100 protein-coding genes, 2 tRNA genes, 2 pseudogenes and 1 riboswitch (2 of these 105 cut by a window edge) are annotated in these 113,808 nt (G+C 73.1%); of the genes and pseudogenes, 59 read left to right on the forward strand and 45 right to left on the reverse strand.

Annotated features, from left to right (window positions below; translation table 11 throughout):
* Positions 1-273: the beginning of an ABC transporter permease gene (locus ACIBTV_RS03250; RefSeq protein ID WP_091595159.1), read on the reverse strand. Its footprint begins 666 nt before the window's first position; the window shows 273 of its 939 coding nt (coding positions 1-273); its start codon is at positions 271-273; the stop codon falls past the left edge of the window.
* 195 nt (positions 274-468) lie between these two features.
* Positions 469-2,067 (reverse strand): ABC transporter substrate-binding protein, encoded by a 1,599-nt coding sequence (locus tag ACIBTV_RS03255; protein WP_396701777.1) that lies wholly within the window; start codon positions 2,065-2,067, stop codon positions 469-471.
* A gap of 451 nt (positions 2,068-2,518) precedes the next feature.
* Here ACIBTV_RS03255 and ACIBTV_RS03260 point away from each other — a divergent pair, with 451 nt between their 5' ends.
* The 3 genes from ACIBTV_RS03260 to ACIBTV_RS03270 all read left to right on the forward strand — a co-directional run bounded on the left by ACIBTV_RS03260 (position 2,519) and on the right by ACIBTV_RS03270 (position 5,989).
* Complete coding sequence (locus ACIBTV_RS03260) at positions 2,519-3,379, forward strand: bifunctional methylenetetrahydrofolate dehydrogenase/methenyltetrahydrofolate cyclohydrolase (RefSeq protein ID WP_396701779.1); 861 nt, start codon at positions 2,519-2,521, stop codon at positions 3,377-3,379.
* 117 nt (positions 3,380-3,496) lie between these two features.
* Positions 3,497-4,447, forward strand: coding sequence for a malate dehydrogenase (gene mdh, locus ACIBTV_RS03265; RefSeq protein ID WP_396701781.1), 951 nt, complete (start codon positions 3,497-3,499; stop codon positions 4,445-4,447).
* 324 nt (positions 4,448-4,771) lie between these two features.
* On the forward strand, positions 4,772-5,989 hold the full coding sequence (locus ACIBTV_RS03270) for an NADP-dependent isocitrate dehydrogenase (protein WP_396701783.1): 1,218 nt from the start codon (positions 4,772-4,774) through the stop codon (positions 5,987-5,989).
* 312 nt (positions 5,990-6,301) lie between these two features.
* On the opposite strand, the gene galT is transcribed toward ACIBTV_RS03270, so the two are convergent.
* The 4 genes from galT to ACIBTV_RS03290 form a co-directional block, all read right to left on the reverse strand.
* A complete protein-coding gene (galT, locus tag ACIBTV_RS03275; protein WP_396701785.1) occupies positions 6,302-7,378 on the reverse strand; it encodes a galactose-1-phosphate uridylyltransferase in 1,077 nt (358 codons plus the stop codon).
* Complete coding sequence (locus ACIBTV_RS03280) at positions 7,375-8,199, reverse strand: DeoR/GlpR family DNA-binding transcription regulator (protein WP_396702065.1); 825 nt, start codon at positions 8,197-8,199, stop codon at positions 7,375-7,377. The genes galT and ACIBTV_RS03280 overlap by 4 nt, the downstream gene beginning before the upstream one ends.
* A gap of 112 nt (positions 8,200-8,311) precedes the next feature.
* Positions 8,312-9,841, reverse strand: coding sequence for an adenylyl-sulfate kinase (gene cysC / locus ACIBTV_RS03285; RefSeq protein ID WP_396701787.1), 1,530 nt, complete (start codon positions 9,839-9,841; stop codon positions 8,312-8,314).
* A 112-nt stretch (positions 9,842-9,953) separates the two neighbouring features.
* Complete coding sequence (locus ACIBTV_RS03290; RefSeq protein WP_396701789.1) at positions 9,954-11,501, reverse strand: glycosyltransferase family 2 protein; 1,548 nt, start codon at positions 11,499-11,501, stop codon at positions 9,954-9,956.
* Positions 11,502-11,717: 216 nt separating this feature from the next.
* On the opposite strand from ACIBTV_RS03290, the gene ACIBTV_RS03295 reads away from it, so the two are divergent.
* The 5 genes from ACIBTV_RS03295 (at position 11,718) to ACIBTV_RS03315 (ending at position 16,030) form a co-directional block, all read left to right on the forward strand.
* Entirely contained in the window at positions 11,718-12,632 is a 915-nt protein-coding gene (locus tag ACIBTV_RS03295; RefSeq protein WP_396701791.1) for an ABC transporter ATP-binding protein, read from the forward strand.
* On the forward strand, positions 12,625-13,506 hold the full coding sequence (locus tag ACIBTV_RS03300; protein WP_396701793.1) for an ABC transporter permease: 882 nt from the start codon (positions 12,625-12,627) through the stop codon (positions 13,504-13,506). The genes ACIBTV_RS03295 and ACIBTV_RS03300 overlap by 8 nt, the downstream gene beginning before the upstream one ends.
* Positions 13,503-14,456 carry an ABC transporter ATP-binding protein gene (locus ACIBTV_RS03305; RefSeq protein WP_396701795.1) on the forward strand — a complete coding sequence of 318 codons (954 nt, stop codon included), beginning with the start codon at positions 13,503-13,505 and terminating at the stop codon, positions 14,454-14,456. Before ACIBTV_RS03300 ends, ACIBTV_RS03305 begins: the two co-directional genes overlap by 4 nt.
* A 2-nt stretch (positions 14,457-14,458) precedes the next feature.
* Entirely contained in the window at positions 14,459-15,169 is a 711-nt protein-coding gene (locus ACIBTV_RS03310) for an ABC transporter permease (RefSeq protein WP_396701797.1), read from the forward strand.
* A gap of 216 nt (positions 15,170-15,385) precedes the next feature.
* Positions 15,386-16,030, forward strand: coding sequence for a hypothetical protein (locus ACIBTV_RS03315; protein WP_396701799.1), 645 nt, complete (start codon positions 15,386-15,388; stop codon positions 16,028-16,030).
* A gap of 40 nt (positions 16,031-16,070) precedes the next feature.
* Here the strand turns inward: ACIBTV_RS03315 and valS are convergent, their stop codons facing one another.
* A complete protein-coding gene (gene valS, locus ACIBTV_RS03320; protein ID WP_396701801.1) occupies positions 16,071-18,635 on the reverse strand; it encodes a valine--tRNA ligase in 2,565 nt (854 codons plus the stop codon).
* 64 nt (positions 18,636-18,699) lie between these two features.
* Between valS and ACIBTV_RS03325 the strand changes: the two genes are divergently transcribed.
* A complete protein-coding gene (locus ACIBTV_RS03325) occupies positions 18,700-19,353 on the forward strand; it encodes a nitroreductase family protein (protein WP_396701803.1) in 654 nt (217 codons plus the stop codon).
* A 12-nt stretch (positions 19,354-19,365) separates the two neighbouring features.
* On the opposite strand, the gene ACIBTV_RS03330 is transcribed toward ACIBTV_RS03325, so the two are convergent.
* The 7 genes and pseudogenes from ACIBTV_RS03330 to ACIBTV_RS03360 all read right to left on the reverse strand — a co-directional run bounded on the left by ACIBTV_RS03330 (position 19,366) and on the right by ACIBTV_RS03360 (position 27,798).
* On the reverse strand, positions 19,366-21,306 hold the full coding sequence (locus tag ACIBTV_RS03330) for an ABC transporter ATP-binding protein (RefSeq protein WP_396702067.1): 1,941 nt from the start codon (positions 21,304-21,306) through the stop codon (positions 19,366-19,368).
* Between the two features lie 56 nt (positions 21,307-21,362).
* Entirely contained in the window at positions 21,363-23,213 is a 1,851-nt protein-coding gene (locus ACIBTV_RS03335) for an ABC transporter ATP-binding protein (RefSeq protein WP_396701805.1), read from the reverse strand.
* A 37-nt stretch (positions 23,214-23,250) separates the two neighbouring features.
* Positions 23,251-23,763: a methylated-DNA--[protein]-cysteine S-methyltransferase gene (locus ACIBTV_RS03340; protein ID WP_396701807.1), complete on the reverse strand. Its 513-nt coding sequence runs from the start codon at positions 23,761-23,763 to the stop codon at positions 23,251-23,253.
* Positions 23,760-24,146, reverse strand: a pseudogene (locus ACIBTV_RS03345) (DNA-3-methyladenine glycosylase family protein); the annotation flags it as partial. The gene ACIBTV_RS03340 and the pseudogene ACIBTV_RS03345, both read right to left, overlap by 4 nt.
* A gap of 126 nt (positions 24,147-24,272) precedes the next feature.
* Positions 24,273-25,319 (reverse strand): annotated as a pseudogene (locus tag ACIBTV_RS03350) (bifunctional transcriptional activator/DNA repair enzyme AdaA); the annotation flags it as partial.
* A 74-nt stretch (positions 25,320-25,393) separates the two neighbouring features.
* Positions 25,394-26,902 (reverse strand): FAD-binding oxidoreductase, encoded by a 1,509-nt coding sequence (locus tag ACIBTV_RS03355; RefSeq protein WP_396701809.1) that lies wholly within the window; start codon positions 26,900-26,902, stop codon positions 25,394-25,396.
* On the reverse strand, positions 26,899-27,798 hold the full coding sequence (locus ACIBTV_RS03360; RefSeq protein ID WP_396701811.1) for an LLM class flavin-dependent oxidoreductase: 900 nt from the start codon (positions 27,796-27,798) through the stop codon (positions 26,899-26,901). Before ACIBTV_RS03360 ends, ACIBTV_RS03355 begins: the two co-directional genes overlap by 4 nt.
* Before the next feature lie 390 nt (positions 27,799-28,188).
* On the opposite strand from ACIBTV_RS03360, the gene ACIBTV_RS03365 reads away from it, so the two are divergent.
* The 3 genes from ACIBTV_RS03365 to ychF all read left to right on the forward strand — a co-directional run bounded on the left by ACIBTV_RS03365 (position 28,189) and on the right by ychF (position 30,898).
* Positions 28,189-28,734 carry a hypothetical protein gene (locus ACIBTV_RS03365; protein WP_396701813.1) on the forward strand — a complete coding sequence of 182 codons (546 nt, stop codon included), beginning with the start codon at positions 28,189-28,191 and terminating at the stop codon, positions 28,732-28,734.
* 136 nt (positions 28,735-28,870) lie between these two features.
* On the forward strand, positions 28,871-29,605 hold the full coding sequence (locus tag ACIBTV_RS03370; protein WP_396701815.1) for a Type 1 glutamine amidotransferase-like domain-containing protein: 735 nt from the start codon (positions 28,871-28,873) through the stop codon (positions 29,603-29,605).
* Positions 29,606-29,812: 207 nt separating this feature from the next.
* Complete coding sequence (gene ychF / locus ACIBTV_RS03375) at positions 29,813-30,898, forward strand: redox-regulated ATPase YchF (protein WP_396701817.1); 1,086 nt, start codon at positions 29,813-29,815, stop codon at positions 30,896-30,898.
* Here the strand turns inward: ychF and ACIBTV_RS03380 are convergent.
* Positions 30,888-31,403, reverse strand: coding sequence for a tetratricopeptide repeat protein (locus ACIBTV_RS03380; RefSeq protein WP_396701819.1), 516 nt, complete (start codon positions 31,401-31,403; stop codon positions 30,888-30,890). The genes ychF and ACIBTV_RS03380 overlap by 11 nt on opposite strands.
* A 189-nt stretch (positions 31,404-31,592) precedes the next feature.
* Complete coding sequence (locus ACIBTV_RS03385; RefSeq protein ID WP_091595207.1) at positions 31,593-32,093, reverse strand: Rrf2 family transcriptional regulator; 501 nt, start codon at positions 32,091-32,093, stop codon at positions 31,593-31,595.
* A gap of 81 nt (positions 32,094-32,174) precedes the next feature.
* Here ACIBTV_RS03385 and ACIBTV_RS03390 point away from each other — a divergent pair, with 81 nt between their 5' ends.
* The 3 genes from ACIBTV_RS03390 to ACIBTV_RS03400 all read left to right on the forward strand — a co-directional run bounded on the left by ACIBTV_RS03390 (position 32,175) and on the right by ACIBTV_RS03400 (position 34,639).
* Entirely contained in the window at positions 32,175-32,945 is a 771-nt protein-coding gene (locus ACIBTV_RS03390; RefSeq protein WP_396701822.1) for an SDR family oxidoreductase, read from the forward strand.
* A gap of 15 nt (positions 32,946-32,960) precedes the next feature.
* Positions 32,961-33,551, forward strand: a complete 591-nt coding sequence (locus ACIBTV_RS03395; protein WP_396701824.1) for a sugar O-acetyltransferase — start codon at positions 32,961-32,963, stop codon at positions 33,549-33,551.
* Positions 33,552-33,691: 140 nt separating this feature from the next.
* A riboswitch (ZMP/ZTP riboswitch) is annotated at positions 33,692-33,771 on the forward strand.
* A gap of 22 nt (positions 33,772-33,793) precedes the next feature.
* Positions 33,794-34,639 carry a bifunctional 5,10-methylenetetrahydrofolate dehydrogenase/5,10-methenyltetrahydrofolate cyclohydrolase gene (locus ACIBTV_RS03400; RefSeq protein WP_396701826.1) on the forward strand — a complete coding sequence of 282 codons (846 nt, stop codon included), beginning with the start codon at positions 33,794-33,796 and terminating at the stop codon, positions 34,637-34,639.
* Between the two features lie 93 nt (positions 34,640-34,732).
* Here the strand turns inward: ACIBTV_RS03400 and ACIBTV_RS03405 are convergent, their stop codons facing one another.
* From ACIBTV_RS03405 to ACIBTV_RS03425, 5 genes are read right to left on the reverse strand one after another with little or no spacing between them, the layout of a single operon-like run.
* Positions 34,733-35,206 carry an SRPBCC family protein gene (locus ACIBTV_RS03405; RefSeq protein WP_396701827.1) on the reverse strand — a complete coding sequence of 158 codons (474 nt, stop codon included), beginning with the start codon at positions 35,204-35,206 and terminating at the stop codon, positions 34,733-34,735.
* A complete protein-coding gene (locus tag ACIBTV_RS03410; protein WP_396701829.1) occupies positions 35,203-35,523 on the reverse strand; it encodes an ArsR/SmtB family transcription factor in 321 nt (106 codons plus the stop codon). The genes ACIBTV_RS03405 and ACIBTV_RS03410 overlap by 4 nt, the downstream gene beginning before the upstream one ends.
* Positions 35,524-35,583: 60 nt before the next feature.
* A complete protein-coding gene (locus tag ACIBTV_RS03415) occupies positions 35,584-36,321 on the reverse strand; it encodes a class I SAM-dependent methyltransferase (protein WP_396701831.1) in 738 nt (245 codons plus the stop codon).
* A gap of 16 nt (positions 36,322-36,337) precedes the next feature.
* Complete coding sequence (locus tag ACIBTV_RS03420; protein WP_396701833.1) at positions 36,338-36,700, reverse strand: PH domain-containing protein; 363 nt, start codon at positions 36,698-36,700, stop codon at positions 36,338-36,340.
* A gap of 46 nt (positions 36,701-36,746) precedes the next feature.
* A complete protein-coding gene (locus ACIBTV_RS03425) occupies positions 36,747-37,631 on the reverse strand; it encodes a LysR family transcriptional regulator (RefSeq protein WP_396701835.1) in 885 nt (294 codons plus the stop codon).
* Between the two features lie 108 nt (positions 37,632-37,739).
* On the opposite strand from ACIBTV_RS03425, the gene ACIBTV_RS03430 reads away from it, so the two are divergent.
* Positions 37,740-38,099 (forward strand): DUF1801 domain-containing protein, encoded by a 360-nt coding sequence (locus ACIBTV_RS03430; protein ID WP_091595224.1) that lies wholly within the window; start codon positions 37,740-37,742, stop codon positions 38,097-38,099.
* Between the two features lie 5 nt (positions 38,100-38,104).
* Entirely contained in the window at positions 38,105-38,491 is a 387-nt protein-coding gene (locus ACIBTV_RS03435) for a VOC family protein (RefSeq protein ID WP_396701838.1), read from the forward strand.
* Positions 38,492-38,525: 34 nt separating this feature from the next.
* Here the strand turns inward: ACIBTV_RS03435 and ACIBTV_RS03440 are convergent, their stop codons facing one another.
* Positions 38,526-38,831, reverse strand: coding sequence for a 4a-hydroxytetrahydrobiopterin dehydratase (locus ACIBTV_RS03440; protein ID WP_396701840.1), 306 nt, complete (start codon positions 38,829-38,831; stop codon positions 38,526-38,528).
* Positions 38,832-39,014: 183 nt separating this feature from the next.
* Here ACIBTV_RS03440 and ACIBTV_RS03445 point away from each other — a divergent pair, with 183 nt between their 5' ends.
* Positions 39,015-39,467 (forward strand): (deoxy)nucleoside triphosphate pyrophosphohydrolase, encoded by a 453-nt coding sequence (locus tag ACIBTV_RS03445; RefSeq protein ID WP_396701842.1) that lies wholly within the window; start codon positions 39,015-39,017, stop codon positions 39,465-39,467.
* Positions 39,468-39,578: 111 nt separating this feature from the next.
* Here the strand turns inward: ACIBTV_RS03445 and ACIBTV_RS03450 are convergent, their stop codons facing one another.
* The 6 genes from ACIBTV_RS03450 to ACIBTV_RS03475 all read right to left on the reverse strand — a co-directional run bounded on the left by ACIBTV_RS03450 (position 39,579) and on the right by ACIBTV_RS03475 (position 47,173).
* Positions 39,579-40,649 carry a succinate dehydrogenase/fumarate reductase iron-sulfur subunit gene (locus ACIBTV_RS03450; protein WP_396701844.1) on the reverse strand — a complete coding sequence of 357 codons (1,071 nt, stop codon included), beginning with the start codon at positions 40,647-40,649 and terminating at the stop codon, positions 39,579-39,581.
* Positions 40,649-42,565, reverse strand: coding sequence for a fumarate reductase/succinate dehydrogenase flavoprotein subunit (locus tag ACIBTV_RS03455; protein ID WP_396701846.1), 1,917 nt, complete (start codon positions 42,563-42,565; stop codon positions 40,649-40,651). The genes ACIBTV_RS03450 and ACIBTV_RS03455 overlap by 1 nt, the downstream gene beginning before the upstream one ends.
* 12 nt (positions 42,566-42,577) lie before the next feature.
* On the reverse strand, positions 42,578-43,384 hold the full coding sequence (locus ACIBTV_RS03460) for a hypothetical protein (protein WP_396701848.1): 807 nt from the start codon (positions 43,382-43,384) through the stop codon (positions 42,578-42,580).
* Between the two features lie 290 nt (positions 43,385-43,674).
* Positions 43,675-45,078 (reverse strand): TldD/PmbA family protein, encoded by a 1,404-nt coding sequence (locus ACIBTV_RS03465; protein ID WP_396701850.1) that lies wholly within the window; start codon positions 45,076-45,078, stop codon positions 43,675-43,677.
* On the reverse strand, positions 45,075-46,511 hold the full coding sequence (locus ACIBTV_RS03470; protein WP_396701852.1) for a TldD/PmbA family protein: 1,437 nt from the start codon (positions 46,509-46,511) through the stop codon (positions 45,075-45,077). Before ACIBTV_RS03470 ends, ACIBTV_RS03465 begins: the two co-directional genes overlap by 4 nt.
* Before the next feature lie 113 nt (positions 46,512-46,624).
* Positions 46,625-47,173: a Uma2 family endonuclease gene (locus ACIBTV_RS03475; RefSeq protein ID WP_396701854.1), complete on the reverse strand. Its 549-nt coding sequence runs from the start codon at positions 47,171-47,173 to the stop codon at positions 46,625-46,627.
* A 288-nt stretch (positions 47,174-47,461) separates the two neighbouring features.
* On the opposite strand from ACIBTV_RS03475, the gene ACIBTV_RS03480 reads away from it, so the two are divergent.
* From ACIBTV_RS03480 to ACIBTV_RS03500, 5 genes are all read left to right on the forward strand, one after another.
* Positions 47,462-48,517: an ABC transporter ATP-binding protein gene (locus ACIBTV_RS03480; RefSeq protein WP_396702069.1), complete on the forward strand. Its 1,056-nt coding sequence runs from the start codon at positions 47,462-47,464 to the stop codon at positions 48,515-48,517.
* Positions 48,518-48,571: 54 nt separating this feature from the next.
* Positions 48,572-49,675, forward strand: coding sequence for an ABC transporter ATP-binding protein (locus ACIBTV_RS03485; protein WP_396701856.1), 1,104 nt, complete (start codon positions 48,572-48,574; stop codon positions 49,673-49,675).
* A complete protein-coding gene (locus tag ACIBTV_RS03490; protein WP_396701858.1) occupies positions 49,672-50,679 on the forward strand; it encodes an ABC transporter permease in 1,008 nt (335 codons plus the stop codon). Before ACIBTV_RS03485 ends, ACIBTV_RS03490 begins: the two co-directional genes overlap by 4 nt.
* A gap of 9 nt (positions 50,680-50,688) precedes the next feature.
* Entirely contained in the window at positions 50,689-51,675 is a 987-nt protein-coding gene (locus ACIBTV_RS03495; RefSeq protein ID WP_396701860.1) for an ABC transporter permease, read from the forward strand.
* A gap of 159 nt (positions 51,676-51,834) precedes the next feature.
* Positions 51,835-53,577 (forward strand): ABC transporter substrate-binding protein, encoded by a 1,743-nt coding sequence (locus ACIBTV_RS03500; RefSeq protein ID WP_396701862.1) that lies wholly within the window; start codon positions 51,835-51,837, stop codon positions 53,575-53,577.
* A gap of 118 nt (positions 53,578-53,695) precedes the next feature.
* Here the strand turns inward: ACIBTV_RS03500 and ACIBTV_RS03505 are convergent, their stop codons facing one another.
* Positions 53,696-55,837, reverse strand: coding sequence for a prolyl oligopeptidase family serine peptidase (locus ACIBTV_RS03505; RefSeq protein ID WP_396701864.1), 2,142 nt, complete (start codon positions 55,835-55,837; stop codon positions 53,696-53,698).
* 85 nt (positions 55,838-55,922) lie between these two features.
* Between ACIBTV_RS03505 and mshB the strand changes: the two genes are divergently transcribed.
* From mshB to ACIBTV_RS03520, 3 genes are all read left to right on the forward strand, one after another.
* Entirely contained in the window at positions 55,923-56,846 is a 924-nt protein-coding gene (gene mshB / locus ACIBTV_RS03510; RefSeq protein ID WP_396701866.1) for an N-acetyl-1-D-myo-inositol-2-amino-2-deoxy-alpha-D-glucopyranoside deacetylase, read from the forward strand.
* A 14-nt stretch (positions 56,847-56,860) separates the two neighbouring features.
* Positions 56,861-57,298, forward strand: a complete 438-nt coding sequence (locus ACIBTV_RS03515; RefSeq protein ID WP_396701868.1) for a hypothetical protein — start codon at positions 56,861-56,863, stop codon at positions 57,296-57,298.
* Positions 57,299-57,376: 78 nt separating this feature from the next.
* Entirely contained in the window at positions 57,377-57,841 is a 465-nt protein-coding gene (locus ACIBTV_RS03520; RefSeq protein WP_396701870.1) for a hypothetical protein, read from the forward strand.
* 6 nt (positions 57,842-57,847) lie between these two features.
* On the opposite strand, the gene ACIBTV_RS03525 is transcribed toward ACIBTV_RS03520, so the two are convergent.
* A complete protein-coding gene (locus ACIBTV_RS03525) occupies positions 57,848-58,801 on the reverse strand; it encodes a GNAT family N-acetyltransferase (RefSeq protein ID WP_396701872.1) in 954 nt (317 codons plus the stop codon).
* 79 nt (positions 58,802-58,880) lie between these two features.
* On the opposite strand from ACIBTV_RS03525, the gene fdxA reads away from it, so the two are divergent.
* The gene (gene fdxA / locus ACIBTV_RS03530) at positions 58,881-59,207 is read left to right on the forward strand and encodes a ferredoxin (protein WP_076466513.1); all 327 of its coding nucleotides are present in this window, start codon (positions 58,881-58,883) and stop codon (positions 59,205-59,207) included.
* Positions 59,204-60,313, forward strand: coding sequence for a succinyldiaminopimelate transaminase (dapC, locus tag ACIBTV_RS03535; protein ID WP_396702071.1), 1,110 nt, complete (start codon positions 59,204-59,206; stop codon positions 60,311-60,313). Before fdxA ends, dapC begins: the two co-directional genes overlap by 4 nt.
* Positions 60,314-60,364: 51 nt before the next feature.
* Here the strand turns inward: dapC and ACIBTV_RS03540 are convergent, their stop codons facing one another.
* Positions 60,365-62,206 carry a M48 family metallopeptidase gene (locus ACIBTV_RS03540; RefSeq protein WP_396701874.1) on the reverse strand — a complete coding sequence of 614 codons (1,842 nt, stop codon included), beginning with the start codon at positions 62,204-62,206 and terminating at the stop codon, positions 60,365-60,367.
* Positions 62,207-62,480: 274 nt separating this feature from the next.
* On the opposite strand from ACIBTV_RS03540, the gene ACIBTV_RS03545 reads away from it, so the two are divergent.
* The 3 genes from ACIBTV_RS03545 to ACIBTV_RS03555 all read left to right on the forward strand — a co-directional run bounded on the left by ACIBTV_RS03545 (position 62,481) and on the right by ACIBTV_RS03555 (position 64,910).
* Positions 62,481-63,506: a prephenate dehydrogenase gene (locus ACIBTV_RS03545; protein WP_396701876.1), complete on the forward strand. Its 1,026-nt coding sequence runs from the start codon at positions 62,481-62,483 to the stop codon at positions 63,504-63,506.
* Between the two features lie 121 nt (positions 63,507-63,627).
* Entirely contained in the window at positions 63,628-64,263 is a 636-nt protein-coding gene (locus ACIBTV_RS03550; protein ID WP_396701878.1) for an SIMPL domain-containing protein, read from the forward strand.
* Entirely contained in the window at positions 64,263-64,910 is a 648-nt protein-coding gene (locus ACIBTV_RS03555) for a nucleoside/nucleotide kinase family protein (protein WP_396701880.1), read from the forward strand. The genes ACIBTV_RS03550 and ACIBTV_RS03555 overlap by 1 nt, the downstream gene beginning before the upstream one ends.
* Here the strand turns inward: ACIBTV_RS03555 and ACIBTV_RS03560 are convergent.
* Positions 64,887-67,556: a hypothetical protein gene (locus tag ACIBTV_RS03560; RefSeq protein WP_396701882.1), complete on the reverse strand. Its 2,670-nt coding sequence runs from the start codon at positions 67,554-67,556 to the stop codon at positions 64,887-64,889. The genes ACIBTV_RS03555 and ACIBTV_RS03560 overlap by 24 nt on opposite strands.
* A gap of 101 nt (positions 67,557-67,657) precedes the next feature.
* Positions 67,658-68,206 carry a sugar O-acetyltransferase gene (locus ACIBTV_RS03565; RefSeq protein ID WP_396701884.1) on the reverse strand — a complete coding sequence of 183 codons (549 nt, stop codon included), beginning with the start codon at positions 68,204-68,206 and terminating at the stop codon, positions 67,658-67,660.
* 151 nt (positions 68,207-68,357) lie between these two features.
* Between ACIBTV_RS03565 and ACIBTV_RS03570 the strand changes: the two genes are divergently transcribed.
* Positions 68,358-71,696: a S8 family serine peptidase gene (locus ACIBTV_RS03570; protein ID WP_396701886.1), complete on the forward strand. Its 3,339-nt coding sequence runs from the start codon at positions 68,358-68,360 to the stop codon at positions 71,694-71,696.
* Between the two features lie 51 nt (positions 71,697-71,747).
* On the opposite strand, the gene dapD is transcribed toward ACIBTV_RS03570, so the two are convergent.
* Complete coding sequence (gene dapD / locus ACIBTV_RS03575; protein ID WP_396701888.1) at positions 71,748-72,707, reverse strand: 2,3,4,5-tetrahydropyridine-2,6-dicarboxylate N-succinyltransferase; 960 nt, start codon at positions 72,705-72,707, stop codon at positions 71,748-71,750.
* Between the two features lie 101 nt (positions 72,708-72,808).
* On the opposite strand from dapD, the gene dapE reads away from it, so the two are divergent.
* Entirely contained in the window at positions 72,809-73,882 is a 1,074-nt protein-coding gene (dapE, locus tag ACIBTV_RS03580; RefSeq protein ID WP_396701890.1) for a succinyl-diaminopimelate desuccinylase, read from the forward strand.
* A gap of 24 nt (positions 73,883-73,906) precedes the next feature.
* Here dapE and ACIBTV_RS03585 read toward each other — a convergent pair whose 3' ends face one another.
* The gene (locus tag ACIBTV_RS03585) at positions 73,907-74,080 is read right to left on the reverse strand and encodes a hypothetical protein (protein WP_396701892.1); all 174 of its coding nucleotides are present in this window, start codon (positions 74,078-74,080) and stop codon (positions 73,907-73,909) included.
* Positions 74,081-74,235: 155 nt separating this feature from the next.
* Between ACIBTV_RS03585 and ACIBTV_RS03590 the strand changes: the two genes are divergently transcribed.
* The 11 genes from ACIBTV_RS03590 (at position 74,236) to nudC (ending at position 90,313) form a co-directional block, all read left to right on the forward strand.
* The gene (locus ACIBTV_RS03590; protein ID WP_396701894.1) at positions 74,236-75,111 is read left to right on the forward strand and encodes a TIGR00730 family Rossman fold protein; all 876 of its coding nucleotides are present in this window, start codon (positions 74,236-74,238) and stop codon (positions 75,109-75,111) included.
* 3 nt (positions 75,112-75,114) lie between these two features.
* Positions 75,115-75,660, forward strand: coding sequence for a TIGR00730 family Rossman fold protein (locus ACIBTV_RS03595; protein ID WP_396701896.1), 546 nt, complete (start codon positions 75,115-75,117; stop codon positions 75,658-75,660).
* 158 nt (positions 75,661-75,818) lie between these two features.
* The gene (locus ACIBTV_RS03600; RefSeq protein ID WP_396701898.1) at positions 75,819-79,523 is read left to right on the forward strand and encodes an ATP-dependent helicase; all 3,705 of its coding nucleotides are present in this window, start codon (positions 75,819-75,821) and stop codon (positions 79,521-79,523) included.
* A 49-nt stretch (positions 79,524-79,572) separates the two neighbouring features.
* Positions 79,573-83,085 carry an ATP-dependent helicase gene (locus ACIBTV_RS03605; RefSeq protein ID WP_396701900.1) on the forward strand — a complete coding sequence of 1,171 codons (3,513 nt, stop codon included), beginning with the start codon at positions 79,573-79,575 and terminating at the stop codon, positions 83,083-83,085.
* A gap of 198 nt (positions 83,086-83,283) precedes the next feature.
* Positions 83,284-83,487: a cold-shock protein gene (locus ACIBTV_RS03610; RefSeq protein ID WP_091595283.1), complete on the forward strand. Its 204-nt coding sequence runs from the start codon at positions 83,284-83,286 to the stop codon at positions 83,485-83,487.
* A 185-nt stretch (positions 83,488-83,672) separates the two neighbouring features.
* Positions 83,673-85,028: a DEAD/DEAH box helicase gene (locus ACIBTV_RS03615; RefSeq protein WP_396701902.1), complete on the forward strand. Its 1,356-nt coding sequence runs from the start codon at positions 83,673-83,675 to the stop codon at positions 85,026-85,028.
* Positions 85,029-85,179: 151 nt separating this feature from the next.
* A complete protein-coding gene (locus tag ACIBTV_RS03620) occupies positions 85,180-85,374 on the forward strand; it encodes a hypothetical protein (protein ID WP_396701904.1) in 195 nt (64 codons plus the stop codon).
* 221 nt (positions 85,375-85,595) lie between these two features.
* Entirely contained in the window at positions 85,596-86,711 is a 1,116-nt protein-coding gene (locus ACIBTV_RS03625) for an LLM class flavin-dependent oxidoreductase (RefSeq protein WP_396701906.1), read from the forward strand.
* Positions 86,712-86,721: 10 nt separating this feature from the next.
* Positions 86,722-88,032 (forward strand): M16 family metallopeptidase, encoded by a 1,311-nt coding sequence (locus ACIBTV_RS03630; protein WP_396701908.1) that lies wholly within the window; start codon positions 86,722-86,724, stop codon positions 88,030-88,032.
* Positions 88,029-89,357, forward strand: coding sequence for a M16 family metallopeptidase (locus ACIBTV_RS03635; RefSeq protein ID WP_396701910.1), 1,329 nt, complete (start codon positions 88,029-88,031; stop codon positions 89,355-89,357). The genes ACIBTV_RS03630 and ACIBTV_RS03635 overlap by 4 nt, the downstream gene beginning before the upstream one ends.
* Entirely contained in the window at positions 89,354-90,313 is a 960-nt protein-coding gene (nudC, locus tag ACIBTV_RS03640) for an NAD(+) diphosphatase (protein WP_396701912.1), read from the forward strand. The genes ACIBTV_RS03635 and nudC overlap by 4 nt, the downstream gene beginning before the upstream one ends.
* Before the next feature lie 122 nt (positions 90,314-90,435).
* On the opposite strand, the gene ACIBTV_RS03645 is transcribed toward nudC, so the two are convergent.
* From ACIBTV_RS03645 to ACIBTV_RS03655, 3 genes are all read right to left on the reverse strand, one after another.
* Positions 90,436-90,708, reverse strand: coding sequence for a hypothetical protein (locus ACIBTV_RS03645; RefSeq protein ID WP_396701914.1), 273 nt, complete (start codon positions 90,706-90,708; stop codon positions 90,436-90,438).
* A gap of 216 nt (positions 90,709-90,924) precedes the next feature.
* Positions 90,925-91,164 carry a DUF397 domain-containing protein gene (locus ACIBTV_RS03650; RefSeq protein WP_396701916.1) on the reverse strand — a complete coding sequence of 80 codons (240 nt, stop codon included), beginning with the start codon at positions 91,162-91,164 and terminating at the stop codon, positions 90,925-90,927.
* A gap of 70 nt (positions 91,165-91,234) precedes the next feature.
* The gene (locus tag ACIBTV_RS03655; protein WP_396701918.1) at positions 91,235-92,215 is read right to left on the reverse strand and encodes a helix-turn-helix domain-containing protein; all 981 of its coding nucleotides are present in this window, start codon (positions 92,213-92,215) and stop codon (positions 91,235-91,237) included.
* 223 nt (positions 92,216-92,438) lie between these two features.
* Between ACIBTV_RS03655 and ACIBTV_RS03660 the strand changes: the two genes are divergently transcribed.
* Positions 92,439-93,740, forward strand: coding sequence for an MFS transporter (locus ACIBTV_RS03660; RefSeq protein WP_396701920.1), 1,302 nt, complete (start codon positions 92,439-92,441; stop codon positions 93,738-93,740).
* A 47-nt stretch (positions 93,741-93,787) separates the two neighbouring features.
* On the opposite strand, the gene ACIBTV_RS03665 is transcribed toward ACIBTV_RS03660, so the two are convergent.
* Positions 93,788-94,030 carry a mycoredoxin gene (locus tag ACIBTV_RS03665; RefSeq protein WP_396701922.1) on the reverse strand — a complete coding sequence of 81 codons (243 nt, stop codon included), beginning with the start codon at positions 94,028-94,030 and terminating at the stop codon, positions 93,788-93,790.
* 93 nt (positions 94,031-94,123) lie between these two features.
* Here ACIBTV_RS03665 and ACIBTV_RS03670 point away from each other — a divergent pair, with 93 nt between their 5' ends.
* From ACIBTV_RS03670 to ACIBTV_RS03680, 3 genes are all read left to right on the forward strand, one after another.
* Positions 94,124-96,283: an ATP-dependent DNA helicase UvrD2 gene (locus tag ACIBTV_RS03670; protein ID WP_396701923.1), complete on the forward strand. Its 2,160-nt coding sequence runs from the start codon at positions 94,124-94,126 to the stop codon at positions 96,281-96,283.
* A 123-nt stretch (positions 96,284-96,406) separates the two neighbouring features.
* Positions 96,407-96,661 carry a hypothetical protein gene (locus ACIBTV_RS03675; protein ID WP_396701925.1) on the forward strand — a complete coding sequence of 85 codons (255 nt, stop codon included), beginning with the start codon at positions 96,407-96,409 and terminating at the stop codon, positions 96,659-96,661.
* A 133-nt stretch (positions 96,662-96,794) separates the two neighbouring features.
* Positions 96,795-97,160: a WhiB family transcriptional regulator gene (locus tag ACIBTV_RS03680; protein WP_396701927.1), complete on the forward strand. Its 366-nt coding sequence runs from the start codon at positions 96,795-96,797 to the stop codon at positions 97,158-97,160.
* Between the two features lie 308 nt (positions 97,161-97,468).
* Here ACIBTV_RS03680 and ACIBTV_RS03685 read toward each other — a convergent pair whose 3' ends face one another.
* The 3 genes from ACIBTV_RS03685 to ACIBTV_RS03695 form a co-directional block, all read right to left on the reverse strand.
* The gene (locus tag ACIBTV_RS03685; protein ID WP_396701929.1) at positions 97,469-98,815 is read right to left on the reverse strand and encodes an ABC1 kinase family protein; all 1,347 of its coding nucleotides are present in this window, start codon (positions 98,813-98,815) and stop codon (positions 97,469-97,471) included.
* Positions 98,816-98,997: 182 nt separating this feature from the next.
* Complete coding sequence (locus ACIBTV_RS03690) at positions 98,998-100,047, reverse strand: TOMM precursor leader peptide-binding protein (protein ID WP_396701931.1); 1,050 nt, start codon at positions 100,045-100,047, stop codon at positions 98,998-99,000.
* Between the two features lie 206 nt (positions 100,048-100,253).
* Positions 100,254-100,421 carry a DUF5679 domain-containing protein gene (locus ACIBTV_RS03695; RefSeq protein WP_007464795.1) on the reverse strand — a complete coding sequence of 56 codons (168 nt, stop codon included), beginning with the start codon at positions 100,419-100,421 and terminating at the stop codon, positions 100,254-100,256.
* Between the two features lie 521 nt (positions 100,422-100,942).
* Here ACIBTV_RS03695 and ACIBTV_RS03700 point away from each other — a divergent pair.
* Complete coding sequence (locus tag ACIBTV_RS03700) at positions 100,943-101,476, forward strand: M48 family metallopeptidase (RefSeq protein ID WP_396701933.1); 534 nt, start codon at positions 100,943-100,945, stop codon at positions 101,474-101,476.
* A 17-nt stretch (positions 101,477-101,493) separates the two neighbouring features.
* Complete coding sequence (locus tag ACIBTV_RS03705; protein ID WP_396701935.1) at positions 101,494-102,087, forward strand: hypothetical protein; 594 nt, start codon at positions 101,494-101,496, stop codon at positions 102,085-102,087.
* A 112-nt stretch (positions 102,088-102,199) separates the two neighbouring features.
* Here ACIBTV_RS03705 and ACIBTV_RS03710 read toward each other — a convergent pair whose 3' ends face one another.
* Complete coding sequence (locus tag ACIBTV_RS03710; protein WP_396701937.1) at positions 102,200-103,429, reverse strand: zinc-dependent metalloprotease; 1,230 nt, start codon at positions 103,427-103,429, stop codon at positions 102,200-102,202.
* 183 nt (positions 103,430-103,612) lie between these two features.
* Here ACIBTV_RS03710 and ACIBTV_RS03715 point away from each other — a divergent pair, with 183 nt between their 5' ends.
* The 8 genes from ACIBTV_RS03715 to ACIBTV_RS03750 all read left to right on the forward strand — a co-directional run bounded on the left by ACIBTV_RS03715 (position 103,613) and on the right by ACIBTV_RS03750 (position 110,937).
* Positions 103,613-104,626 (forward strand): PDZ domain-containing protein, encoded by a 1,014-nt coding sequence (locus ACIBTV_RS03715; protein ID WP_396701939.1) that lies wholly within the window; start codon positions 103,613-103,615, stop codon positions 104,624-104,626.
* A gap of 167 nt (positions 104,627-104,793) precedes the next feature.
* Positions 104,794-107,799: a UPF0182 family protein gene (locus tag ACIBTV_RS03720; protein WP_396701941.1), complete on the forward strand. Its 3,006-nt coding sequence runs from the start codon at positions 104,794-104,796 to the stop codon at positions 107,797-107,799.
* Between the two features lie 185 nt (positions 107,800-107,984).
* Entirely contained in the window at positions 107,985-108,494 is a 510-nt protein-coding gene (locus tag ACIBTV_RS03725) for a SigE family RNA polymerase sigma factor (protein WP_396701943.1), read from the forward strand.
* Entirely contained in the window at positions 108,484-109,401 is a 918-nt protein-coding gene (locus ACIBTV_RS03730; protein WP_396701945.1) for a hypothetical protein, read from the forward strand. Before ACIBTV_RS03725 ends, ACIBTV_RS03730 begins: the two co-directional genes overlap by 11 nt.
* An 89-nt stretch (positions 109,402-109,490) precedes the next feature.
* Positions 109,491-109,564, forward strand: a tRNA-Met gene (locus ACIBTV_RS03735).
* A 248-nt stretch (positions 109,565-109,812) separates the two neighbouring features.
* A tRNA-Met gene (locus tag ACIBTV_RS03740) sits at positions 109,813-109,886 on the forward strand.
* A 109-nt stretch (positions 109,887-109,995) separates the two neighbouring features.
* Positions 109,996-110,559, forward strand: a complete 564-nt coding sequence (locus ACIBTV_RS03745) for a hypothetical protein (protein ID WP_396701947.1) — start codon at positions 109,996-109,998, stop codon at positions 110,557-110,559.
* 129 nt (positions 110,560-110,688) lie between these two features.
* Positions 110,689-110,937 carry a hypothetical protein gene (locus ACIBTV_RS03750; protein WP_396701949.1) on the forward strand — a complete coding sequence of 83 codons (249 nt, stop codon included), beginning with the start codon at positions 110,689-110,691 and terminating at the stop codon, positions 110,935-110,937.
* Between the two features lie 82 nt (positions 110,938-111,019).
* Here ACIBTV_RS03750 and ACIBTV_RS03755 read toward each other — a convergent pair whose 3' ends face one another.
* On the reverse strand, positions 111,020-112,357 hold the full coding sequence (locus tag ACIBTV_RS03755) for an ABC transporter substrate-binding protein (RefSeq protein ID WP_396701951.1): 1,338 nt from the start codon (positions 112,355-112,357) through the stop codon (positions 111,020-111,022).
* A 166-nt stretch (positions 112,358-112,523) separates the two neighbouring features.
* Here ACIBTV_RS03755 and ACIBTV_RS03760 point away from each other — a divergent pair, with 166 nt between their 5' ends.
* Complete coding sequence (locus ACIBTV_RS03760; protein ID WP_396701953.1) at positions 112,524-113,357, forward strand: phosphoribosylaminoimidazolesuccinocarboxamide synthase; 834 nt, start codon at positions 112,524-112,526, stop codon at positions 113,355-113,357.
* 84 nt (positions 113,358-113,441) lie between these two features.
* Here ACIBTV_RS03760 and glpK read toward each other — a convergent pair whose 3' ends face one another.
* A protein-coding gene (glpK, locus tag ACIBTV_RS03765; protein ID WP_396701955.1) for a glycerol kinase GlpK crosses the window boundary here: on the reverse strand, positions 113,442-113,808 show its end. Its footprint extends 1,118 nt past the window's final position; only the last 367 of its 1,485 coding nucleotides appear in the window; its start codon lies off the right edge, out of view; the stop codon is at positions 113,442-113,444.

Raw genomic sequence — 113,808 nt, forward strand, 5'->3', positions numbered from 1 at the left:
GATCTGCCGGCCGGTGAGCGACTGACCCAGGTCGCCCTGGAGCAGGTTCTTGACGTAGTCGAAGTAGCGGTAGAAGAACCCACCGATGCCGGTCGCGTCGAGGTGGTACTTCTCCGTCAGGTATGCCCGCTGGGCCGGCGTCACCGGTCGCTCACCGGCGAGCGCCTGGATCGGATCGCCCTGGCCGGCGAACATCAACGCGTACACGATCAACGTGGTCCCGAAGAACGCCAGGACCATCTGCAGGAGGCGCCGCAGGATGTAGCGGAACATACTTCCCAGTCTCTCCGGAAAAATGCGAAAGGGGCGCCGGACCGTATCTCTGGTCGTACCAGAAATATCGGTGACCGGTTCTCCGCCCGCCCTCGTGGGCCGGGCACGGGTCCGGCCCGGTCGGGTGCGACCGGGCCGGACCGCGTGTGGTCGGGCCACCCGGGGGTCTCCCGGGTGGCCCGTGCCTCGGTCAGGTCAGTCGGCCAGCTCGATCTTGGTCAGGTTGACGCGCTGGTACGCGTCGACCTCGACGTTCTTGACCTTGTTCGAGTGCCCGAACACGTTCTCCTGGTAGCGGAGCGGGATCAGCGGCATGTCCTTGGCCAGGATGTCCTCGGCCTGCTGGAACTTCTTGATCGCCTCAGCCTCGGTGGGCGCCGCGGCACCCTCCTTCACCAGCCGGTCGAACTCCGGGTTGCTGTAGCCGTAGTAGTTCGACGAGCCGTTGGTGCTGAACAGCGGCCCCAGGTAGTCCTCCATGGACGGGTAGTCCATGATCCAGCCCATCCGGAACGTGCCGACCGGCTGCTTCTTCTCGACCTTGGTGAGCAGGTCGGCGAACTTCGGCTCGGCCACGCCGACGGCGTCCACGCCCAGGTTGGCCTTCAGCTGGTTGACGGTCGCGTCGACCCAGTCCTTGTGGCCACCGTCGCCGTTGTAGGAGATGGTGATCTTCTTCGGGCCGCCGGCCGCCTCGTACAGCTTCTTCGCCTCGGTCGGGTTGTACTCGGTCGCCGCGCCGCCGCCGTTCTCCCGGAAGCCGGGCAGGATCGGCGAGACGAACGAGTGGGCCGGCTGCTGCGTGTCCTTGAAGATGGACTTGGTGATCTCGTCCCGGTTGATCGCCATGGAGATCGCCTTACGGACGTCCGGGTTGGCGTAGTCCTTGTCGAAGGTCGGGAACGCCAGGTACTGGATGCCGGACATCGGGCTGGTCTGGTAGCGGTCGCCCAGGTCGGCCTGCGCGGTGCTCAGGTTCTCGGCCGGGATCGTCGTCAGCACGTCGAGGTTGTCCGCCTGCAGGTCCGCGTACGCGGCGCTGAGCTGCTGGTAGATCCGGAACTCGACGGCCTGCACCTTGGGCTTCTCGCCCGGGAAGGCGTCGTACCGCTCGACCTCGATCTTGCTGTCGTGCTGCCAGGTGCCCTTCATCTTGAACGGGCCCTGGCCGATCGGCGCCGCCTCGTACGAGTCCTTGAGCACGCCGGGGGCGGAGAACGCGGCCTCCGGCATCGGGAAGAACGCGTCGTAGTTCAGCATCGACCGGAAGTCGATGAACGGCTGGGCGAGGGTCACCTGGAAGGTCAGGTCGTCGACCTTCTTGAGGCCGGACAGGGTCTTCGCCTTCGGCGCGTCGCCCTGCAGGTCGGCGTAGCCGGCGATCTTCTCGAAGAAGCCGTTGGCGTCCTGGCCGTTGGGCGCGTACGCGCCGTAGTTCCAGGCGTTGATGTAGTTGTCGGACGTGACCTTCTCGCCGTTGTGGAAGGTGTAGCCGTCCTTCAGCTTGATCGTCCAGACCTTGTTGTCCGGCGAGGTGATCGACTCGGCCGCGTTCATGACCGGCTTGCTCTGCGCGTCGAAGGTGACGAGCGGGCTGAACAGACCCTGGAGGACCTGGTCGCCGTTCGTCTCGGTGGTGTTGGTCGGGACCAGGTGCTTCGGTTCGCCGATCCAGATGCTGACTGCCTTGGAGTCGCTGCCGGACCCACCGTCACCGCCGCTGCCGCAGGCCGCCAGGCCCAGCGTCACCGCAAGCGGGAGGGCGGTCCAGGCGGCGAGCCTACGAACTCGCATGGTGCCTCCTCATCTCCTCACACTGCGCAGTCGGGCCCGACGCTGGGTGACGCTGCGCAACGACGGGTAACGGTAGGTCGGATGGTTCGCTTCGGCAACGAGCCGGTCTCGACTCCGTAACAGTGGCACCCCTCGGCCCTTGTCACCGGGCTGCGGCGCTGGTAGAGGAAGCCTGGCGTGATGAGGTTTGAAGTGCGGAAATTCGGGTGGTGGGTGCCGCCCTCGCGGCTCGTTCGGTGGACGGTGGGGGATAGCCGCCCTATCGTCCGGTTCATGCCCCGGGCGACCCTCCTGACCATTGCCGGGGTGATGGAATGCACGTTCCAGTTACCTTGAGTGAGGAAAGACACGTCACAGAAAGTCACTGTGATGTGTAGCCGGAGGACCTCCTCCGGGCTGTCGGGAGCGGGTCGTCTGAACGGCGGAGGCCCGGCGTGAGACGATCCGGTACGTGACGGCGACGCTTCTGGACGGCAAGGCGACCGCGGCGGAGATCAAGGATGAGCTGCGGACGCGGGTCAAGGCACTGGCGGAACGGGGCATCACTCCCGGCCTCGGCACCGTGCTGGTCGGCTCCGACCCCGGCTCCCAGGCGTACGTCAACGGCAAGCACCGCGACTGCGCCGAGGTGGGCATCGCCTCCATCCGCCGCGAGCTGCCCGCCGACGCGACCCAGCAGCAGGTCGACGACGTGCTCGCCGAGCTGAACGCCGACCCGGCGTGCCACGGCTACATCGTGCAGCTGCCGCTCCCGGCCCACCTCGACACCCAGCGAGTGCTCGAGCTGATCGACCCGGCGAAGGACGCGGACGGGCTGCACCCGGTCAACCTGGGCCGCCTGGTGCTCGGCTACCCCGGCCCGCTGCCGTGCACCCCGCGCGGGATCGTGGAGCTGCTGCGCCGGCACGAGGTGGCGCTGCGGGGCGCCAAGGTCGCGGTCGTGGGCCGCGGCAACACCGTCGGCCGTCCGCTCGGCCTGCTGCTGACCCGGCGCAGCGAGAACGCCACCGTGACGCTCTGCCACACCGGCACCCTCGACCTCGCCTCGCACACCCGGGCCGCCGACATCGTGATCGTGGCGGCGGGCGTGCCCGGCCTGCTCACCGACGAGATGATCACGCCGGGCGCGGTCGTGGTCGACGTCGGGATCACCCGCGTGGTCGGGCCGGACGGCAAGGGCCGCTACACCGGTGACGTGGACCCGAGCGTGGCCGAGGTGGCCGGTGCGCTGGTCCCGATGCCCGGCGGTGTCGGGCCGATGACCCGGGCCATGCTGCTGACCAACGTGGTCGAGCGCGCCGAGCAGGGCTGAGCCCCCGCCTCAAACGCTTCGCCCATCGAGGTCATAACCGTCCGCCCCTGGCCGGTTCGGTGCCAGGATGACTGATACGGTCCGGAAAACCGACTGGTATCAGGGAGTGGGACGACCATGGGTAAGAAGGTCACTGTCGTCGGGGCCGGCTTCTACGGCTCCACCACCGCACAGCGCCTGGCCGAGTACGACGTCTTCGACACCGTCGTGATCACCGACATCGTCGAGGGCAAGCCGGCGGGTATCGCACTGGACCTCAACCAGTCGCGTCCGGTCGAGGGCTTCGAGACCAAGGTCGTCGGTGTCACCACCGGCCCGAACGGTGAGGGCTACGAGCAGATCGAGGGCTCGGACGTCGTCGTGATCACCGCCGGTCTGCCGCGTAAGCCGGGCATGAGCCGGATGGATCTGCTGGAGACGAACGCCAAGATCGTCCGCCAGGTGGCCGAGAACGTCGCCAAGTACGCCCCGAACGCCGTCGTCATCGTGGTCTCCAACCCGCTGGACGAGATGACCGCGCTGGCCCAGATCGCCACCCAGTTCCCCAAGAACCGGGTGCTCGGCCAGGCCGGCATGCTCGACACCGCCCGGTTCACCAACTTCGTCGCCGAGGCGCTGAACGTCCCGGTGAAGTCCGTGAAGACGCTGACGCTGGGCTCGCACGGCGACACCATGGTGCCGGTGCCGTCGAAGAGCACGGTCAACGGCAAGCCGCTGCGCGAGGTCATGCCCGACGACCAGATCGAGGACCTGGTCGTCCGCACCCGCAACGGTGGGGCCGAGGTGGTGGCCCTGCTCAAGACCGGCTCGGCCTACTACGCCCCGTCCGCCGCGGCGGCCCGGATGGCGAAGGCCGTCGCCGAGGACTCCGGCGAGGTCATGCCGGTGTGCGCCTGGGTCGACGGCGAGTACGGCATCTCCGGCGTCTACCTGGGTGTCGAGGCCGCGATCGGCGCCGAGGGCGTCAAGCGGGTCGTCGAGACCGACCTGGCCGCCGACGAGCTGGCCAGCCTCAAGGAGGCCGCCGAGGCCGTCCGCGCCAAGCAGGCCGACGTCGCCAACATGTGATCCAACCGACCCACGGAAGGGGCGCGCCGGTTCGCCGGCGCGCCCCTTCCGTGTTCCCCGCACGCGCCGCGGATGAGGATTGGGCCGAGGGGCGAAGGTCGGCCCCCTCGCCGTCGAAGATCGCGGTGACCGTGATAGACCCGAGGGTGCGGCTCGGCGACATCCGGCGGTGATGTCAGCGGCGCCGTCGGTCCGGCATCCCGGTTTCTCCGACGCCCTCGTCCGGGCAGCTCAATGGTGGGACGGGGTCGAGTGGGGAACGCCGGCCGGTTCCAGTACGCTCGTACTGCTTGAGCATGTGTCCCCCGAGAGGAGCGCCGGCCGATGGCGAAGATCAAGGTAAACAACCCGGTCGTGGAGCTCGACGGCGACGAGATGACCCGGATCATCTGGAAGCAGATCCGGGAGCAGCTGATCCTGCCCTACCTCGACGTCGACCTGCACTACTACGACCTGTCGATCCAGCACCGCGACGAGACCGACGACCAGGTCACCGTCGACGCGGCCAACGCCATCAAGGAGCACGGCGTCGGCGTGAAGTGCGCGACGATCACCCCGGACGAGGCCCGGGTGGAGGAGTTCGGCCTCAAGAAGATGTGGCGGTCGCCGAACGGCACCATCCGCAACATCCTCGGCGGCGTCGTCTTCCGCGAGCCGATCATCATGTCCAACGTGCCGCGGCTGGTCCCCGGCTGGACCAAGCCGATCATCATCGGCCGTCACGCTCACGGCGACCAATACAAGGCCACCGACTTCGTCGTCCCCGGCCCGGGCACGGTGACCATCACCTACACCCCGGCCGACGGCGGCGAGCCGATGGAGATGGAGGTCGCCAACTTCCCCGGCGGCGGCATCGCCATGGGCATGTACAACTACGACGAGTCGATCCGGGACTTCGCCCGCGCCTCGTTCCGGTACGGCCTGGACCGCAACTACCCGGTCTACATGTCGACCAAGAACACCATCCTCAAGGCGTACGACGGCCGGTTCAAGGACATCTTCGCCGAGGTGTTCGAGACCGAGTTCAAGGCCGAGTTCGACGCCGCCGGCCTCACCTACGAGCACCGGCTCATCGACGACATGGTCGCCGCCGCGCTCAAGTGGGAGGGCGGGTACGTCTGGGCCTGCAAGAACTACGACGGTGACGTGCAGTCCGACACGGTCGCCCAGGGCTTCGGCTCGCTCGGCCTGATGACCTCGGTGCTGCTCTCCCCGGACGGCCGCACCGTCGAGGCCGAGGCCGCCCACGGCACCGTCACCCGGCACTACCGGCAGTGGCAGAAGGGCGAGAAGACCTCGACCAACCCGATCGCCTCGATCTACGCCTGGACCCGGGGTCTGGCCCACCGGGGCAAGCTGGACGGCACCCCGGCGGTCACCGAGTTCGCCAACACCCTGGAGCAGGTCATCGTCGACACCGTCGAGGGTGGCCAGATGACCAAGGACCTGGCGCTGCTCATCTCGCGGGACGCCCCGTGGCTGACCACCGACGAGTTCATGAACGCGCTCGACGAGAACCTGGCGCGCAAGCTCGCCGCCTGATCCTCGCCACGCACCGTACGGGCCCGCCGGCACTCCGCCGGCGGGCTCCGTCGTTCCTGCGCGGGGCGATCTTCCGTCACCTTGTCCGGCGCGCCTCGTTGACCAGGGTGGACGAGATGCCAGTCGCGTCCACGGAAGGTTGACCGCGGTCGCCTCGCGGCACGAGTGCCGATCAGCCAGCCTTCCCGGCTGTCGAGCACAGCCAGCCGTCCCTTCCCTGCGGGGGGCCCTGTCCCGGGCCCCCCGCGCCCTGTTGCCCACCCAGTCCCGGCCCGGCGCCCTGTTGCCCGGCTCTGCCCCGACCCGGGTGTCCTACGCCGCGCGCAGGAGCTCGGCGGCGCGCTCCGGGGCGATGTCGTTGATGAAGACACCCATGCCGGACTCGGAGCCGGCCAGGTACTTCAGCTTGTCCTTGGCGCGGCGGATGCTGAACAGCTGCAGGTGCAGGTGGCCCAGCTCGCGGTCGATCCGGACCGGCGCCTGGTGCCAGGCCGCGATGTACGGCATCGGCAGCTCGAACAGCCCGTCGAAGCGGCGCAGCAGGTCGAGGTAGAGCGGCGCGAACGCGTCCCGCTCGGCGTCGTCGAGCGCCGGGATGTCCGGCACCGGCCGGTGCGGGGCCACGTGCACCTCGAACGGCCAGCGGGCCGCGGCCGGGACGTACGCCGTCCAGTGCTCGTTGCTGGCGACGACCCGGTCGCCGGTGGCGCGCTCGGCGGCGAGGACGTCCGCGTACAGGTTGCGGCCGCCGGTGCGCTCGGCGTGCCGTCGCGCCGCGGCCAGCATCGCGCGGGTGCGAGGCGTGACGAAGGGGTACGCGTAGATCTGCCCGTGCGGGTGGTGCAGGGTGACGCCGATCTCCACCCCCCGGTTCTCGAAGCAGAACACCTGCTCCACCCCGGGCAGCTCACCCAGCGCGGCGGTGCGGTCGGCGAGCGCGTCGAGCACGGTGCTGACCCGGCTCGGCGGGAGGCTGGCGAACGAGGCGTTGTGGTCGGAGGTGAAGCAGACCACCTCGCAGCGGCCGAGGCCCGGCCGCACCGGAGTGAACGGGGTGATCTCCCCGGGCTCCTCGGCGACCCGCCCGCTCAGCGACGGGAACCGGTTCTCGAAGACCACCACGTCGTAGTCGGGTGCCGGGATCTCGGTGAGCCGGTCACCCTCCGACGGGTCGAGCGGGCACTCGTTCGCGGGGGGCAGGAACGTGCGGGTCTGCCGGTGGACGGCGACGGCCACCCACTCGTCGGTCAGCGGGTCGTACCGCAGCTGCGACGCGGGTGGCGGTGGCGGCAGCTCCCGCCGGTCCGGCTGGTCGCGGACCGCGTCGTCCCGCTCGTCGAAGTAGATCAGTTCCCGGCCGTCGGCCAGCCGGATCGCGGTGCGCTTCACTCCGCCGCCCCTCCACTCGTCGGCGTGGCCGTCGCCCGGCCCGCCCCTGTCGCACTCACCATCACCAGTTCGCCCACCCGGTCGCCGAGCACCCGCCGCGCGTCCGCCGGCAGCCGGTCGTCGGTGACCAGGACCTGCGCCGCGGCGAGTTCGACGATCGACGAGATCCCGACCGTGCCCCACTTGGTGTGGTCGGCGAGCACCACCAGCCGGTCCGCCGCGGCCACGAGGGCGCGGTCGGTCTCCGCCTCCATCAGGTTCGGCGTGGTGAAGCCGGCCCGCTCGGTGATCCCGTGCACGCCGAGGAAGAGCAGGTCCAGGTGCAGCGACCGGATGGCCCCGACGGCGAGCGGGCCCACCAGCGCGTCGGACGGCGTCCGCACCCCGCCGGTGAGCACCACGGTCTGGTCGGGTCGGCCCCCGGTGTGCAGGATCTCGGCCACCGGCAGCGAGTTGGTCACCACGGTCAGCCCGGGCACGTCCACCAGCCGGTGCGCCAGCTCGGCGGTGGTGGTCCCGGCCGAGAGCGCGATCGCCGCACCGGGGCGGACCAGCTGCGCCGCCCGGTCGGCGATGGCGGCCTTCTCGGTGAGCTGCCGTACGGACTTCGCCCGGAAGCCCGGCTCGTCGGTGGAGCCGGGGCCGGCGATCGTCGCGCCGCCGTGCACCTTGGCGAGCAGGCCGCGTTCGTGCAGTGACTCCAGGTCGCGCCGGATGGTCATGTCCGATACGCCGAACTCGGCGGCCAGTTCGGTGACCCGTACGCCGCCGGCCGCCCGGACCCGTTCGAGGATGGCCGCCTGCCGCTGCTGCGCCAGCATCCGCCGCACCTCCCAGACGTCCACGAACTCTCACGCGGTCAAACGTGTTCCAACAAGTTTGAACACTAGCGCGTAGCCGGAAGCGGCGGAAGAAACGGGGTGTGCCGTGGGGTCAGGCGGCCGGGAGCCGAGGCTCGACCCAGCCGGTCTCGGTCAGGTGGTGCAGCACGGCCTGCACCGCCTCGTCCACGGTCAGGGCGCTCGTGTCGACCACCAGGTCGGCGTCGGTCGGCTGCTCGTACGGGTCGTCCACACCAGTCATCCCGGTGAGCAGGCCGGCGCGGGCCCGCGCGTACAGACCCTTGCGGTCGCGCTGCTCGCAGACCTCCAGCGGGGTGGAGACGTGCACCAGCACGAAGCCCGCCCCGGCGGCGAGCGCCATCTCGCGGGCGGTCGCCCGGGCCGCCGCGTACGGCGCGATCGGGCAGCAGATGGCCAGACCCCGATGCCGGGCGATCTCGGCGGCGACCCAGCCGATCCGGCGGACGTTCAGATCCCGGTCGGTCTTGGTGAAGCCGAGCCCGGCCGACAGCTCCCGGCGGACGACGTCGCCGTCGAGCAGGGTGACCGTGCGGTCCCCGGCCTCGCGCAGCACGTCGGACAGCCCTCGGGCGATGGTCGACTTGCCGGAGCCGGAGAGGCCGGTCAGAAAGACCACGAGACCGCGGTGCCGGCGCGGCGGACGGGCCTTGGCCAACTCCTTCGCCACCGCCGGTGGGGTGTGCCACTCGGGGAGCGGGAAACCCCGGTCCAGCAGGTCGTCGATCTCGTCCTGGGTCAGGGCCAGCCGCCGGTTGCGCGGCGGGATGTCCTCCCGCCAGCGCCACTGCCCGTCCCGGTTGTCGTAGGCCAGCTCGCGCGGCACCAGCACGCGCAGGCCGGCGCCCGAGAGCATCTCGCCGGTCGACAGCAGGTGCGTGACGCCGTACGCGGCCGACACCCTCGCCCGCAGCAACGCGTCGCTGATCTCGTCGCGGCGGCGGGACAGCGGCACGGCGACGATGGTGGCCGGGGGCATCCGGTCCCGCGCGGCGAAGATCGCCCGCACCAGCGCCTCGGGTGGCACACCGCCCAGCCCGTCCTCGCCGATCGGGATGAGGACCAACAGGTGAGCGGCGAGAGTGCGGGCGGCGTGCGCGATCTGGGCGAGCTGCGGGCGGTGCAGCGGCCGGTCGGCGATCACCCCGAGCACCCGGCCCGGTGGCAGGAGCGCCCGCACCTCCTCCGGGTCACGGCGCAGCCGCTGGAAGGGGCCGTGGCCACCGTCGCCCAGCCGGCGTACGACGCCGCCCACGCCGGCCACCCCGTCGCGGACCGACCACGTGTCGGCCACGTCCAGCGCGGCGACCGGGGCGCCCTCGCCGTCGGTGAGCACCACGGCGCGTCGCGCGGGGTCGCGGGGGTCGAGCGTCTGCGCCAGGGCGGTCGGCACCTGGAGGGTCACCGGGACCTGCCAGGGGGTGCCGTCGGCGAGCCGGCTCCGCCGGCTGACCGAGACGAGATCGGCCCGCGTCATGAAGCCGGTCAGCGGTGCGTACGCCCCGGTCAGCAGGAGCTCCAGGTCGGCGAGCTCCCCCGGGCGCGGCGTGTACGCCGGCGCGTTCCGGAGAACCTCGTCGGGCAGCACCCACCCGTTGCTCATCACACCCCCCACTCGCTGGCCGGCACACAGTTTCTCAGCCGGCCGCCGATCGGTCGAGACCGCCACTCCACCGTGAACGGACGGCGGCGTGTCGGTGTCCCGGATACCGCTCCTACCGGCCGCGCGACCGGGAGAGCCGCGCCGGTATCCGGTCCCGTCCGACGCGTCGCACCACCGCGCCGCGCACCCGGGACCAGAACGCGTCCTTCGCGCGGACGCCGGGAACCGCGCCGTCGGCGGAGAAGTGCAGGAACAGCGGCAGCCGGGCGTCGGCCGTCCAACCGGAACTGGTGACCCGGGCCTTCAGGAACCAGGTGCCCCGGGTCCGTCCGGAGTTGAGGGCGGCGGTGTCGATGGTGGCGGTGGCGCGGTGCACCACGTACACCCGACCACCGGGCTCCGTGGGGTCCGGTACCCGCTCGCTGCTGAGCGTGACGGGCAGGAAGACCTCCTCGTTGGTCTCCCGCCGACGGGCGACGACGTCCACCCGGCTCGGCCCCGGCGTGATCGTGAGATCGCGCAGCGCCGGGTCGACCCCGTCCACCGGCAGCACCAGCAGCTCCCGGTCGCCGTCCGGGCTCAGCGCGACCGGCCGGCCCTCCGACTGCAGGTGCGCGGCGACCTCGACGGTCAGGGTCCCGGCGACCAGCTCGCGTCGCTCGATCGTGGCGGCCACGTCGATCCCCGACTCCCACCGCGCCAGCCGGCGCAGGTCCGCGACCCGGCCGTGTTCGGCGAGGTGCGCCACCACCCGTTGCAGCGGCGGCAGGCCGGCGGCGACGCCGGGCGCGAAGCGGTCCCGGATCACCTTCCGGACCTCCTCGGCGAGCTGGTCCGCCCAGTCCTGCGGCGCGTCGAGCAGGCGCTGCCCGCGCAGCCGGCTGATCATCTCGTTGCGCAACCACCGTCGGTGCAGGCGGTCCCGCAGCGGGCCCGGTTCGACGTGCGCGTCGACGACGTCCAGCGCCTCGCGGAGGGCGGCGAAGTATTCCGCCGGGTCCAGCGGCCGGGCGGTCACGTTCCCCGCGTCGGTGCGCTTGCGGTGGTGGTAGCAGGTGTAGTCGGACAGCACGGCCGTCCGCCGGGAGAGCAGGTAGGCCCGCACCACCATCCGGTGGTCCTCCAGCCGCAGCAGCGGCCCCTCGGAGAAGCGCAGCCCGTGCTCGTCCAGGAACGATCGCCGGAACAGCTTGTGGCAGGTGAGGCTGTCGATCAGGGGAGCGTTCGCCAGGGTCGCCTGGAACCGGTTCTTGCGGAACAGCTCCCGCGGCACCGCGCGCCCGTGCCCGGCCATCTTGCCGATGACCACGTCCGCGTCGTTCGCCGTGGCGCAGGCGTAGAGCCGCTCCAGGGCCTCGTCGCCGAACCAGTCGTCGTCGTCGGCGAAGAAGACGTACTCGCCCCGGGCGTGCTCGACGCCGACGTTGCGCGGGCGCGACGGCCAGCCGGAGTTCGGGATGTGCAGCACGCGGAAGTTCGGGTTGGCGGCTGCGAGGGCGTCCAGGCGGGCGCCGGTCCCGTCGGTCGAACCGTCGTCGACGAAGACCGCCTCGAACTCGTCGGCGGGCAGGGACTGACGCCGCAGCGAGGAGACGAGCTTCTCCATGTGCGGGGCGCAGTTGTAGGCCGGAACCACCACACTCACCTTGGGCACGCTCATGCGCCTGACCCTTCCGGCCGTCGGAGTCGATCGCTCCGAAACGGTAGCGGGGCCGAGCCGGAATGCATAGGTGTACGTGAGCGACCGGCCGCCGCGCGGCGGCGGTCCCATCCCGCCCGGTGTGGGCGCATTAGGGGTCGGACCGGCCGGGGATCGGGGTCGGACCAGGGGCGCGCCGGATATCCGGACGTGTGGGGCGTGCCTACGCTGTGCGGTGTGACACTGATCGCGACCGAGTCGCTGACCAAGACGTACGGGGGTGGGGTCACGGCGCTGGCCGACCTCACCGTCGCGGTCGAGCCGGGGATCATCGGGTTGGTCGGCGCGAACGGCGCCGGCAAGTCGACCCTCATCAAGATCCTGCTCGGCCTGCTCGCCCCGACCAGCGGGCGGGTCCAGGTGCTGGGCCTCGACCCGACGACCGACTCGGCCGGCGTGCGCGCCCGGGTCGGCTACATGCCCGAGCATGACGCCCTGCCACCGGACCTGAGCGCCGCCGAGCTGGTCACCCACCTCGGACGGATCAGTGGGCTGCCGCGTACGGTCGCCCGCGAGCGCGCGTCGGAGGCGCTGCGGCACGTCGGGCTCTACGAGGAGCGCTACCGCCCGGTGGGCGGCTACTCCACCGGCATGAAGCAGCGGGTGAAGCTCGCCCAGGCGCTGGTGCACGACCCCGACCTGCTGCTGCTCGACGAACCGACCAACGGCCTCGACCCGGCGGGCCGGGACGCCATGCTCGCCCTGGTGCACCGCATCGGCACCGAGTTCGGGATCTCGGTGCTGGTCTGCTCGCACCTGCTCGGCGAGGTCGAGCGGATCTGCGACACGCTGGTCGCCATCGACGGCGGCCGGCTGCTGCGCGCCGATCACATCTCGGCCATGACGTCGGCCACCGACGTGCTGGCCGTCGAGGTCAGCGAGGGCACCGAGGAGCTGGCGGCGCGGCTCGCCGCGCTGCGCCTCCCGGTCAGCCGGGACGGTCGGCTGCTGCTCGTCCCGCTGGCCGACGAGCGCACCTACGACCTGATCCTCGGCGCGGTCGCCGAGCTGGACCTGCCGCTGCACCGGCTCGACCAGCGCCGGCACCGGGTGGCCGAACTCTTCGCGACGAGGGAGCCCAGCCATGCCTGAGCCCACCGGTGTCATCCACGACATCGGCTACCAGCGCTACACCGGCCCGCGGCTGGGCCGCCGACACGTGTTCGGCGCGCTCTACCTGCACGGGCTCCGGACCGCGTTCGGTCTGGGACGCAGCGTCAAGGCCAAGATCTTCCCCTGGCTGGTGATCGGCATCGTCACCCTCGTCGCGGTCGGCGTCACCGCGGTGCGCAGCCAGATCGGCGAGGTGGTGATGACGTACGCCCAGTTCGCCGACAACATGAGCTGGCTGGTCATCTTCTTCGTGGCGGTGGTCGGGCCGGAGCTGGTCTCCCGCGACCTGCACAGCGGCGTGCTGCCGCTCTACTTCTCCCGCCCGCTGCCCCGCGGCGACTACGCCCTGGCCAAGCTGGCCGCGCTGGGCAGCGCGCTCTGGCTGCTGCTCGGGGCGCCGCAGCTGGTGATGTTCCTGGGCGCCGCGTTCACCACCAAGGACGGGATGAGCGGTGTCTGGGACGAGCTGCTCGACCTGCTGCCCGGCCTGGTCTACGCCGCGCTGTGGGCGGTGGTCTTCGCCTCGGTCGGGCTGCTCATCGCCTCGCTCACCGGCAAGCGGGCCTTCGCGGCCGGCGGCGTCGTGGCCGTGTTCCTGATGACCGCCCCGATCGTCGGCATCCTGTCGATCATGCCGTCCCGCACGGTCAACGAGCTGTCGATGCTGGGCTCGCCCACTGCCCTGATCCACGCCGTCGGCGAGTACACCCTCGGCGACCTGCTGATACCCGGTGGGCGGGCCGATTATCAGATCGGCGGCTTCGGGCCGGTCTACGTGGCCGCCGCCGTGCTGCTGGTGGCCGGCTGCGTCGCCCTGCTGCTGATGCGATACCGGAAGGTGGCCGCCCGATGACCACGATCAGCGCGGATCCGGTGGCCCCGGCCACCCCCGCCTCCACCCTCGACCTGGCCGGCGTCTCCCGCTGGTACGGCAACGTGGTGGCGGTCAACAACGTCAGCATGCGGCTGGGGCCGGGCGTCACCGGGCTGCTGGGCCCCAACGGCGCGGGCAAGACGACCCTGCTGCACATGATGGCGGGTTTCCTCTCCCCGTCGCGCGGCACGGTGACCCTGGACGGCGCCCCGACCTGGCGCAACCCGGAGGTCTACCGCCGGCTCGGGCTGGTCAGCGAGCGCGAGGCCGTGCACACCTTCCTCAGCGCGTACGAGTTCGTGCTGGCCAGCGCGAAGTTGCACCGGCTGCCGGACCCGGCGGAGGCGGCGCGCCGCGCGATCGCGTCGGTCGAGATGGAGGGCGCGCAGGACCGCCGGATCGGCACCTACTCCAAGGGCATGCGCCAGCGCGCCCGGGTCGCCGCGGCGCTGGTCCACGACCCGCAGGTGCTGCTGCTCGACGAGCCGTTCAACGGCATGGACCCACGTCAGCGGCTGCACATGATGGAGCTGCTGCACCGCCTCGGCGACGCCGGCCGCACCATCCTGTTCAGCTCGCACATCCTGGAGGAGGTCGAGCAGGTCTCCGGCACCGTCCAGGTGATGGTGGCCGGCCGGCTGGCCGCGTCCGGTGACTTCCGCACCATCCGCCGGCTGATGACCAACCGGCCGCACGTCTTCGCGGTGCGCTCCACCGACGACCGCGCGCTGGCGGTCGCGCTGATGGCCGAGCCGTCGGTGACCGGCGTCGAGCTGGCCCGCACCGGGTTGACCGTGCGGGCCGGTGACTACGGCGCCTTCACCCGGGCGCTGCCCCGGATCGCCCTGGCCCAGGGGATCCGGGTCCGGCAGCTGGTGCCCGAGGACGAGTCCCTGGAGAGCGTCTTCTCCTACCTGGTGGAGGCCTGATCATGTCGACCGTTTCCTGGATCACCGCCCGGGGTCTCTTCGGCCGCCGCCGGTTCCTGCTGCTCCTCCCGCTGCCGGTGGTGCTCGTGCTGCTCGCCGTGCTCTCCCGCTCGCTGGGCGTCGACCCGGGCCAGTGGGGGCCGCCGGTGCTGGTCGGCCTCGGGCTGGCCGTGGTGCTGCCGGTGGTCGCGCTGATCGTCGGCACCGGCGTGCTCGGCGCCGAGATCGACGACGGCACGGTGGTGCACATCCTCACCAAGCCGCTGCCGCGCTGGCAGATCGTGCTGCCCAAGCTGGCCGTCGCGACCGGGGTCACCGCGGTAACCGTCGCCGTGCCGATCTACGTCGCGGGCGTGCTGGCCCATTCGGTACGCCTCGGTCTGGCCCTCGCGGCCGCCGCCGCGCTCGGCGCGTTGGCGTACTCGGCGCTGTTCCTGGCACTGAGCCTGATCACCCGGCGACCGGTGCTCCTCGGTTTGGTCTACGTGCTGATCTGGGAGGGCCTGCTCGGCAACTTCGTGAGCGGCACCAGGGTGCTCTCCATCCAGCAGTACGTGATCGCGCTCGCCGACCGGTTGGCCCCGACCCAGCTGCTGGAGACCAGCGTCTCGGTCCCGGTGGCGGCGGTGATGACCGCGCTGGTCAGCGTCGGGTTCACCGTGCTGGCGATCGACCGGCTGCGCTCGTTCAGTGTGGCCGGCGAGACGAGCTGAGCGAACGGCCGGACCGGCGGTCGTCGACCCGTGAGCGGTATGACGCAGGGGCATGATCCTCGGCGTCGTACCGCTCACGCGCGTCGCGCCCGGTCGCGCGGGTGAGGGTCGCGAGCCGGCCGGCTCGGCCGCACCCGCGGCAGGCCGGACAGCAGGTGCGGCGATGGTAGGGCTGGCCGGATGGATCCGGCCGCCGTGGTCGGCGAGGCTGGACGCGTGAGTGCAGAAGCGGGACAGGTGCTGGCGCGGCAGCGGCACCCGGGCGCGCGGCACTGGTTGGTCAGCCTGGCGGTGGCCGGGTCGGCCGCCGCCGCGACCACCACGGTCGCCCAGGGCAGCGGTCACTTCCACTGGTGGGCCGGGTTCGTGCTGATCCCCGGCGCGCTGATCGCGGCGAGCGGCGGGCCGCTGCTGGCCCGGGGCGGCGGCAGAGCCTTCGCCGGGTACGTCGTCGTCTGCGTCGGCGCCCTGGTCTTCGCCACCGGTGCGCTGCTCATGGTCGGTGTGATGAGTCAGGGCTGGCCGGTGATGATCATCCTGCCGTGCCTGGCGGTCGCCGGCACCTACCTCTGGCGGCCCGCGCATCCGCTCGCCCGGGGGCTGCACCGGGCGGTGGCGCTCCTGGCCCTGTCCGGGGCGATCCTCGGCGGCACCTTCCAACTGATCCGCGCCGGCACGGTGGACTTCGGTGACACCGGCTGGTGGGGTGCCTTCATGATGCTGGCCGGGGTGATCGTGCTCGGCAACGCGGCCGAGCTGACACGGCACCGGATGCCGTACCGGCTCCAGGCCATCACCCTGCTCGCCGGTCCCGCCGTGGTCGCCTTCCTGCTCGGCCTGCGCTTCCTCCGGGGCTGGTGACCCGTGCCGGCGCCGCGACGGGCGCCGGCACGGGGCCCGGTCAGAACGCCGACGCGATCACCAGCTCGGTGGTGCGGTCGGGGAGCAGGTCGAGCGTGCCGATCCGGCCGGCGGCCCGCAGGTCGTCCGAGATCAGCGTGAGCTTCTCCAGCAGCGCCGCCGGGCCGAGCGCCTCGGCCAGCGGCACCTCGGCCCGCATCGAGAGCTTCCGCTCCGACTTGGCCCGCCGCACCTGGCTGAGCGCGTCACCGGCGAGCCGGAGCAGCTCCGGGTCGCCCGCACCCTCGATGGCGCGGCCCACCTCGTACGTGGTCGGCCACGGTGCGCGGTGCACCGAGCCGTACCGCCACCAGGACCAGACCTCCTCCGTGACGTACGGCAGCACCGGGGCGAACAGTCGCAGCTGCACCGACAGCGCGGTGGCCAGTGCCGCCCGGGCCGAGTCGGCGCCCGCCCCGGTGCCGTAGGCGCGCTCCTTCACCAACTCGATGTAGTCGTCGCAGAACCGCCAGAAGAACGCCTCGGTGGCGAGCAGGGCGGCGGTGTGGTCGTACGCCTCGAAGGCGGTCGTCGCGGCGGTGACCACGCCGGACAGCTCCGCGAGCATGGCCCGGTCCAGCGGCTCGGTCGCGGCGGCCCGCAACGCGTCGGCGGCGCCCAACCCGAGGGCGAACTTCGACGCGTTGAGCAGTTTCGTGGCGAGCCGCCGGCCGATCTTGATCTGGGCCGGGTCGAAGGCCAGGTCCATGCCGGGCTTGCCGTTGGCCGCCCAGTACCGCACGGCGTCCGAGCCGTGCTGCTCCAGCAGGGCCATCGGGGTGACCACGTTCCCCTTGGACTTGGACATCTTCTTCCGGTCCGGGTCGAGGATCCAGCCGGACAGCTCCGCGTCGCGCCACGGCAGCACGCCGTGCTCCAGGTGGGAGCGGACCACGGTGGCGAAGAGCCAGGTGCGGATGATGTCGTGCCCCTGCGGGCGCAGGTCCATCGGGAAGACCCGGGCGAACAGGTCGGGGTCGGTCTCCCACCCGCCGACGATCTGCGGGGTCAGCGACGACGTGGCCCAGGTGTCGAGCACGTCCGGGTCGCCCACGAAGCCGCCCGGCCGGCCGCGCTGCGACTCGTCGTAGCCCGGTGGCGGGTCGGTGGACGGGTCAACTGGCAGCGCGGACTCGTCCGGCGTGAGAGGCTGGGACCAGACCGGCTCGCCAGCGTCGTCGAGCCGGTACCACACCGGCACCGGCACGCCGAAGTAACGCTGCCGGCTGACCAGCCAGTCACCGGTCAGGCCGCTCACCCAGTGGTCGTAGCGGTGTCGCATGTGCTCCGGCACCCAGTGCAGCTCCCGGCCGCGCGCCAGCAGCCGCTCACGCAGCTCCGGGTCCCGCCCGCCGTTGCGCAGATACCACTGCCGCGTCGAGACGATCTCCAGTGGCCGGTCGCCCCGCTCGTAGAACTTCACCGGGTGGATGATCGGGCGCGGCTCGCCGACCAGGTCGCCCGCGTCGGCCAGCATCCCCACGATCTCCCGCCGGGCGCCGGCGACGGTCTGCCCGGCCAGGGCCGCGTACGGCTGCGCGGGCACGCCCGCCGGCGGCTCGGGCAGCAGCCGGCCGTCCCGGCCGATCACCACCCGGGTCTGCAGGCGCAGCTCCCGCCACCACGTCACGTCGGTCAGGTCGCCGAACGTGCAGACCATCACCAGGCCGGTGCCCTTCGCCGGGTCGGCCAGCGGGTGGGCGTGCACCGGCACCTCCACATCGAAGAGCGGGCTGCGCGCGCTGCTGCCCACGACGTCGGCGTAGCGCTCGTCGTCCGGGTGGCAGACCAGCGCCACGCACGCCGGCAGCAGCTCGGGCCGGGTGGTGTCGATCAGCAGGTCCCGCCCGTCGCCGCCGGTGAACCGCAGCCGGTGGTACGCGCCCGGACGTTCCCGGTCCTCCAGTTCGGCCTGCGCCACGGCGGTGCCGAAGCCCACGTCCCACAGCGTCGGGGCCTCCGCCTGGTACGCCTCGCCGCGGGCCAGGTTGCGCACGAACGCCCGCTGGCTGGCCGCCCGGGCCGCCCGGCCGATCGTCGTGTACGTCAACGTCCAGTCCACGGAGAGCCCGAGCCGCCGCCACAGCGCCTCGAAGACCTGCTCGTCGGCGACGGTCAGGCGCTCGCAGAGCTCGATGAAGTTGCGTCGGGAGATCGGGGTCGGGTTCTTGCGGGCCTCGTCGGAGACCGGGGTGGCCGGCGGTCGCCACACCGGGTCGTACGGCAGCGCGGGGTCGCAGCGCACCGCGTAGACGTTCTGCACCCGGCGCTCGGTGGGCAGCCCGTTGTCGTCCCACCCCATCGGGTAGAACACCGTCCGACCGCGCATCCGCTGGAACCGGGCGACCGTGTCGGTGTGCGTGTACGAGAAGACGTGCCCCATGTGCAGCTCGCCCGATACGGTCGGCGGAGGTGTGTCGATCGCGTACACGTCCGCGCGCTCCTTCGAGCGGTCGAACGCGTACGTGCCCTCCTCCTGCCAGCGGCGCGCCCAGGTCTCCTCGAGCCCGTCCAGGGTCGGACGCTCGGGGATGCCGGCGCGGGCCGTCCTCGCCGTATCAGTCATCCTGCGATCGTAGGCAGGCGCCAACGGCGGGACCACGAGTTAACCGCGTGCCACGATGGAATTCGTGCCGACGCTTCCGCTCAGCCCCGACGAGCTGCTCACCACCACCCGTACGGTCCGCCGCCGGTTGGACCTGACCCGGCCGGTGCCGATGGAGCTGATCCGCGAGTGTCTGGAGATCGCGCTCCAGGCGCCCAGCGGCTCCAACCGGCAGGGCTGGCACTTCCTGGTGGTCACCGACGCCGCCCTGCGGGCCGAGATCGGGCTCCTCTACCAGCGGGCGGTGCGCGCCTACCTCGCGTCCGAGGGCTCCGCCGACCGGCTCTTCCCCGACGACCCGGCGCGGGGCGCGGTGCAGCGCCGGGTGGGGGAGAGCGTGGCGTGGCTGGGCGACCGGATGGGCCAGGTGCCCGTGCTGCTGATCCCGTGCCTGCGGCTGCACGGCGGCGGCGAGCTGTCGGCCGGCAACCAGGCCGGGCTGTGGGGGTCGCTGCTGCCGGCGGTGTGGAGCTACCAGCTCGCCGCCCGGGCGCGCGGCCTCGGCACCGCGTGGACCACCCTGCATCTCACGTACGAGGCGGAGGTGGCCGAGCTGCTCGGCCTGCCCGAGGAGGTGCGCCAGGGCGCCCTGGTGCCGACCGCCTGGTACACGGGGGAGGGCTTCCGCCCGGCCCGGCGCCAACCGCTGGACGAGGTGCTGCACGTCGACCACTGGTAGGCGCGGCCCGGCTCACCGCAGCGACTGCTGCCACTGCCGGTGCAGGGCGGCGTACCGGCCGTCGGCGGCGGCCAGCCGGTCGGGCGGGCCGTCCTCCACGATCCGGCCGCCGTCGAGCACCAGCACCCGGTCGGCGATCTCCACGGTGGAGAGGCGGTGGGCGATGACCAGGGCGGTGCGGTCCCGCAGGATGGTGCCGAGCGCCCGCTGCACCAGCCGCTCGGTCGGCACGTCCAGCGACGACGTCGCCTCGTCGAGGATCAGCACGGTCGGGTCGGCCAGGAACGCGCGGGCGAACGCGACCAGCTGCCGCTGCCCGGCGGAGAGCCGACCGCCGCGTCGATGCACCTGCGTGGCGTACCCGTCGGGCAGCGCCGCGATGAAGTCGTGCGCGCCGATCGCGCGGGCGGCGTCCCGGACCGCGGCGTCGTCCGCGTCCGGGCGGCCGAACCGGATGTTCTCCTCGACCGTGCCGCTGAACAGGTGGTTCTCCTGGGTCACCAGCACCACCGCCCGGCGCAGGTCGGCGTCGGCCACCGCGCGCAGGTCGACGCCGTCCAGGCTGACCGTGCCGGCGACCGGGTCGTGGAAGCGGGCGACCAGCTTGGCGATGGTCGACTTGCCCGCGCCGGTCGGCCCGATCAGCGCGACGGTCTGCCCGGCCGGCACGGTCAGGTCCAGCTCGGTGAGGATCGGCGCGTCCGACCGGTAGCCGAACGAGACCGCGCGGAACGCCAACGCGCCCCGGACGGACCCGACGGGCAGTGGCACCGGCCGATCCGGTTCGGCCACCGCGGGTCGCTCGTCGAGCACCCCGGCCAGCTTCTCCAACGCGGCCGTGGCCGACTGCAACGAGTTGTAGAACTGGCTCAGCTCCTGCATCGGTTCGAAGAAGCGGCGCAGGTAGAGCAGGAACGCGGCGAGCACGCCGACCTCCATGTCGCCGTCGAGCACCCGCCGGCCGCCGTAGCAGAGCACCACCGCCACCGTCACGTTCCCGATCACCTTGATCCCGGGGGAGTACGTGGCGATCAACCGGAACGCGTGCAGGCTCGTCCGGCGGTAGTCGTCGCCGAGCGCCTCGAAGATTCGCTGGTTGCGCGGTTCCCGCCGGTACGCCTGCACCGCGCGGATGCCGCGCATCGACTCGGCGAAGTGGACGATGACCAGCGCCACCGCCTCCCGGGTGCGCCGGTACGCGCCCGCCGAGGCGCGCGCGAACCAGCGCGACAGCCAGAACAGGAACGGGAAGGCGAGCAGCGTCACCGCGGCCAGCGGGAGGTCCAGCCAGAGCAGGATGCCGGCCACCGACAGGATCGACAGGCCGGCGAGCACCAGGCTGTCGATGCCCCCGTCGACGAGTTCGGCGATCGAGTCGAGGTCGCTGGTCAGCCGGGAGACCATCCGGCCGGACGTGTACCGCTCGTGGAAGGCCACCGACAGGCGCAGGAAGTGCCCGTACACCCGGCCGCGCAGGTCGAGCAGGACGGCTTGGCCGATCCGCGCGGAGAGGGTGAGGAAGCCGCGGCGGGCCGCGTACTCGGTCAGCGACGCGACGACGAACGCGCCGGCCACCGTGACCAGCGGGCCGGGGTCGCCGGCCCGCAGCGGCGCGATGCCCCGGTCGATGCCGAGCATGACCAGGTACGGCCCGGCCATCGCGGCGCCGTTCTGGGCCAGCAGCAGCCCCACCGCCACGGCGAGCCGGCCCCGGTGCGGGCGCAGCAGGTCACGCAGGAGCGCCCGGCTGCGCGTCCGCAGGCGGGCGACCGCCTCCGGGCTGGCGTCCTCGGCGTGGCTGCGGTCGGCGTCCGGGTCGGTCGCCCGGCCCCGCCACCGGGTCAGCTCGTCACCGGTGCCCGCGCCGCCGGCCGGCCCGGGGTGGGCGGGCGCCGCTTTCGGCGGTGCGTCCTCCGGGGGCGGGGGAGTGCGTCGCCGGTCGGGCTGCCGCAGCGGCCAGCGGGCGCGGCCGGGGCTGCGGACCGGCCCGGGGCCGGACGCGGGTGTGGTCACGAGCGCACCAGTCCACGCCCGTCCGGGGGACGGCCGGCGACCCGCCCCGGCGGATCCGGCTGCTCGGGTGGCGGGTCGGCGGAGAGCAGGGCCCGGTACGCGGGCACGGTGGCGAGCAGCTCCGAGTGGTTGCCCACGGCGCTGATCCGGCCACCCTCCAGCAGCGCCACCCGGTCGGCCAGCGCGATGGTCGACGGCCGGTGCACCACCAGCAGCGCGCTGGTCTCCCGCAGCACCCGTTTCAGCGCCGCCTCCACCAGCGCCTCGGTCTGCACGTCGAGGGCGGAGAGCGGATCGTCGAGGACCAGCAGCGCGGGCCTGCCGAGCACCGCCCGCGCGAGCGCCAACCGTTGCCGCTGCCCGCCCGACAGGGACAGGCCCTGCTCGCCGACCCGGGTGCCGAGCCCCCACGGCAACTCGTACGCGAAGTCGGCCTGCGCCAGCGCGAGCGCCGCCCGGACGTCCTCCTCGTCCGCGTCCGGCCGACCGAGGGTGAGGTTCTCGTGGACCGACATGGAGAACAGGGTCGGCTCCTCGAAGGCCACCCCGACCAGCCGGCGCAGCGAGTCCAGCCGGAGGTCGCGCAGGTCGTGGCCGTCGAGTGTGATCCGGCCGTCGGTCACGTCGTGCAGCCGGGGCACCAGTGAGAGCAGGGTGCTCTTGCCGCAGCCCGTCGCACCGACCAGAGCCAGCGTCTCGCCCGGCTCGACGGTCAGGTCGATCCCGCGCAGGACCGGCTCCGGGCTGCCCGGGTAGCGGAAGCCCACCTGCTCGAACCGGAGCCGCCCCCGCACCGCGGAGCGGACCAGCGCGATCGCCGTCGGGGCGTCCACGATCTCCGGTGGCGTGTCGAGCACCTCCTGGATGCGGTCGGCGGCGGTCGCCGCCTCCTGCCCGTTGGCGATGATCCAGCCCAGCGACTGGACCGGCCAGATCAGCATGAGCTGGAGCGTCACGAAGGCCACCAACTCGCCGATGGTGAGCACGTCACGGGCCGCGGCGGCCGCCCCGGCGACCAGCACCACCCCGAGGGTCAGGTTCGGCACCAGGTCGAGCAGCGCCGACGTGCCGGCCAGCAGCCGGCCCTTGCCGACGCCGGTGTCGTGCAGGGTGCGGGCCGCGCCGGCGAACCGGCCCGCCAGCTCCGGCCCCCGGCCGTACGCCTTCATCGTCCGTAGCCCCTGCGCGGTCTCCTCGACCAGCGTCGCCACGTCGCCCTGCTGGTCCTGCATGCGCCGGGACGCGGCGTGGTAGTGCCGGGCGAACCGGCGACTGATCAGCAGCAGCGGCACCGCGCTCGCGGCCACCAGCAGGCCCAGTGTGGGGTGCAGCCGGATCAGCAGCACCACCACGACCGCGTACGTGGCGAGGTTGAGCACCAGGAAGAACAGGCCGAAGGAGAGGAACCGCCGGATCACCGACAGGTCGCTGGTGATCCGGGAGAGCAGTTGGCCGGACTGCCACCGGTCGTGGAAGCTGGCCGGCAGCCGTTGCAGGTGGGCGTAGACGTCGGCGCGCAGCGCCGCCTCCATCCCCACGGCCGAGGACGACTGCACCCACCGGCGCAGGAAGATCAGCACCGCCTCGGCCAGCCCGAGGAGCAGCGCCAGCCCGCCGAGTCGCAGCAGCCCGGCCGGGTCGCCGTGGGCGACCGGCCCGTCCACGACGCGCTGCACCACCAGGGGAACGGCGATGCTCGCCGCCGTGGCGGCCAGCCCAGCGACCAGCAGCCAGCCGAACTCGGCCGCGTGCGGGCGCAGGTAGCGGCGCAGCCGCCAGAGGTTGTGCACCGGGCGGGGGCCCGCGGCGACGCGGGCGGCCGGGACGCCGTCGCTCTCCGCAGGCACTACCCGACGGTAGCGGCAAAAGTGAAAACGGTCAGTGTCAGCTTGCCGTCAACCGCCGCTCATGACCGAGAAGCCACTTCTTCACGTCCAGGCCCCAGCGGTAGCCGCCCAGCGTCCCGTCGGTGCGCAGCACCCGGTGGCACGGCACGAAGAGCGCGGCGGCGTTGCGGGCGCAGGCCGCCGCGGCGGCGCGTACGGCCAGGGGGCGGCCGGCCAGCCCGGCGAACACCGTGTAGGTGACCGGCTCGCCCGGTTTCACGTCGCGCAGCACCTCCCAGGCGTGGGTCAGGAAGGCGCCGCCGGTGCGCTGCTCGACCGGCACCGCGTCGATCGCGGTGAGGTCACCGTCCAGGTAGGACCGGACGGCCGCGCTGACCGGGCCGAGGTCGGCCCGGTGCCGCAGCGGCGCGCGCAGGTCGGGGTGCACCAGGGGAAGCAGCGTCTCGGGGTCGCCGGTGAAGCCGGCCGCCCGCACCGCGCCGTCCGGGCCGGTCAGGATGCTCAGCGGGCCGGCCGGGGTGGCCGACACCGCACTGTCGACAGTGGTCATACCGTTCTCCAGAGTCGGATCGTCGCGTACGACCGCCAGGGGCGCCAGCGGGCCGCGTACGTGTCGAGGGTCTTCGGGTCGTCGGGCAGGCCCCGCGCGGCCGCGCCGCGCCGGACCGCCAGGTCGGTGGGGAGCAGCACGTCCGGGTCGCCGAGGGCGCGCATCGCGACGTAGCCGGCTGTCCAGGGGCCGATGCCGGGCAGGGCCACCAGTCGGCGTACGACGTCGTCGCGGTCGCCGCCCGGCGCGAGGTCCAGGTCGCCGTCGGCCACCGCCCGGGCCAGCGCGCGAACCGTCTCCCGCCGTGCCACCGGCATTCCGAACGCCGCGTCCGGCAGCCCCGCCACCTCCTCGGCCGACGGAAACCCCCGCAACCCCCAGGCCCCTCCGCGCTCCCGCCGCCCGCCCGGCCCGCCCGGCTCCCCCCGCCCACCCGGCCCGCCCCGGTGATCATGAAGTTGTCGCCGCGACACGCCGATGGTGGAGGCAGCAACTTCATGATCGACCGGGTCGCTGGGGGAGGGGGTGTGGGTGAGCAGGCGGGTCAGGGTGGTGCGGGCCGCCGACACCGAGACCTGCTGGCCGACGACCGCGCGAACGGCCATCTCGAAGCCGTCCACCGAGCGCGGCACCCGGACACCGGGCTCCGCGACCACCGCGTCGGCGAACGCCGGATCGGCCGCGAGGGTCGCGTCCACCGCCACCGGGTCCGCGTCCAGGTCGAGCAGGCGCCGGCAGCGCGCGACCGCCGGGGCCAGGTCGCGCAGGTCGGAAAGGCGCAGGGTGGCGGCCACGTGCCCGTCCGCCGGCGTCAGCGCCACCTCGGCCACGCCGTGCGGCAGCCGCAGCCCACGCCGGTACGTGCCGTCGCGGACCTCCTCCACCGCGGGCAGGGCGCGCAGCGCGAGGAAGTCCAGCAGCGCGCCCGCGTGCAACGGCGGACGGTACGCCAGCCGCAGGGCGATCGTCCCGCCCCCGGGTGGCGGAGCGTGCCGTCCCCGGCTTCGCCGCAGGTCGCTCGGCGCAACCCCGTACACGTCGCGGACGGTGTCGTTGAACTGTCGTACGCTGCCGAACCCGGCCGCGAACGCGACCTCCGCCATGCCGAGGCCGGTGGTCTCGATCAGGATCCGGGCGGTCTGCGCCCGCTGTGCCCGGGCCAGCGCGAGCGGCCCCGCACCCATCTCCGCGCGCAGCATCCGGTGCAGGTGCCGCTCGGTGTAGCCGAGCCGGGAGGCCAACCCGGGCACCCCGTCCCGGTCGACCACGCCGTCCGCGATCAGGCGCATCGCCCGGCCCACCACGTCGGCGCGTACGTCCCACTGCGGCGAGCCGGGGGCGGCGTCCGGGCGGCAGCGCCGGCAGGCCCGCAGACCGGCCCCCTGCGCGGCCGCGGCGGACGGGTAGAACCGGACGTTCTGCCGCTTGGGCGTGATGGCCGGGCAGGACGGCCGGCAGTAGATCCCGGTCGACGTCACGCCCGTGTAGAACCAGCCGTCGAACCGCTGGTCACGGCTGTCGACCGCCCGGTAGCACCGCTCGAAGTCCAACTCCACGTCACCGATGATGCTCCGCCCCGGCGGCCTCCGGCTGGCGGGAATCGGACCTGGCCGTGCGGCGCTTCGCGGGGTCACCGCCGTCGGTCGCCCCGGCCGCCACCGCGTCGGGAGGCGGACCGCCGACGATCCGCCCCACCCTGCTCCCGGCCGCCCGACCGGCTGCCGGCATCCCGGCCGCCCGTCTGCTGCCCCCCGGTCTGCCGAGCGCCCGACTCGCGGCCGTTCGCCTGCCGGGCGCCGGACTCGCGGCCGTTCTCCTGCCGAGCGCCCGGCTGACGGGTGAGCAGGGCGGGCCGGAACACGCCGTCCGGGTCGTACCGTCGCCACAGTGCGGCGACCCGCCGGCCGGTCTCGCCCGGGTAGATCCGGTCGAACGCGGCCCGGTCCGGTCGGCTCTCGAAGTTGACGTACGCGCCGTCGGCCCGCGCCGCGATCGGGCGCCAGGCGGCGTCCAGCGCGGCGCCGCCATGCGGCGGGAAGACCGACCCGATGACCAGTGTGTCCTGGTGCCGGTGCGGGTACGCGGTCGCCGCCGGGTCGACGTCGTTGACCGCCCCGCCGACCGACCGCAGCTGCACCACGGCCCGGCTCGGCCCGGTCGCCGCCCGCGTGATCGCCCGGGCGCTCGCGTCGTCCATCGTGAGCAGGCTGTTGGTGGTGGTGCTCGCCTGCTGCCCGACGTTCGGGTGCAGGTGGCCCATCGGCACCAGCGCCGGGTAGGGCGCGAGGTCGTTGCGGTGGTCGAGCAGCCGGCCGATGGAGAGCAGCGGCTCGATCAACGGCCGCACCCGGCGCAGGCTCTCCGCGGTGACGATCGCGGTGATCTGCATGATCGCCGAGCGGCCCTGCGAGTAGAGGACGACGGCCGTGCTCAGCTCCCGGGGCGCCCGGGCCAGGTGGTCGGCCCACTGCCGCACCGTCGCGCCGTCCGGGCTCGCCTCGACGACGATCTGGGCCAGGCCGACGTTGCGTACCTCCTCGGCCCGGAACTCGAACGCCACCACGATGCCGGCGCCGGCGCCCGCGCCGCGGACCAGCCAGAACAGCTCCGGTTCGTGCTCCGCGTCCGCGCGCACCAGCGTGCCGTCGGCGAGCACCACCTCCACCGCCCGGACGTGGTCGACGGTCAGGCCGTACCGGCGGACCAGCCAGCCCACGCCCCCACCGGTGGCGAGGCCGCCGACCCCCACGTTGCCGTGGTCGCCGGAGCTGATCGCCAGCCCGTACGGGGCCAGCGCCTTGGCCACCATCGCCCACCGGGCGCCCGCCTCGACCCGCACCAACCGGGCGCGCTCGTCGAGCACCTGCACCCGGTTGAGCGCCGACAGGTCGATGACCAGGCCGCCGTCGTTCGAGGAGTTGCCGGAGAGGCCGTGCCCGCCGCTGCGTACGGCGATCGGCAGCCCGCGCTCGCGGGCGTAGCGGACCGCCGCGACGACCTGCTGGGTGGTCTCCGGGAGCAGGATCTCGGCCGGGGTGTGCCGGGTGGTGTACGTCGAGCGCAGCATCGCGTACCGGCGGTCGCCGGGTGTCACGAGCTTGCCGGTCAGCGAACCGGGGAGGACCAGGTTCGGGGTCATCGTTGCTCCCTGATCTCGCGCACCTGCTCGCGGACCGCCGGGATCACCCGGTCGGTGAACGCCCGCAGCTGTGCGCGCGGCGACGTGATCGGCCAGAAGATGAACGTGTCGAAGCCGAGGTCGACCGCCCAGCTGACCAGCGTATCCACCCAGAGCTGGGCGTCGCCGACCAGCCCGGTGCCGCCGCCCCGCGGCCCGATCGCGCCGATGACGTTGTAGATCCGGCGGATGTCCGCCGGGTCCCGTCCGGCGGAGCGGGCGGCGTCGTCGATGATCTGCTGCCGGGTGGGCACCTCGGCGGGCGGTACGTAGATGTTGAGCGGCGAGATCCAGCCGTCGGCGTGGCGCCCGGCGACGCCCAGCATGCGGGGCCGCTGGCCGCCCAGCCAGAGCGGTACCGGTGCCGGCGGGACGGGCCCGCCCGCGTACCCCTCGATGGTGTGCTGCTCGCTGTCGACCCGCACGGTGTCGCCGGCCAGCGCGCGCCGCATGATCTGCAACCCCTCGGCGGTGTACGTGATCGTCTCGGCGGCGCTGCGCCGCGGACCGCCCATGGCGGCGACGGCGTCCGCGCTCGGACCCCCGCCCACGCCGAGGACGATCCGACCGCCGGTGAGCACGCTGAGCGACGCGCCGGCCTTGGCGAGCATGGCCGGCGGACGTAGCTGGAGGTCGGCGACGTCGGTGAGGAAGGAGATCCGGTCGGTCTCGGCCGTCAGGTGACTGATCATGGTCCAGGCGTCGAGGTGGCCGGGTTGGTAGACGTGGTCCTGGACAGCGAGGTACTCCATGCCACTGTCCGCGGCGGCCCGGGCCAGATATCGCGTTTCGGCCAGTTTGTCGGCCGACGGATCGAGGCTCAGACCGAAGGTGATCGGGTGGTTGTAGTCGGTCATGGGTCAAGGGTCGACAGTCGCCGAGGAGTGGGCAAACCTGAGGTTAGCCACTAACATTCGGTAAGTTGCGAACGCTCGGGACGCCGCCCACCGGCGTTACCAGGACATCGACGACACCGGCTGCCGCGTCTTCCAGGACGCGCTGGAGCTGGTCGGCCGGCGGTGGACCGGAGCCATCCTGCTGGCCGGGATGCGCGGTGCCTCTCCGTGTGGTGCCCGCGCCTCCGTGTGGTGCCCGCGCTTCGTGCGGTGCCCGCGTTCCGTGTGGTGCCCGCGCTTCGTGCGGTGCTTGCGTTCTCCGTGGTGATGGCGGTGCGGGCGGGTGCCGGCGGCGAAAGTGTCGGTCGTGGACGGTACGGTCCGGCCACCAACTCAAGAAGGGGTGCGGCGATGGCGAGCGTGGCGGGTCCGGGAGCGACGCGGAGCGAGCACCCTTCGCTTGAGCGGGCCGTCCTCGACGAGTTCTACCGCCGCATGCGTGCCGTGGCACCGGCCGCGGTCGGGGCGATCGAGCGCGACCGTGCCGACGACCCGGGTCGCCCGTTCGCCGACACCGCCTGTGGGCGGCTGGTGCGCTCCCTCGACGACAGCGGGTTGCGGGCTCTCGGCATGTGGGCGCACCACTGGTGCATGCGGTTCTACGACGACGACACCCGGCCCGCCCTGCGTCTGGTGCGGGAGATCGCCGGCCGGCGCGGGCTGGGCTGGACGGTCGACGAGGTGCGCTGGATGTTGCGCGAGTCGCACGCCGCCGGATCGACGGCCGGTCAGCGCTTCACCCTCCCGCTCGCCGCCGCCGAGGAGTTGACTCCCGGCGCCCTGTCGGCCGAGGAGCTGACGCCCAGCGCCCGGTCGGGCAAGGAGCTTTCCGTCGCCCCGCCGGCCGACCGACGGCCCGCCACGCCGGTGCTGCCCCGCCAACTCCGCCGCGCCTGACCCCCTGCGCCGCCCATGGCTCGGCGCGCTGGAGATCTTGGTAGGAAACGGCCCCTCCAGGGGCACTTTTCTACCAAGATCGCGTAGGGGAGGCGACGCCCGGCAGGATGGGGTGGTCACCGACGGAAGGACGAGCATGCCCGCCAGCGAACCGACCATCCTCGCCACCAGCATGGGCTTCTTCAGCCGCCACCGTGGGCCGTACGACCTGCGACCCGGCCCGATCTTCGACCTGGGCGCGGAGCTGGCGCAGGCCGGGACGGAGCCGCGCATCTGCTACCTCGGGCAGGCGGTGGGCGACCAGCCCACCAACCTCACCGCGATCCACGGTGCGTTCGCGGGTACCCGGTTCCGCCTGTCCCACCTGGCGCTGTTCCCCATGCCGAACGTGGACGACATCCGCGCCCACCTGCTCGCCCAGGACATGATCTGGGTCGGCGGCGGCAGCGTGGCGAACCTGGTCGCGGTGTGGCGGGTGCACGGGCTGCCCGAGATCCTGCACGAGTGCTGGCAGGCCGGCGTGGTGCTGGGCGGTGTGTCCGCCGGCTCGATCTGCTGGCACCTCGGCGGCGCCACCGACAGCTACGGGCCGGACCTGCGGCCGTTCACCGACGGGCTGGGCTGGCTGCCCTACGGCAACGGGGTGCACTACGACAGCGAGGCCCAGCGCCGGCCGCTGATCCACCGGCTCGTCGGCGACGGCACGCTGCCGGTCACCCACTGCACCGACGACGGGGTGGGGCTGGTCTACCGGGGCGACAAACTGGTCGAGGCGGTCGCGGACCGCGACGGCGTCTCGGCGTACGAGGTCAGCCGCGCCGAGGACGGCACCGTGCGGGAGACCGTCATCACACCACGACGCCTCGGCTGAATCCGGGCGGCCTCACCCCGCCCGCCACCCTCCCCGGACCCGCGGGCGGGACGAGGCCCGCCACGGTTCGCGGACCTGCGGGCGGGAGGAGGCGCGTTCCGCTCCCCGGGCCGGCGGCACGGCGACCGGCAGCCGCCCGCCAGCGGGGCGCGCCATCGGCGGCACTGCGTGCCGGTGCGGGAGCGCAACCGCGTAAGCTGGCTCGTCGTGAGTCTCACCATCGGCATCGTCGGCCTGCCCAACGTGGGTAAGAGCACGCTCTTCAACGCCCTGACCAAGAACGACGTGCTCGCCGCGAACTACCCGTTCGCCACCATCGAGCCCAACGTCGGCGTTGTCGGGCTCCCCGACGAGCGACTGGACAAGCTCGCCGAGATCTTCAGCTCGCAGAAGGTGCTGCCCGCGCCGGTGTCGTTCGTCGACATCGCCGGCCTGGTGCGCGGCGCCTCCAAGGGGCAGGGCCGGGGCAACGCGTTCCTGGCGAACATCCGGGACGCCTCCGCGATCTGCCAGGTGGTCCGCGCCTTCTCCGACCCGAACGTGGTGCACGTCGACGGCAAGGTCTCCCCGGCCGACGACATCGAGACGATCAACACGGAGCTGATCCTGGCCGACCTCCAGACCCTGGAGAAGGCGGTGCCGCGGCTGGAGAAGGAGGCCAAGCTCCGCAAGGACCGGGCCGCCGCGGTGACCGCCGCGAAAAAGGCGACGGAGCTGCTCGACACGGGCGTCACCCTCTACGCGGGCGCCAAGGACGCGGGTATCGAGCTGGAGCACCTGCGCGAGCTGCACCTGCTCACCACGAAGCCGTTCCTCTACGTCTTCAACGTCGACGAGGCCGAGCTGGGCAACGCCGAGTTCCTCGACGAACTGCGCGCCCTGGTCGCCCCGGCCGAGGCGATCTTCATGGACGCGAAGATCGAGTCGGAGCTGGTGGACCTGCCCGAGGAGGAGGCCCGCGAGCTGCTGGAGTCGATCGGGCAGAGTGAGCCGGGCCTGGACCAGCTGGTCCGGGTGGGTTTCCGCACGCTCGGGCTCCAGACGTACCTCACGGCCGGGCCCAAGGAGGCGCGGGCCTGGACCATCCCGATCGGCGCGACCGCGCCGGAGGCCGCGGGGGTCATCCACTCCGACTTCCAGCGCGGCTTCATCAAGGCCGAGGTGGTCTCCTACGCCGACCTGGTCGCCGCCGGCAGCATGGCCGCCGCCAAGTCCGCCGGCAAGGTCCGGATCGAGGGCAAGGAGTACGTCATGCAGGACGGCGACGTCGTGGAGTTCCGCTTCAACGTCTGAACCCGGCCCGTTCCGGGAGGTCAGGAGGTTGGTGCCTCGCCCTGGGGCACACCGGGGGCACAACCCCAAGCCTCATCGACCGCCCGGCGGGTGGCGCTCGTTGGATGAGCTCTTTGAACCGTGCCGTGTCGCGATCAACCGCGAGGACATTCAAGGCGAGCAGGCTCAGTGACTCGTGATCATCGGGGGCAAGCTCCACCGCGCGCTTCGCGTCGGCATACGACTCCCGATACCTGCTGAGCAGCTGATGAGCGAGCGCGCGGTAGCGGTAGGCCGCCGCATCCTCGGAATTGAGTTCGATCGCTCGGTCGGCGGCATCGACCGCGGCAGGTTCCTCGTCGAGCCCGATCAACGCGCCGGCGAGGCGGCGCCAGCCGACACCGTCGTCCGGATGCGCGGTCAGATGTTCGCGCAGCAGTGCGACGGCGGGCTCGAGCTGCTTGGCCCGGACCAGCTCCCGCGCACGTGCGACGGCATCGTCGCCGTTTCCGGACTGCGGCTGCATGCGGCTGCTCCTTGTCGCCCTCGATCAGCGAGCAAGGAAGTATCACCCACGCCCGCGATGTCGGTGAATGCGGGAGTGTCGCGCATGTTGTTCTGACTCGATGCTCAGCCTGACGGATTCGCGGCGTGCCTACGCCGAACGGGCCCGACGGTCACCGATCCGGGCGGGCGGCGGCTTGGGCGCATCTGATCACGGCGTTCGGCGCGCCGGCGCGGCTCCTGTCGTCGACGCGAGGCGGGATCGGGTGCGGGCCGGTGCCGTCGGGGGCAGCGTGGCGATGATGTCGGCGAGCGACACGTCGGCGAGGCTGCGCCGCCACGCGTCGTGCGCCTCGGCCATCTTCTGGGCGAGGGGGCAGATGGTCCGGCACTCCTCCGGAGAGAGTGCTCCCACGCCCTGTTGGCGGATCTCCCGGCACTCGTAGGGCGGGGAGGTGCCGTCGACGGCCTCCACGATCCGCAGCAGGGTGATCTCGGATGCCGGTTGCGCGAGCCGGAAGCCGCCGCGCGGACCTGTCGTCGCGGTCAGCACACCTGCCTTGACCAGCCCCTGCAACTGTTTGGCCAGGTAGGCGGCCGGGAGGTCGTAGTACTGCGCGAGCTGCGCCGCCGAGGCGGTGGCTCCGGGGTCGAGCTGGGCCAGCGTCGCGGCGCAGTGCAACAGCCATTCGGTGCTCACGGGCAGCTTCACGGCGCCATCCTATCGCAGATATTGCGGATGAGTTAAGTCCGAGATACCGTCAGCCGGTAGCCAGCGAGAGGAAAGATCGTCATGCGCATCGCAGTCGCCGGGGCGACCGGCAACATCGGAGCCCTCACCGTCGCCGCCCTCGAGCGGGACGGACATGAGGTCGTACGCATCAGCCGTTCGCTCGGCGTCGACCTGTCGACCGGTGACGGGCTCGACGACGCCCTCACCGGCGTCAACGTGGTGATCGACGCGACCAACGCGCCGGCCGGCGGCGACGCGGAGACGGTGGCGTACTTCGGCACCGCCACCCGGAACCTGCTCGCCGCCGGGGAGCGCGCCGGCGTCCGACACCACGTCCTGCTGTCGATCGTCGGAATCGATCGCGTCGAGGGCACCGCACACTACGCCGGCAAGCGTGAGCAGGAGCGTCTCGTGACCGCCGGCCCACTGCCGTGGACGATCGTCCCGGCCACCCAGTTCCACGACTTCGCCGCGATGGTCGCCGGTTGGACCGAGCGCGACGGCGTCGCGACGATCGCCCCGCTGCTCGTGCAGCCGATCGCGCCCGAGGACATCGCCGAGGTCCTCGCCGAGATCGCCGCGGGCGAGCCCCGAGGCCGCTACGCCGACGTCGCCGGCCCGGAGCCGCAGGACCTCGTCGACATGGCCCGCCGCACCAACGAGGCGCGCGGCCACACGGTGAAGCTGATGCCGACGTGGTCGGGCATCTTCGACTCGACGATGGCCGGCGACGTGATGCTGCCCGGCGAGGGGGCCCGCATCACGCCGACCACCTTCGACGAATGGCTCGCGGGGCAGCGACGGGACCACACCCGCGGGACCCGCGGCTGATGGCACGATCGTGCGGTGACGCTTGAGGCGCAGCGGCAGCACATCCTCTCGGGCGGGATGTACAACGACCTCACCGAGGAGCTGACCCAGGCGCGGCAGCGGGCCGTGCTGCTGACCACCGAGTACAACAGCAGTTTCGGGCAGCCGCAGGAGCAGCGCGAGGCGATCCTGCGGCGCCTGCTGCACGCGGTGGGGCGCGGGTGCCATTTCGAGCCCACGTTCCGCTGCGAGTTCGGCTTCAACATCAGCCTCGGCGACCACTTCTACGCCAACTTCGACTGCGTGATCCTGGACGGCGGTGGCGTCACCATCGGTGACCACGTCCTCTTCGGCCCGCGCGTCGGCATCTACACCTCGAACCACTCCCTCGATCCCGCGGAACGGGCGGCCGGCGCCTGTTACGCGAAGCCGGCCACGATCGGCGACCACGTCTGGATCGGCGGCGACGTCACCATCAACCAGGGCGTGACCATCGGCGACAACACGGTCGTCGGCTCGGGGAGCGTGGTCACCCGGTCGATCCCGTCCGGTGTCGTCGCCGTCGGATCGCCGGCCCGGGTCCTGCGCGAGATCACCGACGCCGACAGGACCGGCTACCGGCCCTGACGCAGGTCGCCCGACGAGACGTACGCCTGGAAGGCCCTCACCTCCTCCTCCGACACCACCGGGGCGATGTCCAGGTGCTCGCCGGGGTGGATGCCGGTGCCGGATCGACCCCGGTCGTCGATCTCGCGGGGTGGGGTAGCCTGCGACTGCGCGACTGGCGAGGGTGGGTAACCACCGGGGAGCGCTGTCAGCGGGAGCATCGTCCGCCTGGGTGCTCCTCACCACGAGGTGAGGAGCAGAGTATGACCGCGACGTTGCTGGATGGGCAGGCCGTCTCCCGGCGGCTGCTGGACGAGACCGCCGAGCGGGTCGCCCGGTTCCAGGAGCGGCACGGGCGCCGTCCGTGTCTGGCGACCGTGCTGGTGGGCGACGATCCCGCTTCGCACACGTACGTGCGGATGAAGGTCAACCGGTCCGCCCAGGTCGGGATCGAGTCGCGCCGCGTGGACCTGCCGGCGTCGACCAGCACCGAGCAGTTGGTGAAGGTGCTCCACGACCTGTCGACCGACCCGTCGGTGGACGGCATCCTGTTGCAGCACCCGACCCCGGCGCAGGTCGACGAGCGGGCCGCGTTCGAGGCGATCGCCCCCGGCAAGGACGTGGACGGGGTGACCGGCGCGTCGTTCGCCGCGATGGCGTTCGGCAGCCGCGGGTTCGCGTCCTGCACGCCGGCGGGGATCATCCGGCTGCTCGACGCGTACGACGTGCCGTTGCGGGGCCGTCGGGCCGTGGTGGTGGGCCGCAGCGCCATCCTGGGGAAGCCGGTGGGGATGCTGCTGCTGGCCCGCGACGCGACGGTCACCTACTGCCACTCCCGCACGGTCGACCTGGCCGCGCACGTGGCTGAGGCGGACATCGTGGTGGCGGCGGTCGGCGTGCCCGAGCTGATCCGGGGCGAGTGGATCCGGCCGGGGGCCGTGGTGGTCGACGCCGGTTACAACCCGGGCAACGTGGGCGACGTCGAGTTCGACGCCGCTGCCGCCCGGGCGAGCCTGATCACCCCGGTGCCGGGCGGGGTGGGGCCGATGACGATCGCCGTGCTGCTCGCGCAGACGGTCGACGCCGCCGAGCGGCACGAGGCGTCGTAGGCGCGGCCCGCCTCCGAGCAGCCCGAGCCGGTCGGCGGGGCGGCGCACCGGCCGAGTCGGCCGGAGGGCGTCCCGCCGGCCGGCTCCGGACGGTCAGAGCACCCCGGCGAACCGGCGGAGGATGCCCGGCCAGCCGCCGTCCCCGCCGACCGCGTCGCGTACTCCCTCCCAGCCCGGCCCGTGTGCGTCGAGCCGGTCGTGCACCAGGTCGACACGGGTGCCGGTGTCGGTCGGGGTGAAGGTGACGGTCACCCGGCTGCCGGCCGCGTCCGGAGCGGGTGGCTTCCAGTCCGGCCCGACGAGCCACGAGAAGGCGAAGGTGTGGGGCGGGTCCCAGGTGAGGACGCGCCCCCAGGCGCAGGTCTCGCCGGCGTCGTTCTCCTCCCACATCCGGCCGCCGACGTGCGGGTCGACGCCGACCTGCCGCAGCTCGCCCGGCTGGACCCGGTGGGAACGGGGCCACCAGCGGTCGATGCCCCTGGTGAACACCTCGAACGCGTGCTCCGGCGTCGCCGCGACGTCGATGCTGTCGCGGACGACGGTCTTGTGATCGGTGTTGGCTGTCACGTCTCCTCCTCCGATGGGTTCTCGACGGCCTCCGCGAAGGCCGCCAGCGCCCTGCTCCAGAACTGGTCGAAGTAGCCGCGGATCGCCGCCAGGCCCCGCGGGTCGACGGCGTAGAGGCGGCGGGTGCCCACCGCCGTCGACGAGACGAGCCCGGCGTCCCGGAGCACCTTGAGGTGCTGGGAGACGGCGGGCCGGCTCACCGGAAGACCGTTGGCGATCTCCGCTACCGAACGCGGCCCCGTGGCCAGCGACTCGAAGATGGTGCGCCGGGTGGGGTCGCCGAGGGCTTCGAGCATCCGCCCTTGGTAAGTGGCCACGAACGGTAAGTCTAGACTTTCCGAGTCTCGCGTCAAGGACACCGTGAGGAACCGCGGCCATCACGCCGCCCGTGCCACCACCACGAGCTCGCCGTCGCCCGCGCCGACCGGTTCACGACCCCATCCGCCGAAGACGTGCTCGACGGCGAAGCCGGCCCCTCCGAGCGAGTCACGCAGTTCCGCCTCCGTGCGGAAGCGCAGGGTCGCCGAGCTGAGCAGCTCGTCGCCACCGGGGAACCGGTAGTGGTGGACGAGGCTGACCGCGCCGACGACCACGCTCGTCACCTCGGTCCACGCTCGCACCTCGCGTCCGTCCGGCAGGGCGACCCGGCGCGCGGAGTCGACCGGGTTCCACCGCTCCCACCGCCGGTCGGCCGGGTCACGCGTGTCGAAGACCAGCCGGCCACCGGGCACCAGCGCCCGGCGTACGTCGGCGAGGGTCGCCGCCCACTCGGCGTCCGCGCCCAGGAACTGTGCGACGTGGCTGGTCAGCACGGCGATGTCGTACGCCCCGTCCGGCAGGACGGCCGAGGTGCCCTCGACCCAGGTGACCCGGTCGGCGCCCGGCTTGGCGCGGGCCGCGTCGAGGGAGGCGCGAGCCGGGTCGACGCCGGTGACGGTGTGGCCGGCCGCCGCCAGCGCGAGGGTCAACCGGCCGGTCCCGCAGCCGAGGTCGAGCACCCGGGCGCCGGGTGTCTCGCCGACGACGGCCAGGAAGAAGTCGTCGTCGCGGCCCCACGGGCACTCGGCGTCGTAGACCGTCACCAGTCGCGGGTCCTCGAACTCGCCGTGCCGCACCGACCCTCCGTGACCCTCAGGAGATGTAGTGGAGGATCACATTGTGGACGTGGTGGCTCTTCTGCGCGCCACGGAACTCCACCTCGTACGTGTGGGTGCCGACGTGGATGGCGATGGCGCCGGTGGAGAAGAACGAACCACCCCACGACTTGTTGCTGACCACGCTCACGCTGGTGATCTTCGAGTACGGGATGCTGGTGATGGCGAACCGCTTCCCGATGAACGAGCGGTCCTGGATGATGACGCGCCGGTCGGTGAGGCCGATGAACCCGGTGCCGGTGCCGACCGCGTCGTAGACGGCGATGGTCTGTTCCCCGTCGAGCAGCCCGCTCTGGATCTGCTGGAACTGCTCCTTGCGGTCATAGGTCGCGTTGGCCATGCGCCTCACGGTAGGTGGGACGCGCCAGCGGCCGGATCGACGCAGGTCAGCGCGCGACCGAGTCGCCGGCGGCCCGGACGAACTCGCGGACCCGGACCGTGTTGTTGGTCGGCAGCCAGACCGGGCCACGCCGGATCGGTGGGGCGTCGTGGATCGGCACGTACGCGACGTCGGGGCGGGGGTAGTAGCGTCGCGTCTGCTCCCCGACCGGGAGGACGCCACGACCCATCGCCACCAGCGACAGCATCTCGGAGAAGGTGTTGCCGGCCGGCCCCTTGGGCACGGCGCGGCCGGACGGCGTGTACTCCGGTGTGCGGTCCTGCTTGAACCCGAGCGAGGTCACCGCCGGGTACTGCACGACCGGATGGTCGGCCAGCACCTCCAGCGAGACGGACTCCGCGCCGGCCAGCGGGTGCCCGGCCGGCACCGCCAGCGCCCGGCCCTCCGTCAGCAGCACCGGCCCGGTCGCCATGCCGTCGAAGGGGTACGCGGCGACGAGCACGTCCACCGACCCGTCGAGCAGACTCGGTCGGGAGTTGAAGAGCTGGACCTCGCGTACCTCGACCTCGCACTCGGGGTGCCGATCGCTGAACAGGGCGACGGCTTTGAGCAGCGCGGGCGCGGTCCACTCGCCGAGGAACGCGACCCGCAGCTTCCCGGTGACCCCACGCCCGGCGTCGACCGCCCGCGTGATCGCCTCGTCGATCCCGGCGACCAGCGGCCGCAGGTCGTCGGCGAGCCGGCTGCCGATCGGGGTGAGCTGGACGACCCGACTGGTCCGTGCGAAGAGCGGGGCGCCGATCCGGCGTTCCAGGCGCTTGATCACGTGGCTGACCCGGCCGGTCGTCACCCGCAGCCGCTCGGCCGTGCGGCCGAAGTGCAGCTCGTCCGCGAGGGTCAGGAACGTCTCGACCTCGTACCGCTCCAGCATCCCGCCGTCCCGTCGTTTAGCCAGGGTCAACGATCGTAGCCCGATCGCGTCTTGGTCCCCGCTTCCACTCAGCGGATCGTGGAGCCGTACCCGAACGAGAGGCGCATCATGAACAGCACCATCGACGACTACCTGGCCCAGCTCGATCCGCCGCTGCGGGAGATCGGCGAGAAGCTCCGGCCGGTCATCGACGCGGCCCTGCCGGATGCCACCGCCGCGATGTGGCACGGCCACCCGGTCTGGGGACTCGGTGACAAGCCGGGCCAGCGTCCGGTCTGCCTGCTCAAGGCGTACGGCCGCCACGTCACCTTCGGGCTGTGGCGGGGGCAGGAGCTCGACGACCCGACCGGACGGTTGACCCCGGGTGCCCGGCAGATGGCCTCGGTGAAGCTGCGTACCGTCGCCGACGTCGACCCGGCGCTCTTCACCGGATGGCTCGGTCAGGGCCGTGACCTGGAAGAGAGGTGAGCGGCGTGCGGGTCACCGGTTTCGACCACCTGGTGCTGAACGTGGCCGACGTCGAGCGGTCACTGGACTTCTACTGCGGCCGGCTGGGACTGACGCCGGTCCGGGTCGACCAGTGGCGGGCCGGAGAGGCGCCGTTCCCGTCGGTGCGGGTGAGCCCCGACACCATCATCGACCTGGTCCAGCGGGAGCGGGGGGAGTCGAACGTCGACCACTTCTGTCTGGTGGTGGCCCCACTGGACTGGGCGGACGTGATCGACGCCGGGATCTTCACGGTGCTGGAGGGGCCGGTCGGTCGGTTCGGTGCGCGGGGCTCCGCCACCTCCGTCTACGTCCGTGACCCGGATGGCAACTCTGTCGAGCTCCGCTGGTACCCGCAGGATGCTGTGGGCTGAGCCCGGCGCGACCAGGCCGGGCGGCCCGCCTACGTCAGGAGGCGGTGACCGCCCGGTAGGCGTCCTCGATCCGGGCCGCGAGCAGCACCTCGCCCTCGGTCAGCGGCGTGCTGCCGTGGCCGACGCGGATCTGGGTGTGGTCGGCGCGTCGGCTGATCTCGGGACGTAGGTGCAGGGCGTCCGCGACGACCTTCACGCGCTCGGTCAGCGCGGCGTGCTGGCTGTCGTCCATCACGAGGGTGCGTCGGATCTGCTCGCCCTCCCGGGTCCACCCGGAGAGCAGAGTCAGCGCGTCGGAGAGGTAGTCCTGCTTCGCTCGGCCGTTGAACAGCGCGCGCATCACCGCACCTCCCAGGCGCCGTTGCCGGCTTGTGGCCAAATCGTCGCCGTCCCGTGTTTGTCGGTGGACCCTAGTCTTTCGCCGGACGCCGCGTGTGTCCACGCCCACACTTCCGGGTTCTGCTGACCTAAGCGGCCGGTTACGGTACCCAAACCGCCGATTGATCTGGCACGCTGGACGGCCGTGCGAACCGAATGGGCGAACGGGGGCGGGCAGCCACCGCGACGGGACCTCAAGGTGATCGTCGGGGCGGCGATCATCCGCGACGGGCGGGTGCTGGCGTGTGCGCGATCCGCGCCGCCCGAGGTGGCCGGCATGTGGGAGTTTCCCGGTGGCAAGGTCGAGCCGGGGGAGTCGGAGACGGACGCGCTGGTCCGCGAGTGCGCGGAGGAGTTGGCCGTCCGCGTGGAGATCGGCGACCGGGTGGGCCGCAACGTCAAGATGGCCCACGGGCGCTCGGTGCTCAAGGTGTACGCCGCGCGCCTCGTCGAGGACGACCAGCCCCAGCCGCTGGAGCATTCGGCCCTGCGCTGGCTCTCGGCCGCCGAGCTGGACTCGGTGACCTGGCTGCCCGCCGACGCGCCCATCGTGGCTGCCCTCCGTCCGCTGCTCACCCCCGGCGTCAACCGCCAATGATCATGGGGCGTGTTTCGGTACCGCGAACGTCATGATCTGCGGGACGGGACAGCCGGGCGGAAACGGGACGGGGGCCGTCGGCTTGCGCCGCGGCCCCCGTCGTCGAGATGTTCAGTGCTTGTCCTGCTCCGGGTGGGCGAAGTTCAGGTGCTCCGGAGGCAGCGGGAACGCGACGTCGTCGCCGAACGGCGACGGCGCGGCGGCCCGATCGAAGGTGAGCTCCGTGAGCGGCAGCTTGCCGCGCTCGTCCACGGCGGGGGCGGTCGGGTGGGGCACCTCGCGGTGCCAGTTGACGCCGCTCTGCGCCTGCGCCTCGGCCCGCGGGTCGTGCGAGCCGCCCGCGTGCGAGTGGACGCCGCCCCGGCTGGTGCCGGGCGTCGTCCCCGCGGGGCCGGCCCCACGGGCGCTGGTCACGCTGGTCTGGGGCGTCTCACCCCGTCGGAAGATCTTGCTACCAAGCCACACAAGGGGATCGTACCTGCGGTCGACGACCCGCTCCTTCATGGGGATGATCCCGTTGTCAGTGATCTTGATGTGCTCGGGGCAAACCTCGGTGCAGCACTTGGTGATGTTGCAGTAGCCGAGGCCCATCTCCGACTGCGCGTACTCCTTGCGGTCGGTTCTGGCGTCCAGGGGGTGCATGTCCAACTCCGCCGCCCGGATGAAGAACCGGGGGCCGGAGAAGGCCGGCTTGTTCTCCTCGTGGTCGCGGATCACGTGACAGACGTTCTGGCACAGGAAGCACTCGATGCACTTGCGGAACTCCTGCGAGCGCTCGACGTCGACCTGCTGCATCCGGTAGTCACCCGGTGCGACGTCCGCCGGCGGGGCGAAGGCCGGCGTCTCCCGGGCCTTCTCGTAGTTGAAGGAGACGTCCGTGACGAGGTCCCGGATGACCGGGAACGTGCGCAACGGGGTGACCGTGACGGTCTCGTCGTCCTCGAAGGTCGACATCCGGGTCATGCAGCCCAGACGCGGCTTGCCGTTGATCTCCATCGAGCAGGAGCCGCACTTGCCGGCCTTGCAGTTCCAGCGGCAGGCCAGGTCCGGCGCGTCGGTGGCCTGGAGGCGGTGGATCACGTCGAGGACGACCTCGCCCTCGTTCACCTCGACCATGTAGTCCTGCAGGTCGCCGCCGCTCTCGTCGCCCCGCCAGATGCGGAATTGGCGCTTGGTTCCCATCAGTTGCCCGCCTCCTCAGCGAGGGCGTCGAACTCCGCGAGTTCCTCGTCGGTCAGGTACTTCGACAGCTCGGCGCGGTCGAACAGGCCGATCAGCTCGGCGCGCATCTTCGGCAGCGGCTTGCGGGTCAGGCGGACCGTGTCGCCCTCCAGCGAGCACACCAGGTTCACCCGGCGCCACTGCGGGTCCATCGTCGGGAAGTCCTCCCGGGTGTGGCCGCCGCGCGACTCCCGGCGCTCCAACGCCGCCTTGGCCGTGCACTCCGAGACCACCAGCATGTTGCGCAGGTCCAGGGCGAGGTGCCAGCCCGGGTTGTAGCGGCGCCCACCCGCGGCGCTCACCTTGGCCACCCGCTCGCGCAGCTCGGCCAGGCGGACCAGGGCGTCCTCCAGCTCACCCTCCCGCCGGATGATGCCGACCAGGTCACCCATGACCGCCTGAAGGTCCTGCTGCAGGGTGTACGGGCTCTCGCCGGTGTCCCGCTGCAGGGGCGCGAGGGCGGTCTCCACCGCGGCCTCCACCGCCTGCACGGCGACCTTCGGTCGCGCGGCGAGGCTGTCGGCGTACGAGGCGGCGTGGCCGCCCGCCCGCTTGCCGAAGACCAGCAGGTCGGAGAGCGAGTTGCCGCCCAGCCGGTTGGAGCCGTGCATGCCGCCGGACACCTCGCCGGCCGCGAACAGCCCCTGCACGTGGCCGAACGCGGCGCCGCTGTCCGGGTCCACCTCGACGCCACCCATCACGTAGTGGCAGGTCGGGCCGACTTCCATCGGCTCGGCGGTGATGTCGACGTCGGCCAGCTCCTTGAACTGGTGGTACATCGACGGCAGGCGGCGGCGGATCTCGTCGGCCGACTTGCGGCTCGCGATGTCCAGGAAGACACCGCCGGCGGGGGTGCCGCGACCCGCCTTGACCTCGCTGTTGATCGCCCGGGCGACCTCGTCGCGGGGCAGCAGCTCCGGCGGACGCCGGTTGTTGTCCGGGTCGGTGTACCAGCGGTCCGCCTCCTCCTCGGTCTCCGCGTACTGCTTGCGGAAGACGTCGGGGACGTAGTCGAACATGAACCGCTTGCCTTCGGAGTTGCGCAGCACACCGCCGTCACCGCGAACCGACTCGGTGACCAGGATGCCCTTGACCGAGGGCGGCCAGACCATGCCGGTGGGGTGGAACTGGAGGAACTCCATGTTGATCAGCGTCGCGCCGGCGCGCAGCGCGAGCGCGTGACCGTCCCCGGTGTACTCCCAGGAGTTCGAGGTGACCTTGTAGGAGCGGCCCACGCCGCCGGTCGCCAGGACCACCGCGGGCGCCTCGAAGAGCACGAACTCGCCGGACTCTCGGTAGTAGCCGAACGCCCCGGCGATCCGGTCGCCGTCGAGGAGCAGCTCGGTGACGGTGGTCTCGGCGAAGACCCGGATCCGCGCGTCGTACGAGCCGAACTCGCGCATGTCCTCCTGCTGGAGGGAGACGATCTTCTGCTGGAGGGTGCGGATCAGCTCCAGGCCCGTCCGGTCACCGACGTGCGCCAGCCGCGGGTACTCGTGACCGCCGAAGTTCCGTTGGGAGATCTTGCCGTCCTTGGTGCGGTCGAAGAGCGCACCGTACGTCTCCAGCTCCCAGATCCGCTGCGGCGACTCCTTCGCGTGCAGCTCGGCCATCCGGAAGTTGTTGAGGAACTTGCCGCCCCGCATCGTGTCGCGGAAGTGGACCTGCCAGTTGTCCCGGCTGTTCATGTTGCCCATCGCGGCGGCCGCGCCGCCCTCGGCCATCACCGTGTGGGCCTTGCCGAACAGCGACTTCGAGATGATCGCGGTCTTCTTGCCGGCGAGCCGGGCCTCGATCGCCGCGCGCAGGCCGGCGCCGCCGGCCCCGATCACGACGACGTCGTAGTGGTGTCGTTCGATTCGCGTGGTAGTGGTCATGTCGGGGGCCCTTTAGTTGATGAACCGCAGGTCGGGGAACCAGTCCGCGGCGATCGCCATGACGTAGAAGTCGGTCAGCGCGAGCGTGCCGAGGGTGATCCAGGCGAGCTGCATGTGCCGGACGTTCAGCCAGGACACGGCGGTCCAGGCCCGGTAGCGCAGGGGATGCTTGGAGAAGTGCTTGAGCCGCCCGCCGATGATGTGCCGGCACGAGTGGCAGGAGATCGTGTACGCCCAGAGCATCACCACGTTGCCGATCAGGATCAGGTTGCCCAGCCCGAACCCGAAGCCCTTCGGGGAGTGGAAGGCGAGGATCGCGTCGTACGTGTTGATGAGCGAGATGATCGCGGCCGCGTAGAAGAAGTAGCGGTGCAGGTTCTGGCCGAGCAGCGGCAGCCGGGTTTCGCCGCTGTAGGAGGCGTGCCCGTCCGGCACGGCGCAGGCCGGCGGCGACAGCCAGAACGACCGGTAGTAGGCCTTGCGGTAGTAGTAGCAGGTGAGCCGGAACAGCAGCAGGAACGGCAGGGTCAGCGCCGCGTCCGGGATGATCCACCAGCCGGGCAGGAACTGCCCGAAGTGCGAGGCGTTCTCGGCACACCGGTCCGTCACGCACGGCGAGTAGAACGGCGTCAGGTAGTGGAACTCGTCCACCCAGTACCACTCGTGCATGAAGACCCGGACCGTCGCGTACGCGACCCAGGCGCTGAGCCCGACCACGGTGACCAGGGGGGCGAACCACCAGCGGTCGGTGCGCAACGTCTTCGCCGCGATGGCGGCGCGCGCCCGCGCTCCCCGCGGCCTCGTTGCCGTTGATGTCATTCGAGATTCTCCTCGACGGGGCCCGCAGGCGCGGGCGGTTCTCTGCTCCGGTCGGCACGCGGACCCGCGAAACCCGCACCCGCTTGCCACGTCATGCGCACACCAACGACCGCGCCGGAAGTATCGGCGCAGCTAAGTGACACACGTTACGCCGATCTTTGCGGGCCGTCCGCGCAAGGCAGTGTCCCGTGTGTCCGGGCGCTTGGAAAGACCCTCGATGCGACGAGGAATGTGAGATTGTCCGGGGTCGATGTGGGTGTGGCTGTCGCGGTGCCGTCCTCGCTCCGGCGTCAGCCGGAGGCGCCGCCGGTGAAGTTCCAGGAGGCGAGGCGCACCGGTGGCGCCTCCGACCAGACCCCGTCGATCCGGTCGGGCTGACGGACGGCGTGCCGGCCGAGCCCGAGCACCGCACCCGGACCGAGGGCACGTGGGTAGGACTCGGTGAAGCGCAGGTCCCGGACGGCCCGGGTGACCACGCCGTCCTCCACCAGCCACAGCCCGTTGCGGGTCAGCCCGGTGACGACCAGGCTCTTCGGGTCGAGCACCCGGGTGTACCAGAGGTCGGTGACCAGCAGTCCGCGGTGGACTCCGGCCACCAGCGCGGCCGTGTCGTCGTCGGCCACCGCCCCGGCCAGGCCCGCGTCGACGGTCGGGGCGGAGCCGGCGGGGTCGCCGTCGACGGGCGGCGCGAGCAGTCGCAGGTTGTGCGGGATGGGACCGACGGTGGTGGCGCCGAGCATGCCGTGACCGGTCGAGCCGACACCCGCCCCGGCGCCGCTACGCCGGTCGTGCGCCAGCGCGCGGGTGACGCCGCCGTCGACCAGGGTCAGTGCCCGTCGGGCGGTGCCCTCCAGGTCGTACGGGAGGCCGGAGCCGTGCAGCGGATCGTCCACCAGGGTCACCGACGGGTCGAACTGGGCGGTGCCCGGCTCGGCGAACGACTGCCCCTCCGCGTGGCGCTTGCCGTTGAAGCCGTACCAGGCGAGGTTCTGCAGCAGGTCGGCGACGGCGGCCGGTTCGAGCACCACCTGGTAGCGGCCCGGCGGCAGCTCGACCGGGTCGGCCGCGGCCCGCGCCTTGGCCGCGGCCCGGGTGCCCAGGGCGGCGCCGTCGAGGTCGGCCAGCCGGTCCGCGCAGTGCCGGGCGACGCCGTCGGCGCCACCGGTCCGGGCGATGCCGTCCATCGCGGCCTCCGCCGAACGGCCGTGGGCCGAGTGGCCGGCCGAGTTGGCGAAGGCGCCCGAGCGGTGTGCCGTCCGGCAGTAGCCGGCCGCCTCCAGGCCGCCCACCGCGTCCACGAAGGCGCGGACGCGGGCCGCCCGCTCGTCCGGCTCCGCGTGCGCGGTGGCCTCGTCCACCGTCGGTCCGGCGGCCACCGGGGACGGCGGGGTGAGCCCCGGCCAGGCGGGGTCGGGCGGGCAGAGCCGGGCGGCGGTCAGCGTGCGCTCGACGAGCGCGCGCAGAGCGTCGGGGCTCACCACGCTTCCCCCGCCGGCGGCCGTACGCCCGTCCACGTGGACGCGCAGCCGCACGTCGACCGTCGACTCGGCGACGTTCTGGTGGATGAAGGAGTTGGCGAACCGGGTCAGCGCCAGGTCGGCGCGCGTCACCACCGCCTCGGCCTCGGCGCTCGGGCCGCCCAGGTCGCGGACCAGCTCGATCACCCGGGCGGCGAGGTCCAGCTCGGCGGTCATGCCCGCACCCCCACCCGGACGCCGCGGAACCGGGCGGGCGCGGCCGGGTGGCCGGTGTGCCCGACCTGCCCGGGCTGGCCCTTGCCGCAGTTGGGGGTGCCCCACGCGACGGTCTCCCCGGAGAGCATGTCCATCGAGCGCCAGAAGTGCGGGCCGATGCCGGTGTAGGTGGGGTTGCGCAGCATCCGCCCGCGTCGCCCGTTCTTGATCTCCCAGCCGATCTCGCAGCCGAACTGGAAGTTGAGCCGCTTGTCGTCGATCGACCAGGACCGGTTGATGTCCATCAGCACCCCGTCGTCGGTCGCTGCGATGATCTCGTCGAGGGTGTGCGGGCCCGGTTCGAGGCCCACGTTCGTCATCCGCACCATCGGCAGCCGGGCCCAGCCGTCGGCGCGTACGCTGCCGCCGTGGTCCAGGCCGGCGACGGCGGCCGAGTCGCGGCCGGCGAGCACGCCCACCCAGCGCCCGTCGCGGACCGCGTCCCGCTTGACCGCCGGTGAGCCCTCGTCGTCGAAGCCGAAGCTGCCCAGCGCGCCGGGGATGGTCGGGTCGATGGTGACGTTCATCAGCTCGGAGCCGTATCGCAGGGTGCCGAGCTGGGCCAGGTCCAGCCAGGACGTGCCGGCGAAGGCCGCCTCCCAGCCGAGGATGCGGTCGAGCTCGATGGCGTGCCCGACCGACTCGTGGATCTGCAGCGCCAGCTGCTCGCCGCCGAGGATCAGGTCGGTCTCGCCGGCCGGGCAGAGCGGCGCGGTGAGCAGGGCCCGGGACTCGTCGGCGATCCGCGCCGCGTGGGCCGGCAGGTCGAGCGAGTCGACCAGCTCCCAACCGGTGGTGCCGTACTGGCCGCGGTAGCTCGGGTAGGAGCGCCGCTGGGTCTCGCCGACGCCGATCGAGGTGGCCGAGATGCCACCGCCGCACTCCCGGATGCGCTGGTCGATCCGGTGCCCCTCGCTGGAGACGAACCACTTGGCGGTGTCCCAGATCTGGTAGAGGCCCTCGGCGATGTCGGCGCCGTGCGCGATCATCGCCGCCGTCGCGCCGACCAGCAGGTCACCCTTGTCGGACAGCGGCACGGCGAGCGGGTCTACCCGGCACTCCGAGACCCACGTCGCGGTCACCGCCTCCGCCGGCACCAGGTCGATCGGCGGCCCGGGCACCCGGCCGCTCGCGGCGGCGGTCCGCGCGGCCCGGCGGCCGGCCTCGCGCGCCGCCGCGTCCGACAGATCGGGTACGGCGTGGAAGCCCCAACTGGACCCGACGAGCGCCCGGACGCCGACGCCGAGGCTCTCGTTCTGGGTCAGCTCCTCGATCTCGCCGTTGCGGGCCGACATCGACTCGTAGCGCCGGTGCATCACCCGGGCGTCGGCGTAGCGGGCCCCCGCGTCCAGGGCGGCCTGCACGGCAGCGGTCGCCGCGTCGAACTCGCTCATGACGACACTCCGCTTCGCTCCGTGTCGCCATGAGGCACCTCGGGGCCGCGTTGATGATTCGCTCGCTGCCGCTCGCTCATGGGACCGACCCTAGGCGAGCACCCCGACCGCCGTCAGGGCAGCAGTTGCTCCGGGCGGATCGTCGTCCGTACGGGTTCGGTGAGTTCCAGGAGCTCGCCGACCTTCGTCACGGACACCTCCCGATAGTGCCGGCCCTGGCGGCGGTAGAGGTGCAGGCTCCCGTTGTCCTGCTCCACCAGCAGGTACCACTCGATCCCGGCCGCCGCGTAGTAGTGCATCTTGAGCACCTTGTCGGTGGCGGCGTTGCTCGGCGCGATGATCTCGCAGACCAGGCGCACGTCGCCGGCCTCGACATTGACCTCGTCGAAGTCGATCGGGCCGGTGATCACCAGATCCGGGATCGGGATGCGCCCGGGCCGGAGCCGGACGTTGACGCCCTCCAGGACGTGCAACCCCGCCTCGCGGGCCGGCCCACGCAGGGCCGAGCGGAGCTCGCCGGAGATGTTCTGGTGTCGGGGGGTGGGTGCTGGGGTCACGTGCAGGCTCCCGTCGAAGAGTTCGACGCGCTGAGACGTCTCGCCGAGGGAGAGGTACTCCTCTTCGGTCCACGGGCCTTCGTGGTCGAACACCGCCACGGTCATGGTCACCTCCACCTCGTGCCGGCGGGAATGCTGTCGTGACTGCCGCGTCCATGGTCGCACCCGACGTGCGACGGTGGGCGTCGGTGTCGAATCGCGTCCATGAATGTGCTGGTGAGGGCTGTTCATGCCCGTTGCCGAGTCGTTACGCTGACGCCCGCTGACAGGCCCACGCGTTGTAGCTTATTTTCGCCCTCAGGACTTTCCTGTAAGTTCTCTTCGTCACTGAGGGAGGCGGTCGTGGGCAGTCCCGAGTTGGCGCCGTCCGGGCAACCGGGCGATCGCCCCGGCGTGCCGGAGCAGCGCGCCGCCGACGATCCCTACCTGCGGGTGACCGACCTGCGGGTCGGGTTCGACACCACCGACGGTGTGGTCCGGGCGGTCGACGGGGTGTCGTTCGCGGTGGAGCGCGGGCGGACGCTCGGCATCGTCGGCGAGTCCGGCTCCGGGAAGAGCGTCACCTCGCTGGCCGTCCTGGGCCTGCACGACGCCCGGCGCGCCACCATCTCCGGCGAGATCTGGGTCGGCGGCCGCCAGGTGGTCGGCATGCCCGAGGAGGACGTACGCCGGCTGCGCGGCCGGGACATGGCGATGATCTTTCAGGACCCGCTCTCCGCGCTGCACCCGTACTACACGGTGGGCCGGCAGATCGCCGAGGCGTACCGGGTCCACCACCCCCGGGCCGGTCGCCGGGAGGCGCGACAGCGCGCGGTCGACGTGCTCGGCCGGGTCGGCATCCCGCAACCGGCGCGCCGCTTCGACCAGTACCCGCACGAGTTCTCCGGCGGTATGCGGCAGCGCGCGATGATCGCCATGGCCCTGGTGAACGACCCGGAGCTGCTCATCGCCGACGAGCCGACCACCGCGCTGGACGTGACCGTGCAGGCGCAGATCCTGGACCTGCTGGCCGACCTCCAGGCCGAGTTCCGCTCGGCGATCATCATGATCACTCACGATCTGGGCGTGGTCAGCCAGGTCGCCGACGACGTGCTGGTGATGTACGGCGGCCGGGCCGTCGAGCACGGCAGCGTCGAGCAGGTGCTCCGCCGGCCGCAGCACCCGTACACCTGGGGGTTGCTCTCCAGCGTGCCGTCGCTGCACGGCGACGCGGACGCGGACCTGGTGCCCATCCGGGGCAACCCGCCGAGCCTCATCAACCTGCCCCCGGGCTGCGCGTTCCACCCGCGCTGCCGCTACGCGGACCGCACCGGCGACCGGTCCCGCACCGAGGTGCCCGAGCTGCGCCCGGTCGGCACGGACGGCCACCTGGTCGCCTGCCACCTGGCCGCCGAGGAGCGGACCCGGCTCTACCGGGAGGAGATCGCACAGGTGGGGGTCGCTCGGTGAGCGCGAGGAACGCGGCGCAGCGGGGTACCGCGGCCGCGAACAGAGGTGGTTTCGATGAGTGACGGCGTCGAGCCGCTGCTGCGGGTACGCGGGCTGGCCAAGCACTTCCCGGTCCGCACCGGTCTGCGGGGGCGCAGCCTGGTGCGGGCGGTCGACGGGCTGGACTTCGACGTGCGGCCGGGGGAGACCCTCGGCCTGGTCGGGGAGTCCGGCTGCGGCAAGACCACCACCGGTCGGATGCTGGTGCGGCTGCTGGAGCCGACCGCCGGCACCATCGAGTTCGAGGGTCGCGACATCACCCACGCCGGCCGGCGCGAGCTGCGGCCGCTGCGCCAGGACCTGCAGATCATCTTCCAGGACCCGTACGCCTCGCTGAACCCTCGGCACACCGTGGGCCGCATCGTCGCGATGCCGTTGCAGGTCAACGGGATCGAGCCGGCCGGCGGGATCAAGGCGCGGGTGCAGGAGCTGCTGGAGATCGTCGGGCTCAACCCGGAGCACTACAACCGGTATCCGCACGAGTTCTCCGGCGGGCAGCGGCAGCGGATCGGCATCGCCCGGGCGCTGGCCCTGCGGCCCAAGCTCATCGTGGCCGACGAGCCGGTCTCCGCGCTGGACGTCTCCATCCAGGCGCAGGTCATAAACCTGCTGCGCGAGCTGCAACGCGACCTCGGGCTGGCGTTCGTCTTCATCGCCCACGACCTGGCGGTGGTGCGGCACTTCTGCCAGCGGGTCGCGGTGATGTACCTGGGCAAGATCGTGGAGATCGGCGACCGGGCGGACATCTACGAGCGGCCGCAGCACCCGTACACCCGGGCGCTGCTCTCGGCGATCCCGGACGTCACCCAGCTCGGTCCGGGCGGCCGGATCCGGCTGACCGGTGACGTGCCCACGCCGCTCGACCCGCCATCGGGCTGCCGGTTCCGGACCCGCTGCTGGAAGGCGCGCGACGTCTGCGCCACCGAGGAGCCGGCGCTGGTGCCACGCGACGGCGGGGCCCAGGCGACCGCCTGCCACTTCCCCGAGTCCGGGCCGGTCACGGCCGGTGACGACATACCGGGCGGCGTGACGACCGGCGGTGAACCGGTCTCGGCCGGCGGCGACGCGACCGCGGTCGGCGCGGCCGCGGACGAGACGGTCGAGGAGGTGGCGAAGTGAGCCTGTCCCCGGTGGAGGGCGTGGCGCTGGCCGAGATCGAGTCCGGCGGTGACCCGGCGACGCCCGAGCGGAAGGCGGTCGTCGGCCGCTCGCCCGGCCAGCTCGCCTGGCTGCGCCTGCGCCGCGACCGCACGGCCATGGTCAGCGGCGGGATGCTGGTCTTCTTCATGCTGCTGGCGCTCGCCGCTCCGCTGATCGAGATGGTCTACGGGATCAGCCCGCGCGAGCAGTTCCAGCATCTGCTGGACGGCTTCGGCATGCCGCTGGGCTACGCCGGCGGGGTCACCGGCGACCACTGGTTCGGTCTGGAGCCGGGGCTCGGCCGGGACATCTTCATCCGGCTGATCTACGGCCTGCGTACGTCGCTCTTCATCGCGTTCGCCGCCGCCGTCATCACCGCGGCGATCGGCATCGTGCTCGGCACCCTCGCCGGCTACCTCGGTGGCTGGCTGGACGCGGTCGTCAACTGGATCACCGACCTGACGCTGGCCATGCCGTTCCTGGTCATCGCGTTGGCCCTGACGCCGACCCTGGTGTTGCGCTTCTACGGGGAGCGGGAGCAGGTCTCCTCGGCGTTCGGGGTGGGCGTGCTGATCGCCGTCTTCGCCGTCTTCGGCTGGACGAGCACCGCCCGGCTGGTCCGCGGTCAGGTGATCGCCCTGCGCGAGCGGGAGTTCGTCGAGGCGGCCCGGGCCAGCGGCGCCGGGCTCGGGCACATGCTCTTCCGGCAGCTGCTGCCGAACATCTGGGCGCCGATCCTCGTGTCGTTCTCCCTGGCGGTGCCGCAGTTCATCACCAGTGAGGCCGCGCTCTCCTTCATCGGCGTCGGGCTCAGCGACGAGACCCCGAGCTTCGGCCGGATGATCTACCGCAGCCTGGACTATCTTCAGACCGACCCGGCGTACGTGTTCTTCCCGGGCATCACGATCTTCGCGCTCGTGTTCGCCTTCAACCTCTTCGGTGACGCGCTGCGTGACGCGCTCGACCCGAAGTCGTCCCGGTAGGGGTGCCCGATGGCGCGATTCCTGATCAAGCGACTGTTCTCCGCCACGCTGACCCTGTTCGCGGTGAGCGTGCTGACCTTCCTCATGTTCTTCGCCCTGCCCCGGGACCCGGTCACCGGCATGTGCCCGAAGAACTGCAGCCCGGAGCGGTTGGAGCGGGTCCGCGAGGAGTTGGGCCTCAACGACCCGCTGGTCGTGCAGTACGCCGGCTACATGAAGGGCATCGTCACCGGCCGGGACCTGGGCAGCGCACAGGGCGGCCACTGTGACGCGCCCTGCCTGGGCTGGTCGTACGTCACCAACGAGGCGGTCTCGGACACGATCGCCCGGGTGCTGCCGGTGACGCTGAGCATCGTCATCCCGGCGGCGATCCTGTGGCTGCTGCTCGGCGTGGGGCTCGGCATGGTGTCGGCGCTGCGCCGGGGGACCTGGCTGGACCGGCTGGCCATCGGCTTCTCGCTGACCGGCGCCTCCCTGCAGCTCTACTTCGTCGGCGCGGTGCTGCTGCTGGTGTTCGTCTACAACCTGAAGCTGCTGCCGGTGCCGAGCTACACGTCGATCCTCGACAATCCGTGGAAGTGGGCGAGCGGCCTGGTGCTCGCCTGGGTCTCGCTGGCCTTCCTCTTCTCCGCCATCTACGCCCGGCTGTCGCGGGCGCAGATGCTGGAGACGCTCTCCGAGGACTTCGTCCGCACCGCGCGGGCCAAGGGCCTGGCCAAACCCAAGGTGTACGGGCGGCACGCGCTGCGCGCGGCGATCACCCCGGTGGTGACGATCGCCGGCCTCGACGTGGGCGGCGCGCTCGGCGGCACGGTGATCACGGAGACGACGTTCGGCATCCAGGGGTTGGGGCGTACGGCGGTCGACGCCGTGCGCTCCGGCGACCTGCCCACGATCATGGCGACCGTGCTCATCGCCGCGGTCTTCGTGGTGCTGGCGAACGTGCTGGTCGACCTGCTCTACGCGGCCATCGACCCCCGGGTGCGGCTGCGCTGAGCCACCCGGGGCGTCGCGCCCGCGCCGGCCGCCCGGCGGCCGGTGAAATTTATCGACAACTGTTACACAAACCGTAGGTTTTCTTCTTTACGATCCTCGGGACGTCGGCGGTTCCACCTCCGGCGGGCCCGCACGACAACTGGGTGGAGGAGGTACGAGATGCGACCACGCGTGGTGGCCGCCGCAGGCGGAGCGATCGCACTGGTTGTGGCATTGGGTGCGTGCTCGAAGAACACGGGCGAGGGCACCAACGTCGACACCAACCGCACGCAGACCGGGGTCATCGCGACCGACCCGAAGGAGTCGCAGGGTCCCGCGGCCGAGGTGCCCGGGGCGCAGAAGGGCGGCACCTTCACCATCATCCGGGAGACGGCCATCTCCCACCTCGACCCGCAGCGGACGTACTCGTTCGCCGGCCTGATGACGAACCCGCTCTTCGCCCGCTACCTGACCACCTGGAAGGACGACGGCAAGGGCGGTCTCGTCCTCGTCGGTGACCTGGCCGAGACGCCGGGCACCAATGTCAACAACGACTGCAAGGTCTGGGAGTTCAAGGTCAAGGACGGGGTGAAGTTCGAGGACGGCCGTCCGATCACCGCCAAGGAGATCGCGTACGGCATCGCCCGCTCCTTCGACCCGGACCTCACCAGCGGCCCGACGTACCTGCAGGAGTGGCTGGCCGACAGCCCGGACTTCGACACCAAGTGGGACTTCAAAAAGAACAAGACGTCCCTGCCGCCGGGGCTGACCACGCCGGACGACAAGACGCTGCGCTTCGAGTTCGCCAAGCCCCGCTGTGACCTGCCGTTCGCCGTCTCGCTGCCGACCACCGCGCCGCTGCCGCCCGACAAGGACACCGGCGTCAACCTGGACACCCACCCGTTCTCGTCCGGTCCGTACAAGATCGCCAAGAACCAGGTCGGCGTGCAGCTCACGCTTGACCGCAACCCGAACTGGGACCCGAACACCGACCCGGTCCGGCACCAGTACCCGGACCAGTTCGTCTGGAGCTTCGGGCCGACCGCGGACGCCGCCAACAACCGGGTGATCGCCGACAACGGCGCCGACCAGAGCGCGCTCGCCTTCAACGCGGTGCCGGCCTCGCTCGTCGCGAAGGTGGCCGGCGACGCGTCGCTGAAGTCCCGCACCATCCTCTCGCCGACGCCGAGCGCCAACCAGCTGGTCATCAACAACCAGCGGGTCACCGACCTGAAGATCCGCCAGGCGCTCAACTACGCGATCGACCGGGAGGGCCTGATCAAGGCGATGGGCGGCCAGACCGTCGCCGCGCCGCTGACCACCCTGATGCCGCCGGCGACCATCGGCTTCAAGGCGTTCGACGCGTACCCGGCCGGGGCGAACGGCAACGTCGACAAGGCCAAGGAGCTGCTCGGCGGCCAGACGCCGGAGCTGGTCCTCGGCGTCGCCGACAACACGACCGAGCAGCTGCAGGGCACCCAGCTCAAGGCGAACCTGGAGCGGGCCGGCTTCAAGATCACGCTGCGGAACATCCCGGACGACGCGAAGCTCGACGAGATCAAGAAGAAGGACAACCCCTGGGACTTGTACATCGGTAACTGGGCGGCCGACTGGCCCAGCGGCGCCTCGATCCTGCCGGTGCTCTACGACGGCCGCTCCATCAAGGCCGAGGGCAACAGCAACCAGGCCTACTTCAACGACCCGGCGATCAACGCCGAGTTCGACCGGATCCTCGCGCTGGCCCCGGCCGACCAGGGCCCCGAGTGGGCCAAGCTCGACGAGCGGATCATGAAGGAGCACGCCCCGGTCGTGCCGCTCTTCGTCGACGTGGCCTACCACGTGCACGGCTCCAAGGCCGGCGGGGTCTTCATCTCCAGCGTCTTCGGCTACCCGTCGTTCGTCAACGCGTACGTCAAGCAGTAACCGCACGGACGGGCCCCCGGTCGACAGCGTCGTCGGCCGGGGGCCGCCGTGTCCCCGGGGCCACCCGCGCGGCCCGCCACGTGCCGCACTCCCGCCCGCTGGCCCGTCGCGGCCCGGCTCAGAGGTGGGCGCGGAGGAAATCCAGCTCCAACCGGAGCAGCCGCTCGGCCGTGCCGCCCACGGTCATGTGCGTGGCACCGGTCAGCGGCAGCACCGCGTGCGGCCGGCCGGCCGCGAGCAGCGCGCCGGAGAGCCGCAGCGTGTGCGCGGCCACCACGTTGTCGTCGACCAGGCCGTGCACCAGCAGCAACGGTCGGGCCTGGTCGGGACCGGTCACCGGCTCGGCGGCCAACTCCACCAGCGAGTGATGGGCGTAGACGTCCGCGCCGTCCTCCGGCATCCCCAGGTAACGCTCGCTGTAGGCGGTGTCGTAGAGGGCCCAGTCGGTCACCGGGGCGCCCACGATTCCGCAGCGGAACAGCTCCGGGTGCCGCAGCACCGCCAGCCCGGCCAGCCAACCCCCGAACGACCAGCCGCGCACGGCGACGCGCTCCAGGTCCAGGTCCGGGTGCTTGCCGGCCAGCGCGGTGAGCGCGTCCACCTGGTCGAGCAGGATCACGTCGGCCACCCGCCGGTGGATCGCCTTCTCGAACGACGGGGCCACCCCGGGCGTACCCCGGTTGTCCACCACCACCACGGCGAAGCCGGCGTCGGCCCACCACTGCCGCTCCAGCCACGCCGCCCGGGCGGCCACCACCTCCTGGTGACCCGGCCCGCCGTAGATGTCCAACAGCACCGGCAGCCGGCGACCGGTGACGTAGTTGTTGGGGTAGAGCACCGCCGAGGGCAGCCGCCGGTCCGTCACCCGCTCCAGCAGCGGCAGCGGCGAGTACGGCGGGTTCGCGGCGTGCGACGCGAGCGTGCCCACCTCCCGGTCGCCCCGCCACACCGTCCAACGGACCCCGGCGTGGTCGAGCGACGCGGCGCCCACCACCAGCACGTCGCCGCCGACCGCTGCCGTGTGCCAGCCGGAGTCGGTGGTCAACCGGCGGGCGTCCACGCCGCCGCCGATCGAGGTACGCACCCGGAACAGGTGCCGCTCGCTCGGCTCCCCGTCGCTCGCCTCCACCAGCAGGTCGGCCGGCCCGGCGACGGCGGGCAGCCGCCCCACCACCCGCCGGACGTAGAGCGAGGGCGGGGTGAGCAGCGTGCCGTCGGCGAACAGGCAGCGCGCGTCGTACCCGTCGTGGGCCAGCTCGCCGCCGACCAGCACACGACCGTCCGGCAGGTGCGCCGGGGTGCCGGCGATCGGCTCGACCCAGCGCGGGTCGGCCAGCTCGGCGTGCACCTGCGTCTCGCCGGTGCGTGGGTCGACCGCGAGCACCAGGCCGTGCTGCTGGGAACGGCGCAGCACCGTGATCAGCGGGCCGCCGTCGGACCAGCTCACCGCCGTCAGGTACGGGTACGTCTCCCGGTCCCAGTGCACGTCGACCCAGCCGTCGTCGAGGTCGAGCAGGTGCAGGCTGACCTCCGCGTTGGGGCCGCCGGCCCGCGGGTAGGCGACGACGACCGGCGGGGTGGCCGGCTCGGACGGGTCGTGCAGGTGCCAGCGGTCCAGGCGGGACTCGTCCACCCGCGCGGCGAGCACCGAACGGCCGTCCGGCGCCCACCAGTAGCCACGGAACCGGCTGAACTCCTCGGCCGCGATGTGCTCGGCCAGCCCCCAGGTGACCCCCGCGTCCTCCCCGGCGAGCAGGGTGTCCGTGCCGTCGGGGTGGATGACCCGCAGCTCGCCCCGGCGGACGCCCTCGGCGGCGTCGGTGACGTACGCCAGCCGCTCCCCGGTCGGGTCCGGCCGCGGGTCGAGCACCGGCCCGATCGCGGCCACCTCGACCACGTCGCCGTGCACCAGGTCAGCCCGGAACAGCCGCCCGGCCAGGGCGAAGACCGCGATGCGGCCGGCCGCGTCCAGCGCGTACGAGCCGATGCCGGCGGCGCTCAACCGCAGCCGCTCGCGCAGCGCCCGCTCGCCGGGGGAGAGGGCGGCCGGGTCGCCGTCCGCGCCGAGCAGCACCGCCGGATCGGCCACCAGTCGCTCCTCGCCGCTGGCGACGTCCAGGAGCCACAGCGCGTCGGCCGGGTCCTCGGGACCGGCCGACCGTAGGAAGATCACCCGGGAGCCGTCGTCGGCCACGGAGACGGCGCGCGGCGCGCCGTGGCTGAACCGGCGGGTACGGGCGGCCAGCTCCGGATAGTCCACGGCCAGATCGTAAGTCGGCCACGGCGGTGATGTGGCCGACCTGGGTGGACGCGTCGAGGCCGGCCGGGCGGAACCGCCGGATAGAGTGACGGGCGTGACGAAGCTGCCCGACCGCCGCCTGCTGCTGGTCCACGCGCACCCCGACGACGAGACCATCGGCACCGGGGCCACCATGGCCCACTACGCCGCCGCCGGGGCCCACGTGACGCTGGTGACCTGCACGCTGGGCGAGGAGGGCGAGATCCACGTGCCGGAGCTGGCGCAGCTGGCCGCGGCCGAGGCCGACCAGCTGGGCGGCTACCGGATCGCCGAGCTGGCCGCCGCCTGCGCCGCCCTCGGGGTCACCGACCACCGCTTCCTCGGCGGCGCCGGCCGCTACCGCGACTCGGGGATGATGGGGCTGGCGACCAACGAGCACCCACGGGCGTTCTGGCGGGCCGACCTGGATGAGGCCGCCGGTCACCTGGTCGAGGTCATGCGCGAGATCCGCCCGCAGGTCATGATCACGTACGACCCGAACGGCTTCTACGGGCACCCGGACCACATCCAGGCCCACCGGGTGGCTATGCGCGCGGCCGAGCTCGCCGCCGCCGAGGGCTTCGCCCCCGCCAAGGTCTACTGGACGGCCATGCCGCTGAGCGTGCTGGAGGCCGGCATGGACCAGTTCACCGAGTCGTCCGACAACCCGTTCGCCGGCATCGAGGACATCACCGAGTTGCCCTTCGGCACGCCCGACGCCGAGATCGCCGCGCGGGTCGACGGCACCGACCACCATGCCGCGAAGCAGGCCGCGATGCGTGCCCACGCCACCCAGATCCCCGCGACCTCGTGGCTCTACACGATCGCCGGCAGCTTCGGCGGCGAGTTCATGGGCGTCGAATACTTCACCCTCGCGGTCGGCGAGAAGGGACCGGGCCGGGGCCCGTACGGCTGGGAGGACGATCTCTTCGCCGGGCTCTCCGACACCGGCCCGGACCGGACCCCGGTCGCGGCGGCCGGTCTTCGGTGACCACCGCCGCGCCGATGTCGGTCGTCTCTGACCAGACCAGTCCGCCGCCGCAGCGTCCGCCGTCGCGGCTGCTCGACGGCGGACTGCGCGTCGCCGGCGGCCTGGTCGCGGTGGTCGCCGGGCTGCTGACGGCGGTGCTGGAGCTGCTGCTGTCCACCGTCCGCGTCGGCGGTCAACTCATCGGCGTCTCGGTGCTGGTGGCGGTCGGCGCGAACATCGCGCTGAGCTGGTTCGCCCACCAGACGGTCGGCCGCCGCTGGTCGGTGGCGCTGCCCGCGGTGCCCTGGTTCCTGCTGATGGCCGTGGCGGCGGTGCGGACCGCCGAGGGTGACCTCCTGCTCGCCGGTGACAACTGGGTCGGCCTGGTCATGATCGTGGCCGGGGCGATGACGTTCGCGGTCATGGGCTTCCGGCAGATCCTGGCGGTGCCGCCCACCCGCATCGGGGACTGACGGCACACAGGTTCAGGTGGTAGATATTCCTGCCAGGTAGGTCGCCCCGAGGTGGGCCCGACGGTGGGAGGTCGTGCGATGGACAAGCGGTGGCGCGACATCGGGGTGCTCGCGGCAGCACTCTTCGCGGTCAACGTGGTCGCCCGGTTGATCATCCACTTCGGCTTCGAGGGCGACGACACCGCGGCCGACCGGGTGTCGCTCGGGATGTTCGTGGTGATCGGGCTGATCCTGGTCGGGGTCGCGTTCGTCTGGGGGCGGCAGCGCCCGCTCGGCGCGTGGGTGGCCGACACGGCGGCGGCGGTCGCGGCCGCACTGCTGCTGACCGTGCTGCTCGGTCCGCTGCTCGTCGGTGACAGCCCCTTCGCCGGTGGTGCGGGCACCTTCTTCGCGCAGATCTGGCTCTACCTGGCCGCCACCGGCGTCGGCACGCTGATCGGCTACCTGGTGCTCACCGCTCTCGGCCGTGACCACCGCTCGCAGACCCTCAAGCGGTTCGCCGAGGCCAAGGCCGCCAAGCCCCGCAAGGTCGTCCGTCGCTGACCCCGGTCAGCGGGGGGCGGCGCGGGTCAGGTAGGTGTGGTGGGTGGTGAACCCGAGGCCCTGGTAGAGCGCTACCGCGCCGGTGTTGCTCTGTTCGACCTGGAGGAAGGCCCGGGTCGACCCGATCGCCACGGCCCAGTCGGCCAGCGCCCGGATCAGCCGGCCGGCCAGACCCTGCCGGCGGGCCTCCGGCAGCACCTCGATGAGGCTCAGCCCCAACCATCGCCCCGGCCCGGTCACGGTGCCCCGGCCGATCCCGATCAGCGTGCCGTCGGCGTACGCGTGCGCGAAGCGAACCTGGTCCACGGCGGTGAGCACGTGGCGGGCGGCGTCCGGCAGGCCGCCCTTGCGTCCGGCCGCCACCGCCAGCCACTCGTCGCTCGGCGCGGTCGCCAACTCCACCACGGCGGGCCCGGCGCCGGGCGGCGCGGCGGGCAGGGGGAGCGGAGCGGTCTGGACCAGCACCGGCGGGCGGGTGGCCCAGCCTCGGGCGTCCAGTTCGGCGCCGACGGGCGCGGCGAGCGGCAGCGGCGTGTTGACCATGGCGGGAAGTCCCCGGTCGCGGTACCAGCGTTCGACCGCGTCCACCGCCGCCGGCAGCGGCCGGTCCGGGTCGCCGACCGGCAACGCGGAGTTGGCCCGCCCGGTCCACCCGTCGGCGGCGCGCAGCAGCCAACCGCCCAGCCGTCCGCGAATCTGCGCCGGCCAGGCCTCGTCGGCGGCCAGCTCCAGCTCGGTCACGGCCGACGCCGTCGGACGTCGGGTCGGCGGCACCCGCTTGGCCCGGTGCACCTCGTCCCGGGGCACCCGCAGCGGGCCCTGGGCGGTGGCGAGCGTGAGATGGCTCTCGCTCAGCTCGACCAGCTCACCGAGAGCGTCGGAGAAGAGCGGCCGGCCTTCGCGAATCCCCACAATCCGGCGAACCACGATCCGGTGTCCCACATCCTGCTGACCCAGCACGATCGACCCCCTCCCCGGCGAGATACTAGGCTCTTACCGTCGCGGGAGATCGCGGCGCGTCTTGCGGAGGAGAAGACCGGTGACCTACATCATCGCCGAGCCGTGCGTGGATGTGCTCGACAAGGCATGCATCGAGGAGTGCCCGGTCGACTGCATTTACGAGGGCAACCGGATGCTCTACATCCACCCCGACGAGTGCGTCGACTGTGGTGCCTGTGAGCCCGTCTGCCCGGTCGAGGCGATCTTCTACGAGGACGACGTCCCGGAGCAGTGGAAGGACTACACCGGCGCCAACTACGAGTTCTTCGAGGACCTCGGCTCGCCCGGTGGCGCCTCGAAGATCGGCAAGGTGGAGAAGGACGCGGCGTTCGTCGCCGCCCAGCCGCCGCGCGGTGAGGGCCACTGAACCGGCCCGAGCCGGTCTCGGCACGTCTGCCTGAGTTCACCTGGGACACCCTGGACGCCGCGGCCACGCTGGCCGCGGCGCACCCGGAGGGCCTGATCAACCTCTCCATGGGTACGCCGGTCGACCCGGTGCCCGAGGTGATCCGGCAGGCGCTCGCTGACGCGTCCGACGCCCCCGGCTATCCACTCACCGCCGGCACCCCCGCGCTGCGAGCGGCGATCAGCGCCTGGGTCGCCCGGGCATGCGGCGCCGCCGTCGACGGTCTCGGCGTGCTGCCGAGCATCGGCTCGAAGGAGCTGGTCGCCTGGCTGCCCACCCTGCTCGGCATCGGCCCGGGCGACGTGGTGGTCGTGCCGTCGATCGCCTACCCGACCTACTCCGACGGTGCCCGGCTGGCCGGCGCCACCGTCGTCCGCGCCGACTCGCTGACCGCGGTCGGCCCGACCTCACGGGTCCGGCTGGTCTGGGTCAACTCGCCCGGCAACCCGACCGGTCGGGTGCTACCCGCGACGCACCTGCGCAAGGTGGTCGACTGGGCCCGGGAGCGCGGCGCCGTGGTCGCCAGCGACGAGTGCTACCTGCCGCTCGGCTGGTCCGCCGAGCCGGTGTCGGTGCTCTCGCCCGAGGTGTCCGGCGGCTCGTACGACGGCGTGCTGGCCCTGCACTCGCTCTCCAAGCGCTCCAACCTCGCCGGCTACCGGGCCGGATTCGTCGCCGGTGACCCGGCGCTGGTGGCCGAGCTGCTCAAGGTGCGCAAGCACGCCGGCATGATCGTGCCCGCCCCGGTGCAGGCGGCGATGGTCGCGGCGCTCCAGGACGAGCGGCACGCCGACGAGCAGCGGGAGCGTTACCGGGCGCGCCGGGAGGCCCTCCACGCCGCGTTCACCGCTGCCGGTTTCACGATCGAGGACTCCGAGGCGGGCCTCTACCTGTGGATGACCCGCGGCGAGGACTGCTGGAAGACCGTCGACTGGCTGGCCCGACGCGGCATCCTGGTCGCCGCCGGAGCGTTCTACGGCCCGGCCGGCAACCAGCACGTCCGGGTGGCGCTCACCGAGTCCGATGACCACGTCGCGGCCGTCGCCGGCCGGCTCGCCCAGCCCTGACCGACCCGCCCTGACCCGCCGGCCGGACCGCTCCGGCCGGCGGGCCCGCCGTCAGGCGTTGATCCGGCGGAAGACGGCGAGCAGGGTGTCCCGGCTCTTCTTCTCCAGCAGTTCGCTGGAGTAAAGCTCCTGCACCGCCACGGTCCGGCCGCCGTGCAGGGTGAGCGTCGCCTTGAGCGGCACCTCGCGCGTGACCTCCACCGAGGTGATCTCCTCGTACGGCAGGAACGGGTGCGTCGCGGCCAGTTGCGCGACCGGCGTCGAACCGACCAGTGCCTTCAGCCGCTCCTCGCCCTTGCTGGCCCGGCCTGGGTCGGCGATGAGGACCAGCCCGCGGTCCAGGACCAGCAGATCGTGCTCCTTGCCGTCGATCTTCATGTTGGCGAGGGCCCCGATCAGGTCGGCGTCGCGGCCGGTGACCCGCTGCTGCACCACCGTCGCGCTCCCCGGGTCGATGCCCCGTTCGCGCAGTCGGGTGAGCGCCTCGTCCACCGTCTGCGGGGAGACCGCGAGCTTGGCGATCTCCGCCAGGTCCCACGGCTCGCCGTCGGCGCCGACCAGCCGGGCCGGCCCGGTCCAGGACAGCTCCCAGCGCGCGCGGCCGGAGCGCACGGCCGCGTTGTCCAACAGGGTCTCCATCGGGCCGGCGAACCGCTGCGCCGCCTCGCGGCGGGTGGCGTCGCCGAAGAACTGCTCGGCGAACTCGCCCAGTCGCTTGGCGCGTACCAGGTCGAGCACGGTGACCAGGCCGGGCTCGGACGCGCCGGTGAACCGGCCGGCCGCCCGGTAGATCTGGTCCGCCTGCTGCTGCACACCCGCGGCGACCGCGGCGGCGATGAACTCGGGCCAGGGCAGCACCTGCCGGCCGCCGTGGTCGACGACGACAGCCTGCAACTGTCGTCCGGCGGCGGCGATGTCGGCGAGCAGGACGCCGGCCGGCCGGTCGTCGACCGTGATGGTGCCGGCCGGGACGTCACCCATCGCGGCGACCCGGACGCCGACCGGCGGGTGGGTGTCCCAGCGGGACCCCTCCCGGTCGTCCGCCATCTCGCGCAGACCGGCGATCTCCTCCTGACGGGCGTGCAGCAGCTGCGCGAAGCCACCGAACAGGTCGTCCGGGGCGAGGTCGGCCGACCAGCCCGGCTCGACGTACCGCCGCATGTAGAACGACCAGGCGGCGCCGAGCCCCGGGATGGTCCGCAGCGCGGAGGTGGCCGCCTCGTGGCCGGCGAGCAGGACCGAGGCGCGGTCCGCCTCCAGCTCCTGGCGCCGGGACGCGGCGTTGTCGACGAGCAGGTAGAGCCGCGCGTAGCCGCGGAACACCAGGCCGACCGGGTTGCGGCTGCTGATCTGCTCGATGGTGTGCGCGATCGCCAGTCGTCCCCGGTAGGCGACTCCGCCGAGCCGGGTGTGCTTGCCGGAGTAGTGGCCCAGCTCGTGCGCCAGCACCGAGCGGAGCTGGTCGACCCGCATGCCGTGCAGCAACGGCAGGCCGACGTAGAGGGTGCGTCGGCCGCCGACCAGGCCGAGCAGCCGGCCCTGCTCGCTGACCGCCGCGTTGACGTCCGGCACCAGCCGGATCTCGTCCGGCGCCCGGGTGCCGACGGCGGCGGCGAGCTCACGGACGGTGGCCCAGAGCCCCGGCGCCTCCGGCTCCCCGACGATCAGGCCGGGCATCGGCTCGTTCCGGGTGCGGATCGCGCGCCACAACCCGACGGCCACCGCGCCGAGCGCGACGACCAGCGGCAGCAGCAGTTTGCCGGCGACCAGCCCATTGGTCACGTCGAGCAGCCAGACGCCCAGCGCGACGACCGCGCCGAGTTGGAGCAATGCGACCACGTAGAAGCCGATCAACATGGTCACCGAGGCGAGTGCCCGGTACGTCGCGGACATCCGACCGTTCCTTTCTCCCCGTGCCCGCGCCGTGCGGGCGGCGCACGGAAAGTACGACGTGGATCTTTCTCGGACAACCCCCTTTCCGGGCGGCGACGCGCGCCGGCCGGAAAGCGGCGCTGTCCGGAATGCCGCGCCGGCCGGGACGCCGCGCCGGCCGGCTTCGGCGGTGCGCGGCGGTGGAGGGCGGGGTCGGCCCGGGCGGGCGGGGATATCCTCGGCCGGACCGGGTCGGGTTCGGGGGATCCGCGACGCACGAGACGCCGAGGTACGCATGGTGGAGACGCCCGGTGGGCAGCCCAGGATTGCCGTGGTGGGCACCGGCCTCATCGGCGGCTCGATCCTGCTCCGGCTGCACGAGCGCCACCCGGACGTCACCGGTTGGGACCCGGACCCGCGGACCCGGGCGGAGGGGCGCGAGCGGGGGATCGATCTTCCCGACGAGCTGACCGACGCAGTCCGGGACCGGGACCTCGTGTTCCTGGCCGGGCCGCTCCCGAGCCTCCCGGAGACCCTGCTGACCGTGGCCGAGCACACCGGTGAGCACTGCGTGGTCACCGACGTCGGCAGCACGAAGGGCGGGGTCGCCCGCTTCGCCGTCGAGCACGGGTTGACCGGCCGGTTCGTCCCGGGCCACCCGATGGCGGGCACCGAGCGGTCCGGGCTGACCGCCGCCGACCCCGCGCTCTTCGACGGCGCCGCCTGGGTGCTCTGCCCGGCCGCCGACGGGATCGCGCCGTTCCGGACGCTCGTGGGGCTCCTCGTGGACGTCTTCGCGGCCCGGGTGGTGCCGATGTCGCCGACGGTGCACGACTCGGTGGTGGCGTTGTCGTCGCACATTCCCCACCTGCTCGCGGGCAGCCTCGCCGGGGCCGTCTCCGGCTCGGAGATCCGCGACGCGGTGCTCGGGTTGGCGGCGGGCAGCTTCCGGGACGGCACCCGGGTGGCCGGCACCCCGGCGAAGCGGACCGCCGACATGCTGTTCCAGAACCGGGAGCAGGTGGTCCGGCAGCTCGGGCAGGTCAGCGCCTTTCTCGACGGGCTGGCCGACGCGCTGCGCCGGGATGACCTGGACGCGCTGGTCGGGCACTACCGGCGGGCGCAGGGGCTGCGGGAGGCGCTGCGCGACCGGGACCTGCGGGCGTGCCGGCAGGAGTTCCCGATCGACGGCGACCACGTCGCGGAGCTGGCGTACCTGCTGGAGCTGGGGGCGGCCGGGGGACACCTGACCGGCTGCCGGATCGAGGGCGGCGTCGTGACGTACACCGGGCACCGGCCGGCGGTCGCGGACCCGGTCTGACCGACCACGCCGGCGACCGCGGACCCGGCCACGCCGCCCCCGCGCACGCCGCCGACCGGGTCGTCCGTCCGCGGGTCCGGTGTGCGCGGCGCGGCGCCCGGCCCCCGACTAGGGTGAGGGCATGGTGGACGGCCCGGTGGTGACGGTGCGCGGCGAGGCCTACCGGGAGGTGGCGCCGGAGCTGGCCCGGTTCGCGGTCACCGCGACCGCGCGCGACCGGGACCGCGAGACCACCCTGACCAGGCTGGCGGAGCGCGCCGCCGCCGTCCGGGTGCTGCTCGACGGCTACGGGCCGGCGATCGACCGCCGGGAGACCGGTGACCTGCGGGTGCGGCCGGAGACCCGGCGGGCCACCGAGCGGGTGGTGGCCTGGCACGGCGCGGTCACGACCACCGTCACGGTCACCGACTTCGCCACGCTCGGCGAGCTGATGCTCCGGCTGGCCGACCAGGACCAGGTCGAGGTTGCCGGGCCCTGGTGGTCGCTGCGGCCCGACAGCCCGGCGCACCGGGAGGCCCGGCACGCCGCGATCGGCGACGCCGTCTCCCGAGCTCGGGAATACGCGGAGGCGCTCGGCGCCCGGGTCACCGCCCTGATCGAGCTCGCCGACGCGGGCGTGGAGCGGCCGATGCTGGCCCGGATGGCCTACGCGGAGGCGGGCGGCGGCCCGCCGGAGCTGGACCTGGACCCTCAGATGCAGACCGTGCAGGCCGCCGTGCAGGGGCGGTTCGCCATCACCGCGCCGGTCCTCGACTGATGCCGGCCGCGCAGATGCTCACCGTCGAGGAGCTGGTCGAGCGGGCTGGCGCCCTGGCCGCGGCCGGCCCGCGTCAGCTGCTCGGCATCGCCGGTGCGCCGGGGGCCGGCAAGTCCACGCTGGCCCAGCGCATCGTCGCCGAGGTCGGCCCGTCCGCGCGGCTGGTGCCGATGGACGGCTTCCACCTCGCGCAGGTCGAGCTGCACCGGCTCGGCCGCACCGGGCGCAAGGGCGCGGCCGACACGTTCGACGCGAACGGCTTCGTGAGCCTGCTGCGCCGCCTGCACCGACTCGAACCCACCTCGGTCTACGCGCCGGCGTTCCGTCGCGACCTGGAGGAGCCGATCGCCGGGGCGATCGAGGTCCCGCCGGAGGTGCGGTTGGTGGTGACCGAGGGCAACTACCTGCTGCTGTCGGAGCCGCCCTGGGACGAGGTGCGGTCGCTGCTGCACGAGGCGTGGTTCCTCGACCTCGACGCGGAGCTGCGGGTGCGCCGGCTCACCGCCCGGCACGAGGCGTACGGGCGGACGCCGGCGGAGGCGCGGGCCTGGGCGCTCGGCAGCGACGAGACCAACGCGACGCTGGTGGCCGGCACGGCCGGGCGCGCCGACCTGGTGGTCCGGCTAGCCGACGGGCTGTCGGGGTAGCGGCACGCCACGGCGCAGGAGCCGGGCCACCCGCGCCCGTTCCCGGTGGAACTCGGGCGCCTCCGGATAGCCGCTGTGGTTGCGGATGGGCGGGTCGGCGACCTCGCCGCCGCTGGGGTGCAGCGCCTCCGGGTCCCGCACGGCCAGGTCCCGCTCGCCCGCGTCGACGGGCCACCCGAGCGGGTCGGTGTCCCGCCAGAAGTTGGTCCAGCCGGTCCAGCCGGGGGCCACGGTCAGGGCCTCGGTGAGCACCGGCAACCGGCCCGGCCCGAAGTACGCGGGGAAGATCCGCCCGTAGAGCCGGGTCAGTTGGCAGCCGTACGAGAAGAACCAGAGCCGCCGTCGCCACCGCGCCGGTAGTTGGAGGATCACCGCCGTGCAGATCACCGTGCCCTGGCTGTGTCCGGACAGGATGATGCCGTCCACCCGGCGGGGGTCGCGCTCGGTCAGCGCGAGCAGCCCCGCGATGCGGGTCTGGAGTTCGGGCACCGCGCGTTCGGCGTAGCTGGGCGGGGCGAGCGGGTGGGCGGCCCGGGGCCAGAACGTGCCCACGTCCCAGATCACGCCGACCGTCCGCCGTACGGTGTCGTTGCGGTAGACCAGCGCGCCGATCGCGGCGACCAGCACCGGCAGCCAGCCGAGCATGGAGTCCCCGACATCGGCGACGACCTTCACTATCGCGGCGCCGTCGGCGGCGTCGACCGGATGGGGTCGGGTGTGCGAGAGCGCGGCGGCGCAGGCGACGATGACCAGCACCGTCACGGCGACCGCGTAGCAGCCTACGAGCCGGATCGCGTGTTCGCCGACCAGCCGGTGCAGCGCGCGGAACGCGGTGACGTCGCGGCAGCGTCGCAGCTCGTGTAGGGAGAGGTGGTGCCCGGGCGGGACCAGCTTCGCGTGCTCCCGGCGGCGCAGGCGGTAGAAGAGCACGGCGGCCCGCGCGACGGTGACCGCGAGGACGGCCAGCGCGACGGCGAAGGCGAGCCCCGCCCACATGACGGGGATCGGCGGGGTGACGGTGGACCGGCCGCTGGGAGTGGCGCCGTTGTTCAGCCGGTCGGTCACCCAGTAGAGCAGGCCGCTGGTGTACGCGACGCAGAGCAACCAGCCGAAACCGGCGATGACGGCCGGTCCGCGCCCGCCCCACCCCACGTCGGTGTGCGGTTCCGGCGGATGGTGCCGGTTGCCGGTCGGGGCGCGGGGGAGCACCAGCGCGACCGCGGCGAGCGTCATGGCGGGGACGGCGAGCGTCCACCCGGCCAACGGGTCGGGGGCGGGTGGGACCGCCGGCAGCCAGCCGTCGATCCAGAGCACCCCGCCGGCGAGCAGTAGCCCCGCGGCGACGGGTGGGGCCAGCGCCCGCCGGCCGGACCGGGCCACCCCGCCGATGGTGATGAGCAGCAGTAGCTGTCCGGCCCACAGCCAAGCGATGATCCAGTCGTACCCGGGCAGTGAGCGGTCGGTGAAGCAGCCCGGGGTCGCCGGATCCTGGGCGCAGCCGCTGGGCGGCCGCCAGGCGGCGAGGGGGGTGCCGGCCGGCCCGTCGGGCAGCAGCAGGACGGCGACGGTGCCGACCACGGTGAGGCCGGCGAGGCCGGCGACGGCGGCGCTCCACGCGCCGAGCGGGGTGGATCCGGCGCGTCGGGCCAGGTACGGCCGGCCGAGGGCCACCACCGCGATGACCAGGACGGCGCTGCCCAGGGCGACGGTGGGCCAGGCGAGCGCGGCACGTAGGCCACGCGGCGGGTCCATCGCCAGCACCGTGCCGAGCGGCACCGCCGCCGCGACCACGGCGCCGGTGGACAGGTGCAGCACCGCGGCGCGCCGCAGTTGGCCCTCTCCCCACCAGAAGGTGTGGTCCTGCAGGGGGTTCGCCGGCTCCGGAGGCGGTGGTTCGGGTTCGGGCGGCGGCTCCTCCGCCGGTTGGGCGGCCGGTGGCTCCTCCGCCGGTTGGGCGGCGGCCGGTGGCTTCGTGTCCCTGGGGGAGCCGCCGGGCGGGTGGCGGACCTGACCGCGGCTCGGGTCGGCGGGCATCTCCGCCTCGTACTGGTAGGTGCGCCAGGCGACCAGGCCGAGCACCGCGAGCAGCGCCAGCGGGACGAGCAGCCCGACGGCGAGGGCGCGGGTTCCCGCGCTCCACCAGCCGTGGGCGAGGAACTCCCACGGCCCGGGGATGCGGCCCAGGCAGTAGTCGTCGACGCACTGCCAACCGATCAGGTCGACGCCGATGCCGGTCACCGCGAGGACGACGGTGCTGGTCAGGCTGAGGCAGAAGAGCCGGATCAGCCAGGCGGTGATTCCGGAGCGGCTGGTCCAGCGTTCCTGGTCGGGGTCGGGTGGGATCTCGGGCCGGGCGTGCAGCGCCACGTTCGCGAGGGTGAACGGCAGCAGCAGCGTCCACAGTGCGCGTTCGACGTCGCGCGCGGTCCGCGCGCCGGAGGTCAACTGCCCCCAGCTGTACGCCTCGACGGCGAGCGGGTCGTCCGGCCCGCCGCCGGGGGCGCGGTAGAAGCCGGTCACGGCTCCACCGGCGACCAGCCGTGGCTGGGGCGGGGCGTCGGCCGGTCCGGGGCGCAGGCCGAGGATCTGGTCCGGCGGGGTGTTCGACACCCCGTGCACCCGCAGCTCCAGCACCCGACCGGCCATGTCGCCTCCCGGTGAAACCGTCACTACCCACAGTGCCGGAACGCGGGCCGATGCGCCAGCGGTCGAGAGTCTGTTTGTGCAGGTGAAGGGCTTGATCGTGGTCAGTCGACGGCGCGTACCGGGCGGGCGGGGTTGCCGAGCGCGACGACGTTGGGTGGTAGGTCGCGGGTCACCACGGCACCCGCGCCGACGACGGTGTTCGCGCCGACGGTGACTCCGGCGAGGACGATCGCACCGCCGCCGAGCCAGACGTTGTCCTCGATGGTGATGGGTTTCGCGGACTCCCACTTCGCCCGTCGTGGTTCGGGCGGCACCGGGTGGGTCGGGGTGAGCAGTTGGACGTTCGGACCGACCTGGACGTCGGCGCCGAGGACGATGGGCGCGACGTCGAGGAAGACCGACTGGTAGTTGATGAAGGTGCCGGGGCCGATGCGGATCCGGTGGCCGTAGTCGCAGTGGAAGGGCGGCCGGATCCAGGCGCCCTCGCCGACCTCGCCGAGCAGTGCGCGGAGCGCCGCCAGGCGGGCGGTGGGGTCGTCGGCGGGGCTGGTGTTGAAGCGTTCCATCAGTCGGGCGGCGCGGTCGAGGTCGGCGGTGATCTCCGGGTCGTCGGCCTGGTAGAGCTCGCCGGCGAGCATGCGTTCCCTCATGGACGTCACCGCTCGATCATCCCGAGCGGTCCTCGGCCGTGCCGGCGACTTGGTCGGATTTACGACTTCCCTACTGCATACCGGGTATGCAACCCTGACGGTTGTCAATGTGTCTCTCGTTGGTTAACGACGCTCCACCGAGGAGGATCCGTTGCACAGAATCCGGAGAATTTCCGGCGTCGGGCTCGCGTTCGCGCTCGTGCTCGCCGCCCCGACGGCCGTCTCGGCGGCTCCGCCGACCGAACCCGGCCCGGCGGTGGCCGCCCCACGCGCCACGTCGGTGCCCGCCGACCACACCACCGTCACGCTGCTCACCGGCGACCGGGTGACCGTCACCCGGTCCGGGGGCGCGAGCGTACGACCCGGCGCGGGGCGCGAACACGTCCACTTCCTCACCTCGCGCCACCGCGGCCGGCTCTCGGTGGTGCCCCACGACGCGCTGCCGCTGATCCGCGACGGGCGGGTCGACCGGCGGCTCTTCGACGTCACCGGCCTCATCGCCGCCGGCTACGACGACGCCCGCAGCGATCACCTGCCGGTGCTGCTCCGCCCGTCGTCGACCGGGGCCGCGCGGCGGGCCGCCGCGCCGGCAGGCGTGACCATCACCCGGGAGCTGCCCGCGATCCACGGACTCGCCGGCACCGCGGCGAAGCAGCGGGCCACCGAGGTGTGGGCCGCGCTCACGGGTCGGGCCGGAGCCCGGGTCGACACGGCGGGGGGTGTCGACCGGATCTGGCTCGACGGCCGGCGGAAGGTCACTCTGGACCACAGCGTCCCGCAGATCGGCGCGCCCGCCGCCCACCAGGCCGGCTACACCGGCCGGGGCGTCCGGGTCGCGGTGCTGGACACCGGGGTAGACACGACGCATCCGGACCTGGCCGGCCGGGTGGCCGAGTCGCAGAACTTCACCGAGGAGCCCGCGACGACCGACGTGGTCGGGCACGGCACGCACGTCGCATCGATCATCGCCGGGAGCGGCGCCGCCTCCGGCGGCCGCTACCGGGGCGTGGCACCGGACGCCACCCTGCTCTCCGGCAAGGTGTGCGAGGTCTTCGGCTGCACCGATTCGGCGATCCTCGCCGGTATGCAGTGGGCCGCCGTCGACCAGCGTGCGGACGTGATCAACATCAGCATCGGCGGCATGGACACGCCGGAGCTCGACCCGCTCGAAGAGGCGATCAACCAGCTCACGGCGGCGACCGGCGCGCTCTTCGTGGTCTCCGCCGGCAACGACGGCGGCTTCGCCCCGGTCAGCTCACCGGCGACCGCCGACGCGGCGCTCGCCGTCGGCGCCGTCGACCGCGACGACGTGCTGGCCGAGTTCTCCAGTCGTGGCCCGCGCACCGGCGACGAGGCGCTCAAGCCGGATCTGACGGCTCCGGGCGTGGAGATCGTCGCCGCCCGCGCCGCGGAGGGCGTGATCGGTGACCCGGCGGGGGAGGGGTACGTCTCGATCTCCGGCACCTCGATGGCCGCCCCGCACGTCGCCGGCGCGGTCGCCCTCCTCGCCCAGCAGCACAGCGGCTGGGCTGCCGGGCAGCTCAAGGCCACCCTGATGGCGTCGGCGAAGCCGCACCCGGAGCAGTCCGCGTACGAGCAGGGGGCCGGTCGGGTCGATGTGGCCCGGGCGATCACGCAGACCGTCACCAGTGAGCCGGTGAGCGTCTCGTTCGGCCGGACGACCTGGCCGCACCAGGACGACACCCCGGTCACCCGGGAGGTGACCTGGCGCAACGACGGCACGGCACCGGTCACTCTCGACCTCACCGTCGAGGCCACCGGCCCGACCGGCGCACTGGCACCGGCCGGCCTGTTCACCCTGAGCGCGGCCCAGGTCACCGTGCCGGCCGGCGGCACGGCCTCGGCCACGGTCACCGCCGACACCCGGATCGGTGACGCGGACGGCCACTACACCGGCCGCGTCGTCGCCCGCGCCGGGGACAGCGTGGCCGTCACGCCGTTCGGTGTGCACCGGGAGGTGGAGAGCTACACCCTCACCGTCCGGCACCTCGACGAGACCGGGGCCCTCACCGGCAACGCGTTCACCGTCCTCGCCGGGCTGGACGAGTCCGGCGGGCAGGAGGCGTCCGACCCCGACGGGACCACCGAGCTGCGGATGCCGAAGGGCCGGTACGGGGTGTTGACCTTCCTCAACGGCGGGGACGAGGAGAACCCCCGGACGGCGTTGATGGCCCGCCCCGAACTGGTGCTCGACCGGGACACGACGATCCCCATCGACGCGCGGCAGGCGAAGCCGGTGCGGACCACCGTGCCGGACCCGTCGGCCACACCGGCTCTGGTCGAGGTCGGGGCGAACGTGTTCGCCGCCGACGGCGGCGCGTACGGCTTCAGCGCGCTGGGCCTCGACTTCAGCGGGCTCTCCAGCGGCCAGCACGGCCCGGCCGGGTCGCCGGAGCACTTCCTCGGCACGGTGAGCAGCCAGTGGGCCGACCGGACGGCGGCCAGCAGCCCCTACCTCTACGCGCTCAGCGAGGGATTCCCCGGCCGGCAGCCGACCGGCTTCGACCGGCACTACCGCAGCCGAGACCTGGCCACGGTCACCCACCGGTTCCGCGGCGGCTACCCCGGCCTGAGCACCGAACGGGTGGTCTTCCCGCACCTCGAACCGGACGTGGGCGGTTGGGCCGCCGTGCTGCCGACGTCGCTGCCCGGGCAGCGGGTCGAGCACTACAACACCCGCGGGGTGCGCTGGTCCGGGGAGATGACCTTCGGCGTGCCGACCGAGGACGGCTGGATCGAGCCCCGGGCGGTGCTGGTCGGCGAGGAACAGACCTACCGGCCCGGCCGGAAGTCGCGAGAGGACTGGAACAGCGCGCCGTACGGGCCGTCCTTCCCGGCGCCCCGCTGGCCCGGTCAGGGCCTCACCCGGCTGGGCGACCTGATCGTGCTCGACGTGCCGCTGCACGGCGACGCTGACGGGCACGCCGGCGGGTCCCTGCCGGAGAGCGCCCGGACCGCCCTCTACCGCAACGGGAAGCTGGTCGGGGAGAACGGCGAACCCGGCTACGGCGAGTTCGAGGTGCCGGCCGGCGCCGCCAGCTACCGGCTGGCGACGGTGACCAGGCGGAGCTTCACCGACCTGAGCACCGAGGTCGGGGTCGCCTGGACGTTCCGGTCCCGACACGTGCCCGGTGAGGACTTCGCCCGGCTGCCGGCGATGGCGGTCCGCTTCGCGCCACCGCTCGACGTGGCCAACACCGCGCCGGCCGGACGCGCCTTCACCATCCCGGTCACGGTGGAGCGGCAGCCCGGCGCGCCCTCGGCCCGGGTCGCGGCGCTCACCGTCGAGGTCTCCTACGACGGCGGCGCGACCTGGCAGCGGGCCAAGGTCCGGCCCGGTGACGGCGGCTGGAAGGCCACCGTGCGGCACCCGGCCGGCAGCGGCTACGCGTCGCTGCGGGCCACCGCCCGGGACACCGCGGGCAACACGGTGACGCAGCACATCATCCAGGCGTACCGGCTGCGCTGATGGCGTACGCCCGCCGGGTCCGCGGTCGTCCGCGGACCCGGCGGGTTCGCGTCAGTCGTTGGCGTGCAGCGCGGCGTTCAGCTCGATGCCGCGACCGGTCCGCGGCTTCGCCTCCAGCGCGCCCGTCACCGAGTTGCGCCAGAAGAGCAACCCGTCGACGCCGGAGAGCTCGCGGGCCTTGACCACCCGCCCGTCCGGAAGCGTGATCTTCGACGCGGCGGTGATGTAGCAGCCCGCCTCGACCACACAGTCGTCACCGAGCGAGATGCCGACGCCCGCGTTCGCGCCGATCAGGCTCCGCTCGCCGATGCTGATCTTCTCGGTGCCGCCGCCGGAGAGGGTGCCCATGATCGAGGCGCCGCCGCCGATGTCCGAGCCGTCGCCCACCAGCACGCCCTGGACGATCCGGCCCTCGACCATTGAGGAGCCCATCGTGCCGGCGTTGAAGTTGACGAAGCCCTCGTGCATGACCGTGGTGCCGGAGGCCAGGTGGGCGCCGAGCCGCACCCGGTCCGCGTCGGCGATCCGCACCCCGGAGGGGACCACGTAGTCGGTCATCCGGGGGAACTTGTCCACCCCGTAGACCGCCAGGTGCCGGCCCGCCGTGCGCTCGATCACCCGCAGCTCGTCCACCCGCTCCGGCGGGCACGGCCCGGCCGAGGTCCAGGCCACGTTGGCGAGCTTGCCGAAGATGCCGTCGAGGTTGATCTCGTTGGGCCGGACCAGCCGGTGGGAGAGCAGGTGCAGCCGCAGGTACGCGTCCGCCGCGTCCTTGATCGGGTCGTCCAGCGAACCGATGACGGTGACCACCTGGACGGCCCGCAGGCCCGGCAGGCCCCGCTCGCCGATCGCGCCCGGCGGCAGGTCGAGCACGTCCGACTTCTCCTCGCCGGGCACCAGCGGCAGCTCGCCGAGCCCCAGCTTCCCGGTCGGATACCAGGTGTCGAGCACCTGGTCGTCGGCGGTGACGGTGGCCAGGCCGATGCCCCAGGCGGATTGTGCGGACGTCACTGCTTCACCTCTCGTTCGCGGCTGCGGGCCGGTCTCGTACGCGCTGCGGGCCGGCAAGATCACTGCTCGTCCCCACCGGGTCTGACGGTACCGTGCGAATCATGGAGAACCCGCTGACCCCCGAGGTCCTCGCCGATCCGGTGGCGCTCACCCGCGTCCTCGTCGACATAGAGTCCGTGTCCCTCAACGAGAAGGCGATCGCCGACTGCGTGGAGGAGGTGCTGCGGCGCGTGCCGCACCTGACGACGTTCCGGCACGGCAACACGGTGATGGCGCGCACCGACCTGGGCCGGGCGCAGCGGGTGGTGCTGGCGGGGCACCTGGACACGGTGCCCCTGAACAACAACTTCCCGTCCACCATGCGCGGCGACCTGATGTACGGCTGCGGCACGTCCGACATGAAGTCCGGCGTCGCGTACGCCCTGCACCTGGCGGTGACCCTCCCCGACCCCCGCTACGACCTCACGTACTTCTTCTACGAGGCCGAGGAGATCGAGTCGAAGTACAACGGGCTGCACCTGGTCGGCGAGGCGCACCCCGAGTGGCTCGCGGCCGACTTCGCGGTGCTGCTGGAGCCGACGTACGGGGTCGTCGAGGCCGGCTGCCAGGGCACCATGCGGGCGATGGTCACCACCACCGGTGTCCGGGCCCACTCGGCGCGCTCCTGGCACGGGGTGAACGCCATCCACGCCGCCGGTGAGGTGCTGCGGCGGCTCCAGGCGTACGAGGCGCGGCGCGTCACGATCGACGGCTGCGAGTACCGGGAGGGCATGAACGCGGTGCGGATCCACGGCGGCGTCGCCGGCAACGTGATCCCGGACCGCTGCGAGGTCGAGGTGAACTACCGGTTCGCCCCGGACCGGACGCCCGAGGAGGCCGAGGCGCACCTGCGGGAGGTCTTCGCCGGCTTCGACCTGGCCGTCACCGACTCCGCGCCCGGTGCCCTGCCCGGGCTGGAGGCGGCCCCGGCCCGGGAGTTCCTGGCGGCGGTCGGCGCCGCGCCGATCGGCAAGCTGGGCTGGACGGACGTGGCGCGGTTCGCGGCGCTGGGCATCCCCGCGCTGAACTTCGGCCCGGGCGACCCCAACCTGGCGCACCACCCGGACGAGCACGTCGAGATCAGCAAGATCCGGGACGGCGCGGCGACCCTGCACCGCTGGCTGGCCTCCGCCTGACGCCGCCGACCAGCCAGCGGGTGGTCAGACCGAGGCGGTGACGGACGGGTTCGTGGTGGGCCGGGCGTCGGCGGCGTCGACGGACGACTCGGTGCCGGCCGGCTCCAACTGACGGGCGCGGCGGCGCTCGGCCACCACGTCACGGATCCGCCGCTGCATCTGACGGCGGATCCGGATCATCTCGCTGTTGCTGATCACGCTGGCTCCTCCCCCGAAGGCGCGCGCCGGGGCATACCCGGTATGTGAATAGTAAGACGTACGGGCGACCGAAATAGTTGCCCAAGATCGCGAACTATTTCGGCGCGTTCTCGCCCCGCGCACCCGGCCGGTGCCGCTCCACTACGGTGGCTTGCATGAGCCAGAGCAACGGGCGGGACGCGGGCCGGGTGCCCGGGCGGGAACGGCACCGCGGCGCGGTGACCCTGCGTCGCCAGGCGATCCCGACGAGCACCGCCGACCAGCGGCTGCTCGACTCGCGCGGGCGAGGCGACTGGAAGACCCGGGACGCCTGGCGGGCGCTGCGCATCCTGTCCGAGTTCGTCGAGGGCTTCGACACCCTCGCCGACCTGCCGCCGGCGGTCAGCGTCTTCGGTTCGGCGCGCAGCGGGCCGGACAGCGCCGAGTGCGTGCTGGCCGAGGAGTTGGGTGCCGCCCTCGCCCGGGCCGGCTACGCCGTCATCACCGGCGGCGGCCCGGGCGTGATGGAGGCGGCCAACCGGGGCGCCAGCGAAGCCGGTGGCCTCTCCGTCGGGCTGGGCATCGAGCTCCCCTTCGAACAGGGCATCAACGACTGGGTCGACCTGGCCATCGACTTCCGCTACTTCTTCGCCCGCAAGACCATGTTCGTCAAGTACGCCCAGGCCTTCGTGGTGCTACCCGGCGGGTTCGGCACCATGGACGAGCTGTTCGAGGCGCTCACCCTGGTGCAGACCGGCAAGGTCACCCGGTTCCCGGTGGTGCTGATGGGCGTGGACTACTGGCGCGGCCTGCTCGACTGGCTCCGCGACACGATGGCCGCCGGCGGCAAGATCGGGCCGGTGGACCTGGACCTGATCTGTCTCACCGACGACGTCAACGCCGCCGTCCGGCACATCGTCGAGGCCGAGGCCGCGCTCTCCGCCGAGCAGGAGGCGGTCCGGGAGGAGGCGGTCGCGCGTACCGGCGCCGACCAGCAGGCCGCCGCGGCCGAGCACGCCGCCGCCGACCGGCGCGAGGCGGAGGAGGACTGAGCCGTGGCCGCCATCTGCGTGTTCTGCGCCTCCTCCCGTACGCTCGACGAACGCTGGCTGCGGCTCGCGGCCGACACCGGCGCCGAGATCGCCCGGCGTGGGCACACCGTGGTCAGCGGCGGTGGCTGTGTCGGCATGATGGGCGCGTTGGTGGACGGCGCCCGGGCGGCGGGCGGCCGGACGGTGGGCGTGATCCCCCAGGCGCTGGTCGACCTGGAGGTCGCCGACCTGAAGTCGGACGAGCTGCTCATCACCGACTCGATGGCGAGCCGCAAGACCCTGATGATCGACAAGTCGGACGCGTTCCTCACCCTGCCCGGCGGGCTGGGCACGCTGGACGAGCTGTTCGAGGTCTGGACGACGGCGACCCTCGCCCTGCACGGCAAGCCGATGGTGTTGGTGGACGCGGACGGCTTCTACCGGCCGTTGCTGGACTGGCTGGCCACGCTGACCGACCAGCACTTCCTCAAGCCGGCGGGCCTCGGTCTGCTCACCGTCGCCGACTCCGTCCCCGCCGCCCTGGCCACCCTGGAGTCCCACCTCTCCTGACCCGCCCCGCATCCCGCCCGGCGCGTGACGCGGTTGATCACGAAGTTATTGCGCGTGTCGTCGGCGTGTCGCGGCAACAACTCCATGATCGACGGGGTAAAGGCGGGTGGGCGGGGTGGCGTGCGGGGGGTGTCGTACGGGCGTGGTGGGATGAGCTGATGCAGGCGTACCGGTTGGTGCGTCGGCCCCCGCTGCCGACCGACGGGCTCGGCCGGCACCCCGGGCCGACCGACGAGCTCGGCCGGTCCTCCGGGACGGCCGACGGTGCCGGGCAGCCTGCGACGGGCGACGGCGGGCGGTCCCCGGGCCCGGCCGACGGTGCGGGGCGGGCCGAGTCCGGCGTCGACCCGGCGCGGCCGTGGCGGAACGACGCCGTGCAGGCCGAGGTGGTCGGGCACACCGACGGGCCGATGCTGGTCGTCGGCGGGCCGGGCACCGGCAAGACCGGCACGCTCGTCGAGGCGGTCGCCGCCCGGGTGGCCGAGGGGGTCGACCCGGAACGCATCCTGGTGCTGACCTTCAGTCGCCGGGGCGCCACCACGCTGCGGCACCGCATCGAGGCGCGCGTGGCCCGCGACGGTCACCGGGTGCTGCGGGAGCCGCTGGTGCGCACCTTCCCGGCGTACGCCTTCGGGCTGCTCCGCCGCGCGGCGGCCGAGCGGGGTGAGCCCTCGCCCCGGCTGCTCACCGGTCCCGAGCAGGATCTGATCATCCGTGAGCTGCTCGACGTGGTCGGCGAGGAGCCGGAGGACGACCCGGTCGGCTGGCCCGAGGACCTGCGCCCGGCGCTGCGCACCCGTGCCTTCGCCGCCCAGCTGCGGGACCTGCTGATGCGCGCCGCCGAGCGGGGGGTGGGTCCCATCGAGCTGGCTCGCCTCGGCGAGAAGCTGGGGCGTGCCGACTGGCCGGCGGCCGCGCGCTTCATCCGGGAGTACGTGGCGGTGCTCGCCCTGCGGGACGTGAGCAACCGCGGTTCGATCGCGTACGACCCGGCCGAGCTGGTGCGGGCCGCCACCGGCATGCTGCGCGACGACGAGGAGCTGCTGGCCGCCGAGCGGCGCCGGTTGGCGTACGTCTACGTCGACGAGCTGGCCGACACCGACCCCGCCCAGCTCGACCTGCTCGCCGTGGTGGCGGGCGGGGGCAAGCCGCTGGTGGCCTTCGCCGACCCCGACTCGTCCACGTACGCGTTCCGGGGCGCCGACCCGGCCGGCGTCACCTCCTTCCCGCACCGGTTCCGGACGGCGTCCGGCGCGCCCGCCGCGCAGGTGCTGCTCGCCACCTCCTACCGGGCCGGCCCGGAGCTGCTGGCCGCGACGGCCGGCGTGGCGCGGCGGCTGCGTGGCCCGGCGCGGCACCGCCGGCTGCGTCCGCTGCCCGACGCGCCACCCGGTGTGGTCGAGGTCCACACCTTCCGCTCGGGCACCAGCGAGGCCGCCTGGCTGGCGCACACGCTGCGGTCGGCGCACCTGCTCGACGGGGTGCCCTGGTCCGAGATGGCGGTGCTGGTCCGGTCGACCGCGCGCCAACTGCCCAGTCTCCAGCGGGCCCTGCACGCGGCCGGCGTGCCGACCGTCGTGCACGGTGAGGACCTGCCGCTGCACCTGCAACCGGCGGTCGCGCCGCTGCTGCTCCTGCTGCGCTGCGCGCTCTCGCCGGAGCAGCTGGACGAGGAGGCGGCCGTCGCGCTGCTGCACTCTCCGCTGGGCGGGGCCGATCCGCTCGCCGAGCGGCGGCTGCGCCAGGGCCTGCGCGCTCTCGCGTTGGCCGGTGGCGACCGGCGGCCGTCCGGCGAGCTGATCGTCGAGGCGTTGCGCGACCCCGCCGAGCTGGCCGCGATCGACCGGCGGTGGGCCGAGCCGGCGCAGGCGGTGGCCGGGCTGCTGGCCACGGCGCGGGCGGCGGCGGCCCGTGCGGGCACCACGGCGGAGGACGTGCTCTGGGCGGTGTGGCAGGCCAGTGGCCTGGCAGAGCGGTGGGCCGGTGCGATCGTCCAGGGTCGGCCGGTGGCCGGCGAGGGGGACCTCGCGCGGCGGCGTCGGGCCGAGGCCGCCGACCGGGACCTCGACGCGGTGATGGTGCTCTTCGACGCGGCCGCGCGGTTCACCGACCGGCTGCCCGGCGCGCGCACCGAGGTCTTCCTCGACCACGTCCTCGCGCAGGACCTGCCGGCCGACACGCTCGCACCCACCGCCGACCGTGGCGACGCGGTCCGGCTGCTCACCGCGCACGCCGCGAAGGGCCTGGAGTGGGACCTGGTCGCGGTGGCTGGGGTCCAGGAGGGTGTCTGGCCGGACCTGCGACTGCGCGGCAGCCTGCTCGGCTCCGAACGGCTGGTCGACGTGCTCGCCGGGCGGGCCGTCGACGCGGGCGGGGTGGCCACGGTGGTCGGCCAGACGTCGGCGCTGCTCGACGAGGAGCGACGGCTGTTCCACGTCGCGGTGACCCGGGCGCGCCGCCGGCTCCTGGTCAGCGCGGTCGCCTCCGCCGCCGTGGGCGGCGACGACCACGAGGAACAGCCCAGCCGGTTCCTGCACGAACTCGCGCCGACCGCGCCGCCGGGCGATGCCCCGCCCGGCCCGCGGGCCACCCCGGACGACGGCCCCGAGCCGACCCCGCCCGGCCCGCGACCCGCCCCGGACGGCGACGCGGCCGTGCCGCACGGCGCGGCCACCGCACCGCCGGACGGCGTCGCGCAGCCGGACACCGCCGCGCCGCGGGACGGCGTCGCGCCGCGGGACGGCGTCGCGCGCCAGGGCGGCGTCGCGCGGGCCGGCGGCGCGACCGGCGAGGACGATGCCGACGAGGACGGCGACGAGCCGACCCGTCCCGGCGTGCTGCCGATCACCCGACCGCCCCGGGCGCTGACGCTGCCGGCGCTGGTCGCGGAGCTGCGTACGGCGGTCGTGGACCCGGCCGCCTCGTACGCCCGGCGGCGCGCCGCGGCGGCCGAGTTGGCGCGGCTGGCGGCCGCGGGCGTGCCCGGCGCGCACCCGGACGACTGGTGGGGGCTGCGCGGGCTCTCCGACGACCGTCCCCTGGTCGACGAGGGGGAACCGGTCCGGGTCACCCCGTCGGCGATGGAGAGCGCCCTGCGGTGCAGCCTGCGGTGGCTGCTGGAGCGGCACGGCGGCAGCGCGCCGGCGACCGCCGCGCAGGGCGTGGGCAACCTGGTGCACGCCGCCGCGATGCTCGCCGAGGACGCCAGCGCCGACCGGGGCGCCCTGCTCGACTACGTGGCGGCCCGGTTCGACGCGATCGAGCTGGCCGCCCGCTGGATGGCCGGGCCGGAGCGGCAGCGGGCCGAGGCGATGGTCGACAAGCTGCTGCGCTGGTTGGCCGTCAACCCCCGCCGGCTGCTCGCGATCGAGCACGAGTTCGCGGTCCGGCTGGACGACCCGACCCGGCCGGTCGAGCTGACCGGCCGGGTGGACCGGCTGGAGGTCGACGCCGACGGCCGGCTGGTGGTGATCGACCTGAAGACCGGCAAGTCGACCGCGGTCACCGGCAGTGACCTCGCCGAACACCCGCAGCTCGGCGCCTACCAGGCGGCGGTGGAGGCGGGGGCGTTCGCCGACTTCGGCGACGAGTCCGGCGGCGCGGCCCTGGTGCAGCTGGGCACGACCGCCAAGGACGCGAAGGAGCAGAGCCAACCGCCGCCCGGCGAGGGGCCGGAGGCCGGCTGGGCGACCGCCCTGGTGCGGCGCACCGCCGATACGATGGCCGCCGCCACCTTCGCCGCGGTCGCCAACTCGAAGTGCCGGGTCTGCCCGGTGCGGACCAGCTGCCCGGTCTCCGGTCAGGGCCGCCAGGTGGTCGAACCGCCGGCCGTCCGCCGGGACGAGCCGGGTGGGACGCCGTGAACGCGGGGAGCGAGTCGCGCGTCCCGTGGCCGCGACCGAGGAACACACCGTGACCCAACCCGCCCTGTTCGGGGCCGCGAGCCCGGCACCCCGGGTGGCCGACGCCGGCCCCCGCTACACGCCGGTCGAGTTGGCCAGGCTGCTGCGGCTGCCCGCGCCCACCCGGGAGCAGGCCGCGATCATCGCCGCGCCGGTGGAGCCGCTGCTGGTGGTCGCGGGCGCCGGGTCGGGCAAGACCGAGACGATGGCCGCCCGGGTGGTGTGGCTGGTCGCCAACTCGTACGTCCGGCCCGAGCAGGTGCTCGGTCTGACCTTCACCCGCAAGGCGGCCGGCGAGCTGGCGCACCGCGTACGCACGCGGCTCGACCAGCTGATCCGCCGGCTCGGGCGGCGGGACCGCAACCCCCTGGACGATCCCCTCGCCGGTGAGCCGACGGTCGCCACCTACCACTCGTACGCCGGGCGGATCGTCAGCGAGCACGGTCTGCGTGCCGGCTACGAGCCCTCCACCCGGCTGCTCACCGAGGCGTCCCGCTGGCAGTTGGTGGACCTGCTGGTCCGCAACTACGACGGCGACATGTCCGACGTGGACCGGATGCCGAGCACGATCACCGACGCGGTGCTCGCGCTGGCCGGCGAGCTGGACGAGCACCTCGTCGACCCGGACGACCTGGCCGCCTGGACGGGTCGCTTCTTCGCCGAGGTGCAGACCCACCCCGGCCGGGTGTACGCCGACGTCCGCCGGGCGCTCACGCTCCAGCAGGCCCGGCTGCGCCTGTTGCCGCTGGTGCGGGCGTACGCGCGGCGCAAGGAGGACTTCGAGGCGATGGACTTCGCCGACCAGCTGGCCCGGGCGGCCCGGGTCGCCCGGGATCACCCGGCGGTCGGCGCCGTCGAGCGGGACCGCTTCCGGGTGGTGCTGCTCGACGAGTACCAGGACACCAGCCACGCCCAGGTGGTGCTGCTCAACGCGCTCTTCGGGGGCGGGCACCCGGTGACCGCGGTGGGCGACCCGTGCCAGTCGATCTACGGCTGGCGCGGCGCGTCGGCCGGCACCCTCGACCGGTTCCCCGCCGAGTTTCCCCGCCCGGGCGGCGCGCCGGCGGCCGTGCTCGGCCTCACCACCAGCTGGCGCAACCGCCCCGAGATCCTCGGGGTGGCGAACGCCCTGGCCACCCCGCTGCGCGCCGCCGGCGCCCGGGTGGCCGAGCTGCGGCCGGCGCACACCGTCCGGGACCCGATCCCGCACCGCAGCCCACGCGGCGCCGCCGCGGGCACCGTGCACTGCGCGCTTCTGGAGACGTACGCCGACGAGGCGGCCTGGATCGCCGACAGCGTGCTGGCGGCCTGGCGGGGCGCCGCCCGGATGCCCGGCGCGCTGCCCGAGCACATTCCGGTGACGCGCCGCCCGACGACGGCGGTGCTGGTCCGGGTCCGCAGTCAGATCCCGGCGATCGAGTCGGCGCTGCGGGAGCGGGGGTTGCCCGTCGAGGTGGTCGGGCTGGGCGGTCTGTTGGACACCCCGGAGGTACGCGACGTCGTCTGCACGTTGCGGGTGCTGGCCGACCCGACCGACGGCGCGGCGCTGCTGCGGATGCTCACCGGGGCGCGGTGGCGGATCGGGCCGCGGGACCTGGTGGCCCTGCACCGGCGGGCCCGGGCCATCGCGGCCGGCCGGCGGCAGCTCGCCGGGGACGACGGCCCGGAGATCGTCCCGGACCAGTTGGATGAGGCGACGCTGGTGGAAGCGCTGGCCGACCTCGGGCCGGCGCAGGCGTACTCGGCCGAGGGCTACACCCGGCTGCGCGCGTACGGCCGGGAGTTGGCCCTGCTCCGCTACCGCCTGGACCAGCCCCTGCCGGAGCTGATCGCGGACGTCGAGCGGACCACCGGCCTGGACGTGGAGGTGGCGGTCCGCGCCGGGCGGGACGGCGCCGGGGACGCGGGTCTGGCCCGCGGCCACCTGGACGCGCTCGCCGACGTCGCGGCCCGGTTCAGCGGGGAGACGCCGGGGGCGACCCTGTCGGGGTTCCTCGCCTTCCTCGCCGCCGCCGAGGACGAGGAGCGCGGCCTCACCCCGGGCGAGGTCGAGGTGGTCGAGGGGGCGGTGCAGGTGCTCACCGCGCACGCGGCCAAGGGTCTGGAGTGGGACGTGGTGGCGGTCGCCGGCCTCAGCCGGGGCGTCTGGCCCGGCCCGGTGCGCGGCTCCGACCACTGGCTGGGCGGGTTGGGTGTGTTGCCGTTCCCGCTGCGCGGCGACGCCGACGGGCTGCCCCGGCTGGAGCTCGCCGAGGTGTCCGACCAGCGGGGCGTGGCCCGTGCCCTCGCCGACTTCGGCGATGCCTGGCGGGCGCACGACGAGCGTGAGGAGCGGCGGCTGGCGTACGTCGCGGTGACCCGGCCGCGCCGGCTGCTGCTCTGTTCCGGGTACTGGTGGGGAGAGGGGACCAAGCGTCCGCGTGGCCCGTCGGTGTTCCTCCGTGAGGTGTACGACGCGTGCGTCGACGGCGGGCCCGGCCACCTGGTCGACGTGTGGACTCCCGAACCGGCGCCGGACGCGGTGAACCCGACCACCGAGGTGGTGCACCGGGCGGAGTGGCCGGCCGACCCGCTCGGCGCGCGCCGTCCCGGGTTGACCGAGGCGGCCGCGCTGGTTCGTCGGTTCCTGACCGACGGCCCGGACGCCGTCCGAGCCGCGATCGCGCGGGCCGAGGCGGGCGCACCGGCTGAGGCCGGTGCCCGGGCCGATGCGGCACGTGTCGCCGATCGGGCTGACTCGGCGTCGGACGACACCGACACCGAACGCGACGGCGAGTCGGCGGACGTGCTGCCGGATCCGCTGGCGGACGACCCCGAGGTGGCGCGGTGGCGGCGGGAGGCCGACCTGCTGCTGGCGGAGCGGGCCGAGCTGACCCGGGCCGCTGGCGCGGTCGAGGTGGGGCTGCCCGGGCACCTGACGGTGACCCAGTTGGTGACGCTGCGCCGCGACCCGGCCGCGCTGGCCCGGTCGCTGCGCCGTCCGATGCCGACCGAGCCCAACCCGTACGCGCGGCGGGGGACCGCCTTCCACACCTGGCTGGAGCAGCGGTTCGGGGCGGACCGGTTGCTCGACCTGGACGAGCTGCCCGGTGCCGCCGACGCGGACGGGGCGCCCGACGAGGCGCTCGCCGAGCTTCAGGAGCGCTTCCTGGCCAGCGAGTGGGCCGAGCGGGTGCCGGTGGAGGTGGAGGTGCCGTTCGCCACGGTGATCGCCGGGGTGGTGGTCCGTGGCCGGATGGATGCCGTCTTCGCGCGGCCGGGTGGGCGCTTCGACGTGGTGGACTGGAAGACCGGCGCGCAGCCCACCGGGGCCGCCGCCGAGGTGGCCGCCGTGCAGTTGGCGGTCTACCGGCTGGCCTGGGCGGAACTGGCCGGGGCGCCGGTCGAGCGGGTCGGCGCCGCCTTCCACTACGTCCGGGACGGGGTCACCGTCCGGCCGGCGGACCTGCTCGACGTGGCGGGGCTCACCGCGCTCATCACCGCTGTGCCGGAAACCGCGCGAACGGACGTCCGGTCGTGGTAGGTTGGTGCTGTTGCAGTTTTGGTTACCAGAGACTCTGTGTGCGCCTGGCGGATTGTGGCCCCAGGCGCTCTTTGTTGTGTCCGGAGTTCTCCGGGCGGGGCGACCAGCAGCGACAGGCGAGGCACGCGTTCGCGTGCGCGCTCACTCTCCGGCCCGCAACAGGTGCGGGTCGGGCGTTCCGTCAAGGAGACGAAACACATGGCAATTGGCACCGTCAAGTGGTTCAACGCTGACAAGGGCTTCGGCTTCATCACCCCGGACGGCGGCGGCGCCGACGTCTTCGCCCACTTCTCGGCGATCCAGTCCTCCGGCTACCGGAGCCTGGACGAGAACCAGCGCGTCGAGTTCGACGTGACCCAGGGCCAGAAGGGCCCGCAGGCGGAGAACATCCGCCCGCTCTGATCTCCGGCACCACCGCACCATCCACCGCGCCCAGCCGGGCGCGGTGACGGGGGCCGGTTCGTCGTCGTACGGCGGACCGGCCCTCGTACCCCCTTCGGTTCGTGCTTGCGACCGCCGGCCACCGCGCCGGCGACAGCGCCTCAGGGCGCCTTCCTCGACACGTGCCGCCCTGAGGAAGGCCTTCCATGGCTACCGTCGTCCCGTCGTTCGCCGACACCGGTCTCGCTCCCGACCTGCTCGCCGCCCTGGCGGCGCAGGGCATCACCGAGCCTTTCCCGATCCAGTCCGCGACCCTGCCCGACTCGCTCGCCGGTCGTGACGTGCTCGGCCGGGGCCGCACCGGCTCCGGCAAGACCCTCGCGTTCGGGCTGCCGCTGCTGCACCGCACCGCGGGTCACCGGGCCCGGCCCGGTCGCCCGCTGGCGCTGATCCTGGTACCGACGCGTGAGCTGGCCCAGCAGGTGACCACCGCGCTGGCCCCGTACGCCCGTGCCGTCCGGTTGCGCTGCGCGACCGTCGTCGGTGGCCTGTCGCTGCAGCGTCAGGCGGACACGCTGCGCGCCGGCGCGGAGGTGGTCGTGGCGACCCCCGGCCGGTTGCACGACCTGATCGACCGGGGCGACGTCCGCCTGGACGAGGTGCGGACGACCGTGCTGGACGAGGCCGACCGGATGGCCGACATGGGCTTCCTGCCGCAGGTCACGAAGCTGTTGGCGCAGGTCGCCCCGGACGGGCAGCGGATGCTCTTCTCGGCGACCCTCGACGGCGGCGTGGACCGCCTGGTCCGCCGGTTCCTCACCGACCCGGTGTCGCACTCGGTCGACCCGGGCACCGCCACCGTCACCGCGATGACGCACCACGTGCTGCACGTCGACCCGGCGGACAAGCCGGCCGCGCTGACCCGAATCGCCGCCCGCGAGGGCCGCACCATCCTGTTCATGGGCACCAAGCACCGCGCCGACCGGCTCGCCCGCCAGCTGCTGGCCAAGGGCGTACGCGCCGCGGCCCTGCACGGTGGCAAGTCGCAGCCGCAACGCACCCGCATCCTGGAGCAGTTCCGCACCGGGCAGGTGACGGCGCTGGTCGCCACCGATGTGGCGGCCCGGGGCATTCACGTGGACGGGCTGGACCTGGTGGTCAACGTGGATCCGCCGACGGAGGCCAAGGAGTACCTGCACCGGGGTGGCCGGACGGCGCGGGCCGGCGAGTCCGGCACGGTCGTCACGCTGGTGCTGCCGGAGCAGCGCCGGGACGTGTCCCGGCTGATGACGGCGGCCGGTATCCACCCGGAGTCCGCTTCGGTGCGTTCCGACGACGACACCCTCGCGCGGGTCACGGGGGCCCGGGAGCCGTCGGGGGTGCCGGTGACCATCGTCGCCCCGCCGGCCAACCCGCCCGCGCGTCGTCGCTCCGTTCCGGCCGCCACCGCCCGTACGGCGGACCCGGCGAGCGGGGACGGCACGGCGTCGTCGAGCGCCGGCCGGGCCGCGCACCGCGCCTCGGGTCGCCCGCGGCGTCCCCGCCGGCCGCGCGGAGCCTGATCCCGCGCTCCCCGGAGCTCGGCACCTCGCCCTGAGTCGGTAATCAGCCGCCGGTGCGTCGGCTGGCCGACTGTGTGGGCCTGCCGGTGTGGCCGATGCTGCCCTCGGGGGTACGGCGTCGGGTCGGGGGCCCGGCGCGGAGGGGGTGACCATGGTGGGTGACGTGGGCCCCGGTGGCGCACTCCGCGAGCTGATCCTGGTGCTCGTGGTCGCCCTCGCCGGGCTGCTGCTCGCCATGGCCGCGGCCTTTGCGCCCTGGCATGCCACGCCGGCCGGGCCCGCGCCCGCCGGTCTGGTGGAGCTGCGCAGTCCGGGCGACGTCCCGGACGCGACGCGGGCCGGCTGACCGGCTCCTGTGGACGGCCGCCCGAGGACGGCCGGCGGCGTGGTCGGGCCGGCGGGGCACCGGCCCGACCACGTCCCGCGGCGCGATAGGCGCCACGGGACCCGCCGGGCTCGTCTCGGGCGGCACATCCACATCCCGGGAAGAGAAGCCTCGGGTATGTCTGCTTTTCCTACCGACTCGATAGGATAAGGGTCAACGGCCGGACCCGAGAGGCGGCACCCATGACCTTCCACTGGTTCCTCCCCACCTCCGGCGACGGCCAGCACATCGGTGCGGCGACCGTCACGGCCGGCGCCGCCCGGCACGACCGCGCGGCCACCGTGGCCTACCTGGCCGAGGTCGGCCGGGCCGCGGAGCGGGGTGGGTTCACGGCGGTGCTCACCCCCGTCGGCAGCGGCTGCCCCGACCCGTGGATCGTCTGCGCGGCGGTCGCCCAGCACACCGAACGGCTGGGCATGCTGGTCGCGGTCCGGGCCGGGTTCGCGTTGCCCACGCTGATCGCCCAACAGGCCGAGGCGTTCCAGGCGGTCACCGGTGGCCGGTTGGCCGTCAACATCGTCACCGGCGGTGACCCGGCCGAGCAGCGCGCGTACGGCGACTTCCTCGACCACGACGCGCGCTACGCGCGTACCGACGAGTTCCTCGATGTGCTCCGGCGGTGCTGGCGGGGAGAGCCGTTCGACTTCGCCGGCACCCACTACCGGGTCGCCGGTGGCGGGCTGGCGACCCCGCTCGCCGACGTGCCGCCGGTCTACTTCGGGGGCGCCTCCCCGGCCGCCGAGGCGGTGGCCGCCCGGCACGCCGACACGTACCTGATGTGGGGTGAGCCGCCGGCCGCGATCGCCGCGCGGGTGTCCCGCGTCCGCGCGCTCGCCGCCGCCCACGGCCGTGACCTGCGGACCGGGATCCGGCTGCACGTCATCGCCCGCGCCACCGCCGCGCAGGCGTGGGCCGAGGCCGACCGGCTGCTGAACGGCATGAGCCCGGAGCGGATCGCCGCCGCCCAGGCGCGCTTCCGCCGGATGGACTCGGTCGGGCAGGCCCGGATGGCGGCGCTGCACGGCGGGACAGCCGACGCGCTCACCATCGCGCCGAACCTCTGGGCCGGCGTCGGCCTGGTCCGCGAGGGCGCGGGCACCGCCCTGGTCGGCAGCTACGCCGAGGTGGCGGCCCGCATCGACGAGTACGCGGGGCTCGGTGTCGACGAGTTCATCCTCTCCGGATGGCCGCACCGGGAGGAGGCGGAGCGGGTCGGTGCCGAGGTGCTGCCACGGGTGACGGCCCCGGTGGCGGCGGCTCCGGGAAGGTCGCCGGTGGCCGGGGTGCCGACGCGCTAGGGTCGATCCCGTGGCGGTGCGAAGATCGAGAATTCCAGCGACGAAGTACCAGGTCGAGCGGTTCACCCTCGACAACGGCCTGCGGGTGGTCCTCAGCCCGGACCGCAGCGCCCCGGTCATCGGGGTCGCCGTGGTCTACGACGTGGGCATCCGGTCCGAGCCGGAGGGGCGCACCGGCTTCGCGCACCTCTTCGAGCACCTGATGTTCCAGGGCTCGGAGAATCTGGAGAAGCTCGCTCACTTCCGGCACGTGCAGGGCGCGGGCGGCACCTTCAACGGCTCCACCCACCTCGACTACACCGACTACTTCGAGACGCTGCCCAGCAACGCGCTGGAGCGGGCACTCTTCCTCGAGGCCGACCGGATGCGCGGCCCCCGGCTGACCGAGGAGAACCTGCGCAACCAGGTCGACGTGGTCAAGGAGGAGATCCGGGTCAACGTGCTCAACCGGCCGTACGGCGGGTTCCCCTGGCTGACCCTGCCGCCGGTCATGTTCGACACCTTCCCCAACGCGCACGACGGCTACGGCTCCTTCGACGACCTGGAATCGGCCACCGTCGCCGACGCGGCCGACTTCTTCCGCCGCTACTACGCCAGCGGCAACGCGGTGCTGGCGGTCAGCGGCGACCTCGACGTGGCCGAGGCGACCGAGCTGATCGGCCGGCACTTCGGGGACGTGCCGGCCCGGCCCGCGCCGGAGCGGCCCGACTTCGCCGAACCCGACCTCGGCGGCGAGCGGCGCACCTCGTACACGGACAAGCTGGCGCCGCTGCCGGCGGTGGCCAGCGCCTGGCGCGTACCGGACCCGGTGAACGACTTCGCCGCCTACCTGCCCTACGTGGTGCTGGCCGAGGTGCTCACCGACGGCGACGCCTCCCGGCTGGTCGAGCGGCTGGTGCAGCGCGACCGGACGGTGACCAGCCTGGGCGGCTACCTCGGTTTCATGGGTGACCCGTTCGACGTACGCGACCCCACGGCCCTGCTGCTCCAGTCGCACCTGCCACCCGGCGGGGACGTCGACAAGGTGCTGCGGACCGTCGACGAGGAGTTGGACCGGTTGGCGACCGACGGACTGACCGAGGGCGAGCTGGCCCGCACCCAGGCCCGGATGGCCACCCACCTGCTGCGGGACACCGACGCGGTGCTCGGCCGGGCGCTGCGGATGGCGGTGCTGGAGCAGCAACGCGGCGAGCCGGGGCTCCTGAACGAGCTGCCCCGGCTGGTCGGCGAGGTCACCGAGGACCAGGTGCGCTCCGCCGCCGCCACCCTGCGGCCGGAGCGCCGCGCGTCCGTCGAGGTCATCGCGGGAGGTGCTCGATGACCGCCCCGTCCGCACCGCGCGCCCTGCCGCCGCTGGGCCCGAACCGGCGGCTGAAGCTGCCGAAGCAGGCCGAGCGGACGCTGGCGAACGGGCTCACCGTGATCGCCGTCCGCCGGCCCGCCGTGCCGCTGGTCGAGCTGCGGCTCTGGATCCCGTTCGGCCGCACCCACCTCGCCCGTGGCGCGATGCTCTCGCAGACCATGCTCTCCGGCACGCCCACGATGACCAGCGTCCAGATCGCCGCGGAGCTGCAGAAGGTCGGCGGCGGGCTCTCCGCCGGCGTCGACCCCGACCGGCTGATGCTCACCGGCACGAGCCTGGTCACCGGCCTGGACCGGATGCTGGAGATCCTCGCCGAGGTGCTGACCGGGGCCACCTACCCGAACGACGAGGTGGCCACGGAACGCGACCGGCTGGTCGACCGGATCCAGGTGGCGCAGAGCCAGCCGGCGCACCTGGCCCGGGTCGCGCTGCTGAAGCGGATCTTCGGCCGCCACCCGTACGCCGTGCAGACCCCGGAGCCCGACGAGGTCCGGTCGGTGCGGCCCGCCGCGCTGCGTCGCCTGCACGAGGAGCGGGTGCACCCGGCCGACGGGGTGCTCGTCCTGGTCGGCGACGTGCAGCCGGAGCGAGCGCTGGACGCGGCCGAGAAGGCCCTCGACGGGTGGACCGGCGCCGGTCGCAGCGTCGCGCTGCCGCCCACGCCGCCGCTGGAGCCGGGCCCGCTGCTCCTGGTCGACCGGCCGGGTTCGGTGCAGTCGTCGCTGCGGGTGGCGCTCCCCGCGGTGCCCCGCACCCATCCCGACCACGCCCCGCTGCAACTGGCCAACCTGGTCTTCGGCGGCTACTTCTCCTCCCGCTGGGTGGAGAACATCCGCGAGGACAAGGGCTACACGTACGGCCCGCACTCGCTGATCGAGCACGCGGTCGCCGGGTCGGTGCTGGTCGCGGCCGCGGAGGTGGCGACCGAGGTGACCGGTCCGGCGCTGCTGGAGACAACGTACGAACTGGGCCGGCTCGCCTCGCTACCGGTGAAGGAGGAGGAGCTGGAGCAGGCCCGCCAGTACGCGCTGGGCACCCTCCAGCTGGGGATGTCCACCCAGGCCGGCCTGGCGGCGCTGACCAGCGCGTACGCCGGCAACGGTCTGCGGCTGGACTTCCTCGCCGAGCACGCGGCCCGGCTGGCCAAGGCGACCGTGGCCGACGTCGCCGAGGCGGCCGCCCGCTATCTGGCCCCGGCGAAGGCGGTCACGGTGGTGCTCGGTGACGCGGAGCGGATCGCCCCGGCGCTGGCCGCGCTGACATCGGTCGAGAGGTCGGCATGAGCGGGGAGACCGCCCCACCGCTGGCCCGCTCGACGCTCGACAGGGCCGCGCACCACCGCACCGACCCGACGTGGTTGGCCGAGGCGTGGCTGCGCGGCCGGGTGCTGGTGCTGGACTCCGGCGCGGGCGGCCGGACTCTCGTCCGCACCGGCGTGACGCCGCCGCCCCTGGTGCTGCTGGGGGCGGGTGACCTGCCGGCGGGCAGCGAGGCGGGCGCCATGTTCCTCGGCGTCGAGGAGGACGGGACTCCGATGTTCGCGGTGGACGTCTCGCTGCCGACGCTGCCCGGCACCCGGGCCGTCGGTCTGCGGGACGTCGGCCATCTGCTCAGCGACCGGGACGCCGGGTTGTTCACCACCGCGTTGGCGCTGCAGAACTGGCACCTGCGGCACCTGTACTCCTCCGCGACGGGGACGCCGACCGAGATGGACGAGGCGGGCTGGTCCCGCATCGACCGCAACGGCGACCGGATCTGGCCGCGTACCGACCCGGCCATGATCGTGCTCGTGCACGACGGGGTGGACGGCCCACAGGGGCGGTGCCTGCTCGGCAACAACGCCGCCTGGCCGGGCACCCCGGGTGAGCGCCGGTTCTCCTGCCTGGCCGGTTACGTGGAGCCGGGGGAGTCCGCCGAGGCCGCCGTCCTGCGGGAGGTCCAGGAGGAGGTCGGCGTCGGCGTCGACAAGATCACGTACGTGGGCAGCCAGGCCTGGCCGTTCCCCGGCTCGTTGATGCTGGGCTTCCTCGCCACGGCCGATCCCGAGCATCCGGTGCGGCTGGACCCCACCGAGATCGCGTACGCCCGCTGGTTCACGCGGCAGGAGATCGGCGCGGCGCTGGCGGGGCGGACGGTAAACGTGGGGGGCGGTGCCCGGCTGGTGCTCCCGCCGGCGTCCTCCATCGCGTTGTTTCTGATCCACCGCTGGTTGGACGGCTGGTTGGACGCGCCGGGCTGAGCCGGGCACGGTCCCGGCCCGTGACCGTCGTTGCCGCGGCGGTCACGGGCCGGGAACACGGGCCGTCGTGGTCGGTGGGCGAGGAACACGGCGGGGGAGCCGGTCGGCCACGACGGACGTCGTCAGGTGGTGCGGCCCGACGGGCCCCACCGGCCCAGGGCGGGCTCGGTCAGCGGCAGCACCTTGACGCGCTGCCGGCCGGCGCGCACCGCACCCACGGTGGACAGGGCGCGGGCCAGCAGCAGCGCCGCGTCGCGGTCCTCGGCGTGCACGATCTGCCGGCGGGGCTCGGGGGAGGTCGTCTCGTCCCGCAGGCGGTGACCACCGGCCCAGGCAGCGGCGATGTCACCGTCGGCGACGGCGCGGATGTCGGTGCGAACGATCAGGAACCGCATGTGGGTCTCCGGATGAGCCGCGACTGGGACGAGACGGTGTGGAACTTCCACGTCACTCTGCCGTCATGTTACGCCGCGTATTGGTGTCGGCAACTGAAACGCGACGATTGATGTGGAGCGTCGTCCGATCAGCGGATGCCTGGTCAGCGACGTGCCGGGGCCACATGCGACGGGGCCGCCGGCATCGCGCCGACGGCCCCGCCCACTGCCCTCGAGTCAGTCCAGATCGAACTGACCCTCCTTCGCTCCGGCGATGAAGCCGAGCCAACCGGCCCGGTTGAACAGCAGCACTGGGCCGCTCGGGTCTTTGCTGTCGCGCAGCGCGACGACCGCCGGGACGGCGCCGAGCGGGGCGACCTCCACGCAGTTGGAGGTCTGGCTGCGGGTGCTCTTGCGCCACGGGGCGTCCGCCAGGTGCCGGACGGGGACGGACGAGGTGTCGCGGATCTCGTTCATGGTTCTGCTCCAATCGAACCGCTCCGAAGGACGAGTGGTGCCGCACGCCCCGACGGAGGGTCCCAGGAGATCACCGGTCCGTCAGTCGCCCCGAATCCCGACGGCGTTGAACCGGCGCCGTTGCCGATCCGTACGCCACTGTGGACGGCGCCGCCGTCTCGGTCAGCCGTCCCGTCGCCTCGATCAGCCAGGAGAGGGTGTCCGAGGTGGGAAGTGCCGCCGTGCATAGCCACTCGAACACCACTTTATAGCGATTTAGTGTTTTTGCCTCCGTCGACATGACGTCGGTGAAGCCACCTTCGATGGCGACCGTCTCCGGATCGAGCGGATCGGCGAACCGGTAGACGGAGAACGCGGTCGGCGGGAGGTACCAGTCGCCGATCGGTGTGTCGCGCGGCAGCACGTGCAGGTTGACGTTGGGCAGCAGGGCCAGCTCGCAGAGCTGCTCCAACTGTTCGTGGAGCACCTCCGGTGGGCCCGCCCGGCGGCCGAGCGCCGCCTCCTCCAGCACCGCGGTGTAGCGCGGCGCGTCCGGCTCGCGCGTCAGCAGCGTCTGCCGAGCCAGCCGGGCCTGGACCTCGGTCTCCGGCTCCTCGGTCGGCTCCGGGTCGCCGGCCTGCTCGCCGACCTGCCGGGCCGACACGATCCGCACCCGGGCGTAGCCGGGGGTCTGGAGCAGTCCCGGCACCAGCACCGGGTTGTACTCGGAGATCTCCGCGCACCCCGCCTCCAGCTCGGCCCAGCTGCGCTGCTGCTGGGTCATCACCGGGAAGTTCCGCAGCCAACCCCGCATGTCGCCGGCCTCCTCGGTGATGGAGAGGAGTTCCTTGCGCAGCGTCTCGTCGGCCCCGTAGAGGTGCAGTAGGTCCCGGACGTCCTGGGGGTCGGGGCGGCTGCGGCCGTTCTCCAGACGGGACAGCTTGGACGCGGAGGCCCAGCCGATCCGCTCGATGACCTGGTCCCCGGTGAGACCCGCGCCCTCGCGCAGGCGGCGCAGTTCCGTGCCCAACCTGCGACGACGCAGGATCGGGCTGGGTGAGGCAGGAGGCACGATGTCCTCTTTCCCGTCGACCGTCGTCGACGCGACGGTAACTGTATGAAATTCGCCCCCCACCGTCAGTATGGACGGCGCGGCCGATGTCGGAGGTTTCGGCGGGGGCGTGTCTCGCAGAAAAGAGGACCGTGGAAGGGTGCGGACGACCGGCAACGGCGTGCGCACGGCCGCGCTCCCTCGACCGCGCCCGCCGGGCGCGCCACCGCCAGCCGGAGGATCCATGCGCACCATCCTGCGCCGTCCCGACTTCCGTCTCCTCTCCGTCGGGCTGCTGGCCAGCATGGTGGCGGAGTCCATCCTGCTGCTGGCGCTCGCGATCTGGGTGAAGGACCTGACCGGGTCGAACGGGTTGGCCGGTGGCACCATCTTCGCGATCATCGCGCCGATGGCGTTGGCGCCGTTGATCGGCTGGGTGGTCGACCGCTACCCGCGCCGGCCGTTCTTCGTGGCCGCGAACCTGCTGACCGCGCTGGTGCTCACGCCGCTGTTCACGGTCCGGGACCGCGCCGACGTGTGGGTCATCTACCTGGTGGCGGCCCTGTACGGGCTCTCCTACCTCACGCTCAGCGCCACGCTCAGCGGGCTGATCCGGCAGGTCGTGCCGGTGGATCTGCTGGCCGAGGCGAACGGCGTGCTGCAGACCGTACGTCAGGGGCTGCGCCTGGTCGGTCCCCTGGCCGGCGCCGGCCTCTACGCGGCGCTCGGCGGTGTGGCGCTGGGCGTGATCGGCATGGCCGGGTTCGTGGTCGCGGCCGCCGTGGTCGCCGCGATGCGGACGGCGGAACCCTCACCGTCCGGCCCGACGGACGTGCCGGGGCGGCGCCGGTTCGTGGACCTGAGCGGCGGCCTGCGACACCTGGCGGGTGAGCCGGCACTGCGCCGTGCGCTGCTCGGCTACGGGATGGGATCGCTGGTGATGGGCTTCACCGAGTCGTTGATCTTCGCGTACGTCGATCACGGTCTGCGCCGGGACGCCGCGTTCGTCGGTGTGCTGGTGACCGTGCAGGGGGTCGGCGGGTTGGTGGGCGGTCTCTGCTCGCCCGGCGTGGTACGCCGCCTCGGCGAGGTGGGCACGCTCGCCACCGGCGTCGCCTTCTTCGGACCGGCGGCGCTGGCGCTGGCCTACCCCGACCTGCGGCTCGGGATCGTGGCGCTGCTGCTGGCCGGGGTCTCGCTGCCGCTGATCACGGTGGGGCTGAACACGCTCATCCAGCGGCGTACGCCGCCGCCGATGTTGGGCCGGGTGGCGGCCGCCGCGGAGGCGATGATCAGCGGCCCGCAGGCGATCTCCATCGGCACCGGCGCGCTGCTGGTCGGTGTCCTGGACTACCGGCTGCTCTTCGTGCTGACCGGTGTGGCGACCCTGGGCGCTGGCGCCTACCTGTGGCGTTCCCGCCACCTGACCGCCCCGCCCCCGCCACCCTCGCCCACCCTGGGCCCCCCAGCGCCCCACCTACCCCGCCCCCGCCGCCCGGTTGATCATGAAGTTGTTGCCGCGACACGCCGACGCGGTCGGCGATGACTCCATGAACACAGAGGGGCGGGGGTAGGGCGGGGTGGCGGGTGGGGTCAGGCGGCGATGCTGGCCAGGTGCTGCTTGACCTGGGTGATCGAGGGGTTGGTGAGCGCGCTGCCGTCGGCGAAGCGCAGCGTCGGGACCGTCTGGTTGCCGCCGTTGACGCTCATCACGAAATCCGCGGCCTGCGGGTCGCGCTCGATGTCGATCACCTCATAGCCGATGCCCTCCCGGTCGAGCTGCGACTTCAGGCGGTGGCAGTAGCCGCACCACGAGGTCGAGTACATCGTCAGCATGGTCAGATCCTCCAACTGCTCCACCCGGCGGCTTGCCGATCAAACCGAGGCTAACGGCTGCAACGTCCGGGGTGGCTGCGAGAATTCCGGGCTGTGGTGGTTCACTCAGGCGCCGACGTCCTCGCCGGGCTCGATCCCGAGCAGCGGACGGCGGTGACCGCGCCGGCCGGCCCGGTGTGCGTCCTGGCCGGCGCCGGCACGGGCAAGACCCGGGCGATCACCTCCCGCATCGCCCACCGGGTGCTCAGCGGTGAGATCTCCGCCCGGCACGTGCTCGCGGTCACGTTCACCGCCCGCGCCGCCGCCGAGATGCGACACCGGCTCACCCAGCTCGGGGTGGCGGGTGTGCAGGCGCGCACCTTCCATGCCGCCGCGTTGCGGCAGGTGCGCTACTTCGCGCCCCGGCTGCTCGACGGCCGGGCCATGCCCGAGCTGCTGGACAGCAAGGTGCGGCTGGTCACCCTCGCCGCCGCCCGGGTCGGCCTGCGCACCGACCGGGCCGTCGCCCGGGACCTCGCCGGCGAGATCGAATGGGCCAAGTCCTCGCTGGTCGAGCCCGGGGAGTACGTGGTGGCGGCCGCGAAGGCCCTGCGTGAGACCCCGCACGAGCCGGCGAAGGTGGCCGAGGTCTTCGCCGCGTACGAGAAGATCAAACGCGGCAACGGGGTGATCGACTTCGAGGACATGCTGCGGGCCGCCGTCTGGGGCATCGAGGAGCACGCCGACGTCGCCGAGCAGGTGCGCGCGCAGTACCGCCACTTCGTGGTCGACGAGTACCAGGACGTCAACCCCCTCCAGCAGCGGCTGCTGGAGGCGTGGCTCGGTGGCCGGGACGACCTGACCGTCGTCGGCGACGCCAGCCAGACGATCTACTCCTTCACCGGGGCCACCTCGTCCTACCTGGTCGACTTCCCGCGCCGGCACCGTGGCGCCGTGGTGGTCCGGCTGGTCCGCGACTACCGGTCCACCCCCCAGGTGGTCGGTCTCGCCAACGCGGTGATCTCACAGGCGCGGGGCACCGAGGCCCGGCTGCGGCTGGAGCTGCGCGGGCAACGCCCACCCGGCCCGGAACCGGAGCTGCGGATCTTCACCGACGAGCCGGCCGAGGCCAACGCCGTCGCCGCGCGCGCGAAGGCGCTCGTCGACGCGGGCACCCCGGCCCGGGAGATCGCGGTGCTGTTCCGGACCAACGCGCAGTCCGAGGCGTACGAGAAGGCGCTCACCGAGGCCGAGGTGCCGTACGTGGTGCAGGGGGCGGAGCGCTTCTTCGAGCGCGCCGAGGTGCGGCAGGCCATGATCGCGCTGCGCGCCGCCACGCGGTCGATCCCGGGCGAGACGCCGCTGCCGGCCGCCGTGGTCGAGGCGCTGTCGGCGGTCGGCTGGGCACCGGACACCCCGCCGGCCGGTGGCGCCGCCCGCGAGCGCTGGGAGGCGCTCGCCGCGCTGGTGCAGCTCGCCGAGGAGTACGCGGCCACGCCGACCGTCCTGCCGATCGGTGAGGCGGCCGCCGTGGAGCGCCCGGCGACCCTGGCCGATTTCACCGACGAGCTGCACCGGCGGGCGGCGCAGCAGCACGTGCCGACCGTGGAGGGCGTGACCCTGGCGTCCCTGCACTCGGCCAAGGGGCTGGAGTGGGACGCCGTCTTTCTGGTCGGGCTCTCCGAGGGCACCCTCCCCACCACGTACGCGAAGACCGTGGAGCAGGTCGAGGAGGAGCGTCGGCTGCTCTACGTCGGCGTCACGCGCGCCCGCGAGTGGCTCTGGCTGTCGTACGCCGCCGCGCGCTCGCCGGGCGGCCGGGCCCGGCGGCCGTCCCGGTTCCTGCCGCAGCTCGACCGGTCGGGGGGCGCCGAGCGGGCGCGCGGCTCCGGCCCCGCGGTACGGCCGGAACGCCGCCGCACGCAGATCGTCTCCTGCCGGATCTGCGGTGCCACCCTGCTCGCCGGGCCCGACCGCAAGCTGGGCCGCTGCGCCACCTGCCCCTCGGACATCGATGAGGAGCTGCACGAGCGGCTGCGCGAGTGGCGCCAGCGGGTGGCCGGCGCGCAGAAGGTTCCCGCGTACGTCGTCTTCACCGACGCCACGCTGACCGCGCTGGCGGAGCGGCGTCCGGGCCGGGCGGAGGAGTTGATCGCCATCGCCGGGATCGGACCACGCAAACTCGGCCTTTACGGCGAGTCCGTACTCGCCCTGGTGGGGGGTGCGGCGGTCGACGACGTCTGCCCGGAGAAAACTTTCGAAATCTCGTCGTAAATTCGTTTGCCCTCGCCCCCGAGCGAGGAATAGCCTCAGGACACACCTCGCGAGCGGCGTCATTCGCGCTGCTCACAGGGGTCAGGTCCAGTCGATTCGAGGAACGTGAGGGAGGTGGCACCAATGGAGATCTTCACCTATGAGCGTCCGGCGGCGCTGTCTGCCGTCCGCGCTCCGCTGTCGGCTGTCCGGGTGGCCCTCGCCGCTCCACGACCGTCGGTTCCGCAGGTGCACCAGGTCCAGGTTCAGGCCGAGCTGACCCTGACCGTCGCGCTGAACGGAATCGATGGGACCAGTGGCTTCACGGGCATGGGCGTCGGTGCCGCCAAGAAGCGCACGGATGTCCGCGGTGTTCCACCTCGAGGTAGACCGGTCTGACCATCAGACCACCGGCTCACCTCGAGGCCGCGGAACCCGCACACCGGGATCCGCGGCCTCAGTTTTTTTGCCCCGCCGAAGTAGTCGGAATCAGCGATCCACGAGATCGAAGTGAGAGAGAGGTGACCGGGCGATGAGTCTGGCCTTGGCCCCGCTCGACGTGAGCGTCGAGCTGGAGGCGAACCTGCCCTGCCGGAAGTTCGACCCCGACCTGTGGTTCTCCGACTCGCCCACCGAGCTCGAGCTGGCCAAGTCGCTCTGCGGGGACTGCCCGCTGCGCGTCGAGTGCCTCGCCGGGGCGGTGGAGCGGGCCGAGCCCTGGGGCGTCTGGGGTGGCGAGATCTTCGAGCGTGGCGCGGTCGTTCCGCGCAAGCGGCCCCGCGGCCGTCCGCGCAAGGAGGACGTCGCCCGTGACGCCGCGCTCCGGGTCGAAGCCGAGGAGCGCCTGGCGGCCAGTGGGCTGCCCCAGGGGCGTAACGCGGTCCGGCTGGCGGCCTGACATGAACCCGATCCGCACCACCTACGCCGGTGTCACGCCGGCAGCGAGTGAGAACACCATGATGCACCTTCCGAACGGAGCCATCGAGATGCAACTACTCCACGAAGCGTTGTCCCGGGCTCGAATGCCCCGGCCTCAGGCCGGTCGCACCACCACGAGCACTGAGGCAACCCGTTCCGCCCGTACCGTCGCGATGAACAGCCGCAACCAGGCGGCGCGTGACCTGGGCGTTCTCTGATCCCTACCGATGCGAGGGGCGGTTGGCCGGATGGCCAACCGCCCCTCGGCGTCCGCGGGTCGTGGCCCGTTCAGCCGACCGGTGCGAAACCGGGCAGCCAGCGCTCCAGGATGCTCCGGTACGGCGCCTTCGCCTCCAACTGGCAGAGCACCCCGATCGATCCCAGGGTCACCCGGTGGATGAGCAGGTACGACGGCGGCAGGTTCAGCTTGCGGCTCAACTGGTACGTGGGAGAGCGGGGGCTGGCGAGGCGGGCCGCCTCGGCTCGCAGCCAGGCCCGGGTGAACCGGAACCCGTCGGTGGCGATGGGTTCGAGCATCGGCGCGAGGAACTCGAGCACTCCTTCGGCATCGATCTCCTCGGTCGCGCCGATGAAACCCTCCGAGCGCAGCCCCGCCACCACCTCCTCGGCGTCGCCGCGCAGGGCGAGCGCCGCGATGCGGCCGATCGGCTCCGGCGTGCCTTCCGGCATCCGCGCGACCGCGCCGAAGTCGATCACCCCGAGCCGACCGTCGGGCAGGAGCCGGAAGTTGCCCGGGTGCGGGTCGGCGTGGAGCAGCCCGGCCCGCTGCGGCGCGGAGAGGTGCAGGGTGGCCATCAGCCGGCCGGCCTCGTCCCGCTGCTCCTCCGTGCCCTCGCGGATGATCTCGGCGAGCGGGGTCCCCTCGACCCATTCGGTGACCAGCACGCGGGGCGCGGAGGAGACCACCGCGGGGATGTAGATCTCGGGGTCGTCCGCGTACGCCTCGGCGAACGCGCGCTGCGACTCCGCCTCCAGCTCGTAGTCGAGCTCCTCGGTGATCCGTTCCCGCAGCTCGACCAGGAGCGGCTTGACGTCCAGCCCGGGCTGGATGGCCCGGAACATCCCGCCCAGCCGGGAGAGCTGCTTCAGGTCGGCGAGCAGGGCGTCACCCGCACCCGGGTACTGGATCTTCACGGCGACGTCCCGGTGGTGCGGCGCGCCCGAAGGCCCGTATCCCGGGTCGCGCCAGACCGCCCGGTGCACCTGCCCGATGCTCGCCGCGGCGGCCGGGCTGTCGTTGAACTCGACGAACCGGTCACGCCAGTCGGGGCCGAGCTGCTCGGCCAGCACCTTGTGCACGCTCGCGACGGGCAGCGGCGGGGCGGCCTCCTGGAGCTTGGTCAGCGCCTGCCGGTAGGGCGCGGCGATCTCCTCGGGCAGGGCGGCCTCGAACACCGACAGAGCCTGCCCGAACTTCATCGCACCGCCCTTGAGCTGCCCGAGGACGCTGAAGAGCTGTTCCGCGGTGCGTTGCTGGATCTCTGCGGAGATCACGTCGGAGGCGAGCCCGGTGACGCGCTTTCCCATGCCGAGGACGGTCCGTCCGGCGAAGCCGAGCGGCAGTGCGGCGAGCTTGGCGGTCCGGGACACAGCCCGGCGCGGGATGTCGGTCACCCGGTCATTGTTACCGACGCGGCGGGCCTGCGGCTGCTGAGCGGCCGGGCACCCGTCGTTAGGTCCGGACGGGAGGGCCGAGACCGCCCGCCGGGGGACACCCGCGCGGACCTCGGAGGTCGGGGGGAACCCGCCGCCCGGTGGCCCGGTGCGAGGGTCGGCGGGCGACGCGATCCACCGTGTCAGCGGTGTCGGCGGGCGCAGTCGCAGGAGGGGTGCGGTGGCCAGCTCCGCCGACGCACGCCGGCCGGACCGTCGATCTCGACCGCTCCGCCGATCGTCTCCGGGCTGCCCCCGTCGAGGTACGCCAGCGCCTCGGCGGTCGCGAAGCCGGCGGCGGCGAGCAGGGTCGCCGTGGCGCACGCCTCGTTGGGGCCGTCGGCGGCGAGCTGGGCCGCCAGCCGGGGCCAGTCCGGGTCGCGGTCGGTGCGGTGCAGGTCGACGCAGTTCAGGCATGGGCCGGACGGTGGCCGGACCAGGGGCCCGACCACCGCCACGCCCTCCCGGACCGAGATCAGCAGATGTGGCTGGCGGCGCTGGGCGTACCCGGCCGCGATCAGGGCCGCCGGACGGTCCGTGCCGAGCTGGACCACCAGGTCGACCCGGCCGCGTCGACCCGTGCCGACCGCGCCGGGAGCGGCCCGGGTGACCGCGTCGCGGACCGCGGGAGCGAGGGGACGACCCAGATCGGCGGCGGGGATGCCGGTGCCGATCAGGTCGGCGGCCTGCACCGCGCCGGTGAGCTCCGGCGTGACCTGGCCGACGCCGGCCTGGGCGAGTGCCACGGCGACCGCCGCGCCGAGCCGGCCGACGCCGGTGACCAGCACCCGGGCGGCGCGTCGTCGGCGGATCACCTGCGCCGGGGTGGTCGGCAGCCGAGTCGCGGCGAGGGCCAGCGCGCCGGTCTCCGCCCCGAGCCGGGCCCGAGCCGGACCGGCGAGGTCGCGGGGGAGCAGGGTGTGCCGGGGTACGAGCAGGCCGGCGGCCCGCAGCGCGTCGATCAGGGTGCGGGCCTGGTCGACGCCGAGGTCGACGGCGGCCGGGTGGGCCAGGACGGCCCGCTCGCTGCGGGTGCCGTCGAGCAGGTCCAGGATCCGGGCGGCGCGCGGGTCGGTGATCTCCAGCACGACGGCCCGGTCGGACGTGAGGCCGAGCTGGAGGGTGTGCCGGTCCCGCCACAGCCGGGTCAGGCCGGGCAGCAGGGTCGGACGGGGCAACGCGGTGCGGGTCATGACAACGAATCGTGACCGTGTCGGTGCGCTGGGTGGATCGTTGTCCACAGGTGCGCGGGTCCCTGTCCTGCGCTGTCCACAGGAAAACGCGAGTTGTCCACAACCGGCCGGTAACTACTGTCGGGCACACGACAGTGTGCGGACCGTGACGACGAACGGGGGTGGGGTGGCCGTCGGCCACCCCACCCCCGTCTGGTCGCGGTCTGTCAGACCTTGGCCTTGCCGAGAATGCGGTTCACTGTTGTGCCGCACACCGGACACTTGCCCTTGGCCATGTTCATCCCGGTCTTCGAGACCTCGACGTGCCCCTCGAAGTCCCGCTTCTCCTTGCACTTCACGCAGTAACCGTTGTAGGTCTGGGCCTGGTCGGCCACGGTGCCCTCCTCGTCTCGTCCGCCGGCTATGCCGTCCCGGCGGTCCTCCCGGCGGCGGGCCACGCGGGGCGCCGGCGCTGGGTCTTTCTCCTCGGCCATCCAGTGGCCGCTGGTCCGCGGACCCTACCCAGGTGTGGGCGGTTCCATGTCAGCTGTGCATCGACACTGTGAGGAAGCCGACGACGAGAGTGTGCACGGCGAAGAACGTCGGATAAGTCAGTTTGGCGGGGACACGCCGACCGAATCCGCTCAGATGACCCGCCAGGGGGTCCCCCGGCGACGGACGCGTGGATTGATCACCTAACGTGGAGGGGCTGCCGTCGCGCCGCAGGTGGCGTCCCGGCGGCCCGCCACGAAGCGTGACGGTGACGCTTCGCGGTGATCGGCAAGAAAATTTTCGGGACTCCTGGCGACCAATCACCATCTTCCGGGCGCGTGTCGCGGGGTTGACCCTTCCGACCCCTGGTCACTACGCAGTAACTTTCCCTCGTGGCAGCAAACCGAGGCTGCGCGGGTCTGTGATGGCAGGCGTGCGCAAGCCGGTTGTCGAGGTGCGGCGCAGCCAGCGCCGGCGACGCACGGTGTCCGCGTACCGCGACGGTGAGCGTGTCGTCGTCCTGATCCCCGACCAGTTCTCCCGGGCCGAGGAGAGCGAGTGGGTCGACCGCATGCTGGCCCGGCTCGCCGCCCGGGAGGGGCGCTTGGGCCGCTCCGACGCCGAGCTGCTCGCCCGGGCCACCCGGTTGATCACCGCCTACCTCGCCGAGTACGGCGCCCAGGCCGTTCCGGCAAGCGTCCGCTGGGTGACCAACCAGAACGGCCGCTGGGGCTCCTGCACCCCCGCCGACCGGACCATCCGCATCTCACACCGCGTCCAGGAGATGCCGGACTGGGTGATCGACTACGTGCTCCTGCACGAGCTCGCCCACCTCATCGTGCCCAGTCACAACAGCGCGTTCTGGGCGTTGGTCGGCCGCTATCCCAAGGCCGAGCGCGCCCGCGGCTACCTGGAGGGTGTCGCGGCGGCGGCCTGCGTGCCGGCCCTCACCGACTGAACGACTAGGGTCGGGGCGTGGTGCGGCGTGTGGTGGTGGCCCTGCTCGGCCCGGTGGCGTGGGCTCCGCCCGGCGTCGAGCCGAAGCGGTGGCGCACCGCGCTCGCCGAGGACACCGTCGACCTGCTCGCCACTCTGAACGAGGTCGACACGGCCGTGGCGGTCACCCCGGCAGACCGCTGGCTCGCCGACGCCGTGACCTGGCCGGACATGGCCGTCCATGAGGTCACCGAGCCGACCCCCAACGCGGTGTTCGCGGCCCTGACCGGCTACGAGCAGGCGGCCGTGCTCGCCCCCGACGCCCCCGACCTGCCCGGCCTCACCGTCGGCAAGCTGCTCCGGCCGCTGACCAGCCGACCGGCCGCGGTGGCTCCGGCCGAGAACGGTCCCGGTCTGCTGGGCGTCGCCGTACGGCTGCCCGTGCCCGACTGGCTGCCGACGCTGGACCTGGACCATTCGCTGCCGACGGCGGTCCGGGCCGCGGCGCCGCACCCCGGCGACCTGGCCGTCACTCCGGCCTGGCGACGGCTGCGCGGCCCGGCCGACCTGGCCACTCTCGACCCGGCCCTGGAGGGCTGGGAGGCCACCCGTGCCCTGCTCTCCGGCGGCTGAGCGGGCGCACAGCGCCGCCGGCCCGACCGGCGGAACAGCTGGCGGGTCGACCGGTCCGGCCGGGTGCGGACGGCCCGGGCCGGCGTCGCGCTGACGCCGGCCGGGGAACGGGTCAGGGGCGCTTGTCGTCGTCGGTATCGTCGTCTGGCCGGCGCTCCGACTCGCCGGGCACCTGCTCCTCGGGGCCGCCGGGGGCGCTGAAGTCGAACCCCTCCAGCTCGCTCAGGTCGAACTCGGACATCGCGAACGCGACCGGGTCAGCGAAGTCGTCCTCGGAGGGGAGCAGGTCGGGGTGGCCCCAGAGCGCGTCCCGCCCGGAGATGCCGCGGTGCTCGGTGAGCGCCGCCCACAGCGCGGCCGCCTCGCGCAGCCGGCGCGGACGCAGCTCCAGACCGACCAGCGCGGCGAAGGTCTGCTCGGCCGGGCCGCCGGCGGCCCGGCGGCGACGGAACGCCTCGGCCAGCCGGACCACGTTCGGCAGCCGACCCGTGGCCGCGCTGTCCACCACGTGGCAGACCCACCCCTCGACCAGCGCCAGCGCGGTCTCCAGTCGGGCGAGCGACGCCTTCTGGGCCGGGCTGTCCTCCGGCGTGAAGATGCCCTCCAGGGCGATCGCCTGCATGGACTCGGGATCGGTCGGGTCGACCCGGCCCATCGCCTCCTCGATCGCCTCCCGGTTGACCCGGATGCCCGAGGCGTACATCTCGACGGCGCTGAGCACGTGCCCGCGCAGCCACGGGACGTGCTGGAAGAGCCGCTGGTGGGCGGCCTCGCGCAGGGCCACGTAGAGCCGGACCTCGTCCTCCGGCAGCTCCAGGCCCTCGCCGTACGCCTTGATGTTGGCCGGGATGAGCGCGGCCGTGCCGGCCGGGCCGAGCGGCAGCCCGATGTCGCCGGCGGAGAGCACCTCGGCGGCGAGCGAGCCGAGCGCCTGGCCGAGCTGGCCGCCGAAGAGCGCCCCGCCGAGGGTGGCCACCATCGACTGCATCGGGCCGAGCTGGGCACGGGCCTCCGGCGGCACCAGGTCACCCATGGCGCCGACCATGCGGCTGGCCACCGGGTCGCAGAGCTTGCGCCAGACGTCCAGGGTCTTGTAGATCCACTCGTTCCGGTTCCAGGCCACCGAGGTCTGGATGCCGGACGGCAGGGCGGAGGCCGGCTCCAGCCAGAGATCGGCCAGGCGGAGCGCCTCCTCCACCGCGTTGCGCTCGTAGGGCGACACCGCCGGGTCGCCCGCGGCCGCGAGCTGGCTCGCCGCCACCTGCCGCGCCAGGTCCCAGTTGACCGGCCCGCTGCCCGACGTGGCGAACAGGTTCTGCAACTGCGACATGAACTGCTGCATCTGCGCGGGATCGTTGGGGTCTGGTGGCTGCCCACCCGGAAGCGCAAAACCGAACGGAATATCAGGCACGACGTCTACGGTACGCGCGCCACGCCCCAGGTCGCGCCGCTGGCGTTGCGCTGAGGGCGAAGTCGTTCCCGCGGGTCGCCGAGGCGGTCCGGGCCGGTCGGTACGCTCAGCCGCATGAGACGTCGCGGCCTGACCGTCCTGCTCGGTGCCCTGCTCACCGCCCTGCTCAGCATCGGCGTGCTCGGCACCCCGATCCCGTACGTGGTGCTCGGCCCGGGCCCGACGGTCAACACGCTGGGCAGCGAGAACGGCAAGGAGGTCATCCAGGTCTCCGGCCGGGAGACCTCCACCTCGGCGGGCCAGCTGCGGCTCACCACGGTCGGCGTGCAGCCCACGGTCAAGCTCCGCTCGGCGATCGTCGGCTGGTTCTCCCGGGACGAGGCGGTCGTGCCCCGGGAACTGGTCTACCCGCCGGGCGAGTCGCAGGAGCAGGTCGAGCAGCGCAACGCCGAGGACTTCGCCGCCTCGCAGACCAGCGCGGAGACCGCGGCGCTGCGCGAGCTGGGCTTCCCGGTCAAGGTGGTCGTGAAGACGGTGGCCGCGGACGGCCCGGCCAACGGGGTGCTCAAGCCGGGCGACCAGCTGACCTCGGTCGACGGTCAGCCGGTGCCGGTCGCCGCCCGGCTCACCGAGCTGATCCGAGCCAAGCCGGCCGGCACGGCGCTGACCATCGGCTACACCCGGGCCGGCACGCCGGCCACCGCCCAGGTCACCAGCCGCGAGCAGGACGGCCGCCCGCGGATCGGCGTCGAGATCGAGCAGCAGCAGCCGCACCCGTTCAACCTGAACATCGACCTGGAGGACATCGGCGGTCCCAGCGCCGGCCTGATGTTCGCGCTCGGCATCATCGACAAGCTGACCCCCGCCGACCTGACCGGCGGCATGGTGATCGCCGGCACCGGCACCATCGACGACGAGGGGAAGGTCGGCCCGATCGGCGGCATCCCGCAGAAGCTGGTCGGCGCGAAGCGGGCCGGGGCCAAGGTCTTCCTGGTGCCGGAGGACAACTGCGCGGAGGCCGTCCGCAACCCGCAACCCGACCTGCCGCTGATCAAGGTCGGGTCGCTCGACGAGGCGCTGGGCGCACTCGAGACGCTGCGGGCGGGAGGCCAGCCGACCCGCTGCTGACTCCGCCACGGCGCCGCCGGCGGCCCGACACGGTCCCGCCGAGTCTCCGTCGACGGGCCGCCATCGGCAGCTCGGCGTGACCGTGGGACGCCACGCTCAGGAACACCCCGTACTCTGGTTGCCTGGTCGGAGCCGATCACATCGAGCGTGCGGAGCCAACAGTGGTCATGCGTAGCAGCAGCCCCCTGCCGAGAATGAGCCGGCGCGGACGCGTCACGATCGCTGTCCTGGTGGGCGTGTTCGTGCTGTTCACGCTGCTCGGGTGGGGCGTACAGGCCTGGACGGACTGGCTCTGGTTCGACGAGGTCGACTACACCGAGGTCTTCACCGGGGTGCTCGTCACCCGGCTGCTGCTCTTCCTCGTCGTCGGCCTGGCCATGGCGCTGGTGGTCGGCGGCAACCTCTGGCTGGCCCACCGGCTGCGCCCGCGGTTGCGTCCGCACTCGGCCGAGCAGGCCACTCTCGAGCGTTACCGGATGGCGCTGAGCCCTCGACTGGGCACCTGGATCGCGGTGGTCGCCGGGGTCGTCGGCCTCTTCGCCGGGCTCTCCGCGCAGAGCCGGTGGAACCAGTGGCTGCTCTTCCGCAACGGCGGGAGCTTCGGCGTCAAGGACCCGGAGTTCGGCATCGACGTCGGCTTCTACGTCTTCCAACTGCCGTTCTGGCGTTACCTGCTCGGCGTCGGCTTCACCGCGGTGGTGCTGGCCGTGGTCGGGGCGCTGGCCGTGCACTACCTCTTCGGCGGGGTGCGGCTGCAGGGCGTCGGCGACCGGATGACCAACGCGGCCCGGGCCCACCTGAGCACGCTGGTCGCGGTCTTCGTCGGGCTCAAGGCCATCGCGTACGTGCTGGACCGGCGGGCGATGCTGCTGGAGTACAACGAGGGCGCCAAGCTCTTCGGCGCCGGCTACGCCGACGTCAACGCGCTGCTGCCGGCGAAGGAGATCCTGGCGTACATCTCGATCGTCGTGGCGGTCGCGATCCTCATCTTCTCCAACGCCTGGATGCGGAACCTGGTCTGGCCGGGCATCTCGCTGGCCCTGCTGGGCCTCTCCGCGGTGGCGATCGGCGGCATCTACCCCTGGGCGGTGCAGACCTTCGAGGTCAAGCCGAGCGCCAAGGAGAAGGAGGCGCCGTACATCCAGCGCAGCATCGACGCGACCCGCACGGCCTTCGGGCTGGCGGACACGAAGACCACGGCGTACGCGGCGGACAACCTCACCCCGCCGGCCAGCCTGGCCACCGACACCTCGGTCGTGCCGAACGTCCGGCTGCTCGACCCGCAGCTGGTCAGCGAGACGTACACCCAGCTCCAGCAGGTCCGGGGTTTCTACGACTTCGGCCCGAAGCTGGACATCGACCGCTACGGGGTGAACGGCAAGACCTCCGACTACGTGGTCGGCGTCCGGGAGATCAACTACGGCGAGCTGACCGACCAGCAGAACACCTGGATCAACCGGCACACCGTCTACACGCACGGTTACGGGCTGGTGGCGGCCCCCGCCAACCAGGTCGTCTGCGGCGGCCAGCCGTTCTTCGTCTCCGGCTTCCTCGGTGTGAAGACGCAGGAGGCATGCTCCTCGCAGACCGAGCAGATCCCGGCGACCCAGCCGCGGATCTACTACGGCGAGCGGATGGAGGACGGCGACTACGCGATCGTCGGCCAGACCGACCCGAACAAGAAGGCGGAGTTCGACCGGCCGGTCGGCGAGGGCGGCGGCGAGTCGTACACCTACACCGGTGAGGGCGGCGTCTCGATCGGCTCGTTCCCCCGCCGGCTGCTCTACGCCCTCAAGGAGCAGGAGTCGAACTTCCTGCTCTCCGGCGCGGTCAACGAGAACTCGAAGCTGCTCTACGTCCGCAACCCGCGGGACCGGGTGGAGAAGGTCGCGCCCTTCCTCACGCTCGACGGCGACCCGTACCCGGCGGTGGTGGGCGGCCGCGTGCAGTGGATCGTCGACGGCTACACGACGGCGGCGACCTACCCGTACGCGGAGCGGGTCAACCTGCGCGAGGAGACCACCGACGAGCTGACCGGCCGGGGCACGTTCCAGCTGGCCCGGGAGAACGTCAACTACATCCGCAACTCGGTCAAGGCCACCGTCGACGCGTACGACGGAACGGTCCGGCTCTACGAGTTCGACGAGAACGACCCGGTGCTGAAGGCCTGGAACAAGGCGTTCGGCGGCGACCTGGTGCTGCCGAAGAAGGACATCCCCGCCGAGTTGGCCGAGCACTTCCGCTACCCGGCCGACCTGTTCAAGGTGCAGCGCAACCTGCTCATCAAGTTCCACGTGACCAACCCCGGCGACTTCTACTCGGCGCAGGACTTCTGGCAGGTGCCGAACGTGCCGGACGCGCCCGACAGCGGCCAGAAGCAGCCGCCGTACTACCTGTTCACCGAGTTCCCGGGGCAGGACGGGCCGCGCTTCCAGCTCACCTCCGCGGTCACCCCGAACGGGCGGCAGAACCTCGCCGCGTTGATCTCCGGGTCGTACGTCGACGGGCAGCCGAAGCTGGAGGTGCTGGAGCTGCCCGACCAGACGGCGATCTCCGGGCCGGTGCAGGTGCACCAGCGGATGACGAACACCAACACGAACATCCGCCAGCAGCTGAACCTGCTCTCCTCCAACCAGGCGCAGGTCCAGTACGGCAACCTGCTCTCGCTGCCCTTCGCCAACGGCATGCTCTACGTCGAGCCGGTCTACGTGAAGAGCAACCAGCAGGACGCGTACCCGCTGCTGCAGAAGGTGCTGATGTCGTACGGCGACGGCGGCTCGTACGTCGCGCTGGCCGACAACGTCGCCGACGGCATCAAACAGCTCGCTGAGCAGGGCAAGCGGGCCGGGCAGCAGCCGGGCACCACCACCCCGCCGCCGCCCACGGGCGGCAACCCGCCGCCTCCGACCACCGGCGACGACGAACCGCCGCTGACCGGCGAGCTGGCCGCCGCGGCGGACCGGGTGCAGGCCGCGATCACCGAGGTCCGGGCCGCGCAGGCGTCCGGTGACTTCGAGCGGTACGGGCGGGCGCTCAAGACGCTGGACGAGGCGCTCACCGCCTTCCAGCAGGCCCAGGGGCAGGCCACACCCACCTCGGGTGGCAGCCCGGCCCCGAGCGGCAGCCCGTCGCCGTCGTCGACCGGCAGCCCGCCGCCCGGATCGGGCGGCTGACCCACCGCACCCGGACACCTCCTGGAGCCCTCGTCGTCGGACCGCACCCGGTCCTGACGGCGGGGGCTCCGGCATGCCCGGCCCACACCCGTCTGTCGCCCTTCCGACCGGGCCGAACCGCCCGCAACCTCGGACAGCGGTGCGTCGTCCTTCCTGCAACGGGGCGCGGACGAGGGGGAACAGTGGTGAGGGACGCGCAGAGCTTCGACGAGTTCTACCGCAGCACCGCCCGGCGGATGCTGCGTTACGGCTACGCGGTCACCGGCGACCACACCGAGGCGCAGGATCTCGTGCAGGAGGCGTACGCCCGGGCCTGGCGGCAGTGGGGGATGCTCGCGGCGCACCCGGCGCCGGAGGCGTGGCTGAGACTGGTGGTCGCCCGGCTGGCGACCGACCGGTGGCGGCGTCTGCACCGCTGGCGGGGGGTGCTGAGCCGGACCGGACCGCCGGCCACCACGCCACCGCCGAGCGAGGACGGCGTGCTGCTCGTCCGCGCGCTGCGGCAGCTGCCGACCGCTCAACGGCAGGCCCTGGCCCTGCACTACCTCTTCGACATGCCGGTGGAGGAGATCGCCCGGGAGACCGGGGCCTCCGTCGGCACCGTGAAGTCCTGGCTGTCCCGGGGCCGTGCCCGGCTCGCCGCCCTGCTGCCCGACCTCTCCACGATGGAGCTGGAGGCGAATGATGTCAGCTGAACTCTCCCACCTCTACCGGTCGCTCACGGCCATCGCCGACGGCCAGGAGCTGGCCCACCCCGAGGTGATCCGGCGGCACGCCGACCGGCGGGGTCGCGTCCGGGCCACCGGGACCGCGCTCGCGGTGGCGTTGCTGCTCGGCGGGGTGGCCACCGGCGGCCGGCTGGTGTTCTCGGCCGACGAGCCCGCGCCGGTCCCGCCGCCCGCCGACACCCCCGGCCCGGTGCCGACCAGCCCGGCGCTCAGCCCGTCCGCGTCGCCGTCGGCACCGGCGTCCGTGCCGAGCACGCGGACCGCCGAGCCGTCGGCGGCACCGAGCACCGCCCAGCCGACCCGCCGCCCGCCCACCTCGATCCCGGACCGGGCCTTCTTCGTCCTGGCGCCGGCGAACCAGCTGGGCCTGGAGACGGCGCGCGCGACGCCGCTGCTGCCGACGCTCTGCGCGGCCCGCTTTCCCAGCGAGGCCGCCGTGGTGCAGCGCCGCGCCCGTAACCTGGCCTACAAGCTGGCGAGCACGCCACCGGGCAGCGTGCCGGACGGCAGCTACCTGCACAGCATCACCATCTACCGACCGGGCCGCGCCGACGACGTGCTGCGGGAGCTGCGGCAGGCCGTCCGCTCCTGCCCCCGGCAGGGGCCGGACGAGACCGGGGTGACCTGGCGGCAGCGGCTGCTGGACCCGGGGGAGTACGGGGACGAGTCGGTGCTGTTCGAGATGCGGGCGCCGTACCCCGAGGGCATGGGTGAACCGGGTGACGAGCAGGTCCGGCTGGTCCGGGCGGTGCGGATCGATGACGTGGTGACGGTGCTGTGGGAGCAGGGCTGGGAGAACACCTCCGCCGAGCGCGCCCAGGTCGACGCCGACAGCCGCCGGGCGGTGCGGGCGATCGAGGACTGGCTCGACTGACGTCGACCCAGGTCAGCGGGGGCGGCGGCGGTGTGCCTGAAGGCCGTTTTGCGGTGCCCCGGGTCGGTGCGCTACGGTTAGCGGGCCGACGCGGGGTGGAGCAGCTCGGTAGCTCGCTGGGCTCATAACCCAGAGGTCGCAGGTTCAAATCCTGTCCCCGCTACGAGAGAAACACCAGGTCAGGGCCCGTTCCCCAGGTAGGGGGGCGGGCCCTTCGCCGTCGGTGGCGTCGCCAGTGTGGACGCTCGCCTCGCGGTCTCCCGTGCGGCGGGTGCCGCGCTCGACGCCGGTCGGCCGTGGCGCCCGGCGGCTGCCGCGGGAACCCTCCCACGAGCGCCCGGCGCTGCTCGTCGCCGAATCGGTGGCCCCGCGATCATCATCGCCGGGGATGGGGTAGAGTTGAAGAACCGACGCGGGGTGGAGCAGCTCGGTAGCTCGCTGGGCTCATAACCCAGAGGTCGCAGGTTCAAATCCTGTCCCCGCTACGAGAGAGAAGAACCCGGGCCCGGGAAACCGGCCCGGGTTCTTCCGTTTCCGCCGGCAGCGCGCGGTTGATCGTGGCGCGTACGGTGTGGGCGACCTGAGGAGACTCCGATGGCCCTGCCGCGACCGCGCCGCAAGCCCCGCAACGTCCGCTTCTTCGCCCTGCTCGCCGTGCTGATCGTGCTCGGCGTCGGGGTCGTCTACGGCCTCCACTGGGCGGCGAACCCGTGGGCGCTGGCCCTGCCCGGCAAGCCCGCGCTGACCGGCTACTGGCAGGGCGTGGTGCCGTACGGCCCGGGTGACGACCGCCCGGTCGTCCTGCGCCTCGACGACGACGAGCCCAGTGCGACCGACCGCTGCGGCGACTGCCCGGATCTCTCCGGCGGGTTGAAGGTCTGCCGGGCGGGGCAGGTCGAGCAGTACGAGGTCTGGGGCGACGCGGTCAACTACCTCGGCACCCGCTTCCGCCTGCACACCCGCCCGGACACGGAGTCGGCCGGTCCGCGCCTGAACGGGTTCGACGGCGACTGGGACCGTGACCGGCTCACCATCCGCACGTCGTTCACCAACCTGGGAGCCGACGGCGCGGTCGTTGCCGGGTCGGGTGAGCCGACGGTGGAGTTCGCGTTGACCCGCGCCGGCGAGGCGGACTTCGACACCCCGCCCTGCCGGTGACCGCGTCCCTCGGCGCCGCGCGGATCTTCTCCACGGTGGCCGCCGGGAACGCGGACGCGGCACGTGACCGGGGCCGCGTGTCCTGCTCGGCGCGCTGCCGATGTTGCGCTTCTCGGCGAGGATGTGGGCATGTCTTCTTTCGGTAAGTGGTGGGGCCGGCTCGGCGCGGTCCTCGGTGGGGTCGTGCTCGCGCTGTACGTGCCCGTGGCGGCGTGGGCGGCGAGCGGGACGGGCGAGCTGGTGGTCGAGGCCGCCCGGCGCCGCTCGCGCGGTGGCTTCGGGTTCATCGGCCTGCTCTGCTGCCTCGTGGTGGTCGTGGTGATCGTGCTCCTGCTGCTGCGCCTGACGCGCAACCGCCGGGGCGGCCCGCCGCGCTGACCCCGGTCGCCGGGGCCTCAGTACGGCTCCCGCCGGCCGGCGCCCGCCGCGGCGCGGCCGGCCGGTCCGGGGCTTCACCCGGTCAGGTGGTCAGCGCCGCGTCGGCCTGGGCGAGGAAGCGGGTCGCCGCCGGGCGGGGGCGGACCCCACCGGACCGGACGCTCTCGGCGGCGGCGACGAGCAGGGAACGGACGCGGGCGTGCCCCTTCGGCGGCGGCGCCGGAGCCGGCCCGACGGCCACACCGAGGGTCTCGCCGAGGGCGGCCACGCGTCGCTGGACGGGGTCGGTGACGTCGCCGCTCACCGCCCGGCGTACGGCCTGGCTGGGGCTGAGCCCTCGCTCGTACCCGAGGACGGCACCGGCCGAGCCGTTGCCGGTGAGGAAGTTGAGGACGTCGACCGCCACGTCCGGGTGCCGACAGCCGCGGAAGACCGACCAGTACATCGATGCCCGCGCCCACTGCGCGCCGGTGGAGCCGGGGAAGCCCGCCACACCCAGCTCGGCCTTCGTGAGGCTCTGCAGTTCGGGGAGCTGGTGCGACCAGGCGAACGAGGCGGCGGTCAGCCCCGAGACCACCAGCTGCCGGGCCGGTTCCCCGCCGTCGGCCTGCTCGACCAAGGCGGCGCCGGGGGTGGCCCGCCCGGCCCGGGCCCGCTGCCACAGCTCGAACCAGTTGACCAGGTCCTCGACGGTGAAGCCCGGTTTCCGGCCCCGGTAGAGCTCGCCACCCTGGCCGCGCAGCCACAGCCAGAGCGCCCGGTAGTCGCCGGACGGGTCGGTGGTGCCGGCGACGCGGCCCCGGCTCGTCGTGGTGACCTGCTGGGCCCAGGCGACGTACTCGGCCCAAGTCATTCCGGTGTGCGGCTCGGGCAGCCGCAGCTCGCGCAGCACGGTCCGGTTGAAGACCACCGCCGCCGCCGTCTGCCCCGCCGCGACGCCGACCGTCCGGCCGTCCACCTGGCCGTAACGGGCCAGCCCGTCGGGCAGGTTGCGCAGGTCCAGCCGGTGGTCGGCGACGTGGGAGCTGAGGTCGAGAAGGATCTCGCGCTGGGCGTACTCGGTGAGGACGGTGTCGTCGACCTGGACGATGTCGGGCACGTTGCCGCCGGCGGCCTGCGTGGCGAGCCGGTCGTAGTAGCCGTCGGCGCCCTGCCAGGTGACGCGGAAACCGACCCGGGGGTTGCGCTCGGTGTAGAGGCGCAGGGCCCGTTCGGTCAGCTCCGCCCGCTTGGCGTCGCCCCACCAGAAGACCGACAACGTCACCGGCCCGTCGCGTTGCGGGCTGGCCGTGGGGCCGCCGCTGCATCCGGTGAGCCCGCCGCCGCTGGCCAGCACCGGGGCCCCCAGCAGCGCGGCCAGCAGCCGGCGTCGGCCCGGGTCGGCGCCGGAGCCGGAAAGGGACGCTCGGGCAGCGGGCACGCGGGGCTCCTGAGGGGGCGAAGGGGGACGGCCGGCCCATTCACGCAGGCACCGCCCGGAAGTGTCAACGTCCGTCCGGCCACTCGCCGCCCGCCGCGCGCGGACCCGTCGATGCGCCCGGCCACCCCTGGCCGACGTACGCAGGACACATGGTCTACTAGGCCGCGTGGAACTTCTGCACTCGGGCAAGGTCCGGGACGTCTACGCCGACGGCGACGACCTGATCCTGGTCGCCTCCGACCGCATCTCGATCTACGACGTCGCGATTCCGACGCCGGTCCCGGACAAGGGCCGCCTGCTCACCGCGCTGTCGCTGTGGTGGTTCGACCAGCTCTCCGACGTGGTGCCGAACCACGTCATCTCGGCGACCGACGTGCCGGCCGAGTACGCCGGCCGGGCGATCCGCGTCCGACGGCTGGAGATGCTCCCGGTCGAGTGCGTCGCCCGTGGCTACCTCACCGGCGGCGGCCTGAGGGAGTACGAGCGGACCGGTGCGGTCTCCGGCGTGCCGCTGCCGCGTGGCCTGGTGGAGGCGTCCATCCTGCCCGAGCCGATCTTCACCCCGTCGACCAAGGCGCCGTTCGGCGAGCACGACGAGCCGATCACGTACGCCGACGTGGTGGCGAAGGTCGGTGAGGCGACCGCCGAGCGGCTGCGCCAGATCACCATCGACATCTACCGGCGCGGCGCCGAGATCGCGGCGGAGCGGGGCATCCTGGTCGCCGACACCAAGCTTGAGCTGGGCTGGGCGCCGGACGGCACGCTGGTCCTCGGCGACGAGCTGCTGACCTCCGACTCCTCCCGGTTCTGGCCGGCCCAGTCGTACCAGCCGGGGCGGGTCCAGTTCTCCTACGACAAGCAGTACGTGCGGGACTGGGCCACCAACAGCGGCTGGGACAAGCAGGCCCCGGCGCCGGAGATGCCGGACGACGTGGTCGAGGCGACCCGCGCCCGCTACGTCGACGTCTACGAGACGCTCACCGGCCTGCGCTGGGAGTGACCACGGCGTGACGCCCGTGCCCGACCGGACGCGGGTGCCCGCCCGGCGGTCACCGCCCGCCCGGGCTGCCCGGCCCGGGCGGGCTCAGTCCACCCAGTCGAGGGTGCGCTGCACCGCCTTGCGCCAGTTGCGCAGCTCCCGCTCACGGTGGGCCGGGTCCATCGCCGGCGTCCACTCGGCGTCGGAGCGCCAGTGCGCCCGCAGGGTGCCCAGGTCCGGCCAGTAGCCGACCGCCAGCCCGGCCGCGTACGCGGCGCCGAGGCAGGTCGTCTCGGTGATCCGGGGGCGGACCACCGGCACGTCGAGCACGTCGGCGAGGAACTGCATCAGCAGCGTGTTGGCGGTCATCCCGCCGTCGACCCGCAGCCGGCGCAGCGCCACGTCGGAGTCGGCGTTCATCGCGTCGACCACCTCCCGGGTCTGCCAGGCCGACGCCTCCAGCACCGCCCGG

The sequence above is a fragment of the Micromonospora sp. NPDC049366 genome, from assembly GCF_044466625.1.
Classification (GTDB): Bacteria; Actinomycetota; Actinomycetes; order Mycobacteriales; family Micromonosporaceae; genus Micromonospora.

Bases quoted from the DNA above. Each gene is read 5' to 3' on its own strand.
- ACIBTV_RS03255 (WP_396701777.1), bottom strand. From the start codon at position 2,067: ATGCGAGTTCGTAGGCTCGCCGCCTGGACCGCCCTCCCGCTTGCGGTG.
- mdh (WP_396701781.1), top strand. From the start codon at position 3,497: ATGGGTAAGAAGGTCACTGTCGTCGGGGCCGGCTTCTACGGCTCCACC.
- ACIBTV_RS03270 (WP_396701783.1), top strand. From the start codon at position 4,772: ATGGCGAAGATCAAGGTAAACAACCCGGTCGTGGAGCTCGACGGCGAC.
- ACIBTV_RS03280 (WP_396702065.1), bottom strand. From the start codon at position 8,199: ATGCTGGCGCAGCAGCGGCAGGCGGCCATCCTCGAACGGGTCCGGGCG.
- cysC (WP_396701787.1), bottom strand. From the start codon at position 9,841: ATGAGCAACGGGTGGGTGCTGCCCGACGAGGTTCTCCGGAACGCGCCG.
- ACIBTV_RS03290 (WP_396701789.1), bottom strand. From the start codon at position 11,501: ATGAGCGTGCCCAAGGTGAGTGTGGTGGTTCCGGCCTACAACTGCGCC.
- ACIBTV_RS03300 (WP_396701793.1), top strand. From the start codon at position 12,625: ATGCCTGAGCCCACCGGTGTCATCCACGACATCGGCTACCAGCGCTAC.
- ACIBTV_RS03305 (WP_396701795.1), top strand. From the start codon at position 13,503: ATGACCACGATCAGCGCGGATCCGGTGGCCCCGGCCACCCCCGCCTCC.
- ACIBTV_RS03310 (WP_396701797.1), top strand. From the start codon at position 14,459: ATGTCGACCGTTTCCTGGATCACCGCCCGGGGTCTCTTCGGCCGCCGC.
- valS (WP_396701801.1), bottom strand. From the start codon at position 18,635: ATGACTGATACGGCGAGGACGGCCCGCGCCGGCATCCCCGAGCGTCCG.
- ACIBTV_RS03340 (WP_396701807.1), bottom strand. From the start codon at position 23,763: ATGACCACTGTCGACAGTGCGGTGTCGGCCACCCCGGCCGGCCCGCTG.
- ACIBTV_RS03355 (WP_396701809.1), bottom strand. From the start codon at position 26,902: ATGACCCCGAACCTGGTCCTCCCCGGTTCGCTGACCGGCAAGCTCGTG.
- ACIBTV_RS03360 (WP_396701811.1), bottom strand. From the start codon at position 27,798: ATGACCGACTACAACCACCCGATCACCTTCGGTCTGAGCCTCGATCCG.
- ACIBTV_RS03365 (WP_396701813.1), top strand. From the start codon at position 28,189: ATGGCGAGCGTGGCGGGTCCGGGAGCGACGCGGAGCGAGCACCCTTCG.
- ACIBTV_RS03370 (WP_396701815.1), top strand. From the start codon at position 28,871: ATGCCCGCCAGCGAACCGACCATCCTCGCCACCAGCATGGGCTTCTTC.
- ACIBTV_RS03380 (WP_396701819.1), bottom strand. From the start codon at position 31,403: ATGCAGCCGCAGTCCGGAAACGGCGACGATGCCGTCGCACGTGCGCGG.
- ACIBTV_RS03390 (WP_396701822.1), top strand. From the start codon at position 32,175: ATGCGCATCGCAGTCGCCGGGGCGACCGGCAACATCGGAGCCCTCACC.
- ACIBTV_RS03400 (WP_396701826.1), top strand. From the start codon at position 33,794: ATGACCGCGACGTTGCTGGATGGGCAGGCCGTCTCCCGGCGGCTGCTG.
- ACIBTV_RS03420 (WP_396701833.1), bottom strand. From the start codon at position 36,700: ATGGCCAACGCGACCTATGACCGCAAGGAGCAGTTCCAGCAGATCCAG.
- ACIBTV_RS03425 (WP_396701835.1), bottom strand. From the start codon at position 37,631: ATGCTGGAGCGGTACGAGGTCGAGACGTTCCTGACCCTCGCGGACGAG.
- ACIBTV_RS03430 (WP_091595224.1), top strand. From the start codon at position 37,740: ATGAACAGCACCATCGACGACTACCTGGCCCAGCTCGATCCGCCGCTG.
- ACIBTV_RS03440 (WP_396701840.1), bottom strand. From the start codon at position 38,831: ATGCGCGCGCTGTTCAACGGCCGAGCGAAGCAGGACTACCTCTCCGAC.
- ACIBTV_RS03450 (WP_396701844.1), bottom strand. From the start codon at position 40,649: ATGGGAACCAAGCGCCAATTCCGCATCTGGCGGGGCGACGAGAGCGGC.
- ACIBTV_RS03455 (WP_396701846.1), bottom strand. From the start codon at position 42,565: ATGACCACTACCACGCGAATCGAACGACACCACTACGACGTCGTCGTG.
- ACIBTV_RS03460 (WP_396701848.1), bottom strand. From the start codon at position 43,384: ATGACATCAACGGCAACGAGGCCGCGGGGAGCGCGGGCGCGCGCCGCC.
- ACIBTV_RS03465 (WP_396701850.1), bottom strand. From the start codon at position 45,078: ATGACCGCCGAGCTGGACCTCGCCGCCCGGGTGATCGAGCTGGTCCGC.
- ACIBTV_RS03470 (WP_396701852.1), bottom strand. From the start codon at position 46,511: ATGAGCGAGTTCGACGCGGCGACCGCTGCCGTGCAGGCCGCCCTGGAC.
- ACIBTV_RS03475 (WP_396701854.1), bottom strand. From the start codon at position 47,173: ATGACCGTGGCGGTGTTCGACCACGAAGGCCCGTGGACCGAAGAGGAG.
- ACIBTV_RS03485 (WP_396701856.1), top strand. From the start codon at position 48,572: ATGAGTGACGGCGTCGAGCCGCTGCTGCGGGTACGCGGGCTGGCCAAG.
- ACIBTV_RS03495 (WP_396701860.1), top strand. From the start codon at position 50,689: ATGGCGCGATTCCTGATCAAGCGACTGTTCTCCGCCACGCTGACCCTG.
- ACIBTV_RS03500 (WP_396701862.1), top strand. From the start codon at position 51,835: ATGCGACCACGCGTGGTGGCCGCCGCAGGCGGAGCGATCGCACTGGTT.
- ACIBTV_RS03515 (WP_396701868.1), top strand. From the start codon at position 56,861: ATGTCGGTCGTCTCTGACCAGACCAGTCCGCCGCCGCAGCGTCCGCCG.
- ACIBTV_RS03520 (WP_396701870.1), top strand. From the start codon at position 57,377: ATGGACAAGCGGTGGCGCGACATCGGGGTGCTCGCGGCAGCACTCTTC.
- ACIBTV_RS03540 (WP_396701874.1), bottom strand. From the start codon at position 62,206: ATGTCCGCGACGTACCGGGCACTCGCCTCGGTGACCATGTTGATCGGC.
- ACIBTV_RS03545 (WP_396701876.1), top strand. From the start codon at position 62,481: ATGGTGGAGACGCCCGGTGGGCAGCCCAGGATTGCCGTGGTGGGCACC.
- ACIBTV_RS03550 (WP_396701878.1), top strand. From the start codon at position 63,628: ATGGTGGACGGCCCGGTGGTGACGGTGCGCGGCGAGGCCTACCGGGAG.
- ACIBTV_RS03555 (WP_396701880.1), top strand. From the start codon at position 64,263: ATGCCGGCCGCGCAGATGCTCACCGTCGAGGAGCTGGTCGAGCGGGCT.
- ACIBTV_RS03560 (WP_396701882.1), bottom strand. From the start codon at position 67,556: ATGGCCGGTCGGGTGCTGGAGCTGCGGGTGCACGGGGTGTCGAACACC.
- ACIBTV_RS03565 (WP_396701884.1), bottom strand. From the start codon at position 68,206: ATGAGGGAACGCATGCTCGCCGGCGAGCTCTACCAGGCCGACGACCCG.
- dapE (WP_396701890.1), top strand. From the start codon at position 72,809: ATGGAGAACCCGCTGACCCCCGAGGTCCTCGCCGATCCGGTGGCGCTC.
- ACIBTV_RS03590 (WP_396701894.1), top strand. From the start codon at position 74,236: ATGAGCCAGAGCAACGGGCGGGACGCGGGCCGGGTGCCCGGGCGGGAA.
- ACIBTV_RS03600 (WP_396701898.1), top strand. From the start codon at position 75,819: ATGCAGGCGTACCGGTTGGTGCGTCGGCCCCCGCTGCCGACCGACGGG.
- ACIBTV_RS03610 (WP_091595283.1), top strand. From the start codon at position 83,284: ATGGCAATTGGCACCGTCAAGTGGTTCAACGCTGACAAGGGCTTCGGC.
- ACIBTV_RS03615 (WP_396701902.1), top strand. From the start codon at position 83,673: ATGGCTACCGTCGTCCCGTCGTTCGCCGACACCGGTCTCGCTCCCGAC.
- ACIBTV_RS03620 (WP_396701904.1), top strand. From the start codon at position 85,180: ATGGTGGGTGACGTGGGCCCCGGTGGCGCACTCCGCGAGCTGATCCTG.
- ACIBTV_RS03625 (WP_396701906.1), top strand. From the start codon at position 85,596: ATGACCTTCCACTGGTTCCTCCCCACCTCCGGCGACGGCCAGCACATC.
- ACIBTV_RS03635 (WP_396701910.1), top strand. From the start codon at position 88,029: ATGACCGCCCCGTCCGCACCGCGCGCCCTGCCGCCGCTGGGCCCGAAC.
- nudC (WP_396701912.1), top strand. From the start codon at position 89,354: ATGAGCGGGGAGACCGCCCCACCGCTGGCCCGCTCGACGCTCGACAGG.
- ACIBTV_RS03645 (WP_396701914.1), bottom strand. From the start codon at position 90,708: ATGCGGTTCCTGATCGTTCGCACCGACATCCGCGCCGTCGCCGACGGT.
- ACIBTV_RS03650 (WP_396701916.1), bottom strand. From the start codon at position 91,164: ATGAACGAGATCCGCGACACCTCGTCCGTCCCCGTCCGGCACCTGGCG.
- ACIBTV_RS03660 (WP_396701920.1), top strand. From the start codon at position 92,439: ATGCGCACCATCCTGCGCCGTCCCGACTTCCGTCTCCTCTCCGTCGGG.
- ACIBTV_RS03665 (WP_396701922.1), bottom strand. From the start codon at position 94,030: ATGCTGACGATGTACTCGACCTCGTGGTGCGGCTACTGCCACCGCCTG.
- ACIBTV_RS03675 (WP_396701925.1), top strand. From the start codon at position 96,407: ATGGAGATCTTCACCTATGAGCGTCCGGCGGCGCTGTCTGCCGTCCGC.
- ACIBTV_RS03680 (WP_396701927.1), top strand. From the start codon at position 96,795: ATGAGTCTGGCCTTGGCCCCGCTCGACGTGAGCGTCGAGCTGGAGGCG.
- ACIBTV_RS03690 (WP_396701931.1), bottom strand. From the start codon at position 100,047: ATGACCCGCACCGCGTTGCCCCGTCCGACCCTGCTGCCCGGCCTGACC.
- ACIBTV_RS03700 (WP_396701933.1), top strand. From the start codon at position 100,943: ATGGCAGGCGTGCGCAAGCCGGTTGTCGAGGTGCGGCGCAGCCAGCGC.
- ACIBTV_RS03710 (WP_396701937.1), bottom strand. From the start codon at position 103,429: ATGCAGCAGTTCATGTCGCAGTTGCAGAACCTGTTCGCCACGTCGGGC.
- ACIBTV_RS03715 (WP_396701939.1), top strand. From the start codon at position 103,613: ATGAGACGTCGCGGCCTGACCGTCCTGCTCGGTGCCCTGCTCACCGCC.
- ACIBTV_RS03720 (WP_396701941.1), top strand. From the start codon at position 104,794: ATGCGTAGCAGCAGCCCCCTGCCGAGAATGAGCCGGCGCGGACGCGTC.
- ACIBTV_RS03730 (WP_396701945.1), top strand. From the start codon at position 108,484: ATGTCAGCTGAACTCTCCCACCTCTACCGGTCGCTCACGGCCATCGCC.
- ACIBTV_RS03745 (WP_396701947.1), top strand. From the start codon at position 109,996: ATGGCCCTGCCGCGACCGCGCCGCAAGCCCCGCAACGTCCGCTTCTTC.
- ACIBTV_RS03750 (WP_396701949.1), top strand. From the start codon at position 110,689: ATGTCTTCTTTCGGTAAGTGGTGGGGCCGGCTCGGCGCGGTCCTCGGT.